Below are 113,944 nucleotides of genomic sequence, written 5' to 3' on the forward strand. Positions count from 1 at the left end.
GCATGTGCAACAATAAATACCGCGCCTGCAACTATCTTAGGCGCCTTCCCGCCTCGGGAACAACCACGAACAGCTCAAAGGAGCATCCTCATGCCTGTTGGCCTGATAGCACTCGCCCTGGGCGGGTTTGGCATTGGCCTCACGGAATTCGTGATCGCCGGCCTCCTTCCGCAGGTGGCAACCGATTTTGAGGTCAGCGAGGCCTCCGCCGGCTGGTTCATCTCCGGCTACGCACTCTCCGTGGTGGTGGGAGCGCTCGGCCTGACCGCAGCCGTAACCCGCTTCCAGCGCAAACCCGTGCTGGCTGCCCTGCTGGTCCTGTTCATTGCCGGCAACCTGCTCTCCGCTACGGCGGACGGTTACTGGGCCATGATGCTGGGCCGCGTCATCGCAGCCCTTTCGCACGGCGCCTTTTTCGGAATCGGAGCCGTGGTGGCGGCCGGCATGGTTCCGCCCAGCAAGAAGGCAGGGGCCATTGCCCTGATGTTCACCGGGCTGACGGCCGCCAATGTCCTGGGTGTCCCGTTCGGAACCCTGCTGGGCCAGGCGGCCGGCTGGCGCGCCACGTTCTGGGCCATCACCGTCATTGGCGTAGCCGCGCTCGCCGGGATCCTTGCACTCGTCCCCGCATCTGCCGGTGGAACGGAAGAGGCGGCCAGCCTCCGCTCCGAACTGCGTGCCTTCCGCTCCGGGCAGGTATGGCTGTCCATCGTGGTGACCATCCTTGGCTTCGGCGGAATGTTCGGCGCTTTTACCTACATCGCCTACACGCTGACCGAGGTGTCCGGCTTCGCCGCCTCCACAGTGCCATGGCTGCTGATTGTCTTTGGCGTGGGACTCTTCGCCGGCAATACGCTGGGCGGAAAAGCGGCAGACCGCAACGTCGACCGGACGCTGCTGGTGGTGCTTGCCATCCTCTCCGTGGTCCTGGTGGCCTTTGCCGTCACCGCCGCCAACCCGGTGCTCACCGTCATCTCATTGGTCCTGATGGGCGGCTTCGGCTTCGCTACCGTTCCCGGGCTGCAGATGAGGGTCATGAAGTATGCCCCCGGAGCTCCCACGCTTGCCTCCGGGGCGAATATCGGGGCGTTCAACGTGGGCAATGCCCTGGGCGCCTGGCTGGGTGGCGTCACCATCACCGCGGGATTCGGCTACACCTCACCCATCTGGGCAGGCGCAGCCATTACGCTGGCCGGAGCGGTGGTGATGGCCCTTGCCGCGGCGGGCGCCAAGCGGGGCGAACAGCGGCCGGGCAAAGAGGTGCGGGCCGTGGACGAGCTGGCCGTCCGCTAAGCGGCGGGATCCGAGGAGCGGCGCACCATCAGGGCGGGTTCAAGCTTCCGGGTCACGGCCTGTCCGGCCGTCCCGGCGACCCGCTCCAGCATGGCTTGCGCCGCCAGCCGGCCCAGCTGCCCCGCGTGCTGGTCAATGGACGTCAGGCCAATCAGGGGGGAGGTCGCTACTTCGATGTTGTCGCAGCCGACGATTGCCACGTCGCCCGGAACGGACAGTCCGCGCGACGCCAGGGCCTCCATGATGCCGATGGCGGTGAGGTCATTGTGCGCAAAGACGGCGGTGGGGAGCGTGGCGCCGGAGTCCAGGAACTGCTCCATCACGGCCCGGCCGCCGCGTTCGGTCATGTCGCTGTGGACCAGCTGTGGCTCCAGCCCGAACTGTTCCATGGCGTGCAGGTAGCCCTCCCGCCGCGCGGTATAGGGGAGCCAGTCCGAGATGTCCACGTGGGCGATCCGCCGGTGCCCCAGTCCGTACAGGTGCTCCACGGCAAGCGCTCCGGAACGGAAGTCGTCGGTCAAAACGGAATCCACGCCGTCGACCTCCAGCTCCCGGGTGATGACGACGGCGGGCGTTCCCCGCAGTGCCCCGGCCAAATCCGCCGAGGTGCCGGTATAGCCCGCCAGCAGGACGCCGTCCACGCGCAGGTCCACGAAGGACCGGACGGCTTCCAGTTCCGTTCCCGGATCAGCGGAGCCGACGGCGACCATCACCTGGTTGCCGCTTCCCGCCAGGCCTTCGGTGATGCCGTCATAGATGTCTGCGAAGACCGGGTTGTGCAGGTCGAGGAAGAGGACTCCGATGGTGTTGGTCCGGTGGCTGGCCAGCCGGCTGGCCAGCCTGTTGGGCGAGTAGCCCAGGGCGGCGGCTGCTTCCAGCACGGCCGTCCGCTTGGCGGGGGAGACCTTGGGGGAATCCCGCATGACCAGGGACACCAGGGCGCGGCTCACCCCGGCGTCCCGTGCCACATCCTCCATGGTCACGGACCGCGGCGCAGGAGACGTCTGTTTCACAAGACTCACTATGCCAGCCTGCCGCCACCCGCCGGGCAAGGTTCCCTACGCGCCGAACGGCAGCCGGGGATCGATGTTCTGGCTCTCCCACGTCTGCCGGACCCAGCCGTGGTGCGGGTCGTCGCTGATCAGCCACTCCCGCACGGGCCCGGGTCCGGCCATGACGTTGAGGTAGTAGAGGTCGTAGCCGGGAGCCGCCATGGCCGGGCCATGCCAGCCGTAAGGGACCAGGACCACGTCCCCGGTCCGTACTTCGGCGGAAACATCGATGGGCCGCTCATCGGAGGCGTAGACACGCTGGTAGCCGATGGCGTCGGCGTCTGCAGGTGCTCCCGGTCCGGCGCCCACCTGCGTCTCGAAGTAGTAGATCTCCTCAAGGGATGTTTCGCCGTCTTTTTCCTCGTCATGCTTGTGGGGAGGGTAGGAGGACCAGTTGCCGGCGGGAGTGAGCACCTCACACACGATGAAGCGGTCAGCCTCGAGCGCGGCAGGGGTGCCGAAGTTGTGGACCTGGCGCGAGCAGTTGCCCGCGCCGCGCAGCTCCACCGGAGTTTCTGCGGCGGACACCAGCCTGGTGGGGTAGGAAGCCTGGGCCGGTGCGGTGGCGACCGCCACCCTGCCACCGTCGGCCGAGCTGATGCCAACTGCGCGGCCGGTGCCGGAATACAGCACATCGGTCGGACCTGCGAACACCGAGCGGCGGCCCTGCAGCGGGTAGTCCGTGCCGTCAACGGTGACGGTGAAGGACCCGTTGAGCGGCACCACGATGCGTTCCTCGTCCGCGGCGGGGAGTTCGACGGCGGCCCCCGCCGGCAGGGTGGCCACCTTCAGTCCGGTGTGCGCCCAGCCGTCCACGGCCAGGGGGGAATCTGAGGTTCCGATGGACACGTCCCAGGTGCCGTCGGCGGCGGTGCCCAGGGGGTAGACCCAGTTGGTCATGGAGTTGGCTCCTTGGATTATCGCTGTACGAGTGTCATTTCAAAACTGTAGGAATCGGCGCGGTACACGTGGTGGCCGGTTTCAACCCGTCGGCCGGTATCGTCCACCGCGGTGCGTTCCATGGTCACCAGCGCCGAGCCTGCCGGGGTGTCCAGCATGGAAGCCTGGTACTCGTTGGCGGTCATCGCACCGATGCGCTGGGTGGCGAGCCGGAAGTTCACGCCTCCGCGGCGGAGGATCGAGTAGAGGCCTTCTGCCTTGAGCATGGCTTCATCCATCTCGGCAATGTCGTCGCGCACCCAGTTCTCCATGAGGGCCAGGGGCTTGCCGCCCACCTTCCGCAGCCGGGTGAAGTGGTACACCTTCGAGCCTGCGGGAAGCTGCAGGGTAGTGATCGTGGCGTCATCCGCCTCGAGGTGCGAGAAGCTCAGCACCTCGGTGGTGGGCTTCTTGCCATTGTTGGTCAGGTCGTCATAGAGGCTGGAAAGCTCCAGCGGCCGGCGCACCTGGCTCGACACCACCTGCGTTCCCACGCCCCGCTTCCGCACCAGCAGCCCGGAACGGACCAGCTCATCCATGGCCTTGCGCATGGTGGGCCGCGACAGGTTCAGCTGTGCGGCGAGATCGATCTCGTTGTCCAGCCGGCTGCCGGGCTCCAGCACCCCGCTGTAGATTGCCGCTTCAATGCCCTGGACCACCTGGTGGTACAGGGGCACGGGGGAGGAACGGTCGATGGTGAGTCCCAGGTTGTTCGCCACGGTGCGTTCCCCTCGTCTTTGGTGCGGGCGCCTCCGCCCGGTCTGGACAGCCGGCCTGCGGGCAGTTTGACGCTATATGTTCGCTTGATAGGACATAGTTCCTTCCTTGATCGTAGCAGGCGCGCCCGGGTGGTCAAGGATGGCTGTGCCGCGCTTCAGCCAAAGGAAGGGAAAAATATTGTGCTGACATTAAGACTTTTTATTGACGACTCGGATTAGAGCGCTCTAACGTAGGTGGCACGCATCACATTCCCGACCGGTCATCCGGTCCCCGAGAGAATTTGAGAGGCAACAATGCTGTTGCAAAAACAAACCATGGCTGCCACCGGCAGCAGGCGCCGCGGCTACCTCGCCCGGCTCACCGTGATCTCCACCCTGGGCGGCCTGCTCTTCGGGTACGACACCGGCGTGATCTCCGGCGCCCTGCTGTACATGAACGACTCCCTCAACATGAACGCCGTGGAGGAAGCAACCGTGGTGAGCGCTCTGCTGTTCCCCGGTGCCGCCGTCGGCGCCCTTACCGGCGGGCGGATGGCTGACAAGCTGGGCCGTCGTGGCTCACTGCTGGTCTGCGCACTGCTATTCCTGCTGGGTGCCATGGGCTGCGCCCTTGCGCCCAGCGTGACCTTCATGATTGCCGCCCGCATCGTGCTGGGCCTGGGGGTGGGCGCCGCCGCCGTGACCTGCCCGCTGTACCTGGCGGAGATGGCTCCTGCCCATCTTCGTGGCCGGATGGTCACCATCAACGAACTCATGATCGTGACCGGCCAGATGCTGGCATTCGCCATCAATGCGCTCCTGGATGCCCTGATCCACGACAACGAGGTCTGGCGGAGCATGCTGGGCATCGCTGCCATCCCTGCCCTCGCACTGCTCGCCGGCATGCTGATGCTGCCGGAATCGCCGCGCTGGTACGCCATCCGCGGCCGCCTGGAAGACAGCCGCCGGGTCCTGAACCTGAGCCGCAGCCCGGAAGAGGCAACCGCCGAGTTCGAGGAAATCGCCCACGCAGCGCGCACGGCCAAGGAAGAACGCGGTCACGCCCTCCGCGACCTGAAGAACAACCCATGGATGCGCCGGCTGCTCTGGATCGGTATTGGCCTGGCCACCGTCCAGCAGGCAACAGGCATCAATACCGTGAACTACTACGCCCCCACCATCCTGGAAAAGAGCGGGCTTGGCGTCAGCGCATCGCTGGTGGCCACCATCGGCGTCGGCGTTACGTCAGTGCTCATGACCGTCCTGGGTATCTGGTTGCTCGGCTTTGTTGGCCGCCGCCGGATGCTGGTGATTGGATTCTCCGGAGTTGTCGGTGCCCAGGCCCTGCTGGCCGTCGTCTTCCTCCTCCCGCAGTCGGACCTTGCCAGCTACACCATCCTGGCCGCGATGATGCTGTTCGTTGCCTTCGTCCAGTGCTTCATCGGCACCTGCGTCTGGCTCCTGCTCTCCGAAATGTTCCCGCTGGCCATCCGCGGTTTCGCCATGGGAATTGCGGTCTTCGCGCTGTGGACCGTGAACGCGGCCATCTCCTTCCTGTTCCCGATCGTGGTCAATGCCCTGGGATCCACGGGTACCTTCGGCCTCTTCGTCCTGGTCAACGTGGCTTCCCTGGCGTTCGTCATCAAGTTCGTGCCGGAGACCAAGGGCCACTCCCTTGAGGACCTCGAAGCGCACTTCCGCGATGGTGAGGTGCCGGCGAAGCTTTCGGCGTAGCCGCCGCCGTTGCGGTTGGTGGCCTAGGCTGGCTGCATGATGTGGAGCGCGGGGCAGCAACCATGAATTTCGCCGGAAGCCTTGGTCCCCGCCCCCGCAACCTCGAAGTCCAGGACCTGGCCAGCTTCGACAGCCTGGTGGCCGGCGGTGCGGTCAACCTGCACGGCTGGCATGCACAGTCGCTGGACCTGCGGGGCCGGTCCGCGGCACTCAAAAACGTCCGCGTCGAGGGCGCGATGTTCCTGGGCTGCATTTTCGACGACGGTATGGAAGCCAACCTCCGCAGCCGCGGCGCCTTGATCTTCCCCAGGCTTGAAGGAGTCCCCTTCGACCCATACCGGGCCGTCCTGTATTCCCCGGCCGAACTGTACGCCGGACTGGCAACCGCACCGTATGAGGAATTGCCGGATGCGCGCATCTACCACTGGAGCATCCAGCCCGGCCAGCGCCACCGCGTGGACTCGACGCTGGCCTCGGCCCTGCATGACCATGCGATCGGCGATGCGCTGGATGAGCTGACCCGGTCCGTGGCGTGGCACCGCCGCTCTATCGTCGGCGTGATGGGGGGCCACGCAGCGCCCCGCGGCAGCCGGGAGTTTGCGGACGCGGCCCGGCTGGGCAGGCTCCTGGCCCTTGACGGCCATTCGGTGGCAACGGGCGGCGGCCCAGGGGCCATGGAGGCAGCGAACCTCGGCGCGTACCTGAGCCGGGCGTCCGACGGTGACGTGCAGGCAGCGCTTGCCACGCTCGCCGCTGTTCCCGGCTTCCGTCCCTCGGTCTCGGCGTGGGCACGTGCGGCGGCTGCCGTCGTCGAACGCCATCCGGACGGGACGCCGTCCCTCGGGATCCCCACCTGGTTCTACGGACACGAACCGCCCAACTACTTCGCCACGCACATCGCCAAATATTTCGCCAATGCCATCCGCGAGGCCATCCTTCTGGAACTGTGCCACGGCGGCATCGTGTTCCTGCCCGGAGCCGCGGGCACAGTCCAGGAGATCTTCCAGGACGCCTGCGAAAACTACTACGGTGCCCGGGAAAAGGTGGCTCCCATGGTGCTGGTGGGGCGCCGGCACTGGGAACAGGACTACCCGGCATGGCCCATGCTGGCCAGCCTGGCCGCCGGGCGCACCATGGCCGACTACATCTTCCTGGTGGACACGGTGGACGAAGCAGTGGAGGTCCTCCGGCGCCGCTGAACGGCGCCCGAGGACCTCCACGGAGTGGGCAGGTGGCGGCTAGCCCACCGCCGTGCCGAACAGCAGGCCCAGCAGGTACGTGATGACGGCAGCGCCGAGGCCGATGGCCAGCTGGCGCAGGCCGCGGGTCAGTGGGGAAGTGCCGGACAGCAGGCCAACGGCGGCGCCGGTGGCCAGGAGGGAGATGCCCACAAGGGACCCCGCCACCACGAGGGCGGCAACGCCGGTGAGGCCGAACAGGAAAGGCAGGATGGGGATGATGGCGCCGGAAGCGAAGAAGCAGAAACTGGAGAGCGCGGCACCCCATGCGGTGCCCACTGCCTCATGCTGGTCCTCTTCCTCCGGCAGCTCCGGCTGCAGCGACAGGCTCGGGTCGCAGTCGCAGGACAGCAGGCCCGTACGCTCGGCCACCCGGTGTTCGGCTGCCTCCCGCGACATCCCGCGGGCCAGGTACACCAGCAGGAGTTCGTTGTGTTCGAGGTCAAGCTTGGGCGCAGCCGCCAAGGTGACCTGAGTGGGGCGCGTGGCTGCCAGCAGTTCCCGCTGGGAACGGACGGAAATGAATTCGCCGGCCCCCATGGACATGGCACCGGCCAGGAGCCCGGCGATGCCGCTGAGCAGCACCACGCTGCTGGCCACTCCGGACGCCGCCATGCCCATCACCAGGGAGAGGTTGCTGACCAGGCCGTCGTTGGCACCGAAGACGGCGGCGCGGAACGTGCCCGCCAGCCGGTTGCGGCCGCGGGTTGCCAGTCCCCGGACCACCTCCTCATGGATCTGTTCGTCGGCAGCCATGGCCTCGGTGGCATTGGGGTCCTTGGCGTAAGGGGAACGGCCCTCCGCCCGCTGGGCCAGGGCCAGCACAAAGACAGAGCCGAAGTGCCTGGCCAGGAACCCCAGGAACCGGCTTCGGGCGGATGCCCGTTTCGGCTTGCCCGCATGCTCGCCCAGAAGGGCCAGCCAGTGCGCCTCGTGCCGGCCTTCGGCCTCGGCCAGGGCCAGCAGGATGGCCCGCTCTTCCCCTTCGCGGTTCTGCGCCAGATCGCGGTAGACGGCGGCTTCGGCGCGCTCGTCGGCCAGGTACTGGCGCCACCGTTTGATGTTCGACGGCGAGGGCTGGCTCCGGGCGGTCGTGGCGGCCTCCGGGACGGCATGGGATTCGGACTGGGCGTGCTGCGACACTGGTACTCCTGGGTTTGGAAAGGGCATGGTTGCGGCGCCTTTGCCCTGCCAGCGTACTGCGAATTTCCGCGGTTTTTTGGCTGGCAAACCTCGTTGGGGAGTTTCGGTTTACCGTAAAAGCGGACCCTGCTTTTCCTCAATTTGGCGGCCTTCAGTGGTGCCGCCGCGGCCCTTGACCCCCAGCCCGGCCGGTGCTGTGATGAAGGGGTGGCGCGGCCTTCGCCGGTCCCGAAAGAGCACGCCAGGCGAAACACGGAGGTTGGATCATGGGCACCACCGGACAGCACCCGGACATGCCGCACTTGGACGCCGTAGAAGCGGACCCCGCCTACGACTACGCCGAGGATGCCCCGGTGGACGACGCCGGCTGGGACGCGGAGGATGAATTCCTGGACCAGGAAGAGCCCGTGGTCCAGGCCCCTCCGGTCGTCATCGACGCCGAGGACCGCGAGGTCCCGTTGGATGACGACGAGCTCCGCGGCGAAGGGGAGTAGGACCAACGGCGACGGCGCCTCCCTTTCGCCTGGAAGCGAAAGGAGGCGCCGTCGTCGTGCGTTGAATCCTGTGGCCGGTCAGTGGCCGGCGAGGATTTCCTCGGGAGCCTCCTCCGGCTCCTGCCCGGCCACGCGGCGCTGCCAGGCCTGCATGACCAGGGGATCGGTGGGGCGGGTGAGCAGCGAGGCGGCGACGTAGACAATGGCCGAGGCGATCAGGCCGTAGTAGATGGGCTCGTTCGCGTAGATGCCGTCCAGCGGCGCCTTGGCATTGACCTCCAGGATGATCATGGTGCCCAGGGTCACCACGGAGCCGACTGCCATGGATGCCGCTGCTCCCAGTCCGGTGCCGCGCTTCCAGACGAGGCCGCCCAGGATGGCCACCAGGAGGCCGCCCACCAGGATGTCGTAGGCGATGGTCAGTGCCGCGACAACGTCCTTGGTGATGATGGCGATGACGATCGCCACCATGCCCAGTGCCAGGACCCAGACGCGGTTGGCCTTGACGTCATGCTCCGGGTTCTCGGAGTCATCGGTGTTGACCGTCTTGCCGAACCAGCCGGCAACGAACGGCAGGACATCCGCCCTTGCCACGGTGGCGGCGGCGATCAGTGCGCCGGACGCGGTGGACATCATGGCGGCCACGGCCGCTGCGAGGACCAGCCCGCCGATGCCGATGGGCAGGATGTTCTGGGCCACCTCGGCGTAGACGTCGTCCTTGGCCGCGATCTTGATGCCGGACAAGGCAACGTTGGCGGCCATGCCGATCAGGGCGCCGGCCACGCCGTAGAGGATGCAGTAGATGCCGGCCGTGGCGCCGCCCCAGCGGGCCACCGTGGGCGTCTTTGCGGTGAACACGCGCTGCCAGATGTCCTGCCCAATCAGCAGGCCCAGGGTGTACACCACGAAGTAGGTGATGATCGTCTGGACGCCGATGCCGTCCATCTGGAAGAAGCTGGCATCCACGCGGCTGCGGATGCCGTCGAGGCCGCCGGCGGCGTTGAGGGTAAAGGGGAGCATCAGGAAGAAGATGCCCACGGTCTTGATCACGAACTGGACCTGGTCCGCCAGGGTGATGGACCACATGCCGCCAATGGTGGAGTACACCAGCACAATGGCTCCGCCGATCGCGATGGCGAGGGCCCGGTCAAGCCCGAAGAGGACCACGAAGATGGTGGCGTAGGCGCCCGTGGAGGTGGCGCAGAGCATCAGGGTGTAGGCGAGCATGACGATGCCCGAGGCCTCGGTTGCCCGGCTCCCGTAGCGGAGGGTGAGCATCTGGGACACGGTGTAGATTTTCAGCTTTTGGATGGTGCCGGCGAAGAGCAGGCTCAGCAGCAGGACGCCGGCGCCGATGGCCACCACGAGCCACATCCCGGAGATGCCGAACTTGTAGCCAAGTCCCACGCCGCCCACGGTGGACGCTCCGCCCAGGACCACCGCGGCCATGGTGCCGGTGTACAGGAAGGGGCCCAGCCGGCGGCCGGCAACCAGGAAGTCGCTGTTGTTCTTGGTGCGGGACTTGCCCCACCAGCCGAAAGCCAGCATTGCGAGCAGGTACACCACCACGATGGCGATGTTGATGGCACTTGCATCCATGTGAAGGGCTCCTTTGGAGCTGTTGGCCGCCGGGTGTGGGACCGGGGCGGGGCCGCACCGGTCCCGCCGCGGACGAACGGAGGGGATTCCAGTTTTGGGGATTCCAGTATTGCCTTATAGGCAACAGGAGTTTTCAAAGCCTAGGATGTGACGGTCGCAACAGTCAAGAACAATCGCGCCGCGCGGCCGGCGTGTGGCATGCACGCGTCACAAAAGCGCCGCGGATTAGGATGGCTCGAGAGTGGAGCCGGGCTGCCGGCCATGAAAGGTTCGTAGATGAAGGCACTGCCAGTTGAGCCCAGTAACGTCCCGGTCGCCATCGGTTCCAGGATCCGGGCCGCCCGGCAGTCCCAGCGGCTCACCATCGAGCAGGTTGCGGACGCCACCGGGCTGACCAAAGGGTTCCTCAGCCGGGTGGAGCGCGACCTGACCTCACCGTCCGTGGCCTCACTGGTGACGCTCTGCCAAGTACTCTCGATCTCTATTGGCGACCTGTTCGCCGCGCCGGAAACCCACCTCACCAAGCGCAACGACGGGCCGCGGATCTCGCTCGGCGGCCAAGGCATCGTGGAGCGGCTGCTGACCGCCCGCTCGGAACGTCGGGTCCAGATCATCCAGGCCGTCATTGAGCCGCACGGACGGGGCGAGTCCGAACTCTATGCCGTGGACTGTGACGTGGACGTGCTGCATGTGATTAAGGGATCCATCAAGCTGATCCTCACCAATGAGGAGTACGACCTCAGTACCGGCGACACGGTGACGTTCCCGGGGCGCGAGCCGCACACCTGGATCAATCCATCGGACAAGCCTGTCGAGGTGCTCTGGGTCCTGGTGCCCGCCGCCAGTCGCTGACTTATCTGCAGGGTTCCGGGGCGGGTTTGGTAAACACTTGATGCTCCAAGGGAAACAGGGGTGTATGATGGCAGTCACACATTCCCCTCAACTCCTCGAAGGAGAGGCCTCCATTGGAAGAGCTGCGCATCGAAGCCAACGGCAACCTTGGCCCCATCGATTCATCCCGGATTCCGCGCTACGCGGGTGCCGCCACCTACGCCCGGCTGCCACGACTGGACCAGGTGGCCAAGGCTGACGTCACGGTGGTGGGTGTCCCCTTCGATTCCGGAGTGTCCTACCGGCCCGGCGCCCGCTTCGGCGCCAACCATGTCCGCGAGGCCAGCAGGCTGCTGCGCCCCTACAACCCGGCCTGGGACGTCAGCCCGTTCGAAAACATACAGGTGGCCGACGCCGGGGATATGGCGGTCAACCCGTTCAACATCAACGAAGCCATCGAGACCATCCAGCAGAACGCGCTGGACCTGACCGCGGCCGGGAGCAAGCTGCTGACCCTGGGCGGGGACCACACCATCGCGTTGCCACTGCTTCGGGCGGCCGCCGAGCGCGCCGGCGGGCCCATCGCCATGCTGCACTTCGATGCCCACCTGGACACCTGGGACACCTACTTCGGCGCCGAATACACCCACGGCACCCCGTTCCGCCGGGCCGTCGAGGAGGGCATCCTGGACACCGAAGCCATCAGCCACATCGGCACCCGCGGCCCGCTCTACGGCAAGAAGGATCTCGACGACGACCACCGCTTCGGCTTCGGCATCGTCACCTCCGCCGACGTCTACTACCAAGGTGTCCTGGAAACCGTGGCCAAGGTCCGTGACCGGATCGGCAACCGCCCGCTCTACATCTCCGTGGACATCGACGTCCTCGACCCTGCCCACGCGCCCGGCACCGGAACCCCGGAAGCCGGCGGCATCACCAGCCGCGAACTTCTGGAAATCATCCGCGGCTTCCGCGGCATGAACCTCGTGGGCGCCGACGTCGTCGAAGTGTCCCCGGCCTACGACCATGCCGAGATCACCGGCGTCGCGGCCAGCCACGTCGCGTACGAGCTGGTGACCCTCATGGCGGACAACGCCGTTCCCGGGGACCGCTTCGGTGCGGCAAACGGCTACGAGGCCCAGGCGCTGGGCCGGGCAACCCACAGGCCCGCCGGCTTCGCTGCCGCCGCCAAGGAGTAGCGCCGTGACCGAACCTGTACACCCCACTCCTGCCGGCGCTTCCGGGGGAGGGGCCCGCAACGGCGGGGACCTCGTCGTCGAAACGCTTGAAGCGCTGGGCGCCAAGACGGTGTTCGGCATCCCGGGCCAGCACGCGCTCGGCCTCTTTGACGCGATGGGCCGGGGCAACCTGCACTTCGTCTCCTCCAGGGTGGAGAATAACTCAGCCTTCGCCGCCGACGGCTACTCCCGCGCCACCGGCGAGGTCGGCGTCCTCTTCCTCTCCACCGGCCCCGGCGCGCTGACGTCCCTGGCCGGGCTGCAGGAGGCCTACGCCACCGGCGTCCCGATGGTGGTGGTGGCAAGCCAGATTCCGCTCGAAGGCCTCGGCGCCCGCCGCAAGGGCATGCTGCACCAGCTCGATGACCAGAAGGCCTCCGCCGCCAACGTCACCAAGAGCCAGCGGCTGATCCAGCACGCCTCCGGCATCCCCTCGGCCATCCAGGACGCCTGGACCGAAGCCATCTCCTCGCCGCAGGGCCCCGTGTGGCTCGAAATCCCGCAGAACGTCCTGCTGGATCCCATCATGGTGCCGCCGGTGGAGGACGCGCTCGCCGAAGCCGCGGACAACCCGCCGCGCGTTGAACTGGTCCGCGAGGCCGTGACCTGGCTTTCGGAAGCGAAGCGGCCGGCGATCATTGCCGGCGGCGGAACCAGGCGCGGCAAGGCGGAGAAACCGCTGTTGTCGCTCGCGGAGAAGCTGCGCGCCCCGGTCATCTGCACGCCCGGCGGCAACGGCGCGTTCCCTTGGAACCATGAACTCTCGCTCCAGTCCTGGATCGAGGACCAGTACATGACGGAGTTACTGGAAGACGCCGACGTGCTGATCGTCATCGGCTCCTCACTCGGCGAAGTCACGTCCAACTACTTCACCTTCGAGCCGCGCGGCAGGATCATCCAGATCGACGCTGAACCCCGGGTCCTGGAGTCCAACCGGCCCGGCCTGGGCATCCGGGCCGACGCCGGCCAGGCGCTGGCCGCCCTCGATGAGGCCCTGGTGGAGCCGCACGGCGAACGGGCGGACTGGCACGGCACCCCGCCCGAGGACCTGGTCAAGGTCACTCTCGCCAAGGTCAAGGCCCGGCTCGAAGAGCAGGACCTGGCCAAGGAACTGCGCTTTATGGCCGACATTCGTGAGGCAGTCCCGGCGGACATGCAGACGTTCTGGGACATGACCATCAGCGCCTACTGGGGATGGTCCTGCTGGGATGCCCGCCAGGGCCAGTTCCACTCGGCCCAGGGCGCCGGCGGACTCGGCTTCGGCTTCCCGGCGGCGATAGGCGGTGCGGTGGGCCTGGAAACCACGGGCAAGGACGCCAGCGCTGCCCGGGTGCTGGCCGTGTCCGGGGACGGATCCGCGATGTACTCCATTGCCGAGCTGGCCACGGCCAAACAGCACAACGTCCCGGTCACCTGGCTGATCGTGGACGACGGCGGCTACGGCATCCTGCGCGAGTACATGGTGGGCGCTTTCGGCAAGGCCACGGCAACCGAACTGGCCCGCCCCGACTTCGTTAAGCTGGCGGAATCCTTCGGCGTGCCGGCAACCCGGGTGGCCCCGGAGGATGTGGGGGACGCGCTCAAGGCCGCGTTCGCCGCGGACGGCCCCAACGTCGTCGTGGTTGAAACACTCCTGAAGATGTTCGCGCCCACCCATCTGGACAACTGAACCCAAGGCTTCCGCACATACGCTCCCTTACGCGCCGGCAACGGCTGCGTGGGGGAGCGTTGCCATTTAAAAGGCATCCACGGCAATAACTTCGTTTCCCTAAGCAACCTTTTTCTGGTACAGTTGCTTGCAGCAACTAATTCTTTAGGGAGGATCATGTCTGTCGCACCGGCCACCGCAGCCGACCTCGTCAGCCATATCTATGACCTCCAGCGCGCGCTGCGCTGCGTCACCATGGTCAACGTCAAAGGTCAAGACACGGGCATCGCACTCCAAGGCGTGCTGAAGTTCATTGGCGAAGGGGAAACCCGTGCCGCGCATCTCGCCGAACGGCTGGGGGTCAGTGCTCCAGTCCTCAGCCGGCATGTCGCGGAACTGGCGGACGCCGGCCTGGTGCTTCGCACTCCGGACCCGGACGATGGGAGGGCCCAGCTGTTGGCCCTCTCACCCAAGGGTAAGGAAAAGCTCGCCGAGCTGGTGCGCCACCGGGCAGAAACCCTGCAGGGCTACCTCGCCGACTGGAACGAGGACGACGCCGTTGCAACCGCCGCGATGCTGAACAAGCTCACGGCATCCCTGAAGAATTCCATCCGGGCAAGGGCGGCCGGAACCACCAACGAACACGCAGGAGTCAACTAATGGCCAACGTCACCGCCGCCGCGGACCAGGAGCAGGAGCGCCAGCGCCAACGCTCCGCTAAACAGGAATCGCGGCAATCCAAGCGCCACGAACCCGGCGCACCCATGAACCACCGGCAGATCATGGAAGCCCTGACCGGCCTCCTCGCCGCCTTCTTCACCGCCATCCTCAGCAGCACCATCGTGGCAAACGCGCTGCCCACCATCATGTCCGAGCTCAAGGGCACCCAGACCGACTTCGCCTGGGTCATCACGGCGGCCCTGCTGGCCAACGCTGCCACCACCCCCATCTGGGGCAAGCTCGCGGACCTCTTCGACAAGAAGGTCCTGGTCCAGCTGAGCATCGTGATCTTCGTTGCCGGCTCGGTCATGGCAGGCTTCTCCGAAAACATCCCGTTCCTGCTCACCGCCCGCGTGATCCAGGGCATCGCCATGGGCGGCCTGACAGCCCTGGCACAGGCCATCATCGGCTCCATCATCCCGCCGCGCGAGCGCGGCAAGTACTCCGGCTACATGGGCGCCGTCATGGCTGTCGGCACGGCCGGCGGGCCGCTGCTCGGCGGCTTCATCGTGGACAGCCCGCTGGGCTGGCGCTGGACCTTCTTTGTCTGCGTGCCGCTCGCCGTCGTCGCCCTGATCCTGCTCCAGGTCACGCTCAAGGTTCCGCACATTAAGCGCCCCGCCAAGATCGACTGGCTCGGCGCCATCCTGCTCACGTCCGGCGTCAGCCTGCTCCTGGTCTGGGTTTCCTTCGCCGGCAACCCCGACTACTACGACTGGTGGTCCTGGCAGACGGCGGTCATGGTGGGCGGCGGCGTCCTCCTGCTCGCGCTGCTGGTCCTGGTGGAATCCAAGGTGTCCCAGCCGATCATCCCGCTCAAGATCATCTCCGAGCGCACCACCGCCCTGGCCATCGTTGCGTCCGTGGCCGTTGGCGTGGCCATGTTCGGTTCCTCCACCTTCCTGGGCCAGTACTACCAGGTGGCCCGCGGCGCCACGCCCACCGAGGCCGGCCTGCTGACCCTGCCCATGATCGCCGGCAACCTGATCGGTTCCGTCGTGTCCGGCCAGCTGATCAGCCGCTACGGCAAGTGGAAGCGCTTCCTGATCGGCGGCACCATCATGTTGATCGGCGGCCTGGCCCTTGCCGGGACCATGGACCACACCACCGAACTCTGGCTGACCGGCCTCTACACCGGCATCTTCGGCGTCGGACTGGGCATGCTCATGCAGAACCTCGTCCTTGCCGTGCAGAACACCGTCCAGGCCAAGGACATCGGTTCCGCCAGCGCCTCCGTCGCGTTCTTCCGCTCGGTGGGCGGCGCCATCGGCGTGTCCGTCCTGGGCGCCGTCATGGCCAACCACGTCAAGGAGCTGGCCACCGACGGGCTCGCGAAACTCGGCATCCAAGCCGGCGGAAACAGCGGTGCCACTTTGGACCTCAAGGACCTGCCCGCGCCGATTGCGGACATTATGCGCGCTGCCTACGGCGACGCCACGGCAGGCATCTTCATGATCACTGCCATTGTCAGCGTGGTGGCCCTCATCGCCGTCGTCTTCATCAAGGAAAAGCCGTTGCGCAGGACCGTGGACATCACCCCCGAGGCCACCTTGCAGGCCAATGCCGCCGGTGAAGCGGGAATGACCGCCATGACCGGCCAGCTGCCGGTGGTTGCTGCAGCCGGGAACGGGACCCTCCCGGGCGGGCCGGGAACAGCGGCACGGAGTTCGGCGCATGCCGGTGCCGCAGCTGCCCCCGCCAAGACGTACGACGGCGGTGCTGCCGCTGCGGCGGCAGCCTCCGGAAGGGTTGCGACGGAGGACTTCGAGGAAGTTTTCGCCAGGAGTTTCCGCTCCGAGGGGCTGGACCTGCGGTCCGCCGACAGCGTCGACAAGGCCGCGGACGCCGTGGCCAGCGCCGCTGACACGCTCCGGAAACTGCAGGACACCCAACAGCTCCTTGCCCGCCAGCAGGTGGAACTGGGCGGACTGGTCCTGGATGTCCAGGAGCAGCTGCGTTCGCAGCGGGAGGTTGCAGCCAAGCAGGCGGCCACGGCTGCTGAGCTCAGCAGGGTCCAGCGCAAGCTCCTGAAGGAGCGCAAGCTGCAAGCTGCGGCCGCGCTGTACCTGGCGGGCCACGGCAAGCACAGTGCCGCCGCCCCCTCGCAGTCTCCCGCCGACGGGTCGGAGTCCGTGCAGGGAAACTAGCCCGTCCCCGGCGGACCAGCCACAGACCCTTCCCGCGGACCCAATGCCGCACCCCAATGCCGCGGCCCGCACCCGGAACTACCTCCGGGTGCGGGCTGCGGCATTTCCATCTGCTCAATCGACGACTTTGCGGGCAGAAAAGCGCTCCGGCCCGGCGTCAATGTCAGTGGGGATCGCTAGAGTGAAACCATGCTCCTGACCCTCATTCGGCGCTATTCCAAACCGTACGCGCCGTACATCCTTGCTGTCGTCGTTTTCCAGCTTGCATCCACCATCGCCGCGCTCTACCTTCCCAGCCTGAACGCGCAGATCATCGATGAAGGGGTGGCGCGCGGCGACACCGATTTCATTTGGCGTACCGGTGCCATGATGCTCTTGGTGGCCTTCGCCCAGGTGGGTGCGGCTATTGCCGGCGTGTATTTCGGCTCCCGCACGGCCATGGCGGTGGGCCGGGACCTGCGGCGCGCGGTGTTCCGTAAAGTCACCAGCTTCTCTGCCAAGGATGTCAACGGGTTCGGAGCCCCCACCCTGATCACCCGCGGCACCAACGATGTCCAGCAGGTGCAGATGCTCCTGCTCATGGGGCTGAACTTCATGGTTGCCACCCCCATCATGTGCGTCGGCGGCATCATCATGGCGCTGCGCGAGGACCTCAACCTGTCGTGGCTCGTCTGGGTATCGGTTCCGCTGCTGGCAGTCGTGGTGGGGTACCTGGTGGTCCGGCTCATGCCGTTGTTCCGCACCATGCAGCGCAAGATCGACCGTATCAACGCCGTGCTCCGGGAACAGATCATCGGCATCCGGGTGGTCCGGGCCTTCGTGCGTGAACCGTTCGAAACCGAACGTTTCGGCGGCGCCAACAAGGAACTTACGGACGTCTCGCTCCGGATTGGGGCACTGTTTGTCCTGATGTTCCCGGCCATCAGCATGATCCTGCACCTGTCCACCGCCGCCGTGCTCTGGTTTGGCGGCCAGCGGGTGGACGCCGGGGCCATGCAGGTGGGGTCGCTGACGGCGTTCCTGCAGTACCTGCTCCAGATCCTGATGGCCGTCATGATGGGCACCTTCATGGCCATGATGATCCCGCGCGCCTCCGTCTGCGCCGACCGCATCGGCGAGGTGCTCGGTGTAGAACCCTCCATCCACGATCCCCGGGAACCGCAGGCCCCGGCCTTGCTGGCCGGCGTGGTGGAGTACCGCAACGTCACCTTCGCCTACCCGGGAGCTGAATCACCCGTGCTCAGCAACATCAGCTTCACGGCCCGGCCCGGACAGACCATTGCCATCATCGGTTCTACCGGTGCGGGCAAGACGTCACTCCTTTCCCTCCTCCCCAGGCTGTATGACCCCGTGGAAGGCCAGGTGCTGCTGGACGGCGTTCCGGTGGACCGCATGGACCGAGCCGAGATCACCAAACGCGTGGCCCTGGTGCCCCAGCGTCCCTACCTGTTCTCAGGGACCATCGAGCACAACCTCCGCTTCGGCAAGACCGAAGCCACGGACCAGGAGTTGTGGGACGCGCTCCGGGTGGCCCAGGGAGAGTCCTTCGTCCGTGAGAAGAAGAACGGGTTGGAATCGCGGATCGCGCAAGGTGGAACCAACGTATCCGGCGGCCAGCGCCAGCGCCTCTGCATTGCCCGTGCGCTGGTGACCAGGCCCCGGGTGTACCTCTTCGACGATTCCTTCTCGGCCCTGGACGTGGCCACGGACGCGCGGCTCAGGGCCGCGCTCAAAGGCACAACCTCGGACGCCACCGTCATCATCGTGGCCCAGCGGATCTCCACCATTACCGACGCCGACCTGATCCTGGTGCTGGACAACGGCCGGATCGTGGACCGCGGCACCCATGAGGAACTGCTGGAAACGTCGCCTACGTACCAGGAAATCGTCGAATCCCAGCTGAGCGTGGAGGAAGTGGCATGAGCGCCCGCAAGCAGGACTCCAGCCCCATGGAAGAAACCCCGATGCCCGCCCAGTCGGCGGCAGACGCCGGACAGGTCCCGGCCGCGCAGCCCGGTGACGACGACTTCGTCGAGGAGGAGTTCACGCCCACCGAAGCGGACGGCGGCATGTTCGGCGCCATGCCCGCCAAGAAGGCCGAACACTTTTGGCCATCGGCCAAACGCCTCATGGGACTGCTGAAGCCCGAAGCCGTTGGCATCTACGCCGTGGTGGGCCTGGTGGTGGTCTCCGTCGTCCTCAACGTCATCGCCCCCAAGATCCTGGGCCAGGCCATGGACGTCATCTTCGCAGGGGTCGTCGGCAAGCAACTGCCCGCCGGGGCGAGCAAGGACCAGTTCGTCGCGGGCCTTCGCCAGCAGGGCCAGGACAACTTCGCGGACATGGTGTCGCGGATGGAACTGGTACCCGGAACCGGCATCAACTTCGACAAACTCACCACGCTGATCGCCATGGTCCTGCTGATGTACTTCGTGGCCAACATCTTCATGTGGTTGCAGGGGTACGTGCTTAACCGCATTGTCATGAAGGTCATCCGGCGGCTGCGCGACGATACCGAGAGCAAGCTGAACCGCCTTCCGCTGAACTACTTCGACACCCGGCAGCGCGGCGACGTGCTGTCCCGGGTGACCAACGACGTCGACAACATCCAGCAGGCGCTCCAGCAGGCCTTTGCCCAGCTGGTCAACTCCGTGCTGACCGTGGTGGGCATCGTGATCATGATGTTCATCGTGTCCTGGCAGCTGGCCCTGATCGCCCTGATCGCCCTCCCGCTCTCCGGCGTGGCCGCGGGGATGATCGGGGTGCGAAGCCAGAAGCTCTTTGCGGCACAGTGGAAGAACACGGGCACCCTGAACGGCCAGATCGAGGAGTCGTTCTCCGGGCACGACCTCGTCCGCGTGTTTGGCCGGGACGCGGACATGCTGGAGCGGTTCGAGGAACGCAACGAGGCACTCTACAAGGCAAGCTTCGGCGCGCAGTTCGTTTCCGGGATCATCTTCCCCGTCATGCAGTTCGTGTCCTACCTCAGTTACGTGGGCATCGCCGTGGTGGGCGGCCTGCGGGTAGCCTCCGGCGCCATGTCCCTGGGCGATGCCACGGCGTTCATCCAGTACTCCCGCGAGTTCACCCAGCCGCTGGGACAGATGGCCGGCATGGCCAACATGCTCCAGTCGGGCGTGGCGTCTTCCGAGCGCGTCTTCGAATTCCTTGACGCCGACGAAGAGGAAGCGGAAACCGCCACCGAACACCTGCCCGCCAAGACCGACGGGCACGTGGACTTCAAGAACGTCACCTTCAGCTACACCCCCGACAAGCCGCTCATCGAGGACCTGTCCTTCACGGCCGAGCCTGGAAACACCGTCGCGATCGTCGGTCCCACCGGGGCAGGCAAAACCACCCTGGTGAACCTGGTCATGCGCTTCTACGAGCTCAACTCCGGCTCGATCCTGCTCGATGGCGTGAACGTCACCCACCTCAGCCGCTCCGAGCTGCGCTCCAAGGTGGGCATGGTGCTCCAGGACGCCTGGTTGTTCGGCGGGTCCATTTACGACAACATCCGGTATGGCAATCTCGAAGCCTCCGAGGACCAGGTCATGGCAGCGGCGAAGGCGACCTTCGTGGACCGCTTCGTCCGTGCCCTCCCCGAGGGCTACGACACCGTGATCGATGAAGAGGGCAACAATGTCAGCGCTGGCGAGAAGCAGCTGATCACCATCGCACGCGCCTTCGTGGCCAACCCCTCGCTGCTGATCCTGGATGAGGCCACCAGTTCCGTGGACACCCGCACGGAACTGCTGGTGCAGAAAGCCATGGCGGCACTGCGCAGCGACCGGACCAGCTTCGTGATCGCGCACCGCCTCTCCACCATCCGTGACGCGGACACCATCCTGGTCATGGAGAACGGACGCATCGTCGAACAAGGCAACCACCAGATGCTGCTCGCGGCCGGGGGCGCCTACCACCGCCTGTACATGTCCCAGTTTGCCGGTGCGGACGCCGGCGAGATGCCGGTGGATGATTCGACGGCGGTGCACAGCTGAGCGCGCACGGGGGCGGCCGGATCGAAGTCCTGGTTCCCATGCGCTGGGGCGACATGGACGCCTACGGCCACATCAACAATGTCCAGATCGTACGCCTGCTGGAGGAGGCGAGGATCGCAGCCTTCGGGCCGCCCCGGGGCGCCGGCCTGCCGGGCATCGAGCCGCACGTGTCCCTCTTCAATGACCTGCCGCCAGGAACCCTGGCCCTGGTGGTGGACCATAAAATCCGGTACGTCAGGACACTGGAGTACCGCAACGTCCCGGCCGTGGTCCAGGTATGGATCGGCGCCGTCAAGGGTGCCAGCTTCGACATCCACTACGTCCTCCAGGACCCCGTCAGCAGGGAGGACTGCGTGAAGGCCAGCAGCCACCTGGCGTTCGTGGACGAGGCCACCGGGCGGGTACTGAGGCTTACCCAGGAACAAAAGGACCGGATGGCCCCGTACAGGCACTAAGCCCCTGTACAAGTCCGGCCGGACCTACTGGACTGGACCTACGACGGACAGCGAAAGGAAACCCTGATGGCCAGGAACAAGAACCGTGTCGCGCGGAAGAAGAAGACATGGAAGGAGATGTCCCCCTCCGGGAAGGCGGGCACCATCCTGACGGCGATTGTGCAGGTGTCCCTGCTCATTGCCGCCCAGCGGGACATCTCCCGCCGGCCCGCTGAGCTCATCAACGGGCCGAAGGCTGCCTGGCGGGCGGCCTCGTTCGTCAACTTCATCGGACCCATGGGGTACTTCGTTTTTGGCAGGAAGCGGTCTGCCGGCGGGGCCTAAACCGGCAGGTAGGGACGGCAGGCGGAGACGGCAGCCAACCGGCGTGGAGCGGCCGCCCAGCTTGACCCTGTAAATTTGAGGGCATGACCCCCACCGCCACTGCTGCCATGACCCGCGCCCTCGGCATCTCCAAGGAGATCGAAGACGCAGCGTGGTTCGTCCTGGGCCCGGGCCTGCAGGGGAAGGCGTCGCCGCTGGACGGGCGGACCCGGACGTGGTCGGTCGCGGCGGCCTCGGAGCTGCTGGACCGCCTGGAACGGGGCATCCCGGACGCCAAGGCCCCGATGATGACCAACCTCCGCGAGAACCTGGACGGCGCCACCCGTGGAGCCAAGCAACTGGCGGTGGAGCTGCTCTTCCTGCAGTCCCTCCCGCTGGCCCACGAAGTGAAGTCCCTCAAGGTCAAGCGCGCCCGCGTGGCCGAGGCCGCCGGCTGGCTGGAGCCGCCGCTGGAGCTTCCCGAGGAGCTCTACGCGGGCATGACGGATCACGGTGTGATCCGTGACCGGACGGCTGAATTCAACTGGACCATCTGGGACCACCTCAAGTGGCTTTGCAGGTTCGTCCGGAACGTCGCACAGCGGCCGGCCGCCGTGGTGCACGCCGCCATCAAGGATCCGCTGCAGTTCCACCGCCTCGCCGCTTCCACCCCTGATGACCAGCCCGCCATTCGGCGCAGCATCGAATTCCTGGCGTGGCCCAGCTACTTCGAGCCGGTGGTGGCGGATGTGGAGCGGCAGGAAATCCGGGACGCGTTCGCCTCGCTGGTGGGCGGGGCCAACGGCGACAGCGAAGAGGACATCACCGCGGACATCCACCGCATCCGCCTGCACCTGGACGAGCAGGCGGGCCAGCGCATCGACTGGTACTCCCGGCAACTGGTCAGCCAGTGGCGCAAAGTCGGGGACCCCGGACGGCGGGCCTGGCTGCTCCGGACCCACGGCGACCACACCGAGCTGCTCACAGCCTGGCACGCCGAGGAGAAAGTGACCCTCGACGTCGAACATCTCCGGCCCCTGGAGCCTGGTGTCAGCGCAGGCGTGGTCCAACACGCCGTGGACGAGGACTACAAACACCTTGGCTACGTGGAGCGTGAGGACACCAAGACCGCTGCCCTGGCGTTCCTTACCGTCATGAAGCCCGGAGACCTGGTGCTGTACCAGAACGCCGGCACGGTGCGGCTGGGCGGCGTGCTGGGGGAACCGGAGTACAACGACGACAACCGCCGGCTGCGGCGCAAGGTGCGCTGGTTCGACGACGGCCACACCACCACCAGCCTTCCCCGCCACGTCCAGCGCCAGCTCAGCACGCCCGGCATCGTGGTGGACGCCACCAGGGTGGTGCAGGCGCTGCAAGCGCTCCTGCCCGCCGAAGCGGAGACCGAGCCCGACGCCGACACGGAAGGCGCCGCCGCCGTACCGCCGGTCCAGGAAGGCTTCCGTCCGCTGACGCCCGATTTCGCCGCGTCCCTGCACATGGAGCTGGAACCGCTCCAGGAGATCGCCGAGCTGCTCGAGGAAAACCGCCAGCTGGTCCTCTACGGTCCGCCCGGCACCGGCAAAACCTACCTGGCCAAGCACCTCGCGGCGGAGCTGGCGGATGACACCACGGACGAACGCGTCAAACTGGTCCAGTTCCACCCGTCCTACGCCTACGAGGATTTCTTCGAGGGCTACCGGCCGGATAAAACGGATGACGGCCAGGTGTCCTTCAAACTGGTGGCCGGCCCCCTGCGCCGGCTGGCGGAGGAAGCCGCTAAACCTGGGAACGAGAAGAAGCCGTACTTCCTCATCATTGACGAGATGAACCGCGCCAACCTGGCCAAGGTGTTCGGCGAGCTGTACTTCCTGCTGGAATACCGCGATGACCGGATCTACCTGCAGTACAGCCCCAACGAACCCTTCACGCTGCCGGACAACCTCTACATCATCGGCACCATGAACACCGCGGACCGGTCCATCGCCATGATGGACGCCGCCATCCGGCGCCGTTTCTCCTTCATTGAGCTGCACCCGCAGACGGAGCCGGTGAAGGGGTCCCTGCTCCGGTTCCTGGAGGCCCGGCAGTTGGACATCACGCCGGCGCTGTTGCTGGACGCGCTCAACGGTGCCATTGACGAGTGGGACCGGGACCTGATGATCGGGCCGTCCTACTTCATGAAACCGGCAGCCCAGACCCCGGCAGGGCTGCGCCGGATCTGGAAGTACGAGCTCATGCCGCTGCTCGAGGAGCACTACCACGGCCAGCTGTCCAGGGCCCAGCTGGAGGAACGTTTCGGACTGGACCAGTTGCTGGGACGCCTTGCAGCGCGCTGACCCCCGGATGTCCGTCCGGCACCTGGTCCTGGACGAGCTGTCCGGCGGCATGGTGGAACGGCTGGATGCGCCAAGCGCTTCCTTCCTGAACGCCAGCGGCCTGGCCAAGGCCTCGCCCATGGGCATGGGGTTGTACCGGATCGAGCCGGTGGGCAAGGTGGGCTCCGTGCGGACCTCAACGGTGCAGCTCGACGTCCGCCCCAAGGACCGGCTGGGACTGGGCAGGCTCCTGTTCCTGCTCAGCTACGCGGGGGAGCAGGGCTTCCGCGAGGACGCCGTGGCCGCCGACGAGGAACGCGAACTGTGGAGTGCGCTGGCGGAATCCCTGGCGCAATTGGCCGATCGCGCCTTGGGCCGCGGCGTCCTGCAGGGCTACCTCACGGTGGATGAATCCCTGCGGACGGTCAAGGGGCGGATCCGGATTTCGGACCAGATCTCACGACGGCCGGGAATGCTGGTCCCGTTGGAGGTCTCCTACGACGAGTTCACCGAGGACATTGCCGAGAACCGGATCCTGCGGGCGGCCTTGGAACGAATGGGGCAGGTGCCCGGCGTGCGGGCGGAGGTGCTGGGCAGGCTGCGCCAGCTGAAGGGAAAGCTCGACGCCGTCACGCGCCTTCCGTCCGGGGCGCCGGTTCCGCCGTGGAAGCCCACCAGGATGAACCTCCGCTACCACGCCGTGCTGCGCCTGGCCGAGCTGATCTTGCGCAATGCCTCCGCGGAATCCGGCGAGGGCAAGCAGCAGACGGCCTCGTTCGTGGTGGACATGGCGCAGGTTTTCGAGGATTTTGTGGGCACCGCGCTGCGCTCCGCAATGGCCGCCCACCCGGGGGAGCTGCGGCTTCGCTACAACGCCCTGCTCAGCGAGGCCGTGCGCGATTCCGACCGTTTGTCCGTCCGTCCGGACGCCGTGCACCTGCTGGGTGGGCGCCCGGTGGTGGCCTACAACGCCAAATACCGGGCAGCCTCCGACGCCGGTGCTTCCCTGACCGCTGACCACTACCAGATGCTGGCGCACTGCACCGCCCTTGCGGTGCCTACCGCCTGGCTCGTCTATGCCGGCAAGGGCGAAATGAAACTCCGCCGGATCCTGAACACGGACATCGACATTGTGGAGTTCCCGCTGGACCTCAGCCAGCCGCCGTCGGACATCCTGGGCTCCATCCGGGACCTTGCCCGGCAGTCCTGGGGCGAGGTCGCCCGGGTTTCGGCAAGCGCAACCAGCGGTGGCTGAGTCGGTCGAAATCAGACCGGGACGCGGAACGTAAAGGTCGTCCCCTTGCCGAGCGCGCTGTCGACGCCGATGGTGCCGCCGTGGGCCTCGACGATCGCCTTGCTGATGGGCAGGCCCAGCCCCACGCCGGGGATCGCGGTGCGCCGGACGTTGCTGGTGCGGAAGAATTTGGCGAAAACCTCGGACGCGTCTTCCGGGGTCATGCCCATGCCCGTGTCCGATACCCGGCAGGCCAGGTGTCCGTCCTCCTGCGCGAGCGAGACCACTACCTGGCCGCCGTCGGGGGAGTACTTGATGGCGTTGGACACCAGGTTGTCCAGCACCTGCGAAATCCGGGCGCTGTCCACGTGGGCCTCGAGCTGCGGCGGAGTTTCGGCACGCAGTTCCACCCCGGCCGCGGCAGCCCGCGGCATCGCCGAGGACACACTGCTTTGCACCAGTTCGGCAACGTCGACGGTGTGGGGTGTCACGATCAGCTGGCCGTTCCGGCTGGACAGCAGGTCCGAGACCAGGGTCAGGAGCCGCTCGGAATTGCGGTGGATGATCTCCAGCATCTCCCGCTGCGACTGGTCCGGTTCGTCGGCGAGCAGGATCTCGACATAGCCCAGGATGGACGTCAGCGGGGTGCGGAACTCGTGCGAGACGCTGGAGACGAAGTCGTCCTTGGCGGCGAGGGCGTTCACCAGGTCCGTGACGTCGCTGAAGACGATCACGGAACCGGCAAAGCGGCCGTCGGAATCCTTCATGGGCCGGGCCGTGGTCACCAGGGCCCTTTGTTGGCTTCCTTCACCCAGCCACACCAGGTAGTCGGTGAAGGTTTCCCCCAAGACGGCGCGGCGGACCGGACGTTCCGCCACGGGGACCAGGGTCTTCCGGTCCGGGCCGAAGACCAGGAGCTGCGACTCGTTGGGGTCCGCAATATCCTTTGGCCGGGCCAGCTCGTGGTTGGCCCGTTGTTTCCGGTTCATCAGCACGTCGTGGCCGTCGGCGTCCACCGCCAGGACGCCCAGGTGCACGGTATCCAGGACCGTGTTCAGCAGCGACTCCTGCCGCTTGCTGGTGCGCAGGCTGGCGCGCAGTTGTTCGTCTTTGTCCTCCAGCTGGTTTTGCTGGCGCATCATGCTCAGGGTCAGGACGCTCACGGACACACCAATCCCCAGCATCATGACGGGCAGCAGGAGGGACCGGGCGAAGTCCTGCGGGGTGTAGTTGCCTTTCAGGAGCAGCGGCACCCAGATGATGGCCAGCGGACCCAGGAAGGAGAACCACAGGGCCGCCTTGGGGTAGTACCCGGAGGCGCAGAGCCAGATGACGGGGAACACGGCCAGCAGGCTGATTCCGGTAAGGCTTTCCTGGCCGCCCTCGCGGCCTGCACCGATGGAGATGAAGTCCAGCACCGGGATGGCCAGGAAACTGGTGTACGGCAACCGGTCCCACGGGACGGCGTAGCAAAGCACCATGAGCGCCAGCTGGGAGATGAGGAAGGTGACGAACAGCGGATTGCCCATGGTGTCCGGGAAGAACGCCCACACCAGGAAGGCCGTGAGGAGCGTGGTGACGAACAACGGCATCTGGCTCAAAGCCACCCGGTCCATCAGCCGGTATTCATGGAAGGGCCGCTTGAAAAACCGCAGTCGACCGGATGACCAGGCCGTCGGGGCGCTCATCGTTCGGTAGACGCGGAAGTCGGGGTGTTCGAGACCATACCAGCAGGATATCCGCAGCCAGCTATACTTCTGACGTTGGCACTGAGGGGGCTCTATGAGTGAGGCACGTGTGGGTCTGGTCATCGAAGATGACCACGACATTCGGGAACTGGTTCGCACTGTGCTGACCCAGGCTGGATTTGACGTTACCGTCGCCAGTGGCGGCGCGGAGGGCGTCTTGATGGCCAAGAGCCTGAATCCTGACGTTATTACGTTGGATTTGGGATTGCCGGACATTGACGGCTTTGAAGTTTCCCGGCAAATCCGGGAGTTTTCGGACGCCTATATCGTGATGCTGACGGCGCGTACCGAAGAGCTGGACACGTTGATCGGGCTCGAATCGGGTGCGGACGACTACCTCACCAAGCCGTTCCGGCCCCGGGAGCTCCGTGCCCGGGTCGCGGCCATGATGCGGCGCCCACGGTCCGTTCCGGAACCCGGTGAGGTGGCGGTGGACCCGTCGTCGGACGGCGCAGCCCACCCGGAGCGTGGAAACTTCAGCCACAACGGCCTTGAGTTGAGTTACGCGTCCCGTACCGTAACCGTCGACGGTGCGGAAATGAACCTGACCCGCACCGAATTCGAGTTGCTGTACGCGCTCCTCGAGGCGGGCCGCACGGTCCGGACCAAGTCGGACCTGGTGCGCCGGCTCCGGGATGAGGATTACGACGTCGGCAGCTACATCAGCGAGGCTGACGAACGTTCCGTCGAAGTCCACATGGGAAACCTGCGCAAGAAGCTGGGCGACTCCCCGCAGCAGCCGCGGTGGCTGCAGACGGTCCGTGGCGTCGGCTATCGGTTGGCGCCGGGACAGCACTGAGCCTGTAACCGGTGGATGGTTTGCCGGCTGCATTGGGTGATGGGCCGCAGGAACGTCGCCGCCAGCCTCGGCAACGCCACCGACATGTCGGCGTGGCGGGCATCAGCCCTGATTTCGGCTTCCAGGTCTTGGGCCATGCCCGCTAGACGTTCAGCACCCACCATTTGGCTTGCAGTCTTCAGGCTGAGGACCGCGTCCATTGAACCTTCCAGGTCGCCGGTGGTGAGGGCGAGCCGCAGCTTTTCCAGCCGCTCAGGGAGGTAGTCGATGAAGTTCGCCACGAAGACCCGGCTGTAGCCCTCTTCCTCCTCCAGCTCTTCCCGCAACCGGTCCAGGACCGATGGGTCCACCAGCGGTCTGGGTGCATCATCTGACGTGCTCATGACACTCCTTTCGGCTGAAATTGCGGACTCTGGAACCAGGCGGTTGCGCGTGGGAACCGGTGTTTGTTCAGGTTAGGACTGTTCCCGTACGGCATCCGGGGTTGGGAAATTAATTGCGGGTTTCTTGATGAGATTGCGGTTTTTGGCCCTATCATCAAGCCAGTGCTTTTCGCACTACCACATAAGCGGCCTGGCCGCCTTCAAATCTGGGGATAGATTGCCGTGTTTCGTTTACTGAAGACCTTTGTCCTTGCTTTGTTGGTGGCCTCCGGATTGGTGTTGTCCGTGGTCCAACCGGCCAGCGCGGCCGCCTCGCCGCAAATCACACTCAACCCGGCGTCCGGTCCGGCCGGTTCGGCGGTGACGGTGGCTGGAACCGGGTTCAAGGCCTCCACCACCGGGACGGTGATTGTGGGTTCGGCGACTTTCGCGTTCCAGACCAGCTCCACCGGGGCGTTCAGTACCGGCATCACCATTCCTGCCGCGTCCACCGGAAGCATCACCATCACCGCCAAGACCTCGTCCGTCAAGGCATCCGCCACGTTCGTGGTGCAGACGGCTCCGGCGCCTGCCTCGGCCCCGGCCCCTCCCACCGTCAGCAGTGCGGCCCTTCGCTTCGGTGTGGCCAACCCCGGAGGGCCGTTGGCCAGCAGCGAGTTGGACGAGGTAGCCACCCTTGCCGGGGAAAGTCCGTCCATCCTGATGATCTACAAGGATTTCCTCCAGGCGCCTCCGGTGGCTGAGATGGACGCCGCCCGCTCCCGGGGTGCCACCCCGTTGGTTACCTGGGAACCGTGGGCGTGGGGTGGTGGCGTGAACCAGCCTGCCTACGCTTTGGACCGGGTGGCCGCCGGCGATTTCGACGCGACCATCACCCAGTGGGGCCAGTCACTCGCCGCGTGGGGCAAACCGGTGATGTTGCGTTTCGCCCATGAAATGAACGGCAACTGGTACCCGTGGGCTGAGGGAGTCAACGGCAACCAGCCCGGCGACTACGTGGCCGCCTGGCGGCATGTGCACGACGCCGTCGCCGCCACGGGTGCCGTCAACGTCCAGTGGGTGTGGTCGCCCAACGTGCCCTACTGGGGGTCCACGGACCTGGCAGGTTTGTACCCGGGCGCAGGATACGCCGACATCGTGGCCCTGGACGGCTACAACTGGGGCACCTCGCAAACGTGGAGCAGTTGGGTTTCACCGGTGGACCTCTTTGCCCCGGGCATCTCCCAGCTCCGTTCCCTCGCCCCGGGGAAACCCGTCCTGATTGCCGAGACCGCCGCCAGCGAGCTGGGCGGTTCCAAGGCGACGTGGAACACGGACCTGGTGTCCTACCTGGCCGCGCAGCCTGACGTCATGGGCTTCGTCTGGTTCCACATGCAGAAGGAAACCGACTGGCGCATCAACAGCAGCGCGTCGTCGGCCACCGCCTTCAAGTCAGCCTTGTTGGCCCGGAGAAGCTAGGGGATAGGGGGCACTGCTCCGGAACAACGGTTTGCGGGTTGCCGTGTCCCGGCAACCAGATGATCTTGTCCTGCCCGGATCAAGGACGGCGGCGGAAACCGCCAAAGATTGCCTCAAGATTGCGGTCTCAGGGGCGTGCATCGAGGAACTGCAGCAGGTGGGCTTCGAGGGCTGACCGGTCCTTCATTTCGCACTCCCAGACGGTCAGCACCTTCCAGCCGTCGCTTTCCAGTCGGCGGAGTTGATCGGCGTCGCGTTCACGGGTGCGGGTGCGTTTTGCCTCCCAGAAGTCGGCATTGGCCTTGGGCGCATGCTGACCCACCCGGCAGTCATGGAAATGCCAGAAGCAGCCATGGACAAAGATCACCTTGTGGCGCCCGGCGAAAACCAGGTCCGGATTGCCCGGGAGCTTGGTGCCGCGGGATGTGCCGTGCAGGCGGTACCTGTAGCCCTTGGCGTGCAGGAGCCGGCGCACCAGCAACTCCGGTTTGGTGTCCTTGCCGCGGATCCGGGACATGTTCCAGCTGCGCCGCTCTGGGGAGAGCTTGTCCGCGGTGGGTTCGGTTGCGCTGGAGGTGCCCGGCATCTTTCCAGTCTAGGAGTGCTAGATCTCGCGCTCGGGCTGTTCGCCAAAGACGAAGTGCCGGCCGCTCAGGGTGGAGGGGGTGATCTCCACATAGAAGTCCTTGAGTGTGGGGACCCAGGTTTTCAGGCCGAGCTCTTCAATGGCGGCCAGCTCGTCCGAGTTGCTCAGCACGCGCGCCGTGCCCCGCAGCACCACGGACCACGCCTCCGCGGACAGGATGCCATCGGTCTCAAAAAGGACCCGGGCATTGATGGTCAATTGCGCCAATTTGTTCCCGGGCGCCGTGCGGAGATAGACCTTCCGGTTCGACGTCACGTAATTCACCGGAAAAATAGCGGGTTCGCCCGCAACGGAAACCACCAGCCGGCCATGTTGCGTGGCGGCCAGAAGCCGCCAGGACTGCTCATCGTCGAGTTCCAGGACGGGATTGCCGTCCGCATGTTCAAACATCATGCCGCCATTGTTCTCGTCCGGCTGGAAACGCACCAGAGTCCGGAGTCCCCTTTACGAAGCGTGCAAACCGTGCCGGGAGCAGCTGGCCCACCAGCCCAGCGGGGAAACCTGGACCCTGAGCCTGCGGCCGCAGGATGCACAGAACCGCGGGGGCTCCAGCTGGAGGAGGTCCGCGCACTTGGTGTGGTGGTACGACGGCGGTGCGTCGCCGCCGTCGTCCTTCCCCTCCTTGGGCGCGTTCTCCTCCTTGGGTGCGTCCCCCTGCAGGGAACGGGGCTGCAGTGGAAGTCCGCAGAGTTCGCAGTAGGGCGTCCCAGCCGAAGGGACCAGGTCCGGGGTGCTCACAGGGTCTTCTGCAATTCCTTGATGGGCATGTTCAGGTCCACCAGGAGGCTCAGGTCGGCGGTGGCCGGGCGGCCCAGGGTGGTCAGGTAGTTGCCGACAATCACGGCGTTGATGCCGCCAAGGAGGCCTTCCCGGGTACCTAGGTCGCCGAGGGTGAGTTCGCGCCCGCCGGCGTAGCGCAGCACGGTACCGGGCATGGCCAGCCGGAAAGCCGCTATTGCGCGCAGGGCGTCTTTGCCGTTCATGAGCGGCTGGTCCTGGAGCGGTGTACCCGGCCTGGGGTTGAGGAAATTGAGCGGCACCTCGTGCGGTTCGAGGGACGCCAGTTCCGCGGCGAGTTCGGCCCGTTGCTCCAGGGTTTCGCCCATCCCGATCAATGCCCCGCAGCACAGCTCCATGCCCGCATCCTTGACCATGGCGCAGGTTTCCAGCCGTTCCTCGTAGGTGTGGGTGGTGACCACCTGCGGGAAGAAGCTGCGGGCGGTTTCCAGGTTGTGGTTGTAGCGGTGGACGCCCCATCCGGCCAGCTGGTCCACCTGCCGGCGGGTCAGCATGCCCAAGGAGCACGCGATGTTGATGTCCACTTCCTGCTTGATGCGGTCGATGGCGAACTTGACCTGGTTCATGAGTTTGATGTCGGGGCCTCGGACCGCAGCCACTATGCAGAATTCCGAAGCGCCGGTGGCCGCAGTTTCCTTGGCGGCCTTGACCAGTTCCGGTATGTCCAGCCACACGCCGCGGACCGGGGAATCGAACAGCCCGGATTGGCTGCAGAAATGGCAGTCCTCGGGGCAGCCTCCGGTCTTGATGGAGATGATGCCTTCCACTTCCACGTCTTCGCCGCAATGCCTTAACCGGACGTGGTGGGCCAGTTCCAGGAGTGCCGGGAGTGCCTCGTCAGGAAGGCGGAGGACTTCCAGCAGTTGTTCCCGGGCGAGGCCGGTGCCCTGTTCAAGGACCTGCCGCCTGGCCGTTTCCAGAATGGAATGGTCCTGGAAGGGAGGGGAATTCGTCATTGCTGTCCTTTGGTTCGCCGTCATGTCCTTTCCTTTCCGACGCTAGTTCGGTGCGAGGCGCCCGTTTTTGTGGACCGCATACAAGGCGGGATCACGGACTTTGTTGACACCTGCAGTCAATACTTAACGCTGCTGAAACAGTTCCGTGACCGCCCTGTCGTTTCGTCTGGATAGCGTCGCTTCGAGACGTTCCCCTCCCACCGAAAGAGACAGGCACATGAGCCAGGACCTGGATACCCAGCAGTTGCTGGAACCCGCGGCACCCGCCGCGGCCGCCGTCGTCGGACATCCTCCGGCGACCACGACGGCGGGCAACACCGCCGCCCTCAACGCCACCAAGGAAAGCCTGGAAGACTACACGCTGCGGTTCGCGCCGCGCTCCTACCGCAAGTGGAGCGCCGGGGTGGTGGCCACCAGTGCGCTGGGCGGCATCGCGTATCTTGCAGACTTCTCGATCGGCGCCAACATCGGCATTTCCTATGGAACGGTCAACGCGCTCCTGGGGATTCTGGTGGCCGCCGTCGTCATCTTCGCCACCGGATTCCCGCTGGCCTACTATGCTGCCCGCTACAACATCGACTTGGACCTGATCACCCGTGGCTCCGGGTTCGGCTACTACGGGTCCGTGGTCACCAACGTCATCTTCGCGACGTTCACCTTCATTTTCTTTGCGCTGGAAGGCTCCATCATGGCCCAAGGCCTAGAGCTGGGGCTCGGAATTCCGCAGTGGATGGGCTACGCCGCATCCACCATCATCATCATTCCGCTGGTCATTTACGGGATGAACACCCTTGCCAAGCTGCAGGTGTGGACCACTCCACTCTGGCTGCTCCTGATGGTGGTGCCGGTGGGGTACCTGCTCTTCTCCCACCCCGAGAGCATCGACAGCTTCTTTGCGTACACCGGAGCGTCCGGGGACGGCGGCCCCAACCTGGCGTCCGTCATGCTTGCCGCCGGGGTGTGCCTGTCCCTGATGGCGCAGATCGCGGAGCAGATCGACTACCTGCGGTTCATGCCGCCGCGGACGGACGCCAACAGGGGAGCATGGTGGCGGGCTGTCATCCTGGCCGGTCCGGGCTGGGTGATCTTCGGTGCCATCAAGCAAATCGTGGGGCTGTTCATTGCCATCTACCTGATCGCCACGCTCGACCCCGCCGCTTCGGCCACGGCCAACGAGCCGGTTCACCAGTTCCTGGGCGTCTACCAGGAAATGATGCCGGCCTGGCTGGCCATGACCCTTGCGGTGGTGCTGGTGGTCATCTCCCAGATCAAGATCAACGTGACCAACGCCTACTCGGGCTCGCTGGCCTGGACCAACTCTTTCACCCGGATCACCAAGACCTACCCGGGCCGGATGGTGTTCGTGGTGGTGAACCTGCTGATCGCCCTGGTCCTGATGGAAGCGAACATGTTCGATTTCCTCAACACCATCCTCGGGTTCTACGCCAACTGCGCCATGGCCTGGGTGGTCACGGTGGCCTCCGACATTGCCATCAACAAGTACCTGCTCAAGATCTCGCCCAAGGTGCCTGAGTTCCGCCGCGGCATGCTGTACGCCGTGAACCCGGTTGGATTCGTGTCCATGCTGGTGTCAGCCGGTGTTTCGATCGCGGTGTTCTTCGGGGCGTTTGGTGCCGCCATCCAGCCGTACTCGCCGATCTTCGCGGTGGGGCTGGCGCTGGTCCTTCCTCCGGTCCTCGCGGTGCTCACCCGGGGGAGGTACTACCTGCGGCGCACGGATGACGGCATTGAGCTCCCCATGTTCGACGCCGACGGCAACCCCAGCGACGCCAAGCTCCTGTGCCACGTGACCGGGATGGAATTCGAACGGCCGGACATGGTGCGCTCGGCGCAGGACGCCCCCGACGGCGGCCCGCAGTATGTTTCGTCGCTCGCCTTGTCCACCGACAAGACAGGCGAACTGGTGCTGCCGGCCACGAAATAGCGGGGTTCATTTATTTCTTAGGAAGGAAGCCGGTGCCTTATGGCGCCGGCTTCCTTTGTGACTTTTCTGTGCTGCGGGCTGGTGGTAAAACCGAGGACGTTGGCCTGTGGATAAGTCTTAGCGCCATATTGTGACCTGGGCTACCCTTAAGTCACTGTTCGGAGCAAGCCGTCTTGAAACTACTGGGGGAATAGCGGCCCATGACACTACAGAACCTCTTTACGTCGCGCGCATTTTGGTCCCGTCGGCAGCGGTCCAGTGCGGGAGCCCTCCTGATCGCTGGCTCGCTCCTGCTGGCCGGCTGCGCGGGCTCATCCCCCGCAGATCCAGGAACAGCCTCGCCGGCGGCATCGGAGAGCGGAACGCCAAGCGCCCCGGCCACCCCAACCCCGACGCCCAGCGCCGTCTACAAGCCGGCCGACGCATCCGGCCCCGCCCAGAACGTCCCCGTCCCCGTGCTTCCTGACGTGGCGAAGACGGAGACGAAGGAAGGGGCGGAAGCCTTCACCAAATACTGGTTCTCGATTCTCAGCTATGCGTACGAGACGGGTGACACCGCTTCGCTATCGAAGCTGTCGAAAGCTGAGTGCTCATTTTGTCAAGGACTTGTCGACGACATCGAAGCTGCTTGGGCTGACGGCAAGTGGATCTCTGGCGGACAAATCGAAATTCCGGCTGCAACTGCAAAACCTGCCACCGACGGTTCTACGCAAGTGATTCTTCAGGTGCTGCAAAAAGAATTGGTCATCCGCAATCAAGATGGAAGTCCGTATCAAGAGAAAACAGCGGCAACGAATACAGGAAGCGTCGCGATGGTGAAGTTCGGCGATGCGGGGTGGGTAGTCGACGACCTAGGGCTGATCCGGTAGCCATGGGTTACATAGGCAGGGTCCTCGCAATCTTCGCCTGCTGTGGACTGTTACTGAGCACATCAACTAATGCTGCCTTGGGAGAAGACGGGTTGAACTCGAAGCCGCGGATCGGTGGTGGATTCATGGACAGTGGGGTGCGGATAGGAGCCGACAAATGGGTACCTAATCCTGAAACGGGAGAATTTACGCGAACCGAACCGAACGCGATTAGTACCGACCCCAACGAGTACAAATACGAGCTACAGTGCCACCTCGGCGGCGGAGACTTCGACACGCCCTGCCTTGGCCGACAGCTCGACTGCAAGGACAGGGAAGACGGCGCCAAGGGTATTCCGGTCATGTGGCTGTCGCGGCCACGCGGTGTTCCCGGTGCGGTCTGGGCACACCACTCAGGCCCCACCTGCCTTTACGACGCCAAACCCGAGGACCTCCTGCCACGGATCGCCGCGGACATCCAGCGGCAATTCCAGAACTTGCCTGTAAATGCGGGCAGCGTCGTGGCTCAGCCCAGCCCCAACACTTTGCGCGGCGCCGAGACCAATTTCTACGCGGAAGCCGTCGAGCAGCAGTTCGACATCACCATGTTCGGCCAGCAGGTCCATGTCGTGGCAACACCCGTCCAGTACACCTGGAACTACGGTGACGGGACTGTGTTCGGCCCCCAGCCGTCTATGGGCGGTCCCCTCCCGCAGGACCGGTGGGGAGAAAAGACGCGGACCAGCCACGCCTACGCCGCAACCGGGGATTTCCAGGTGGTGCTGACAACGTCCTTCCAAGGCACGTACTCGGTGAATTCCGGTCCACCACTGACCATCCCGGGCCAAGGCCAGTTCAACGCCCCGCCGCAAGGCATCAGCGTCTGGCGTTCGCTCACCCGCAACTACGCCGACGACTGCAACGCCAACCCCCAAGGCCAAGGTTGCCCAGGTGCCGTGACACCGCGCTGAGCCGCTCCCGGATCCGAACGCCCAAAGTCCACGGAATGTGATCCCGGTCCCAGAAGGAATAGTTGCACGCGCCCTACAGTTGGCATGGACAGTACGTCTCCAGCCTTCGAAAGGAACTGCGCATGCTGTTTTCCCCCCTCACCCTCGGCGAACTCGAACTTCCCAACCGCCTGGTGATGGCGCCCCTGACCCGCCTCCGTGCAGGCGAAAAGGGCGTCCCGGGCCCGCTCCTGGCGGAACACTACCGCCAGCGCGCTTCCCTGGGCCTCATCGTCAGCGAGGGCACCTACCCCACTCCCGCCGGCCAGGCATACCCCGGCCAGCCCGGAATCGTCACCGAGGAACAGGTTGCCGGCTGGAAGAAGGTAACGGATGCCGTCCACGCCGAGGGCGGCCACATGTTCGCCCAGATCATGCACGGCGGACGGGTATCCCATTCGGACATCACCGGTCGCCTGGAAATCGTCGCCCCCAGCGCGGTGGCCATTGACGGCGTCGTCCGCACTCCCGAAGGCAAGAAGCCGTACCCCGTGCCGCACGCGCTGACCACCGACGAACTCCCCATGGTCATCCAGGAATTCGTCAACGCCTCACTGAACGCCATCGAGGCAGGCTTCGACGGCGTGGAACTGCACTCGGCCAACGGGTACCTCCTGCACGAATTCCTGGCCCCCAACTCCAACGTCCGCACAGACAGCTACGGCGGATCCCCGGAGAACCGTGCCCGCTTCGTCATCGAAACCGTCAACGCCGTGGTGGCAGCCCTCGGCGCCAACCGGGTGGGCCTCCGCATTTCCCCCGAGCACAACGTCCAGGGCATCTCCGAAACGGACGCAGCGGACGTCCGTGCCACCTATGAGGTCCTCGTGGACAGCCTCGCGCCGCTCAACCTGGCGTACCTGAGCATCCTGCACCACGAGCCCACCGGAGAACTGGTCCAGGACCTCCGCGAACGCTTCGGCGGCCCCTTCCTGGTCAACACCGGCTTCGGCGTGATCACCACGAAGGAAGAAGCCGTGACCCTGGTGGCCGACGGCCACGCGGACGCCGTGGTGGTGGGACGCCCGGCCATCGCCAACCCGGACCTGGCCCGCCGCTGGAAGGAAAGCCTTCCGCTGAACGAGCCGGACCCGTCCACCTTCTACGCAGAAGGCGCTAGCGGTTACACGGATTACCCGGTGTACCAGGGCTAGCCATTTCCCTAGGCAACCCGAATTTAAACGACGACGGCGGCACCCAGCGTGGGTGCCGCCGTCGTTGGCTGTCAGGGGTGCTGGTCCCGGGCAGCAAGGCCGCGAGGCCATCCGACGGCCTCCGGCTGAGAATTTATGTGGCCCGCCGGACTCCCTCGGAAGCCGGCGGTGATCAGATGATACTCCAACGAATGGACTCCTACCAGAGCCACTTTGTGAGCCGGCATCCGGCTCACAACACAGCCTCCCGGCCGGTGCCCTCCCGCATCAGCAGCTTTCCGTCCTCAATGGAAACCAGCACGCTTTTGGGCCTGCCGCTGACCTTCGTGATGGCCTTGAGCCCGCGGTTGGTGACCTCAACTCCCACCTGGGCGCCCTTGGCCGGAAGTTCCACCGAAACTTCAGAGGCGATGCCCAGCAACGGATTGGTGGAAACATCCAGGTCCCTGCGCACAACTTTGCCGTTGACCGTCACGGTGATGTTGGCTTCCTCAAACCCCTCCTGAAACACGACAAGCAGTTCCCGCATGGTGGCCTCTTCCTCGAGCATGGGTGCCAGTGACTGCAAGACCACTACAGCACTTTGCGGGCCCGAGTGGAATACTCGCTTCCCCGGCGCCTGACGGTCAGTGCCGGCCGCGGTGGAGCCCTGCGGGCCGGTAGGGCAAGATGTTCTGGTGACCCAACAGCCTGTGCCTTCCCCCGCTTCCACCTCCTCAAGCGTGACCGCCGAGGACCCCCTCTACGGCCAGATCGCCGATGAACTGGGGGTCAAGGCCTGGCAGGTGAAGGCGGCGGTAGGACTGCTCGACGCCGGGTCGACAGTCCCCTTCATCGCCAGGTACCGCAAGGAAGCCACGGGGACGCTCGACGACACCCAACTTCGCGACCTCGCCGAACGCCTCCGCTACCTCCGCGAACTCGAGGACCGGCGTCGAACGGTGCTTGAAGCGGTTGAGGCGCAGGGCCAGTTGACGCCGGAACTCCGCAGGGCGATCCTGGCGGCGGACACCAAGTCCCGGCTTGAGGACATCTACCTGCCGTTCAAGTCCAAGCGCCGGACCAAGGCCCAGATTGCCCGGGAAGCCGGACTGGAACCGCTCGCGGACGCCCTGCTGAAGCGCCCGGACCTGCATCCTGAACGGGAGGCCGCAAAGTACCTGAACAGTGAGCACTCCATTGGCGATACCGCCGCGGCGCTCACCGGTGCCAGGGCCATCCTGGTGGAGCGGGTTGCCCAGGATCCAGACCTTGCCGCCACCCTGAGGGACCGGCTGTGGAGCCAGGGCCGGATGGTGTCCCGCGTCAAAAAGGGCAAGGAAACCGAGGGCCAGAAGTTCGCTGACTACTTCGAATTTGCGCAGGCCCCGGACCGGATGCCGTCCCACCGGGTGCTGGCGCTGCTTCGCGGCGAGAAAGACGGCATCCTGGACCTGGATCTCGCCGAAGCCGACCCCTCCGACGACGCCGCACTGGCCGCCGCCAGGGCACGCTACGAGTCCGCGGTGGCCAGGTTCCTCGGCGTCGCCGACCGCGGCCGTCCCGCCGACGCCTGGTTGCGGCAAACCGCCCAGGTGGCATGGCGGTCGCGTGTCCTTGCCCGGCTCACCGCCGACCTGCGGGGCCGGATGTTCGCCGCTGCGGAGGACGAAGCCGTGCGGGTGTTCGCCGCCAACCTGCGCGACGTCCTGCTGGCCGCGCCCGCAGGGAACCGTGCCACCCTGGGACTCGACCCCGGGCTGCGGACCGGAGTGAAAGTCGCCGTGGTGGACGGTACCGGCAAAGTGGTCGCCACGGACACGGTGTACCCGCACGCGCCGGCGCGAAAATGGGACGAAGCCCTGGCCACCCTGGTGCAATTGGCCCGCCGGCACTCGGTCGAACTCGTGGCCATCGGCAACGGGACGGCGTCGCGCGAGACGGACAAGCTCGCCGCGGAACTGATCAAGCTGCTCCCGAACGTCGACCGCAAGCCACAAAAGCTCGTCGTGTCGGAAGCCGGTGCCTCGGTCTACTCGGCGTCGGCGCTGGCCGCCGCCGAACTCCCGGGGATGGACGTTTCGCTCCGCGGCGCCGTGTCCATTGCCCGGCGCCTGCAGGATCCACTCGCCGAACTCGTCAAGATCGATCCCAAGTCCATCGGCGTGGGCCAGTACCAGCATGACGTGACAGCGTCCAAGCTGGACCGGAGCCTTGACGCAGTGGTGGAGGACTGCGTGAACGCCGTGGGCGTGGACGTCAACACAGCCTCACCCGCGCTGTTGAGCCGGGTGGCCGGCGTCGGACCGTTGCTGAGTGAAAACATCGTGGCATACCGCAACGAACACGGGCCCTTCTCCAAGCGGACCGACCTGAAGAAAGTCCCGCGGCTGGGCGCCAAGGCGTTCGAACAATGCGCCGGGTTCCTCCGGATCACCGGGGGAGCGGAACCGCTTGACGCCTCGAGCGTGCACCCGGAATCGTACGCCGTGGCGAGGAAGATCCTGGTGGCCGCCGGGTCGGCGCCCGCGTCAACCCTGGACCCCAGGAATTTCGTTGACGATACCTTCGGGCTCCCCACGGTCAAGGACATCCTGGCCGAGCTGGATAAACCCGGCCGGGATCCGCGCCCCGCCTTCGCCGCAGCCACGTTCTCGGACGGGATCGAGAAGATCTCGGACCTCAAGCCCGGCATGGTCCTGGAGGGGACGGTGACCAACGTTGCGGCGTTCGGGGCGTTCGTGGACGTGGGAGTGCACCAGGACGGACTGGTGCACGTTTCGGCCCTGGCCAACCGGTTCGTCTCCGACCCCCGGGAGGTGGTCAAGTCCGGCCAGGTAGTCCGCGTCAAAGTCCTGGAGGCGGATCCGGAGCGGAAGCGGATTTCGCTGACCTTAAGGCTCGACGACGAACCGGCCGGCGGCGGGGCAGCTTCGGGGCGGCGCGGCCCAGGCACCGGCAAGACGGAGCGGGCCGGAAAACCCGAACGCGGCGAGCGTGGCGAGCGTGGCGGCCGCCCTGACCGCCAACAGCCAAAGCAAGGGTCCGGGGCGCCTGCCGCCGTCCGGTCGGCTCCCAAACCCCAGCCCGGCAACGATACGGCCATGGCCGAAGCGCTCCGGAAAGCCGGCCTGGCTTAGCAGCCTTGCGGTGAGCCCGGACACGCTTTTATCCGGGCTCACCGACAATGCGCGGCCGTCCGAACCTGGTCCGGACTCCCGGCGAATAGAGCACTGAATCCGGCGGCCCGTCGACAGTGATCCCTGCAGCTCCAATCAGTCCATCGGTAAGCTGCCGGACCTCCGCGTGGAAGAGCGGCCATGCCTGGTGGGTGTTCGGCACGTAGGCGGTCCTACCGAAAAAGCGGCCGTGCATCCCGAACCTCGCGGTCAGGAAGACAGACAGGGCATCAGTGGCCGGCTTCCGGAGCTTGGGGACGACGGCAAACCCGCTGCGTGCCCCGGTGCTGCCAAACCGGCGCACGGTGTAGCCGAGGGGAAACTCATCAGTGGACCCGGCAGCGTCTCCGCCGGGGTGCTGTGTTCGGCTCCTGCCGTCAGGAAAGGGCGGCCGGTGCCGGATACGCGACCAGACGTAGGGGATTCCAGCCGCCCGTGTGGCAAGAACCACCGGCAGCCGGTTCGCATCCAAGCTCAGGAACACCACTCCGCGGGTCCCGTCCGGCTCTCGGGAGTACAGCCGGACGTTCACCTCGTTGAAGCTGCCCAAGTACGGAATGCCGGGGCCGCGCCCAAGCGCCGCCTGCTCCATGCGAAAGCCGATCAAACCCACCCATGAACTGCCGTCGAACACGTCCGGCCGGATTCCCGCAGGCATGAACGCGGCTGCGTCCGCCTCCGGGATGCGCCAGTGAAGGAAGACGGCCTCAAGCCAGCGTTGGTCGGAGAACACCGGTGCGGGCAGTTCCGGCGGCCGAGGCCACACCCCTGCCGCACTTGCACTTCCGGTCACAGTCAATCGACTCCTTCGCTGGGCACGGCCGCGGACACTCGACGCTGCTAGTTCAAGGGACGAGTGCCCTCCGGAAGCTGTCCGCCGGCGAGCAACGCGGCCGCGGCGTCAGCCAGCGCGGTCAGTGCCACGCGCTGTGTCCACGGGCCGTAGGAGATGCGGGCGACGCCCAGTTCCTGCAGCCGGGCCGGGGGAAGGGATCCGGGGACGTTGATGACGGAGACCTTGTTCCAGCCGATACCCTCGACCAACGCGGTGACCGTAGGCTCATCAAGCAGCCCGGGCACGAAGACTGTGGTGGCACCCACGTCCAGGAATGCCCTGCCGCGGGCGATGGCGTCGGCCAGCACCTCGCCGGCGTCCCGGTCCTTGCCCTTGAGGAAGGCGTCGGTCCGGGCGTTAAGGACGAAATCGATCCCTTCCGTCGACGCGGCGTGCACCACTTCTGACATTTGGTTGACCGCGTCGGCCAGCGGCCTCATCTGGTCCTCGATGTTTGCTCCGACGATGCCGACGCCAATGGCCTTGCGGGTGGTCTCGCCGGGGTTGCCGTAGCCGGACTCAAGATCGGCACTGACAGGAAGGTGCGTGGCGGCGGCGATGCGGCCAACGGAAGCGATCATCTCGTCGACGGGAATGTTCTCGCCGTCTTCATAGCCCAGCGAGGCCGCGATGGAGTGGCTTGCCGTGGCGAGGGCGGTGGTGCCCGGGACATCCGTGATGACTTTGGCGGTGATGGCATCCCACACGTTGACCACTTGAAGGATCTCAGGGGCTTGATGGAGTCGGAGCAGTTCGGACGCTTTTGTGCGAAGAGTTTCAGCCATGGCTGAAGCCTAACGGACCTTGCAAGGGTAACGGCGGGGCGAACCGCAAACCTGTATTCCCGGGCGCGGATTAGCGCCTGCCAGGGATGGGCCCGACGGCGCGGTCCCAGGCGCCCTTATCCGGCAGGGGCGGAGGCTCCGGGATGGGCTGTCGCCGGGTCCTTTTGCCAAGGCCAGCGACCCGTGATCTCAAGTTCCAGGGAGAAACTGAGGAACGTCCTGATCAGCACAATGACGGCCAACACCCCGACGCTTTCGAACGTCGGAGTGACCGCAACAGTGCGGATGATGTCCGCAGCGACCAGTAACTCAAGGCCCAGGAGGATCGAACGGCCCAGCGACTGGCGGTATGAGCGGTAGAAGCTCAGCCTCTTCGCCCCGGCAGGGACCTGCCGCGGCTGGTATCCGCGGATCGCCAGCGGGAGGGACACCAAGGCCCCAATCACCATGACCGCAACTCCTGCGAAGTCGACCAGTTGGCCGGTGGCTTCAATGATCTGCCTGAATTCCATTCCCTGCCTTACTTAGAGCCAGGCATGTGCCGCCCGGCGTGGAACCGACTGGGGTGCGGGGCCGGGCTACGGATGGCGGCTGCCGTTCCCTGCGATGACGTCCCTGTACCCTTCCCTGAAGGTGGGAAACGTGAACTTGAACCCGGTACTTCGCAGCAAGTCATTCCGGCAGCGCTTGTTCCCGCCGCGGGCGGGACCTGCATCGCCCACCTGGGGTTCGGGAAGCCCCAGTTGGGATGCCAAGAAGCGCAGTACGGCACCAAGATCGGCTGGTTCGTCGTCCACGCCGACGTAGACCGGAGCAGGAGCGTCGGCCATGGTGGCCAGGTGCACGATCGCCGCTGCGGCGTCATCCCGGTGGATCCTGTTGGTATAGCGCACGTCGTCCGGAATGACGGCGGAGCCGCTCCGCACCTGGTCTATCAGCCTGGTCCGGCCCGGTCCGTAGATGCCACCCAGCCTGAGGGCCGTGGTGGCGCTCGTGCCGGAAAGCCGGCCGTGCAGGAGCTCCTCAGCCTCCAGCAGCACCTTCCCGGAGAAACCACCCGGGTTCGGCTCCGTGGCCTCCTCCACCCAGCCGCCCGCCGCGTCACCGTACACCGCCGTGGAAGACACAAAGAGGACGCGTTCCGGGGTCACGCCGTCCCGCTCCAGCGCATCCAGCACATGTGCCACGCCGCGTACATACGCAGCACGGTATGCCTCCTCTGAGGGGGCATCAGCCGCAACGGCTATGACGACGGCGGTGGTGTCCGCCGGGATGGGCGGCAGGTCTGCGGATCCTAAGTCAGCCGTGACGCCCTCGATGGCTGCCGGCAGTTTTTCGGGGGACCGCCGCCACCCTATGACCCTGTGGCCAAGGGCGGCGAACCGCAGGCCCGCCTCGGTGCCGAGGTCGCCGCACCCTGCCAGCAGAACAGTCATGGCTACGGGGCCTCGACCGGAAAGAACACCCGGGGGTCCTGCAGCAGGGCGGGGTAGGCGAATGCCGAACGGTCGATGATCTCCAAAACCTCGAAAGTCCTGCCAAAGCGGCCGTCATCGAGGGTGATCGGACGGCCCACCACCTGGCCGAGCGCGAACTTTGCCCCGTGTTCCAGCGGGACAGCGACGGGCGTCTTCCCTGGGAGGGTGCGGAATGCCTCCTCCTGCGCCTGCCGTTTGCGAGTGGGCTTTTTCATCTGGGGCCTGGGCGGCGCCTTCTTCGGGGCGCGGGACGGACGCCGGGAACCGTCGTCAACATAGACCGGGGCGTAACCGTCGTCCCCGGCTGACGCCGCTGCAGAGGCGTTCCGGTTCACCGGCGGAAGTGCCACCGTGGTGAGCGACTGCGGGTCGACGTCGTCATGAGGGTCGCGGAGGATCCACAACAGGTCCCCTTCCGGCTCCTGCGGCAGGAACTCGTGCCGCGGCTCCGGCCAGACGTAATCCATCGCCGGAATGGCGTCGGGGAAAGCGGAGGCGTAGAACTTGGGTTCCTTGTGCACCAGCTTGGACCGGTGGCTCAGGTGGAAGTCGGGCTCCCCGAGCCACGGCGGCATGATGATCTTGGCGGCGTAGTCCGGATGGGCTGCCTGTGGCGCGAACTCGGCGATGTTGGCCCGGGTGTTATCAGGGTGGCCCCGTTCCATCCACTCGTCCACCATCGCGAGCCCGTACATGGTGAGGGCAGGAACGTGGCCCATCCACATCCGGATCGCCGGGTGGGTCTGCCACCCGTACTCGGGGATCACCAGGGCACGGAGGGTTTGCAGCGCTTCAACCCGCTGCTTGCCCAGCCGCGCGGTGTCCAGGGCTGCGGCGCTTTGGCGGAAGTCAGGGTACGGGAGGAAAGTTTGCATCCATTCAGTCTGACGGCAGCCGGCGGAAGTGCCAATTGCTGTGCCTGCGGCCACATCCCCTGGCCGGCCCGCGGCGCGGTCTCCGCCACCAAACCTGTCCAGATAATGGACGCATACATACGGCTCCCAGGTTAAACCACTAAGATCTCGGCAACCACCCCAGCGTTTTGGAAGCTCACTCATGACATCTACACCTGAAAAGTCCACAGCCGCCGCCCGCCCGGCGCTGCCCCGCTACGGACAGATGCTCGGCCCCGAAGCCCAGGGCATCCTGGTCCTCGACGAGTTCACCATCGATCCCGCAGCCGCCCGGAAGGACCAACACCGTTTCCGCGACGGCATGGCCGCCGTCGCCAGGACCGTCCGCCGGATAGCCGCCCTGCGCGTGGTGATCGCGCTGGTCGCCATCGGAAACCTGCCCCTGTTCCTGCTCTCCAGCGGATGGTGGATCTACGCCGTCTCGCTCACCCTCGTCGTCGCGGTACACAGCGCCGTGACACTGCTGAACCGGCACGAGCCCCGGCTCAAGCAGCGCTCCGCGCTTGAACTGCACATGCATCGCGAACGCAGCGCCAACTACCGCAAGGTTCGCGACGCCGTGAAGTACATGATCGACACCCCCAGCCGCATGAACGAGCACCTCTACCTGGAACTGCTGGCCGTCAAGCGGGTGGCACTGAACCTTGCGCACGGCACGGTGGCTCTCCTGGATACCAGCGACGAGTCCGCCTGGAAAGTGCGGATCGTCCGCGAACTGCCCGTCGCCTGACTGTCCGGCGCGTCCCCGCCGCGGCAGCGGACACCTGATTTAAAAGAACGACGCCGGCACACCCCTTGTGGGGGCGTGCCGGCGTCGTCTTTTTGGTCAACGGAATTTGTCTATCGCCGACCTGTCTTTGGCGCCTTGGGAGGCGGTGCGGCCGAGGCCGCTGCCGTTACGCGGGGAGCTGGATGACCTGTCCTTCGAACACCAGGTTCGGATCGGAAATGGTATCCAGGTTGGCGTCGGCAAGGTGCTGCCAGCCGCCCTGGATCCCCAGCTTTTGGGCAACGATGCTCAGGGTGTCGCCGGCCTGCAGGGTGTAGGTTTCACCGCTGAGCGGAACGGACGTTGCATGCCGCGGTGCCTGCTGCACGGGTGCGCTCTGCGTGGCCTGCTTGACCGGGGCGCTCTGGACGGGCGCGCTCTGCACCGGCGCACCGCCCCCGCCGCTCAGGCCGAGCTGCGACGCGCAGGAGGGCCAAGCGCCCCAGCCCTGGGAAGCCTGGACCCGTTCGGCCACCGCGATCTGCTGTTCGCGGCTGGCGTCCGCCGGGGAGCCGGTGCCGCCGTAGGCTGCCCACGTGCTTGAGGTGAACTGCAAACCGCCGGAGAAGCCGTTGCCGGTGTTGGTGGACCAGTTGCCACCGCTCTCGCACTGGGCCAAGGCGTCCCAGGTGGAAGCGGGGGTTGCCGCGTTTGCGGCGGTGGCTGAGAGGGCCAGGCCTGCCGCTGAGACGGCGGCAAGGGTGATTCCACGACGTGCGGCAGTACGGAATTTGGTGTTGTTCATGATGTGATGCTCCCGAGGGCCACCAGCGCTGGTTCCGTCCCCGGAGATCGTCACGCTACTGCCCACCCCTGACAAATAGAGGTCAACGTCGGTGGCTGCCGCTGGGCAGTTCTGGTGGAGGCAGCACCGGGCAATCAAGAAAGCCCGCCAAACGGGCATGCATTTCACGCTAGGACATAGCCTTGGCGTTATCAAATCGGGACTGCGCCGGGTGTTGGCTGGCAGTTTCCTGGCCGAGTGCGGCCGCCAGGTAGGGGGCCGTCCGGCTTTCCGCGGAGTGCGCGACAGCCGCGGGTGTGCCCGCGGCCATGATGCTGCCCCCTTTATCCCCTCCGGACGGTCCAAGGTCAATAACCCAGTCAGCACCAGCCACAACGTCCATATCGTGTTCAACCACCACCACGGAGTTTCCTGCGTCCACCAGGCCATGGAGCTGTGCCATCAGCAGCTGCACGTCCGCAGGGTGCAGCCCGGTGGTGGGCTCATCGAGCAGGTAGAGGGTGTGCCCCCGCTGTGCCCGCTGCAGTTCTGTGGCGAGCTTGATCCGCTGGGCCTCGCCGCCGGAAAGCTCCGTGGCGGGCTGTCCCAGCCGCAGGTAGCCCAAGCCGACGTCGCGCAGGCTCGTAAGGCTCCTCGCCGCGGCGGGAACGTCCGCCAGGAATTCGGAGGCGGCGTCCACGGTCATGGCCAGGACCTGGGCCACGTTCAGGCCGTGATATTCCACTTCAAGGGTTTCGGGGTTGTAGCGGGATCCGCCGCACTCTGGGCACCGGCCGTAACTGCCGGGCAGGAACAGCAGTTCCACCGCCACGAACCCCTCGCCTTGGCAGGTCTCGCAGCGTCCGCCGGCCACGTTAAAGGAGAACCGCCCGGCGCCGTAGCGGCGGGCCTTGGCTTCATCCGTGGCGGCGAAGACTTTTCGGACCGCGTCGAAGAGCCCGGTGTAGGTGGCCAGGTTGGAACGCGGCGTCCGTCCGATCGGTTTCTGGTCAACCTTTACCAGCCGGTCGATCCGTTCCAGTCCGGACACCGGGCCGACGCTGAGCGGGGCGCTGAGCTCCCCTTGGTCCACTCCGTCGTCGGCTGCGCCCGTGGATGTCGCCGCACCCGGTCCGTCGGGACGCAGCCAGCCGCCTGCCACCTCGGCCAGGACCTGGCTGACAAGCGTGGATTTCCCGGACCCGGAGACACCCGTGACAGCGGTCAGGACACCCAGGGGGAATTCAGCGTCGAGGTTTTGCAGGTTGTGGCGGCTGATGTCCCGCAGCTCCAGCCACCCAGCCGGTTCGCGGCGGGCCGGGGCGTCGTCGTCCGCTTCCCGACCGGAGAGATCCGGGAACAGGTACGGCCTGGTGACCGAGTCCTCCACCCCGGCCAGCCCGTCCACCGGACCGCTGTAGAGCACCTCGCCACCACCCTCGCCGGCGCGTGGACCCACGTCCACCAGCCAATCGGCGTGGCGGACAACGTCCATGTTGTGCTCCACCACGAACACCGAGTTGCCGGACGATTTCAGCTGCTCCAGCACCTCCAGGAGGGGCTCTGCATCGGCAGGATGAAGCCCCGCTGAGGGCTCATCCAGCACGTAGACCACGCCGAACAGCCCGGAGCGCAGTTGGGTGGCGATCCGCAGCCGCTGCATCTCGCCGGGGGAGAGCGTGGGTGTGGAGCGGCCCAGGGCCAGGTAGCCCAGCCCGAGGTCCAGCAAAACGGTGACGCGCTCCAGCAGGTCGCGGGTGATGGCGACGGCCACCTCGTTGGCCTCGCCGGAAGACTGCTTCCTGGACGCCGTCCCGGCTGAGGTCAGCTTTGTAGTGGGGCGGATGATGCTCGCCAGCTCTGTCAGCGGTACCGCGTTGAGCTCGGCGATCGTCCGCCCCGCGAACGTCACCGCCAAGGCCTCAGGCCGCAGGCCGCTGCCGCCGCACAGCGGGCACGGACCGGATTCCATGTAGGCAAGCACGCGTTCGCGCATGGACGCACTCTGCGAATCGGCCAGGGTGTGGAGGACGTAGCTCCTGGCGCTCCAGAACCGGCCCTTGTAGGGTTTGGCCACGCGGTCCCGCTGCGGGGTCACTTCCACCACCGGCTGCTCCTCGGTGAAGAGGATCCAGTCCCGGTGCTTCTTGGGCAGCTTCCGCCAAGGGATGTCGACGTCGTAGCCCAGGTGGGTGAGGATGTCCCGCAGGTTCTTTCCCTGCCAGGCGCCGGGCCAGGCAGCGATGGCTCCGTCGCGGATGCTCAGCGACTGATCAGGGACCAGCGAGGCTTCGGTGACGGTGTGTGCCACGCCAAGGCCGTGGCATTCCCGGCACGCACCCGCGGCCGTATTGGGGGAGAAGGCATCCGAGTCCAGCTGTGGGCTGCCTTCCGGGTAGGTGCCGGCGCGCGAGAAGAGCATCCGCACCGAGTTGGAGAGCGTGGTGACGGTCCCCACCGTAGACCTGCTGCTGGGGGCGCCGCGGCGTTGCTGGAGTGCGACGGCGGGCGGCAGGCCGCTGATCAGCTCCACCTTGGGGTTGTGGCCCTGCTGGATGAGGCGCCGGGCGTACGGGGCGACGGATTCGAAGTAGCGCCGCTGCGCCTCGGCGTAGATGGTGCCGAACGCCAGGGACGACTTGCCCGAGCCCGAGACGCCGGTGAACGCCACGATCGCGTCACGGGGGACATCCACGTCCACGTTCCGGAGATTGTTCTCGCGCGCTCCCCGGACCCGGACAAATCCGTCCGCTGCGGGGCTGGGAGCCGGGTGCTGCAGGTCATCAGTGTGCTTGGCGTTCTGCATTGGTTTGACTCTAGTGGTGATTCGGCCGCCGGGCATTATCCTGTCCGGATGGAAACCTACGCCGGCGGCAGCACCATGCCCGAATCCGAAACGGTCCCCGCGGAACCCGCGGTCCCCGCCAAGCCCCTCCCGGTGGCCGAACTGCACCTGCATATCGAAGGTACGCTTCAGCCCGAGCTCATCTTTGCCCTGGCCGAGCGCAACGGCATTGCCCTGCCCTACTCCGGGTTGGAGGAACTCCGAGAAAAGTACGAGTTCACGGACCTGCAGTCCTTCCTGGACCTCTACTACGCCAACATGGCCGTGCTGCGTACCGAGCAGGACTTCGCGGACATGACCCGTGCCTATCTTGAGCGGGCGGCCGCCGCTGGTGTCCGGCACGCCGAAATCATGATGGATCCCCAGGCGCACCTTTCCCGCGGCGTCCCGCTGGAAGCATGCGTCAACGGCGTGGCCTCGGTCCTGGCCACGTCCCGGGAGGACTACGGCATCTCCACCATGCTCATTGCCGCCTTCCTCCGTGACCTTCCGGAAGACTCGGCGCTGGAAGTCCTGGACGGCCTGCTGGCCATGGACGCGCCCATCGGAGCCATCGGCCTGGACTCGGCCGAGGTCGGGAACCCGCCTTCAAAGTTCGAGCGGCTCTATGCAAAGGCCCGCGCGGCCGGTCTCCGGCTGACGGCCCACGCAGGGGAAGAGGGCCCGGCGTCGTACATCATTGAGGCACTGGACCTCCTGGGCGTGGAACGCATCGACCATGGGATCCGCTGCATGGATGACGCCGACCTGGTGGAGCGCCTGGTTGATGCCCGGGTTCCCCTCACCGTCTGCCCGCTGTCCAACGTGCGGTTGAGGGCAGTGGACACCCTCGCTGACCATCCCTTGCCCGCCATGCTGGCCGCGGGCCTGAACGTCTCGGTCAATTCGGACGATCCTGCGTACTTCGGCGGTTACGTGGATGACAACTTCGCCCAACTGACCGCGGTGTTTGAGCTGTCCGACTTTGACAGGGCCCGCCTGGCGGCGAATTCCATCCACTCTTCCTTCGCCTCGGAGGAGCGGAAAGCTGAGCTGCTGGAGGAATTGAACAGCCGGGAAGCCACCGCCTGAGCACCCACTGTGCCGCGGGCAACAATGCGGCTCCCGGGCCGGTAAACTGGGAGCCGCAGGCGTGTCTGGGGAGTGCAAGGCAGCACCCATGTCAGCGCTTGAGGGTTATGCAGCCGGCCCTTACCCGAGACCTCCGCCTCACTTGCGGGACTATCCGCTTCATAGTCGGTCACGACACGCAGAGTTAACCAATTAAAGTCGCGCGATTTAATAGGCAGTTGGCAAGATGCCTAAGACCGATCGCTTTTATATAAGGGGAATCATGGCCAAGTCCACCGCAGAAAACACCTACCTTCGTCTCAAGACCGTCCTGGATGTCCTGACCGAAGGCGTGTGGTCCGGCGATGCACTGAATGCCGGCCAGGTCTTGGCGGAAGCAACGGCCCGTGTGCCTTTCAATGAGCACGAAGCCGAACTCCTCAGCGGTGGAATTCCCCGCGGCCACAAGACACTTACCTCGGCGACGGCCAAACTGGTCAAGGCCGGCTGGCTGGTCAAGGGCCGTACCGGCTGGACCATCACCGAGGACGGGATGCGCGCCACGGTTGCCTTCCCCGACGCGGTTACTTTCGCCTCAGCGCTCGACGTCGGCACCCCCGTCCCTGCCGACACCCCGGTCCCCACCGCTCCCGAAGGCTTTGTCCGCCCGGTCTCCGCAGCTGCTTCCGTCCTGGAAGTTCCGGCCAAGGATGACGCCAAAGCGGCGAAGAAGGCTCCCGCCAGGAAAGCGCCGGCCAAGAAGGCGGCCGCCGCCGTGGGCAAGGCCGCCAAGGCCATCGAAGACGCCGTCGAACCTGTGGTGAAGGCTGTCCGGAAGAAGGCGCCGGCGAAGGCCAAGGCCGAAACCGCGGTGCCGGCAACCGAACCGTTCGAGGGTCCGGATGTCGAAACCCACCCGCAGCCGGAGGCCGTGGCACTGGCCGGCGACTTCAACACCATTCTGGGCGCACCGGAAAACTGGGCGCCGCAGTACGACGAAGCGCAGATGGAGTTCGACTTCCTGGACCAGCTCTGGAAGAAGAGCGCCGAGCTTCCTGCCGGTTACTACACCTTCAAGATCGCCCTGAACCGCTCTTGGGACGAAAACTACGGTGCTTTCGGTGCGTTTGACGGCCCCAACCACGAACTGCACCACGCCGGCGGCACGGTGACCATCCGCTACAACCACGCCACCCGCGACATCACCATCAACTAGCCGGTATCTCCTCCCGGCCCTGGCAGGAAGCCGCGCCTTCAGTGCGTTAGGTGCCGCGGCCGGGAGGAAGTTGGCCGGTCCCGAGGAGGAACACCATGGGCAGGCACGCAGGGATACCGAAGGACGGTTCGGCTGGGGGTGCCGTGCGGCTGGATGCCCGGGTGCTCGGCATTGTCCAAGGTGTGGGCTTCCGGTACTGGACCATGGCCAAAGCGGAGGAACTGGGACTGTCCGGTGAGGTGGCCAACCTCGACGACGGATCGGTGTCAGTCGTGGCCGAAGGCCCCGAGCCCAAGGTCGGTCAGCTCCTGGAGTGGCTCAACTCCGGCAGCACCCCGGGCCGGGTGGAACGGGTGGACGGGTCAACGTCCCCAGCCGAGGGAGGCTTCCGCGGTTTCCGGGCATACTGACCGTGAGTTCCCAAGCTTGCGTCCCTACACCCCCAGGAACTACTCCCGCGGGCTGAGGCCGATGAAGGCGCCGAGTTCCTCCAGGGCCGCCGGTTTATGCGGCATGTAGCTGGTGAGCTCGGGAGAGCGGATGATGACGGCCCGCCACTGCCCGCGCGACACTGCCACGTTGATGCGGTTCCGGTTAAGCAGGAAATCCGCGCCGCGCGGAGCCTCCGCTACCGCCGAACAGGCCATGGAGACGAACACTACCGGGGCTTCCTGGCCTTGGAACTTGTCCACCGTGCCCGCCCTCACCTCCGGCAGCCCGGCTTCGGCCAACGCCCTCCGGACCAAATGCACCTGGGCGTTGTAGGCGGCCACCACCATCAGATCCTGTTGCCCCAGCGGCCGTGACCCCGCGTCCGGGCCGCAGGTCCACTTCAGGCCGAGGTGGCGGCGCGCCTGCCGCACCACCTCCTCCGCCTCTTCCCTGGACGCCGTGGCATTGCCGCTGTGGTTGACGAACACCGTCTCCACCCCGGGCCGCAGCCCGTCGAGTTCGCGCTGGCCGGCGGCCGGCGCGGACTGCAGCTTGCCGTCGTAGCTGAGGTTCGAAACTGCCCTGCACAGCTCCGGGTGCATCCGCCATGTGTCGGCGAGGAAGTAGCCCAGGTTCGTGGGAAGGGTTGCATGCCCCGCGGCGAGCCAGCCCAGGGCTGATTCGTCCACAGGTTCCGGATGTGCCCCTTGGGTGACCTGGGGGAGCTGCTGCGGATCGCCCAACAAGAGGAGGCGTTTCGCCGCGCGGGAGACCGCCAGGGTGTTGGCCAGCGAGAACTGGCCGGCTTCGTCGATCACCAGCAGGTCCAGGGACCCGGCGGGGACTTCCTTGCCGGTCATGGTCCATGCGGTGCCGCCCACCAGGCAGCCGCCGGGCGCGGCCAGCAGGCGTCCCACATCACGATCATCCGTTGCCGTCCACGGGACAGCGTGGGGCGCGGCGAGCTTTTTGGCCACAACGGAAGGGTCCACGCGGCCGGCCTCGACGGCACAGCAGAGGAGGTGTTCCACCACATTGTGCGACTGCGCAACCACCCCCACCTTCCAGCCCGCCCGCACCAGCTCGCCGATCACGTGCGCGCCGATGTGGGTCTTGCCAGTTCCCGGGGGGCCTTGAACGGCCAGGTACGAGGTATCGAGGTCCCGCAGGGATGCGGCAATGGCTCCGGCGTAGTCGACGGTGCCGTCCTGCAGGTGCCGGACCTCGGCCGGGGCGCCCATGCTGCGGAACCGCGGGGGCACCTTGCGCAGGATGTCCAGCCCCGGCTGTGCGGGCAGTCCGGGCACGGCGGAGCCGACAGTCCGGGCAAGTTCCGCGATGGCGGCCTCAATGTTGTCTGTTGGGATGGGGGTGTCCTCGGTCAGCGCTATGGGCAGGTGCGGGTACGCGGCCACCTTTCCGGATTCCCGCTCCGAGATGGTGATGATGGTGTGCTCCGGGTTGTCCGGCGCCGCAGCGAGGTCGTGGATGCGGGTCTTGAAGGCATAGGCCTTGGCCTGTGGTGTTGCATTCGGGGCAGCCATGCCCTCGGGCCCTGGGGCCTCATACAGCCGGCACCAGCTCGAATCCACCCGGAAATCGGAACCTTCCGTCATGGTTCCGCGGAGCTGCACGACCCTGGTCCGCAGCCGTTCCCGTGGTTTGGCGATGGCCCAGTCCGAAATGACCTCCGCCGATGACACGGTGAACACGTTCCGCTGGTCCGTCCAGTTCTCCAGGGGCGCTTCGACGCGGTCGAAATGCTGCCACCAAAACTGTTTCCGCTCGCGCCGGTGGTAGCCGGTGGCCGCTGCCACCATGGCGACGGCCCGCTCATCGTTGGTCCAGGGCCGGTCATCGGGAAGGGCCGACAAGTACTCGCGCAGCCGCAGTTCCTCGGGGGTTTCGTCCGGCGCGTCCCGGGGCTCGTCGGGCGCGGCACTCCCGATTGGCGTGGCGGACGGTGGGCCATCGGCCCGTGCCGGTTCTGCGGTGTCCGCCGGCAGCCGGGCGGACCGGGTGTCCTGGACCGCCTGCGGGGCGATTTCCAAGAGCCAGTCCCGGAGCCGCAGGGTGGAAAGGCAGTCGTACCTGTTGTAGTCCGAAATGGAGGCCAGGACGGCATCGGCTTCGTCCCGGCGGCCGGCATCCCGGGCGGCACAGTAAGCGGCATATGCCACCACGGAGGCGCCGGCATCCTTGACGTCCCCGGACCGCAGGTTGTCTCCCATGTACAGCGGTTCCAGCTTCTTGATGGAATACGAGGCCTCGGAGATCCGGATGGAATGCTTGACCGTGGCGTAGAGGTCCACCAGCAGTCCTTGCCGAAGCCAGTCGTCCACCGTGTCCTCGCCTGCCTGGTGCACCAGGGACAGATTCCGCAGGGCTGTCTTTTCATAGGCGGCGTAGTGATAGACGTGCATGTCCGGGTACGTCGCGCGCCGCTTCTCCACGTAGTCAAGGAACTCCAGGAAGGCGCGGCGTTCACCGGAGCGGGAATGCGCCCAGAACGGACGGAATGCGGGCTCCTTGCCGGCGTCCGTCCCGGGGGCCTCGATGACCCCGAAAAGGTATTCGATTCCCCAGGCACCGGTGGCTGGATCCTGCCAGAGCGGATCGCCTTCGAAGTCGAAGAAGATGTCTCCTGCGCTCGGAGCGGGAAGGGAACCGATCGCGTGGTCCGCGAGGACGGTGTAGGAGACCGTGTGAGGCTGCCCGTCTTTCATGAACGTGCGGGAGCCTGCGGCCGTGTCGAGGCCCAGCTGCATCCGGGCTTGCGCGCGGAGGCGGGCCAGTGACCCTTGGGCATGCGGGGCGGGCGTGGCCGCGAGCTGGTCAATGGTGGTGACTCCGGCGGCATGAAGCTTCCGCCGTTGGACGACGGACATCCCGGCGACCATCAGGAGGTCCCGGTGGCGGGTCACCTGCTCGGCGCAGTAGTCGCAGCGGCCGCAATGCACGATGCCGGGCTGTTGCCACTGCACGGGGGCGTCTGAGGCCCGGTGGCCGGCTGTCAGGTACCGGAAACGCCGGCGCCGTTCCCGGAATACCGGAAGCAGGTCCGGCAGGGAATGGCTGCTTCGGAGCCAGTCGTCGCCGACACGGGTCCCCAGGACCAGCGTGACTACGGGGGAGGGATCCAGCCCCATCCCGAGAAGCTGGTCGCCGTAGGCAGCCAGTTGCAGCAGGGCCCCCACTTTGGCGTGCCGGGCAAGCTTGGTGTCCCAGACCTCGTACCGGCCCGGGTTTCCGGTGCCTGCGGCCTCGTTGACCAGGAAGTCGGCGTAGCCCAGGAACTCGCCGTCAAAGAAGGTTGCCTGGAACACCACGTCGGCGCCGGAGCGAAGGGCAAGTTCGGTTTCGGCGTGTTTTGCCTGCAGCTCACCGCGCAGGTTCAGGCCGCGCTCCAGGGAGTAGACGCCCGAGCCCCGGCTGGCATCCCACGGGCCATACCTGGCCACCAGGCTGGCGAGCACGGTCTGCTCATGCCGGTCGCCCAGTTCGCCGGCCCGCTTCTGCATCTCGTCCACCGGAAACTCCGCCTTGGGGGCACGACCCAGTTTTTCGTCCAGGATCCGGAGCGTGCGGTACTCACATTCGGAGGCCGCCACAAGGTCGCTGGCGGAGAAGACCAGGTCCGGCGGCGCGTCGGATCCGGCATGATGACCGGCAGCGTCCAGCAGAAACACGGGGCCTCCCCAACTGTTTGCGGGCCCGGAGTCGGTTTCCCGGGCCTGGAATCAAACCTAGCAAGAGGGGCTGACAATCAGATGCCGGGCCACCGGAACAGATCTTCTGATCCGGCATTTAGAACGGGTGGGATGCGCTCTAGGCGAGGCGGGCAACACTCCGCCGTGAGGGACGCCGGGCGGCGGCGTCGGAGAACAATTCGGGGGTGGATTCCTGGATCCGCTGGACGTCCTCGAAAACGGCGCGAAGGTGCAGGCGCAGGCTGCTGTCCGCGTTGGAGAGGTCGTTGGCTTCCAGGGCGTCCACCACGGCCGTGTGCTGCTCGATCAGGGTGGAAATGGGCCGGGTGTCCAGCAGGCTCATCCGGCGCGCACGGTCCAGGTGCGCTTTGGCGGAGTTGACCGCACTCCAGGCTGATTCGTGTCCGGCCAGGCGCAGGAGTTCCCGGTGGAAGTCTTCGTCCAGCCGGAAGAATTCCTCCACGTCGCCGCCGGCGTCAGCATCCGACTGCGCCTTGAGGATTCCGCGCAGGACGGCGATGCCCTCCGTGTCCACGGCAAGGTCCCGCAGTGACGCGCACTCAATGGCTTCGCGGATGAACTGCGCTTCGGAGACGCGGGCCAGGTCCACCAGCGAGACGAACGAGCCGATCTGGGGAAAAACCTGGACCAGTCCTTCCTCCCGGAGCAGGATGAGGCTCTCGCGCACGGGTGTACGGCTGACGCCGAGTTCCTGCGCCAACTCGTTCTCGGACAGGGGCTCACCCGGTGGCAGTTGCAGCGAGATGATCCTGCCGCGGAGCGTCTCAAGGGTTTGGTCGCGTACCGAAAGCCGGGGGGTAGCGCCTCTTTTGTCCGTTGCCATGCCATCAGTCTAGCCCGTTGACACACTAGAATGGTAGTGCTTGTATGGTAGTAGAAATCGAAGTGCTGCCGGTCACTGATGCCCACCCCGTCCCAAGGGCCAGGCCGGGCAGTCCACAGCTTTCCGCTGTTCATACCCCCTCAACGCTCTTCCTCCCCTGAGACAGCATCACCTGCAAAGGAGCAACTGATGACCGAAAGCATTGCACCGCCCACCGGCAGCAAGGTTGAAGCCCGGAACACCCGCGACCTGGCAAAGGTGGCCGTTTCCGGCTGGCTTGGCACGGCGATGGAATTCATGGACTTCCAGCTCTACTCGCTGGCCGCCGCCATCGTCTTCAACAAGATCTTCTTCCCGGATGTCAGCCCCGTCATCGGCCTGATCGCCGCCATGGCCACCTACGGCGTGGGGTATGTTGCCCGCCTCTTCGGTGCCGTCTACTTTGGCCGCATGGGCGACCGGATCGGCCGCAAGAAGGTCCTGTACATCACCATCGCCCTGATGGGTGCCTCCACCACCCTGATCGGCGTGCTTCCCACGTACGCCATGGTGGGCATTTGGGCACCCATCCTCCTGGTGGCCCTGCGCCTTATCCAGGGCTTCGGAGCCGGCGCGGAAATCGCGGGCGCCACGGTCATGCTGGCGGAATTCGCCTCGGCACGCCGCCGCGGCATCATCTCCTCCCTGGTCTGCCTGGGCACCAACTCCGGAACCCTTGGCGCCTCGGCATTGTGGGCCATCCTGGTCAGCTCCCTTTCGCAGGAAGACCTGCTGAGCTGGGGCTGGCGCATCCCGTTCCTGGCCAGCTTCGTCATCATGCTGTTCGCCATCTGGATCCGCCGCTCCATCAAGGAAAGCCCGGTCTTCGAAGAGCGCGCTGACGTGGTGGACGGCGTTGCACTGTCCAAGCGCGAAATCGCCGCGGCCGAGGAGCTCGCAAAGACAAGCACCATCGAAGCGGCCCTGCACCAGAAGAAGGGCAAGGCATTCCTGATCGCTTTGGGCCTGCGCTTTGGCCAGGCCGGCAACTCCGGACTGGTGCAGACCTTCCTGGTGGGCTACCTTGCCACGGTCCTGATGACTGACAAGAGCGTGGGCACCAACGCGATCATGTATGGCTCGATCCTCGGCTTCGTCACGATTCCGTTGATCGGCCTCCTCGGGGACCGCTTTGGCCGCCGCCCCTTGTACCTGGCCCTGAGCGCCCTCACCGCCGTCTACGCGATCCCGATGATGCTCATGATCACCAGCGGCAACCCGACGGTCATCACCATCGCCATGGTCATCGGACTGAACCTCGGCGTGCTGAGCCTGTTCGCCATGGAAAGCGTCACCATGGCCGAATTCTTCGGAGCCCGCACCCGCTTCACCCAGCTGGCCCTCGCCAAGGAAATCGGCGGCATCCTGGCCACGGCCATCGGTCCGCTGCTGGCAGCCACCCTCACCGCTATCACCGGTCACTGGTGGCCGCTCGCCGCCATGGTCATTGGCTACTCGTTGATCACCCTGGTTTCCGCCGCTGTTGGCCCCGAGGTCCGCGGCCGCGACATGGTGCGCCTCGAGGACGCCGTATGAAGGCCGTCGTCGTGCACGGTGCCAACGACCTCCGCATCGATGAGCGGCCCGAGCCCGTCGCCGGGCCGGGAGAAGTAGTGCTCGACGTCGAATGGGGCGGTATTTGCGGCAGCGACCTTTCATACTGGCGCCACGGAGCGTCGGGAACCGCGGCGCTGAAGTCACCGCTCGTCTTGGGGCACGAGGTGGCGGGCCGGATCGCCAAGCTGGGCGCCGGCGTCGAACATCTCGAAGTGGGCCAGCCCGTCACGGTGCACCCGGCCGAACTGGTGGGGGACGGCACCATGCCTGAGCGGCTCCGGGGCAGGACCAACCTCTACCCGCAGATCCGCTACTTCGGCTCGGCGGCGTTCGACCCCCACACCGACGGTGGTTTCAGCGAACGAAAACTCGCCAAGGCATTCCAGGTCCGGCCCCTTCCGGACGGGGTGGACACCCTCCGTGGGGCACTCGCGGAGCCGCTCGCCGTCGCTATGCATGCCGTCAGCCGCGCCGGCAGCCTTCGAGGCCGCGACGTGCTGGTCAATGGTGCCGGGCCCATCGGGTCGCTGGTCACCGCGGCCGCCAAGTACGCCGGAGCCCGGACCGTGATAGCTGCCGACATCAGTGACGCGTCGTTGCGGATTGCCAACGCCATGGGCGCCGACGATGTACTGAACGTCTCGCACGGGGCACTTCCCACGGACATGGAACTCGTCTTCGAGGCCACCGGCATCCCCGCAGTCTTGGGCGGAGTCCTGCGCGCCACGGCCCGCGGCGGCACCATCATCCAGGTGGGCAACCTGCCCGGCACTCCCGCGGCTTCCGCGCTGGGGGACCTGGTCACCCGGGAGATCACCTGGATCGGTTCCTACAGGTTCGTGGACGAGATCACCGATGCCCTGCAGGCCATGAAAGAAGGCTTGGACGTTTCGCCGATCATCACCCACAAGTTCGGTATCGGCGACGCGGAGCAAGCAATGCAAATTGCCGCGGACCCGGCAGCGGGCAGCAGCAAGGTCATGCTCCGCCTCAGCATGGACTGAAACCTACCTACCAAAACAGCGGTAAGTGCCCGTCGTGAGGTTTCACAGCGGGCACTTAAAGCCCCCGAACATTGCATACCACCATGAGAAGGACTCCCAGTGAAGATCACCGACGCACGGGTTGTGGTTTCGTCGCCAGGACGGAACTACGTCACGCTCGTAATTGAAACCGAGGACGGCATCACCGGCATCGGCGATGCCACCCTGAACGGTCGCGAGTTGGCTGTGGCCTCCTACCTTTCCGAGCACCTCTGCCCGCTGCTCATTGGCCGCGATGCCCGCCGCATCGAGGATGCCTGGCAGTACTTCTACAAGGGTGCCTACTGGCGCCGCGGCCCGGTGACCATGACGGCCATCGCTGCCATCGACGTCGCGCTCTGGGACATCAAGGGCAAGGCGGCCGGCATGCCGGTCTATGAACTCCTGGGCGGCGCGGCCCGCGAGGGCGTGATGGTCTACGGACACGCCAGCGGCACCACCCTTGATGACCTCAGCGCGGACTTCCAGCACCACCTGGACCTTGGCTACAAGGCCATCCGCGCCCAAGCTGCCGTGCCCGGCCTGGACAAGACCTACGGGATCGCGCCCGTGGACGGAAAGCTGTACGAACCGGCCAGCGGAAACGTACCCCAGGAAGACACCTGGGAGACCACCGCCTACCTGGACTTCGCCCCGGAAATGATGGCCCACGTCCGTGCGGAGTTCGGCTACGGCGTCCACGTCCTGCACGATGTCCATCACCGGCTGACGCCCATCGAAGCAGGCCGGCTTGGCGCCTCCCTCGAGCAGTACCGGCCGTTCTGGATCGAGGATCCGACCCCGGCCGAGGACCAGTCAGCATTCCGGCTGATCCGCCAGCACACCACCACCCCCGTTGCGGTCGGGGAGGTGTTCAACTCGATCTGGGACTGCCAGCAGCTCATCACCGAACGCCTGATCGACTACATCCGCACCTCCGTCTCGCACGCCGGCGGAATCACGCACCTCCGCCGCATCTTCTCCCTCGCAGACCTTTACGGCGTGCGCTCGGGCTCGCACGGCGCAGGGGACCTGTCGCCCGCCTCGTTCGCTGCCGCCCTCCATGTGGATCTGAGCATCCCCAACTTCGGCATCCAGGAATACATGGGCCACCGCGAGCCGGCGAACGAGGTGTTCACCACGTCTTACACATTCAACGACGGCTACATGCACCCGGGAGACGCGCCCGGCATCGGCGTAGTGTTCAACGAGGAAGCCGCCGCGCGCTTCCCCTTCGACCCCAAGTACCTGCCGGTGAACCGGCGCCTGGACGGATCGGTGCACGACTGGTGAACACTGCAGCCCACCAACCCTTTGACGTGGTGGTGATGGGGGAGATCCTCGTCGAAGTCGCTACCGACCTCCCCTTTGCCCACGGCGTTCCCGCACAGCTTGGCATCTCCGGTGACGCCCTCAACGTCGCAGCCGCCGCCGCTGCTGCAGGCGCCACCGTAGGCCTGTTGTCCGTGCTGACCGACGATGAACTGGGCCACGCCATTGCCGCCCGCATCGCCGAACTGGGCATTTCCACCGACCTCCTGAAGTTCCGGCGCGGCCAGCAGGGCGTTTACCTGGTCCACAGCGATCCCGCTGGCGAACGCGAGTTCTCCTACGCCCGCAGCGGCAGCGTGGGTTCCACCCTGGGCCCGGACGACGTCGACCCCGACGTTGTGAAGGCGGCCGGCGCCGTGGTGGCGGGCGGCATCGCCTGCGCCATTTCACCCACGTCCCGTGCCGCCGTCGTCAAAGCTGCCGGCCTTGCCACGCGCTTTGTCTACGATCCCAATTTCCGCCCCCGCCTCACCACAGCGGAAGACGCGACGGCGGCACTCACCGCCCTGGCGCCGCAGGCCTTCCTGGTAACACCGTCTTTTCCCGGCGAGACGGGTGCGCTGCTCGGCGCGGCGTCCCCGCAGGAAGCTGCGGCCAGGCTGCGCTCGCTGGGGACCGCCAACGTCGCCGTCACCTGCGGGGCGGAAGGGATCCAGCTCGAATGGAGCGGCGACGCCGCCCCGGGGGCCGGCTCTGCGTGGGTGCCTGCGATTCCCGCCCCCGCCGTGGTGGACCAGACCGGCGCCGGGGACGCGTTCGTTGGAACACTGACCGCACGCCTGGTGCTGGGCGACGACTTCCCGACGGCGGCACGCTACGGGGCCGCCGCATCGTCGATGGTGGTGGGCGGCAAGGGCGGCACCGGGTTCATCCCCACGTTCGCGCAGACCAAGGCCCACGCCTCCGGGAACTTCGCCGAAGGAGCCCAGCCATCGCACGCCTGACAACATCTTCGCTGGCAACCAGCGGACACCAGGCCGGCATCGGGCGGGACAAACTGCAGCCCGGCATCGTCCACCTGGGCCTGGGCGCCTTCGCGCGTGCCCACGCCGCCGTCTTTACGGAAGACGCCATGCTTGCCGCCGGCGACTTCGGGTGGGGAATCGTGGGGGTTACCCAGCGTTCCGACACCGTGGCCCGGCAACTGGCACCGCAGGAGGGCTTGTTCACCGTGTCAGAACGGGGAGGTGCCGCCGCCCCTCTGCGTGTGGTCTCCAGCATCGTTGAGGCCATATCAGGGCGGGACAACCCCGAAGGTGTGGTGGCGCGAATCGCCGCACCGGCCACGAAAATCGTCACCCTCACCATCACGGAAAAGGGATACCGTTTCGATCCGCAAACACGGACCCTTGACCTGCACGACCCGGACGTCCAGGCCGACCTCACCGGCCGGCCGCCGGTGACCGCCATCGGACAAATCGTCCGCGGCCTCCAGCAGCGGGCAACGGCCGGCGCCGGGCCCGTCACGGTGCTCTCCTGCGACAATCTCCCGGCCAACGGGATACTGACGGGGACCTTGGTCCGGAACTTCGCCGCGGCCCTGCCCGCGACCGAAAGCGGGCCCCTGGTGGCATGGATGCGGGGAAATGTGACGTTCCCTTCCACCATGGTGGACCGGATGGTGCCGGCCACCAAGCCAGGTGACCTGGCCGCCGTCGAACATGAACTCGGTGTACAGGACGAGGCGGCCGTGGTGGCCGAACCCTTCAAGCAATGGGTCATGGAGGACAACTTCGCCGCCGGCAGGCCGCGCTGGGAGGACGCCGGCGCCGTGTTCAGCGACGACGTCGCGGCCTGGGAATCAGCCAAACTGCGGCTGCTCAACGCCAGCCATTCGATGCTGGCCTATCTCGGCCTCCTCGCCGGCAAGGAAACCATCAGTGATGCCGTGGCCGTGCAGCCGTTCCGTACCGCCTGCCGGCGCATGATGCTGGAGGAAGCCCTGCCCAGCATCACCCTCCCGGCCGGGCTGGACGGGGAGCAGTACTGCGACCAGGTTCTCCGCCGGTTCGCCAACCCGGCGCTGGGCCACACCACGGCCAAGGTGGGAAGCGACGGCTCTCAGAAAGTCGGGCTGCGGCTGCTCACCACAGTCCGGGGAACGCTCGACGCCGGCCGGGCACCACGGTGGGCGGCGCTCGCCGTTGCGGCGTGGATGCATTATGTGGCGGGCACCCTGGAAACCGACCTCAACGATCCGCTGGCAGCGGAGCTGAACGCAGCCCTGCCGGCTGCAGGGGACGCCCACAGCATGGTTCCGGCGCTGCTGGGATTCCGGCCCATTTTCGACCAGGACCTGGCGGGGAACAAAGCCTTCCGGGATCTGCTCCTTCACTGGTACCGCATCATCGAAACCAACGGGCCGGACGGCCTGGGAAATGAGATCAACAATGGCTGACGCATCAGGCGTCCTCCGCGTGTCACCTGTCATCCCGGTGGTCACCATCGACGACCCCCAGGATGCGGTGCCCCTGGCCCGTGCCCTGGTGGACGGCGGCGTGAAGATCATTGAGCTGACGCTGCGCACCGACTCCGCGCTGACCTCGCTGAAGCTGATCGCCGAGGAGGTGCCGGACATCCTGGTGGGCGCCGGCACCATCCTCACGCCGGAACAGGCCGACGCCGCCGTCCAGGCGGGTGCCGCCTTCCTGGTCAGCCCCGGCGTAACCCCCGCGCTGCTCACCCACATGCTGTCCCTGGACGTCCCGGTGCTGCCCGGCGTCGCCACCGTGGGCGAGGTAATGGCAGTCCTGGAAGCCGGATTGGATGCGATGAAGTTCTTCCCCGCCGGGCCTGCAGGCGGGCCGTCATACCTGGCCGCCATCGGGGCGCCCATCCCGCACGTCCAGTTCTGCCCCACCGGCGGCATCAGCCTGTCCACCGCCCCGGACTACCTCAAGCTGCCCAACGTGGCCTGCGTAGGCGGCAGCTGGCTCACCCCGGCAGACGCCGTCGAGGCCAAGGACTGGGACCGGATCACCAGCCTGGCCGGCGGCGCGGCCGCGCTCGGCCGGTAACCCGCCCCGGCGCGGCGCCCCTCACCCGTCAGACCCTTACCCCGGCAGTCAGCCCTCGGCCGCGGCCGCCCTGACCTGGGCCTTGTCGTGCTCCTCATGGGCGCTGCGCAGCAGTTCCAGGAACTCCGTTTCGTGCCGGACAAGCCGCTTGTACTTCTCCGGAAGCTTTCGGATCTGGTCTTCTTCGCGGCACATCTTGGCGAAGATCTTGTCCCGTTCCGCCATGTCCGTCTCGTAGTTAAGGTCAAGGTACTCGACTGCGTGCCGCCTGGCCCCGGAGACGGCGTTCTTGGCCTTGCCCTTGGGGCTGAAGACCGACGCCAGGATCGTCACCAGCAGCACGCCAAGGATGACGCCCAGGGAAACCCCGGTGCTGACTTCCAGCACATTGACGTGTTCGCCGTCGTTGATGAACGGCAGGGTGTTCTCGTGCAGCGCGTGCAGGACCAGCTTCACGCCGATGAATCCGAGGATGACGGCCAGCCCGTACGAGAGGAAGATCAGCCGGTCCAGCAGGCCGTCGATGAGGAAGAACAGCTGGCGCAGGCCCATCAGCGAGAACGCCGTGGCGGTGAAGACGATGAACACGTTCTGGGTCAGGCCGAAGATCGCCGGAATGGAATCCAGGGCGAACAGGATGTCAGTGCCGCCGATCGCCACCATCACCAGCAGCATGGGGGTCAGCACCCGCTTGCCGTTCTCCACGGTGAACAGCTTGTCGCCGTCGTAGTGTTCGGACGCCGGCAGGAATTTCTTGGCGAGCCGCACCACAACGCCGTCGGAGTCGTCGTCGTGGTCATCCGGTTTCAGCAGATGGCCGGCGGTGAGCAGCAGGATGAGCCCGAAAATGTAGAAGACCCAGGCGAAACTGTTGATCAGCGCGGCGCCCAGGAAGATGAACGCGGTGCGGGCGACCAGGGAGAAAATGATGCCGAACAGAAGCACCTTCTGCTGGTCCGCGCGCGGCACCTTGAAGCTGGCCATGATGATCAGGAACACGAAGAGGTTGTCCACGGACAAAGCCTTTTCCGTGACATAGCCCGCGAAGTATTCGGTGCCCATGTCCGGCCCGCCGAAGACCAGGACAGCCAGCCCGAACAGCACCGCAATGCTCACATAGATGGCGGACCAGATGGCCGATTCCTTCAGGGACGGGGTGTGGGCCTTCCGGACATGGAAGAAGTAATCGAAGGCCAACAGCCCCGCGATAACCACGATGGTCAGGATCCAGGCGTAAGCAGGGGTTTCCACGCGGCGGGCCTTTCGTCGGAGGTTTCCCCAGCCTACCTAAGCGGGCTTCAGGAGTTGGTGCTCCACGACGGCGGACCGCGACAACGTCTTGTACCCCTCCTGCTCGAACAGCACCGTGATCACGTCCCCCTCCTGCCGCATCACCAGGCCCTGGCCCCACTCCTTGTGCACCACTGCGGACTGTGGCGGGAACGGTGCGCCGGTACTGTGCGCCGGACCGCCGTCGTCGTCCATGTCCTTGCCGGCCGCAGGCGCGGCTGCTCGGTGGACTGCAGCCGTGCACGCGTCGCAGTTACCGCACGGTTCAGGCATGTCCTCACCGAAGTAGCCCAGCAGGAACTGCCGCCGGCAGCCGTCCGCCTCGGCGTAGGCGCGCATCATGCCCAGCCGGGACTGGTCCACGCGTTGCCGGGCTTCGGCGAGCTCCATGGCGTCCTGCACCAGCGCAGCCGGTTTGGCCTTTGAGGTCAGCCGGATTCCCCGCTTCCCGCTGCTGGCGGCACCGATCTCTTCCAGCAGGTTGACCAGCGCCGTGATGCGCCGGGCCGGGAGGCCCGTCAGTTCGGCCAGGGATGACTTCGGCGCGGGAGCCTTGGCGGCTTTGAGGACCTTCAGGACCGCCAGCAGCGAACCGGGATCGGGCGAGTGGCTGCTGAAGAATTGGCGCAGCCCCAGGTCCTCCGAGCGGTAATGCAGCACGGCGGCCGCGGGACTTCCGTCCCGGCCGGCGCGGCCTATCTCCTGGTAGTAGGCGTCGAGCGATTCCGGGATGTCGGCATGGACCACGAAGCGTACATTCGGCGTGTCAATGCCCATGCCAAAGGCGGTGGTGGCCACCACCACATCCACTTGGTCATGCAGGAACAACTCGTGGATGCGTTCCCGGTCCGCGGCGCGGCGGCCGGCGTGGTAAGCCTCGGCGCGCAGCCCTTTTGCCGCCAGCCGTGCCGCGTACTCTTCGGACTCTTTCCGGGTGGCGGCGTACAGGAGGCCCTTTCCTGCCCGGGCCAGGTCCGCCACCTGCACCAGCACCGCCTTGCGTTTGTCCTTGTCCTTGTGGTGCCGGACCACAGCCAGGCTGATGTTGGGCCGGTCGAAGCCGTGGACCAGCACCAGGGGGTCCTTCATGGCCAGCCGCTCCACGATCTCATCGCGTACCGGCGGGGAAGCGGTGGCGGTCAGCGCGGCCACGGGCGGGTTGCCCAGTTGCTCCCGGACCGTGCCCAGGCCAAGGTAGTCCGGGCGGAAGTCATGGCCCCAGGAGGAGACGCAGTGGGCCTCATCCACCACGAACAGGGACACGTCCAGGGCCTTGAGCCGGTCCACCGTTGACTGCCGCGCCAGCTGCTCCGGGGCCAGGAACACGAACACGGCCGTGCCGTCTTCAACCGACTGCCACGCGGCGTGGACTTCGGCGCCGCCGTGTGAGGAATTGATGGCCACCGCGGCATGCGGCCCCAGATCCGCAACCAGCGATTCACGCTGGTCCTCCTGCAAGGCGATCAGCGGAGAGACCACGACGGCGGGATGCCCGGTGAGGTTGTGGAGGTGCAGGGCTGCGACCTGGTAGATGCCGGACTTTCCGTACCCCGTGGGCATGACGGCCAGGACGTCACGGCCCTTGGTGAGGGCGGCCATGCCGGCGAGTTGGCCCTCCCGCAGGTCGTCCAGGGAGAAGGACGAGGCCGCAAGGGCACGAAGGGCAGGTTCGTCGGACATGGAAAAGGGCTCCGCACGGAAGGAGAAAAATGGCCGCCTGCTTCAGCCGTGGGAACCAGCCTACGCCAGGGCCCTGGTGCTTGACTTCACGTGGATGCTCAACAACTGTGGAGTGACATATCCGCCAATCCAGCCGGTCCTTCCGGGAGCCGGCGAACAAGGAGCATGTTGTGGCGCGCGAAAACCCGAAGGTCGAAGAACCGGAAGAGGCCGATCTCGAGGTCACCGGCCACCCCAAGACCTGGGCGGCGGGAGTTCCCGGCGTCTACCACTCGATGCAGCCGGCGGTCCAGCACATGGGCGTGGAGCGGTCGCGGAAGACCCTGTTGGCCCTCAACCAGAAGGACGGCTTCGACTGCATGAGCTGCGCGTGGCCCGATCCCGGCCACCGCAAGACGTTCGAGTTCTGCGAAAACGGGGCCAAAGCCGTCACCTGGGAGGCAACCCCGGTGGTGGTCGGCAGCGAATTCTGGGCAGAGCATCCGGTCAGCGAACTACGGAAGCGGTCCGAATACTGGTTAGGCATGCAGGGCCGGCTCACCGAGCCCGTCTACAAGGCCGCGGGGGAGGACCACTACCGCCCGGTGACGTGGGAGCGTGCCTTCCAGATCATGGCTGACAAGCTGAAGTCCCTTCCGGACCCCAACCAGGCCACCTTCTACACCAGCGGCCGCACCTCGAATGAAGCTGCCTTCCTGTACCAGCTGTTCATCCGCGCCTACGGCACCAACAACCTCCCCGACTGCTCCAACATGTGCCACGAATCCTCGGGGTGGGGCATGGGGCAGACCATCGGCGTGGGCAAGGCCACCGTGTCCTACGATGACTTCGGCAAGGCGGATTTGATCATTGTCATGGGCCAGAACCCGGGCACCAACCACCCGCGCATGCTGACGGCGTTGGAAGAAGCCAAGGAAGCCGGCGGCCACATCGTCGCCGTCAACCCGCTGCCCGAGGCCGGACTCCTGCGGTATAAGAACCCGCAGAAGGTCAAGGGCATCATCGGCCACGGCACCCAAATCGCCGACCAGTTCCTGCAGGTGCGCATCGGCGGTGACATGGCTCTGCTCCAGGCAGTGTCCAAGCGCGTGCTCGACGCCGAGGCCGCCAACCCCGGCAAAGTCCTGGACCACGCATTCCTTGCCGAACACTGCGACGGCCTGGAGGAGCTGCGGGCGCACCTGGCCCACCTGGACGAGGCCGCGGTGCTGGAAGCCACCGGCCTGCGGTCTGAGGAAATCGACGAACTGGCGGCCCGCTACCTGGCCGCGGACAAGGTGATCATCACCTGGGCCATGGGCATCACCCAGCAGAAAAAGGGCGTTGCCACCATCAAGGAGATCATCAACCTGCTCCTGCTGCGCGGCAACATCGGCAAGCCCGGTGCCGGCGCCTCGCCCATCCGCGGCCACAGCAACGTCCAGGGCGACCGGACCATGGGTATCTGGGAACAGATGCCGCCGGCCTTCCTGGACGCCCTTGGCCGGGAGTTCCAGTTTGAGCCGCCGCGCGACCACGGCCTGGACGCGGTCCAGACCGTCCGTGGAATGCGCGACGGCGGCGTCAAGGTTTTCGTCGGGCTTGGCGGTAACTTCGTGGGCGCCATTTCAGATACCGCGGCCGCCGAAGCGGCCATGGAGAACACCGAACTTTCCGTCCAGATCTCCACCAAGCTCAACCACTCCCACGCCGTGACCGGGGCCGAGGCCCTGATCCTGCCCACGCTGGGCCGGACCGAGATCGACCGGCAGGACTCCGGCCCACAGTTCGTCTCGGTGGAGGACACGGTCTGCGCCGTCCACGCCAGCCATGGCGTCGTGGAGCCGGTGGCCCCCGGGCTGCTCTCCGAAGTTGCCATCGTGTGCCGGCTTGCCGCCGCCACGGTGGGGGACCGGACGTCCGCGGACTGGGCCGGGTTCGAAAAGAACTACGACCTCATCCGGGACCACATCGCCCGCGTGGTGGTTGGCTGTGAGGACTACAACACCAAAGTCAGGCACAAGGGCGGGTTCGTGCTGCCCAACGGTCCGCGGGATTCCCGTACCTTCAACACCCCAACGGGGAAGGCCATGCTTACCGTCAACGAACTCGAACACGTTGACCGGCCGGCCGGAACCCTCATCCTGCAGACCATGCGCTCGCACGACCAGTTCAACACCACCATCTACGGCAACAACGACCGTTACCGGGGCATCAAGAAAGGCCGCGAGGTAGTGTTCGTCAACCCCGTGGACCTTGCCGAACTGGGCCTCACCGACGGGCAACACGTGGACATCCACGGCGTCTACAAGGACAACGTGGCACGGGTCCTGCGCAACTACCGGGTGGTGTCCTACCCGTCTGCCAAGGGCTGCGCCGCAGCGTATTACCCCGAGGCCAACGTCCTGGTCCCGTTGGAGAGCGTCGCGGAGGGAAGCCAGACCCCGGCGTCCAAAGCCGTCATCGTCCGCCTTGAGCCTGTGAAAGTCCTGGAAGAGGAGCCCGCCGCCGCAGGCTGACAGGTTGTGGGCCTATCGAAACCCAGCTGACCGTGCCCCGGCGGCACGCGAACGAGCGACTCCCCGCCGTTTGGACTTTTCCCTGCGTCACGCGAAGGGGATGTGTCCACATGGCGGGGAGTCTGCGGGCCGTTGCCGGCTACTGTCCCGTGTCCGCCCAGCCGCGGCCGGCGGGCCCGCCGTGCGCGCCGTCGTCGACCAGGCCCAGGGCGACCCGGGCCGCCTTGGCCACGGCAGCCGACGCCGCCTCACGGCTCCCGGCGCTGCCCGTCCCCGCGTCCAGCGCCGCTGCGTACCCCACCAGGAACGTGGTGATGGGCGCGGCCGCATGGATCACGTTGTCGGCGGATTTGCGGGCGAGGTCCAGCAACAGATCCTGGTCCACGTCGAGGTCCAGGATCTGCAGAGCCTGGGCCAGCCGCTGGGTCCACTGGTCCAGCACCTGGGCTTCGTCGTCGTTGACTGTCATCGTTTCTCCTTTGCAAACACCGGAGGTCTCAGGTGTCGATAGTGGACATGTTCGGGTAGCGGGCGCCTGCTGTCGACCCCGCCGGGGCCAATTCGTCCAGCAGCCGCAGCTCATCCGCGCTGAGCTCCACGTCCACCGCCCCCAGGTTCTCGCGCAGCCGCTCGCGCTTCTTGGTGCCCGGGATCGGGACAATGTGTTCGCCCTGTGCCAGAAGCCAGGCGAGTGCCAGCTGGCCGGGCGTGCACTGCTTTTGGTCGGCCAACTCCTTCACCCGGTCCACGAGCTCAAGGTTCCGGGTGAAGTTTTCGCCCTGGAACCGCGGCGAATGCCGGCGGAAGTCGTCGTCGGCGAAGTCGTCCACGCTGCGGATCTGACCCGTCAGGAACCCGCGGCCCAGCGGGCTGTACGGCACGAACCCGATTCCGAGCTCGTCGAGCACGGGGAACACCTTGGTTTCCGGCTCCCGCTCCCACAGTGAATATTCGGTCTGCAGCGCCGTGATCGGGTGCACCGCGTGGGCCCGGCGGATGGTGTCCGCCGATGCCTCGGACAAACCGAGGTGCCGGACCTTTCCGGCCTGGACCAGTTCCGCCATGGCGCCCACGGTGTCCTCGATGGGCACCGTCTTGTCCACCCTGTGCTGGTAGTAGAGGTCGATGTGGTCCACGCCCAGCCGCTGGAGGCTGGCGTCGCAAGCCGCCCTGACGTACTCGGGGCGGCCGTTGATGCCCACCCAGGAACCGTCCTCGCGGCGTTCGTTGCCGAACTTGGTGGCGAGCACCACATCATCGCGGCGGCCCGCTATTGCGCGGCCCACCAACTTTTCGTTGGTGAAGGGCCCGTACATGTCAGCCGTGTCCAGCAGCGATCCGCCGGCGTCCAGGAACTCGTGGATCGTGGCAATCGATTCCTGCTCGTCGCCGTCGCCGTAGAACTCGCTCATGCCCATGCAGCCAAGGCCCAGGGCGGAAACAGTCAGTTGTCCAATAGTGCGTGTCTTCATGCCGTTCTCCTCAACGGTAGAACTTGCCGGGGGACCGGCCCGCCTGCGTGCGCGGAAGCCGGTGGGTGCAGCGTACGCCACTATAGGCGCTTCCCCTTGGGGATGCCTTGATAAACATTTGCCCTGATAAACATGGGGCGCCTACCCCTAGACCGCCCCCGGGTGCCTGCCTAGACTGGGCGGACCCCCAAGCCGGGAACCTGCACCTGATATTCATCAGGAATCGCCAGTGGAGCAGGGCGGGTCCCATATCCGGGGTTTCTCAACCTACCCAGATCACTGCCGTCCCACCGGACGGACCTGACTACAGGAGCGATAGATGACAGGGAACAAAGCCGTTGCCTACAAGGAAGCCGGCAAGGTCGAAGTAATTGATATTGACTACCCCACGTTCGAACTCAAGGACGGGCCGGGGGTCAACCCCGCCAATGTGGGGCGCCCCGTCCACCACGGGGTCATCCTCAAGACAGTCGCCACCAACATTTGTGGTTCAGACCAGCACATGGTCCGCGGCCGTACCACGGCTCCGCCGAACCTTGTCCTGGGCCACGAAATTACCGGTGAAGTGGTGGAGGTAGGCCGCGACGTCGAATTCATCAAGGTGGGCGACCTCTGCTCGGTACCGTTCAACATCGCCTGCGGCCGCTGCCGGAACTGCAAGGAGCGCAAGACCGGCATCTGCCTGAACGTGAACCCGGACCGTCCCGGCAGCGCCTACGGCTACGTGGACATGGGCGGCTGGGTGGGCGGCCAGGCAAACTACGTGCTGGTGCCGTACGCCGACTGGAACCTGTTGAAGTTCCCGGACAAGGACAAAGCCATGGAGAAGATCCTGGACCTGGCCATGCTTTCGGATATTTTCCCCACCGGGTTCCACGGCGCGGTCACGGCCGGGGTGGGTGTTGGATCCACGGTGTATGTTGCGGGTGCCGGCCCGGTGGGCCTCGCAGCCGCCACCAGCGCGCACCTGCTGGGTGCCGCCGTCGTCATTGTGGGCGATATGAACGAGGGCAGGCTGTCCCAGGCGCGCAGCTTCGGCTGTGAGACGGTGGACCTGTCCAAGGGTGATCCGAAGGACCAGATCGAGCAAATCCTCGGCATCCCCGAGGTGGACTGCGGTGTGGACGCCGTCGGCTTCGAGGCGAAGGGGCACGGCCACGACGCCCAGGAGGCGCCGGCGACGGTCCTGAACTCGCTGATGGAGCTCACGGCGGCCGGCGGGGCCCTGGGCATCCCCGGCCTGTACGTCACCGGCGATCCGGGCGGCGTGGACGAGGCCGCCAAGAAGGGTGCCTTGTCGCTGAGCCTGGGTACCGGCTGGGCCAAGTCGTTGAGCTTCACCACGGGCCAGTGCCCGGTGATGAAGTACAACCGGCAGCTGATGATGGCCATCCTGAACGACCGGGTGCACATCGCCAAGAACGTCAACGCCAAGGCGATCCCGCTGGAAGACGCTCCGAAGGGCTATGCCGAGTTCGACGCCGGTGCAGCCACCAAGTACGTCCTGAATCCGAACGGCTACCTGAGCTGAGCCGGGGGCGGACGGTGATGCCACCAGGGACTCCCCTTCAACGGAAATAAGTGCTGCCCGGGCCGGGTTAGGCTTTGCACGGGCAGCACGACCGCAACGAAGGAGTTCCCTTGAGTGACATCACCGTCCGCCACAACGCCGAGCGCAGCCGCTTCGAGATCCTCGACCGCGGGAACGTGATCGGCAAAGCCGCCTACCAGGATTACGACGGCGGCGCGTCGCCACAGCGGATTTTCTACCACACGGTGATCAACGAGGAATACGGCGGGCAGGGCCTGGCCGGGACGCTCGCCGCGGTCGCCTTGGATGCGACGGTGGATGCCGGGACGGGCATTGTCCCGGTGTGCCCGTTCATCAAGAAGTTTGTGGTCACGCACCCGGAGTACTCCGACAGTGTGGTGTCGGTGGCTCCGGCGCACCTGGAATTCCTCGAAACCTCCCTCTCGGCCAGGGCCCGGGCGTAGCCGAGGGATCGCCGCGAACATTGATTCCGGGCCGCCCGGGCGGTCCGGTGGAACACACCGCAAGTCTTCAGGAAGCTCCCAAACTCCGGTGATTTAATCGCATCTGTCAGCGCGGCTCAACGCCGCGCTGACGTTGTTTGTCATTGCCGAGGCGGGACAGGAGCCCTTGTATGTCCGAGCACCCCCAGGTGCCCACCCCAGGCCCTGCCGCTCCGCCGCAACAGCCTGTCCGGCCGGCCCCCCGGGGGAGCCGGGGCGTCCGGACGCTGGTCATCCTGGCACTTGCCGTGGTGCTGGTCATCGCGGGAACCATCGCCCTGGCCGTCGCCCGGTCCGAGCCGCCGACCGGTTCCGTGGCCCCCACCCAGCCTGTGGCGCAGCCGGCACCCGTCGCGGCAGCCCCGGAGTCCCTGCAGGACAGCGTGGACACCATCCTCAGCGAGGCGGACCAGTACCGGATCGGGCTGGCGCTCGCGGACGTGTCCGGCGGCGCGGAACGCACGTTCGGCGACGCGGACGCCTTCACCGCGGCCAGCACGGCGAAGATCCTGACGGCCGCTGCCTACTATCATCTGGTGGAAAAGGGGGAGGCAGCCCTGGATGAGCCCATGGGCGACTACGACGCCGCTTTCCAGCTCAAAGCCATGGTCAACGACAGCAACAACGACTCCTGGCAGCTGCTGATGGACGCCGTCGGGTACCCCCAGTTGATTGCCTACGCGGCCTCCATCGGTGTTACCTACGACCCCGAAAAGAACCTGCTGACCGCGGCAGACATGGCCCTGATCCTGAAAAAGCTGTACGCGGGGGAACTGCTCAACGCCGACAACACCGCCCAACTGCTCAGCTATATGCAGGACACCAACAACGAAGACCTCATCCCCGCCGGCTCCAGGGCGGGAATTGACGTCCACCACAAATACGGTGAGCTCTCCGGTGAACTGCATGACGCCGCACTGCTGAGCTACCGCGGCTCGACCTTCGCCCTGGTGATCTACACGGAAAACCCGGACGGTGCGGCCGATGACGGGCAGGCCGAGGTGATCCGGGACCTGACCCGGGCCATTGAGGATGCCTTGTTCCCGGTTGGGGTGGCGGGCCGGTAGCCAACGCCAGTCCCGCGCAGCGGTCCGCCGACTCGCCCTCGGTGAGCGCTTTGGGCCAGACTGTTACCGTGAGCAACGACCCACGGACTGCCTTGGCCGTCGCAGGCCTCAGCCTGGGCACGGCACTGAACCCGCTGAACTCCTCCATGATCGCCGTGGCCCTGGTGGTGCTGCGCGCCGATTTCGGGCTCGACGTTGCGGCAGTCACCTGGGTGGTCACCTCCTTCTACCTTGCCTCTGCGGCCGGCCAGCCGGTGATGGGCAGGTTGGCGGACCGGTTTGGGCCACGAAGGATGTTCATGCTGGGCATGGGCCTGGTTGCCATCACCTGCGCCTTGGCGCCGCTGGCCCCGAACTTTGCCCTGCTCTGCGTGGCCCGGGCGGTCATGGCACTGGGCACCGCCACCGCGTACCCCAGTGCCGTGGTGATGGTGGGGGCGATTGCGCACCGGGCAAAGGTCGACTCGGCCCGGCCGCTGGGCCGGCTCCAAATGGCGAACACGTCGGCTGCTGCCGTGGGTCCCGTCGTCGGCGGTTTGCTCGTGGGCTTCGTGGGCTGGCAGTCGCTGTTCCTGATCAACGTTCCGCTGGCGGTGGCGGCGCTGCTGATAGTGCGGCAGGCCGCACCGGCGGACCAGGTCCGCGAGCGCGGCAGCGTGGCGCAGCTTGTGCGGGACTCGGACGTTCCGGGCATCGCCGGGTTCATCGGTGCCCTGCTGTTGGTCATGATGGCCGCTCTGAACGTGGCGCCTGACTACCGCTGGTGGATGCTGGCCGCCGGAACGGTTGTGGCAGCCCTCTTCGCCTGGCGGGAGCTGCGGTTCGCCAAGCCCTTCCTGGACCTGCGGCTGCTGGGCCGGAACAGGCCCCTCATGCTCGTGTACCTGGCGTTCGCGGTGTTCAGCAGCGTTTATTACTTCGTCTTCTTCGGCCTGCCGCAGCTCTTGCAGGAGGCGGGCGGCTATGATCCCGGCGTCGTGGGCCTGTTGATGCTGCCCCTTGCCGGGATGTCGGTGGTGGCCACCCCGTGGGCAGTCTCCGCGATGGGAAGGTGCGGTGTGCGACGGGTGCTGCTCGCCGGCGTCGTCCTCCTGACGCTTGTGGCGGCACTGATGTGGCTGCTGACCGGGACGCTGGCAATCCCGCTCGTCGTGGTGCTCACTGCGCTGATGGGGATTCCCTACGGAACCGTCAGCATCGCCTCCAACCAGGGCATGTTCGTCTCCACCCGGCCGCAGGACCGCGGCGTCGCGGCCGGGATCTACCAGACGTGCCGCTACGTGGGCGCGATCACCGCAACTGTGATGATCGGTGTGTTCGCCTCCGGTGGCGTGCACCAGGACAGCTGGATGCGGATGGTGGTGGCCATGCTGGTGCTCTGCGCCGTGACGTTCGGGATCTCGGTGCTCTGGCGACAGCAAAAGGCGTAGCCTCCATTACCCGCCCACACCCGACGATGGCGTCACCGGGGTGACCCGGACCCGCGCAATCCGCAACTTGTCCATGCTGAGGACCGTCAGCACGTACCCCGGGACCTGCACCCGGTCACCGGCCTGCGCCAGGCGCCCCAAGCGGGACATCATGAAGCCTGCCACCGTCTCGTAGCGTCCCTCGGGCAGCTCGATTCCAGATGCTGACGTGAACTCCTGCAGGATCAGGCCGCCGTCCACCTCGATGGAGCCGTTGGCAACGGTGACGCGGTCCTCGTGTTCGGCGCCGGTGTCGTACTCGTCGTAGATCTCGCCCACGAGTTCTTCCACGAGGTCTTCGAGCGTGACCACACCGTCGGTGCCGCCGTATTCGTCCACCACCAGGACAATGTGCTGGTTGGTCTTGCGCATCCGGGACAGCGACGGGAGGACCCTGTTGGTTCCCGGCATGGCCAGGATGGTCCGGGCAATGTCCTTCACCGGGGCCTGGTCCTGTGCCTCGCCCCGGGGCATCAGGTCGCGGATATGTACGAAGCCCAGGACGTCGTCGGGAGTCCTGCCAATCACCGGAAACCGCGAGTAGGGACCGTCCCTGACCAGCTCGCGGGCGGCAGCGACCGTTGTGGTCCCGTCGATGAAGGTCACTTCCGTGCGGGGACGCATGACCTCCTGCAGGGTCCGGTCGCCGACGCCAAAAACATCGGCCAGGATGTGGCGGTTGGTTTCCTCGAGCGCCTCGCTTTCCGCCACCATGTCCCACAGCTCCTCCGACGTGACGCTTGCCCGCTTGGCGCGCGGTCGCCGCCGAACAGACGAACCACCGCGTCGGTGGAGACGGAGAGCAGCCAGATGACCGGCCGCATGACCCTGGAAAGGGTGATCAGCGGCGGGGCCAGGATCCTGGTCAGGGCGACGGGATTCTGCAGGGCCAGCCTCTTGGGTGCCAGCTCGCCCAGGACCAGGGACAGGTAGGCCACCAGCAGCGTCATCCCGACGAACGACGCCGGCCCGGCGGCGGCCCCCAGCCCAAGGGCCTGCAGGAGCGGCACGACGACGGGTGCGATCGCCGAGGCGCCGTACGCCGCCGAGAAGAACCCGGCCAGGGTCACCCCGATTTGGACCGTGGCGAGGAACCGGTTGGGGTTCCGCGCCAGGGCGGCGGTCCGGACCCCGGAGTCGCCGGACTTTTCGATGCGGCGGATCTGGCCCTCGTGCAGGGACACCAGGGCCATTTCCGCCGCGGCAAAGACTCCGCCCAACAAAACGAAACAGAGAACCAAAGCGATGTTGAGCAGGGTGCCGCTGTCCATGAGATGACCTTAGACCCGCGGGTGGGCCGGGGCGACGCGGTGCTGCAGTGCTGGGCAGCCGTCCGGCGGCCCTAGGTGTACATCAGCGAACCGGGGGTGGTGAGCGTCTCGCCTGTTTCCAGCCAGGTCTTCAGGCCCGAGAGGATCATCGGCCAGCCGCCGTAGAGCTGTTCGTTGGCACCCTCGCGCAGGTCGCTGTGCGTGACGGTCAGGTGGCATGAATCGCCTACCGGTTCGATCTCCCAGGTGACCTTTGATGTGCCCTCGGCCTTGACGTCGTCGCCCCACAGTGCCCGCATGGTCTGGACCAGGCGGCGCGGCGGATCCACCTCCAGGTTCTCGCCTTCGCCCAGGGCCTCCCCGGCCTTGGGATTGCCCATCACGAACTTGCCGCCGGGCGTCCAGTCGGACTCCATGGTGTTTCCGAATTGGTACTTGCCGCGGATGTCACTGTCGGTGATGGCTTCCCAGAGCCGTTCCGGCGTGGTCTTGATGTAAATTTCGAAGATCTTTTCCATGGGACTTTCCAATCTGGATTTGAGGTCGCTGAGGGCAGCGGCCCATGGTTCTGCGTATTTGCTGACCCAGCGGTCGTGGACCAGGCGGATGGGCACCGGGTTGAGGAAGTGCAGCTTTTCCCGGCCCCGACGGCGGGTGGCCACCAGGCCTGCGTCCTCCAGGATGCGCAGGTGCTTGGCGATGCCGAAGCGGGTCATGCTGAACCGCGCCTCAAGCGCACTCAGGGTCTGGCCGTCCTCGCGGAACAGCTCATCGAGCAGGTCCCGGCGGGTGGGGTCGGAGAGTGCTTTGAACACGTCGTCCATACCGCCAATGATAGGTGACTAAATGGTCACCTATCAAGGTGTTTCAGGCAGTTGGTTTCGAGCCGGGAGCCGCGTTGGCGGTTTCGCGCCGTAAGCCGCGCATGCGGACCCGGCGGCCGGGGCAACTAGGGCCCCAGGGGGAGGAAGAGCAAGGAGAGCAGGGCGGGAAGGGTGGCGGCCAGGGTCCCCGGGACGCTCTCCCATCGCTTCGGGTAGTGGCCCTGCAGGTCGGCCACCAGCATGGTGGGGGCGGTGAGGACCATGTTCAGGCAGCAATACACAACCAACGTGTACCCCACCACAGTTTCGCCGGTGTTGACCGCCACCAGCCCGGCCGCTACGCCCAGGGCGATCACCAGGTTCTTGTACCCGGTGGGGATGGCCCACATCATCACGGCGGGCACATTCTCCGGCGGTGTGCTGAGGAACTTTTGCGCCCACCTGCTGCGCGGGAGCAGGAAACTCTCCACCGGGAAGACGCCCACGTATACGGCCACCGCCACCACCGCAAAGATCTGGGACATGATGTTCATGCCGGAAGGGTAGGGCCGCCGCACTGGGGCACACCATCCCCGGAATGGGGGATTCCACGGGAGCCCGGTGAGCCGGATACTGGACCTATGTGGGAGGAACGCGCTGCGCGTGCCCGGCGGGAGATCGCCGCGCTGGCCACAGACGGACTGGACTTGTCCGCCCTCTATGCCGCCGCCCTGGCACTGGTGCGGCAGTCGGTGCCGTTCGACCAGGCCTGCTGGGCCGGCGTCGACCCAGACACCATGGTGATGAATTCGGTGACCAACTGGCGGCCCTGGCCCGTCACCGCCGAGTACGCAGTCCGGTTTGCCCAATCCGAGTATCAAGGGAACGAGCCGAACACCTTTGTCCAGTTGATGCGGCGTCCGCAGCCGGTAGCGCGGATTTCGGATGCGCCTGGCCCCGCGGTGGCCGGCAGCATCCGGATCAACGACCTCCTGCGCCCGCTGGGACTGGTGCATGAACTGCGCGGCGCGTTCCGCGTGGACCAGTCGTGCTGGGGAGTGGGCAGCCTGTTCCGTAATGGGGCGCGAGACTTCAGCGACCGGGAAGTGGAATTCCTGGCAGCGGTTACTGACGCGCTCGCCGCCGCAACCCGTATCGCCGCCCGCGCCCACCACTCGGTCTGGCACCAGCATGAGGGCCCGATCATCGTCCTCGCCGGCGATCGTGGTGAGTTGCGGGCCGCCACCCCGGCCGCAACCACGTGGCTCCAGGCACTCGAAGACGCGGCTCCGGGCCGGTTCAGCATGGTGCTGTACTCCGTGGTGGCACAGGCAAGGGCGTCACGCACCGGGACGGCGCGGACGCGGATGCGGGACCTCGACGCCGGCTGGGTGGTCCTTCAGGCCAGCAGGCTCCTCACGGGGGACGATCCCGTGCAGATGGTGGTCACGGTGGAGCCGCCCACCACCGGCCAGTTGCTGACCCTGCTCCTGGCTGCCTATGGCCTCACCCCGAGGGAACAGGAAGTCTGCCTGGAACTCATGGCAGGCAGCCCGGACGCGGACATCTCCCGGCACCTCTTCATCTCGCCGCACACCGTCCACGACCACCTCAAATCCATCTTCGACAAAGTGGGGGTGGGCAGCCGCGGGGAACTGGTCGCCAGGTTGACGGCCACTGGGTAGCCTTGGGCGCATGCAGAAGATATCGGTCGACGCCCTGGCGCGCCAGCAGCTCGAAGCAGCGCTCGCATCCCCCAACGGCCGTGCCGCCGACACCGTTTACGGCGGCCACGAGAAAGTCCTCCGGCAGTCCGTGATGGCCCTGGCCGCCGGAACCCGGCTGAGCGAACACAAGAACCCTGGCGACGCCACGGTGTTCGTGATCCGCGGCTGCGTCCGGCTGATCGCAGGCGGGGACTCCTGGCAGGGTAAGGCGGGGGACCTGCTGATCGTCCCGCCCGGCCTGCACAGCCTGACGGCCGAAGAGGACTCCACCTTCCTGTTCACCGTGGCCAAGCACCGCGACTGACCCACCGACTGCTCCGTAGTGGTCGTTCCAGGTGCTGAAACGACCGGTACGGAGCACTCGATGCAGGCTTGTCAGGTCCGGTCCGTGACGCTTTCCTTCACCGGCCTGGGTTCCAGCCAGATCCGCTCCCGCGGGCCCGGCGGATAGGCGTACTTCTTCCCGGCAAAGGTGATCACCAGCGCGGCAACCACCGGGATCGCCGCCGCGGCGGGAACCAGCAGCGGTCCGCCCATCACCAGCGCCCCGGAGCCGTAGAGTGCGCCGACGGTGATACCCAGCTGGATGGTCAGCACGGTCAGCCCGTTGGCGGCCTCGCTGTATTCACCGCCGGCCCGCAGGATCGCCGACTGGTTGTAGATGCCGATCGCCCCGAGACCTGCGCCCCACACCGTCATCAGCACCAGGGTGACCGGGAGGTTTCCCACCGCCAAGGGGAGAAGGAACATCGAAGCGGCGATGGCCGCCGTCGTCACTATCAGGGAACGGCGCGGGCGCGAATCCACGGTCAGCCCGGCAATCCAGATGCCCAGCAGGCCCGAGCCGCCCAGCACGGTCAGGGAGAGGCTGGTGGCGTAGTCCGGCAGCTGCGCCTCGCGGATGAAGGGTGCGATGTACGTGAAGAGAGCGAAGTGGGCCAAGACCAGCAGCGGCCAGGCGACGGCCACGGACTTAACTCCGGGCTGGCCAATAGCCTTGCGAAGCGACGGACGGGCAGCGTCGGTAATGCGGCGGACCCGGGGGAGCAGCCAGAATGCGAGGACGGTGAGGACCACCCCGAAGCCGGCCAGGACCAGGAATGCCGTCCGCCACCCCAGGAACCCGCCCAAGGCGGTGCCCACCGGGGCCCCGATGGCCAACCCCAGGCTGTTGCCGCTGAACACGATGGCCAGGGCCTTGCCCACCTTGTCTGCCGGGACAACCCGGGCCACGAACGGCGCCATGGTGGTCCAGAGCAGCCCGTGCGCCAGTCCGCCCACCAACCTGGCGATCATCGCCGAGGTGAAGTCCGGCGCCATTCCCACCATGGCGTTGCTGAGCGCGAACGTCAAGACCAACCCGACGAGGAGCGCATGCCGTGGAATCTTCCCCAGGAGCCGGGCCGCCGGAACCACGGTGACAACAATGACGGCGGCGTACGCGGCGGCGAGGTAGCCGGCCACGGGCTCGGACACGCCAAGGCCGGCGCTGATCTGCGGCAGGAGCCCTGACGGCAGCAACTCCGTGGTGATGGCCGTAAAGGCTATCGTGGCCAGCACCGCCATGGCGGCATAGGGAAAACGGGCAGGGGACGGCGCGGAAATCGCGGAAGGCATGGGAGTGCGTCCATTCAAGGGGTGGGGTTGGAAAGCGGCTCGCTGGCCGGACAAATTCCTCCCTTAAAATTACAGGATCGAACCCCCTGCTCCGCGCCGGTTACGGCGTGTTCAGGCGTGCGTCCAGCAAGCCGGCCGCGACCGCTGGAGCCAGCCCCGGCGCCAGCGGGAGGCGGGGGACCACCAGGCAGTGCCACAAGTGGTAAATGTCCGCCTTGCCGGACCACACCGTTGAGGTGACATTGCCGTTCTCATCGAGTTCCTGCTTCCAGGAACCGTGCTCGTAGTCGATGAACCAGTCGCGGGCGTGGTCCCAGATCCGCTCATACCAGTCCGCGTACTGTTGCTCGCCCGTGGCAATGTACAGGGCAGCCGCACCGCCGATCGCTTCCGCGGGTACCCACCTGATGCGGGTGGTGACAACGGGCTTGCCTTCCCAGTCGACCGTGTAGACAAATCCCGGATGGCCGTCCGGTTGCCAGGCATCCCGGATGGCGGCATCGAACAAGCCACGTGCATCCTCGAGGAGCCACTCAGGGACGTCCAGGCCGCGGGCCTCGAGCCCGGCACGGAGGTGGAGGAGCAGCCGCGCCCACTCCACCCAATGGCCAGGGGTTCCGCCATAGGCGCGGAACTGGCTGGCGCGGTCATCGGTGTTGTACTCGGGCATGGGGTTCCAGTCCGGGTCGAAGTGCTCGAACACCCGGTAATTGTTGTTGCGCGCAAACCGGTGGATGAGCACCTCGGCGATGTGCAGGGCCCGTTCGAGCCACCTGTTCTCTCCGGTCACATCGGCCACGATGAGGTAGGCCTCCACCGAGTGCATGCTGGCGTTGCCGCCGCGGTATGCCTCCGTTTCCGTGAAGTCCCGGTTCCATGAGTCGAAGCACATGTTGGCCTCGTGGTCCCAGAACTTCGTGTCGGCGACCCGCAGCGCCTCATCCAGCAGCTCCCGTGCTCCGGGGCGCCCGGCCGCGACGGCGCTGGCAGCAGCCAGGAGTACGAAGGAGTGCTGGTAGCCGGACTTGGTGTCGTTCACCGGACCATCCTGGTCCACCTCGGCGTACCAACCGCCAAACTCGTCATCGTGCAGGACGCCGTTGAGGGCGGCAATTCCGTGGTCCACGAGCGTGGCCGCTCCCGGCCGTCCCATCAGGGCGGCGACGGCGAAACTGTGGGTCATGCGTGCTGTGATCCACAGGTGGGTTGGCTTGTCGGCGAACACCTTGCCGTAGTTGTCGAGCCAGCCGAATCCGGTGGCGACCTTGGAGGCCTCGGCGAAACGGACCAACCGGTCGGTTTCCGCCTCAAGCCATCGTGCGTGGGCGGGGCTGTTCAGCCACGTCATGTCATGTCCTCTCAGTTGCGTGGTCAGTAGAAATATTGCGTCAGCCGGCGGCTTCAAGCACGCCGCGGACAATCGTGGCAGCCGCTCCCAGGTAGGCCAGGACCACCAGGAGTTTTTGTGCTGCCCGGGCCGGAACGAATTTCGAGGCGACGTCGCCGAGCACCAGCCCGGCCAGGCAGGAGACGGCAACGGCACCCCACATGCCCAATGGCATCACAGGGAAAGTTGCGGGGGCAGTGATGGCCTTGGAGATGAGCGAGAACGTACCGATGGTGAAGAAGTACGGCTGCATGGTGGCAGCGAACGACTTGTGCTGCCACTTGGTGGCGATCGAGTACATGCTGACCGCGGGCCCGCCCACCCCGGCCGCCGTGTTCATGAATCCGCTGAGGCCGCCGGCGGCCAACAGGTAGCGCCGGCGCGCCGGCAGCGTGGCGGACTTCAGTGCCAGCAGGACGGTCAGCCCGGCCGCGAGGAGCACCCCGATGGAGATCTCCAGCACCGGCGCCGGAATCAGGCGGATCAGGAAGGCCGCCGGAATGATGCCCAGCAGGGCAGCGGCCGCAAGAAACACGTAGCGTTTCCAGTCGATGTCGCGCAGCACCCGGAAGATAATGGCTCCTGCCGTCACCGCCCCGCATACATTTACCAGCACCACGCCTTCCACCGGGCCCAAGAGCAGGACCAGGAACGGGGCGGCCACCAGTGCGAAGCCCATCCCCGTGATCCGCTGCATCCCGGCACCCATGACGACGGCCCCGAGGACCAGCCCGGTGGTCAGCATTTACGGTCTCCAGGCCACGTACTGGACCTCTTCGAACTCTTCGAGGCCCAAGCTCGATCCTTCCCGTCCCAGGCCTGACTGTTTGGCGCCGCCCATCGGGGCGAAGGCAACGGACGGAAGGGGGTCGTTCACGCCGACGATGCCGGCCTCAAGCTGCTCCGGGATCTCCCAGCCGCGCTTCGTGCTGCCGCTCCACACGTAGGCGGCCAGGCCCATCTCGGTGGCGTTCGCCTTCCGGATGGCCTCCTCCTCCGAGGAGAAGGTGACGATGCCGGCGGCCGGGCCGAACACCTCTTCGGTCACCAACAGTGCGTCGTCCGGGACATCGGCCAGCAGGGTGGGCGCCATGAACGCACCCCCGCCGGGGACCGCCGTGCGCTCGGTGACGCGGCGGGCGCCCCGGTCCAGGGCGTCGTCCACCAGTGCCTGTACCGCGGACACCCTGTCGGCATCGATGACCGGGCCAAGGTCCGGGACCTGCGCGCCGTCGTCGGGTACGCCGTGACCGATGGTCATCGCGTCAAAGCGGGCGCCCAGCCTCCGGGCGAACTCGTCGGCGACGCTGTCCTGGACCAGGAACCGGTTGGCGGCCACGCAGGACTGGCCGGTGTTGCGGAGCCTGCCCAGGACGGCGCCGTCAACGGCGGCGTCAAGGTCCGCGTCCTCGAAGACGATGAACGGTGCGTTGCCGCCGAGTTCCAGCAGGGGCCGGACCACGCGCTCGGAGGCTGATGCCATGATCTGCCGGCCCACACCCGTGGACCCGGTGAAACTGACGGCACGGACCGCCGGGTGGGCCATCAACGCCGCGGTGATTTCGCGGGATGGGCCATGGACCAGATTCACCACGCCGGCGGGAAAACCGGCGTCATGCAGGACTTCGAACAGGCCGGTCGCAGCCAGCGGGGCCTTCTCCGAAACCCTGCCCACCACGGTGCACCCGGCGGCGAGCATCGCGGCGAGCTTGCGGGCCTGGATGGAGACGGGGAAGTTCCACGGGGTGAGGCTGAGGGCCACGCCGACGGGCTTGCGCAGGCTCAGGTGGCGGCGGCCCTGAAGTTCAGGTGGGCTGATGGTGCCGGTGGCGCGGCGGACCTCCTCGGCGAACCAGCGGAAGTACTCCACCGAGAAGTCCACCTCGCCCTGCGCTTCGGGAAGCCTTTTGCCTGCCTCGAGTGCCAGCGTGTGCGCGATTTCGTCGCGGCGCTCCGCCAGCAGCGCCGCCGCGTTGCGGAGCAGGTCCGCCCGCTGGCGGGCGGTGGTGCGGGACCAGGTCCCGAACGCTTCGGCGGCGGCGTCGGCGGCCCTGGTGGCGTCCCCGGCCGAGCCCCAGGCGACCTCCCCCACGGTGGTGCCGTTGCCCGGATCAGTCACGTCCTTGGCGGTTCCGGCAGTGTGCCAGGTGCCGTCGACAAGGTGCCGGGCTGATGTGAGGTTCATGGAAGGAGCCTTTCGTTGGGCCGTGAGGGCACCGCCGGTGCCGCGCGTCGTCGTCGTACTCATCCCTTGCTTGCTCCTGCCGTGATGCCGGCAACGAAGTAGCGCTGCAGGAAGACGTAGGCCACCACCACCGGCAGGGACGCCAGGATCACGCCGGCGAACAGCAGCGGGTAGTTGGTCTGGAACTCGCCCTGGAAGCTGAGCAATGCCAGCGGCAGGGTCCGGTTGCCGGGGGACTGGATGAACAGCAGCGGGTAGAGGAGCTCGTTCCAGTGGATGACGAACAGGAAGATGGCGGCCGCGGCGATCGACGGTGCGGAGAGCGGCAGGGCGATGGAAGCGTAGGTCTTCCACGGCCCGCTGCCATCGATGGAGGAAGCTTCATAGAGCTCCTTGGGCAGGGTCCGCATGAACCCGCCCAGGATGAAGACGGCAATGGGCAGCGTGGACACGACGTTGGCCAGGATCAGGCCGGCCAGGTTGTCCAGCAGGCCCAGCCTGCCGAAGAGGACGTACAGCGGCACCATGTTGGCCTGTGCCGGGATGGCCATGCCCAGGACCAGGAACCCGAAGATGGCCCAGGACATGAACCCCTTCAACCGGGACACGGCGTACCCGGCCAGGCTGGCCACGAACAAGGTCAGCGGCACCGAAATGCCGGTAACGATCACGCTGTTCATGAAGGACGAACCCAGGTTCTGGCCGCCCACCACCTCGACGAAATTGTCCGGGGCGAGTGAATGCGGAAGGCTGAACGGGCCGGCGAACAGTTCCTGGGTGGACTTGAAACTGCCGAACGCCACCACTGTCAACGGAATGATGATGATGACCGCGTAGATGGCCAGGATGGCGCGGCGGCTTAGTGTTGCGAGCATGCTGCTAGTCCCCCTTCGGGGTGAGCCGGAGCAACCGGCGCTGCAGCCAGGTGACCAGGGCGATCATCGCCATGAAGATGATCGACTGGGCGGCGGCGTAGCCGAACTCCGAGTTGGCAAAGGTGCTGTAAATGCGGGTGGAGAGGATGTCCAGGGCTGCCTTGGGCGGGTTGCCGGCAATGCCCAGGATCAGGTCGAAGGCCTTGAAGGACTGCACCGTGGTGTAGGCCACCACGATGGAGGTGGCCGGTGCCACGAACGGCCAGGTGATGGATTTGAACTGCTGCCATTTGTTGGCGCCGTCCATCTCCGCCGCTTCGTAGAGTTCCTTGGGGATGGCCTGCAGCCCGGCGATGTAGACCACCATCATCTGGCCCGAATGGAACCAGACCTGGGTAACGGCCACCCAGTACAAAGCCTGGGCGTCGTTGCCGAGGTAGGCGCCACCGTCCACCCCGACGGTTCGGAGGACCGAGTTGGCCAGGCCGAAGTTGGGGTCGTAGATGAACTTCCAGATGAAGGCCACCGAGACGGAGGACAGGATGGTGGGGAAGAAGAACAGTGCCCTCAGCAGGATGCTGCCCCGCGAGTTCTTGGTCAGCAGCAGGGCCAGGACCAGCGAGAACGCTGTCTGGGCGATCACCACCAGCAGCACGAACTTCAGGTTGTTCGTCAGCGCGTTCGTAAACAGGGAGTCCTTGGTGAACGCGCGGACGAAGTTGTCCACACCGACGTAATTGAACGCTGCGGAGAATCCGTTCCAGTCCGTGATGGCGTACTGGAACGCCTGCAGCGTGGGCATCACCAGGAAGAAGGCGACGACGGCGACTGCGGGCAGCGGGAAAAGGTACAGGGCCGGATTCACCCGTGTGGGAGAGCGGCGACGCACCTTGGCAGGGTTTTCGGGGGTGTGGCTGTCCGGGGCCTTCCGCCGGGCAGCCGTTCCGGGATGGATACTCATAGCCGTTCGTCAACAATCTTCTGGGCGGCAGCGGCTGCCTGCTCCGGGCTGGTGCCGGAAATGACGGCCGTGGCGCTGGCCTCCACCGCGTTGCGGACATCGAGGTTATTGAACTGGAAGCGGGCGGCGAGTGCCGTCTTCTTCTGCAGCCAGGGACTCAGGCGCTTCAGGTCCGGGTTGGTGTATTCCACCTTGTCCACGGAGACGTGCTGCGCGGTCTGGTTGGCGTAGTAGCCGGCGTTCTCGGGCTCGGAGAGGAAATCGATCCATGCCGCCGCGGCCGCCTGGTTCTTGCTGGCGGAGTTGACGCCCAGGATGAAGGTGGCGTTGTAGGCGCCCTCGTATTTGCCGTTGCCGTCGGAGGTGGTGTTGGGGAACACCAGGTCGATCGGGAACTTGGCACCGAGTCCGCGGACTGCTGCGAGGTGGTAGGAGCCGGTGGCGAGCATGGCGGCCTTGCCCTGGGAGAACAGGTTCTGGGCCGGTTCAACGGCGGTGCCGGTGGCGTTGGGCTGCACGAAGGGCTTCAGGTCCTTGTACTGGCCCAGCATCTTGATGAACCAGTCGTCCGTGCACTTGAGCTTGCCCTGCTCGATCTGGGCGCACATGTCGTCCACGGGCGCATTGTTGGCAATCATGCAGTTGAACAGCTGGCCGCCGTTTCCAACATCGCCGCCCGGCCAGGAGATGGGGATGACGCCGGCAGCGGCGAGTTTTTCGCACATGCCCAGGAAGGCGTCCCAGTTCTTGGGGGAGGTTTCGGCGCCGGCCTTGTCGAAGAGGTCCAGGTTGGCCATGGGCATGGGGAACACCACCTGGTAGGGCAGGCCCAGCTGGTTGTCGCCGCTCTGCCCGGCGGACAGGAGTCCCTTTTGGTAGTTGCCTACGGCTTTGCTGCCCTTGAGGTCGGTGTACACCCCGGCCTCGGTGAAGTTCTTGAACTGTGAGCCGCGGAAGGTGGCAAACGCGTCGCCGATGGAGCCGCCGCGGAGCTTCTGCAGTGCCTGGGCGTTGTAGTCGTTGGAGGTGGAGATGTCCTGGGCGACTTCCACGCCGTCGTGTTGTGCCACGAAGCGCTTGATGAGTTCGTCGAACACGGCCTTGTCCTCGCCGCGCCAGTGGGCGAAGGACACCTTGCCGGTGACAGCTCCGGTGGCGGGTGCCGACGGCCCGCTTGCCCCTCCCGGCTTGGTGGAACCGCCGGGCCCGGCGCACGCTGCCGCAGCGGCGCCGAAGCCCAGGGCCCCGAGAAGGGCGACTGCCTGCCGGCGTGAAATCTGACTCACAATAATCTCCTCGTTGAGTGTTTGCTGTGCCTTGTTTGCTTGCTGCTGAGAGGGGCCGGGCCCCGTGACGGTGCTGTGGTGCGGGTGAACCGCCTAGGCGTTGGTCCTCTGGGCGGACACGACGTCGTCCACCACGGCGCAGAGGCGCTGCAGCCTTCGGACGGCGTCGGTGGAGAGGGATTCGACGACGTCGGAGGCGCCGATGCAGGAAGCCCAGACTGCGCGTCCGGAGAGGAAGCCGCTGGCACCTTCGAGGCAGGCCCACCGGACGGCGTCCGGGAAGATGTCCTCGGGAACGCCGGAGGAGAGGACCACCCAGGGGCCGTCGATGGCTTTGGTGAGCTCGGCGCAGGCGTCGCGGACGTCAGCTTCCGAAGCCTGGCCGTGGAACGGGACCTCTGCTTTGTACAGGTCGGCGCCCAGGCTGCCCAGTTCCTTGGCGGCGGCCAGGATGCCGGCGTTCCAGTCAAAGTCGCCGCCGGCCAGGGGCTTGCGGGAGACGGGTTCGATGATGCTGATCAGCCCGGCGGAGCGGCAGCTGTCCACGAACTCGCGGACCATGGCCACGCGTCCCTCGGCGGGTTCGTCCGGGCGGTAGAGCACCAGCAGCTTCAGGGCCTTGACGCCCAGGGCGGCGTACTTGTGCGGATCCACCAGGCGGTCGATGGTCACCTCGCCCACCAGTTCACCGTGGGCGGGTTCAAAGTGGTCGGCGGAGGCGATCAGCCCGCAGCCGGGGTCCACCACGCCGGCCTCGATGGCCTGGTCCAGGGCGAACTGGCGGTCGATGAGGACGCCGGAGGCATAGGGGGTCAGGATCCGGGCCGCCTCGAGCTTGAAGTCGCGGAGGTCCTGGTCTGTGACGGGCTGGTCGGTGTGCTCGGCGAACATGTTGCGCATGGCTTCGCGCTGGTCAACGGCGAGCATTGCGAAGGCGCCTGAGGGCCGTTGGAGCGGGGAGAGGTCTGCATGGTTCATGGGCTGGCTACTTTCAGCTGGGCGGGTTGGGTCAGGAATGGTGGTTGGAGGCGAATTCGGCGGTGATGGCCTGGCGGGGGATGGCAGAGCGGCCGTCCAGCCCGGCACAGGATGCGGCAGCGGTGCGGCCGGCGAATGCGGCGGCGTTAACCAACGGCAGGCCTGCGGCGACGGCGGCGAGAAGAGCGCCGTGGTAGACATCGCCGGCGCCGAGGGTGGAAACGATGTCCGCGGGCGTGGCCGGCACGTGGACGGGATCCCCGCCGCGTTCCAGGACCCAGGCGCCGTCCGAGCCGGCGGTGGCGACGACGGCCGCGGCGCCGTCGTCGAGCGCTTTGCGCAGGAGGGCCTCGGGCGAGTGCCCAGCGCCGTACTCTGCCTGGAGCCTTTCCATGGTGGGCACGTAGAGCGCGATGCCGCCGGGGCTGAAGGATGGGATGGGATTGCCGGCGTCCACGCTGATGTTCAGCGCTGCGGGGCGGGCACCTGCCACTGCATTCCATCCCAGGTGGTCGGTATGGACCCAGGCGGCGGCTGCCAGCAGGTCGAAGAAGCGGCTGCCCGCAGGGAAGCTGACCGGCGGCACGGGCCGGGTGACGATGGCCCGGCTCTCGGCTGCCTTGCTGACGATGATCACGCTGGCGCCGGTCTTGACGCCGGGATCGCGGATCACGGCGGAGGTGTCCACGCCTTCGGCTTCCAGCCCGGCAATGATGCGGTCGCCTTCTTCGTCGGTGCCGAGGACGCCGGCGAAGGCAGTGTCGGCCCCCGCCCGTGCCGCTGCGACGGCTGCCGTGGCTGCAGGGCCGCCGCCCGCCGTCGCGAAATCCGTGGCGACGGTCCGGCTGTCCGCGGCGGGGTAATCCTGCACCAGGGCAATGGAGTCAAGAGTGGCGCAGCCTACGAAGAGCAGGGGTCCAGTTGACGGTTGGGGCACGTTCCACCTCGTTGTAGTTCCGGCTGGTATTGAAGAAATATACACACGCTATGTTGGAAAAACAACACTTTCTGTATAGTTGTGTTTGGGATGCAACGCCGCAGCCCCCCACTCAACGTAGAGAAACGGAGCAGCTCATGTCATTGCCTACTGCGGAATCTGTCCGGACCATCCGGTACGGACTCATCGGGGCAGGCCACATGGCCCGCGAACATGTCAGGAACCTCGCCTTGATCCCCGGGAGCCGGATCACCGCAGTGTCCGACCCCACGCCGCCATCCCTCGAGGAGACTGCCAAGGAGATCGGCTACGACGTAAAACTCTTCGCATCCCACCAGGAACTGCTGGCCTCGGGGCTGGTGGACGCGCTGGTGATCGCCAGCCCCAACGACACCCACTTGGGCATCCTGAAGGACATCTTCGCCAGCGGCACCAACCTCCCGGTCCTGGTCGAAAAGCCCGTATGCACCAGCGCAGAACAGGCGGACGAGCTCGAAGTGCTCGCCGCGGCCTACCAGGCACCGGTGTGGGTGGCCATGGAGTACCGGTACATGCCGCCGGTCCAGGAGGTCATCCAGGCGGCCCATACCGGAAAACTCGGCAATATCTACATGCTGTCCATCGTGGAACACCGCTTCCCGTTCCTGCACAAGGTGGACGCCTGGAACCGCTTCGCCGAGCGGACGGGCGGCACCCTGGTGGAGAAGTGCTGCCACTTCTTCGACCTGATGCGCCTGATCCTGCAGGACGAGCCCGTCCGGGTCTACGCCAGCGGCGGCCACGACGTCAACCATATGGACGAGGTGTACGACGGCCGGGTCTCGGACATGGTGGACAACGCCTACGTCATCGTCGACTTCAAGGGTGGACGCCGGGCCATGCTGGAGCTGTCCATGTTCGCCGAAGGGTCCAAATTCCAGGAGCGGATCTCCATCGTGGGCGACGCCGCCAAGATCGAAACCCTGATCCCGGTGGCGGCCAACCACTGGATCCCCGGCGACGAGGCCGAGGCAACCGTGGAGTTCAGCCCGCGGTCCCCGCTGGGCCCCCGGAAGCATGACGTGCCGGTGGATGAGGCCGTCCTTGCAGCCGGCGCCCATCACGGTTCCACCTACTACGAGCACCTCGGATTCCGGAAGGCCATCCTGGGCGAAGGCCCTGTGGAGGTGACTGTTGCCGATGGCCTGCAGTCCGTGCGGATGGGCCTGGCGGCGGAACGTTCTATTACGGAAGGACGCCCCGTGGAGCTTGCGAATGCGGTTTCCGGGGTACGTTCATAAGAAGATTTGTGTTGGAAGTCCAACACGCCGCCAGGCTCTGCCCGGCGCATTGGGGAGGGATAAGCAGCTTATGAGCACAGCACATGGAGAGGCGCCGCTGACGCCGCGCCAGCGCACCATCCTCGATGAGTTGGGACGGAAAGGCTTCATTTCCACGAACGACCTCGCGGGGACGTTCGCAGTCTCCGACATGACCGTGCGGCGGGACACCCGGGTGCTGGCCAAGCGGGGCCTTGCCCGGGTGGTCCACGGCGGGGTCAGCGCCGTGGAGGGGCACGGCCAGAACGCCGACTTCGCCGCCCGGGTCCGGGAGGACGCCGACGCCAAGCTCAGGGTGGCACGGGCCTGTGTGTCGATGATCAGCGAACGGGACGCCATCATCCTTGATGCCGGTACCACCACCTACCAGATCGCCCAGGAACTGCCCACGTCCTTCAGGGGGACCATCATCACGCACTCGGCCCCGGCCATCCAGCGCTGCCTGCAGCTGACCGAGGCGCGCACCATCTGCCTCGGCGGGGAACTGTTGCTGGACAGCCAGGCGTTCAACGGTCCCATGACCGTGAGCGCGGCTGCGGGCCTGCGCGCCAAGACGGCGTTCATCGGGGTGACCGGTATCCACGATGAGGCCTTCTACATCGAACGCGACGTGGAGCGCGCCACTAAGATCGCCCTTATGAATGCGGCGGAACAGGTGGTGGTGGTGGCAACGCACCAGAAGATGCTCAGGTATGCGCTGGCGCGGCTGGCAGCATTTGATGCGGTGGACATCCTGGTGACGGATGCCCCGCCGCCGCAGGAAATCGAGGATGCCCTCGGCGCCGCCAACGTCAAGCTGATGGTCGCCGCATGAGCTCCCGCCTGCGCGTCTGCCTGCCCGCCCAAAACCTGCTGGACGCACTCGCCCCGGTGGACGGCGTCGAGTTCGTGCTCTGGGACCTCACCGGCCCCGCCCCCGAGGGCCGCCTGGACCTCCTGGTGCCGCCCTACATGGGTAAGCCGTCCGCGCTCGCCGCGCTGGCAGGTGTGGACGTGGGCCTGGTGCAGAGCCAGTCCATCGGGTACGACGGCGTAGCGGGCATCCTGCCCGGCGGTGTCACTTTTGCCAACGCGGCCGGAGTCCATGAGACCTCGACGGCGGAGCTTGCCGTGGGCATGATGGTCGCGTCCCAGCGCGGCATCCCGGACTTTGTCCGGAACCAGGACAACGGTACGTGGGACAACAGCCAGCGCCCAAGCCTCGCGGACCGGCGCGTCCTGCTGGTGGGCTACGGGGGAGTCGGCAAGGCCATCGAGGCCCGGCTCCTCCCGTTTGAAGCCGAGGTCACCCGGATGGCCAGTCGTTCGCGCGAGGACGGTCGCGGAACCATATACGGGATCGACTCCCTCTATGAACAGCTGCCGCTGCACGAGATCGTGGTGGTCAGTGTTCCGCTCAACGGGCAGACGGAGCAACTCGTGGACGCCAAGTTCCTCGCCGCGATGCCGGACGGCGCCCTGCTGGTGAACGTGGCCCGCGGCCCCGTGGCCAACACGGACGCGCTGCTGGCCGAGACCGGAACCGGCAGGCTGCGCGCTGCCCTGGACGTCACCGATCCGGAACCGCTGCCCGCCGGCCACCCGCTGTGGACCACCCCGGGAGTGCTCATCACGCCGCACGTGGGCGGCGCCAGTTCGGCCATGTTCCCCCGCATGGTGCGCCTGGTCAGGAAGCAGATCGGACTGCTGCTCGAGGGCGGCGAACCCGTCAACGTGGTCCTCCCTTAACGCCGGCGGCCTGCGGCCCTATGCTTGGCCCATGTCTACTTTCGAAGTCCGCCGCAGCGCGGTCATCCCTGCCCCCGCCGAGGAGATCTTTCCACTGGTGGACAACTTCCACGAATGGACCGCCTGGTCCCCCTGGGAGGCGGTCGATCCGGGCATGAGCCGCCGCTACTTCGGCAGCGAATCAGGGGCCGGCGCAGGCTATGAGTGGAACGGGAACCGCAAGGCGGGCAGCGGAACCATGGAGATCGTGGAGTCGGTACCTTCGAGCCGCATCGGGATCAGGCTGCAATTCACCAAGCCGTTCAAGGCCCTGAACCCCACGACGTTCACGTTCAGCCCGGCTCCTGGGGGCACCGAGGTGACGTGGCTGATGACCGGGGAGAACAAGGGGCTCGGTAGGGTCTTTGCCCTGTTCATGAACATGGACAAGCTGGTGGGCGGCGACTTTGAGCGCGGCCTCGCGGCGCTCGCAGCCACGGTCGCCGCCCGGAAGGGCTGATCCCTCCATGGGCGTCGTGGATGATGCCCTGGCCGCCACGGATGAACCGGACCGCGGCTGCCTCCAGCATGTGGTGGAGATTGCCCGGTCGGTGGCCCCGGACGCCACCGAGGGCATGAGCTACGGGATGCCGGCCCTCAAGGTCGACGGCAAGCCGCTGCTGGCCGCCGTGGCCGCAGCCAAGCACCTTTCGATCTTTCCGTTCTCCTCGGCCGTGGTGGAGGCGGTGGACGGACGCCTCAAGGGCTACTCGCTGTCCAAGGGAACCATCCGCTTCAGCGCAGCCAGGCCGGTGCCGGACGACGTCGTAGCGGACATCGTCAGGCTGCGGCTGGCGGAAATCCGGCGCTAAGGCCGTGGCCGGCAAGGCCATCTCGGCGGCCCGGGAATAGCCGCACTGTCGCTGCCCTACCCGCCATAAAAACCCCTATTCCATGCGGGGACGAACAGTTCCATAATGGCCTCGTAGACTTCGGGAACCCCGTGCCCATGGCTTTCGCCACCGCGGATCAGGGAGCTCCAGGCGGCCGCCCCGGCATTCGGCGGGAAGGACGGCCACGAGGCCCGGCGGGGGACGGCCGGACCGATTCGGGGGAGAGCATCGCCATCAGGAAATGTGGCAAGGAGAGTTGTTGTCATGCTCAAAGATCTGGAAGTCATGGCTATATTGCCGGCAAAGGACATTGACCGGGCACGGGAGTTCTACCGGGACAAGTTGGGATTGGAGCCCGAGCGGACCATGAGTGACGGCGGGCTTGTGTACCGGTGCGGGAAGGGTACTGCGTTCCTGATTTACCAAACGGACAACGCCGGCTCGGCCAAGAACACGCAGATAGGGTGGGGAACCGATGACGTACGGCGCGACGTCGAGGAGCTGCGCGGCCGGGGCGTCGTTTTCGAGGAGTACGACATGCCCGGACTGAAGACAGAGAACGGCATCGCTTCGATGGAGGGAATGGGCGACGCCGCCTGGTTCCTGGACAGTGAGGGCAACATCCTTAACATTTCATCGCTGCCCCGTTGAACGCCGGGGCCTGCGGTTGCGGGCCCGGCACAAAAAGGACGACGCCGGCACTTGCCGCCGGAAGCACCTTCACCCGGGTGCCCCGGCAGCGGCAGGGCCGGCGCCGCCGCAGATTGAGGTTGTGGGAAGGGGCGCGATGAGCGTCGAGGAGGTGGCACCGAAGACCACTGGCGTCTCGGTGGAGTTGCTGGCTGCGGTCGACCTTGCCGGCGAGATCGACGGGATGGAAGGGCGCCAGTTGCGGATGCGGATGGTGACCATCGAGCCCGGTGGAGTGTTCGGCCCCCTCCATGACCATGCGGGCCGCCCTGGCACCGTCTATGTCCTTTCGGGGATCATCACCGACCACCGGGACGGGGTTGCCACGGAGTATGGGCCGGGCGTTGGCTGGCCGGAGGACCGGAATACCATGCACTGGCTGGAGAACCGGGGAGCGGTGCCGGCGGTCGAAATTTCGGTGGATATCGTCGGCGGGCCCATGCCGTAAAGCTTTGCCGCGGGTGCCGTCGTCGGCCGTACCTGCCAGAGCCTCACTCAGACGGCCGGCTCCCGCCTGCCCAGCGCCATGCGGAGCGCACCGCGGAAAGTAATCCGGTTCCGCCTGCTCACCGCCACCACGGCTGCGATTCCGGCAAGGAGCACCACGATGCCGCCGGAAGCGACGGACCAGCGGGCTCCGAACTGGCTGCCGATCCAGCCCACCAGGGGCGAACCCAGCGCGGTCCCGCCTTGCAGCACGGCCAGGTACAAGGCCAGGACGCGGCCGCGGAACGGGGCTTCCACGGAGAGCTGGATGCTGGTGTTGCAGCTGTTCAGGAAAGTGATGGACGCCAGGCCCACCGGAACCAGGACGGCTGCGTAGGTCCAGAAGGATGGCGCCAGGCTGCCGAGGATCGTAAAGAAGCCCAATCCCAAGGCGCCGCCCAGCAGGAAGCGCAGCCGGGGCCCGGACCGGCGCGCGGCGAGGAGGGCGCCGGCCAGGGTACCCACCGCCATGATCGAGCCGAGGAGCCCGAATTCGCTGGGTCCCATGCTGAACTCGGTGGTGGCCATCAGCGAGTTGATGACCGGGAAGTTCATCCCGAACGCGCCCAGGATGCCCACCAGGACCATGATCAACATCAGATCCGGGCGGCGGCGCACATACCGGATACCCTCCACCACCTGGTGCTTGTTGCGTGTGCCTGCCACCGGGGCGGCCTGGGTGATGCGGATCCGGAACAGCGAGACCAGGACGGCGGCGAAGCTGGCAGCGTTGATCAGGAACACCGGGCCGGTGCCCACCCACGCGATGAGGACGCCGGCGATTGCGGGGCCGGTGAGCCGGGCGGTATTGAAGGACGCCGAGTTCAAGGCCACCGCATTGGAGATGTTGTCCTGGCCAACCAGTTCGGACACGAATGCCTGGCGGGCGGGGGCATCCACGGCGCTGGCAACTCCCAGGCAGAACGCGGCCACGTAGGCGTGCCACAACTGGGCGGTGCCGGTGACCACCAGCAGGCCGATAGCCAATCCGGTGAGGCCCATGGCCAGCTGCGTCCACATCAGGATGATGCGTTTTCGATACCGGTCCGCCAGCACTCCGCCGTACGGGCCAAACAGCAGCATGGGCAGGAACTGCAGCCCGGTGGTGAGGCCCACCGCGGCCCCGGAGTGGTCGGTCAGGACGGTCAGGACCAGCCAGTCCTGCGCCACCCGCTGCATCCAGGTGCCGATGTTGGACACGATCGCGCCGCCGGCCCAGATGCGGTAGTTGGGGTTTTCGAGGGCCCGGAACATGGCGCTCATTTGGCGCTCATTTCCTGCATGATGCGGGCCGCCCGGCTCAGTGTGAGCCGGTCGTCCTCGCTGAGCCCTGCCACGCGCCGGGCCAGCCAGGCTGTCCGCTGCCGGCGTGCTTCCTCGAGGACCGTTCTTCCCGCGTCGGTGATGTCCACGCGGACCTGGCGGCCGTCGTCGGGATGGGCGGACCTGGTGACGAAGCCTTGGTCGGCGAGGGCGTTGACGATCCTGGTCATGGACGGGGCCTGGACGTGTTCGCTCTCGGCCAGTGCTCGCAGCGTGCTGGGACCGCTGCCGTTGAGCAGGGCCAGGACGGTGTACTGGCCGGGGGTGATGATGTCGCCGGTGGCTTCGACGCGGAGCCGGCGGGACGTGCGCATCACGGCGGTGCGCAGGTCGATGGCGAGGGTGTCCGGGGCGGTGGGGTCTGCGGCTGACTGGGGCTTGGTGCGGGCGGATGACATAAAAGCGGGTGCGCCTCCTGCTGGGATTATTAGCAGTGCTAATTAGTTCTGCTAACTATTATGCCGCGCATGGTTGCCCATGGCAACGGTCCAGCTCGTGGCATTGCTGACAGGCTCGGGCAGAATGGGAGCCGTGACTGGGCGCAGAACCGACAAGAACCGCGATCCCGCGCGGCCGTGGAAGATAAGGCTGAACCTGGCGGTAACCGTCCTGGTCCTTTGCCTGGGGCCCATCCTGATCGGTGTGGGCAGCTTCATGATCAACGCGGACGAAGAACTCGCGCGCACCGGAGCGCGGGCGACCGGGACGATCGTCCATTTTGACGATGTCACCAAGGCCTCCGAGCGCAGGATCCGGGTGGACTTCACGACGCCGGACGGGTCAGCCCACAGGACGTTCGCGGCCGTGGACCACGACCAGCACCCCGTGGTGGGAACTGATGTTCCCGTGATCTATGCCGAAGATGATCCCGGCCGGGCGATCGTTCCGGGCTATGAAAGTGACGGCGAGTGGTTCCGTGGTGCCGGCGTGGTCCTGACCGTGATCTTCGGCGGGATTGGCGTCCTGGCCGTCGTCCTGAGGAGAATTGGGGGCCTGCGCGGCTTCTTCCGGAGGCGCGGCACGCAGCGCGTGGAGTAAGCCGGGGTGCGGGTCTGGCCGCCTACGCGCCACGGGCGTAGGCTCTGACGCACCATGACTGAACAGCAGCCCTATGAACTGATCCGCCGGTATCCACACTTCGAGCTCCGGTGGTATCCGGCTTACGCCGTGGCTGAGGTCAAGGTCAGTGCGGACTTCGACCGCGCCGGAAACGCGGCGTTCCGTTACCTGTTCAATTACATCAGCGGCAACAACTCCGCCCGCCGCAAGCTGGCCATGACCGCGCCCGTCATCCAGGAGCCTGGTTCCCCGCAAAAGCTGGCCATGACGGCTCCCGTGCTGCAGCAGGGGCCGTTGCCGGGAGCCCGTGGGTCGGCGGAGTTCGTGGTGGGATTCGTGCTCCCGGCCGGCGTCACGGCCGACACAGCCCCGACTCCCGCCGACCCCAGGGTGACGGTGCGCGCCGTTCCGGCCTCCCTTTCCGCTGCCCTCAGCTTCACGGGCGGCGGCTCCGCTTCTTCCTTCGAGCGGCATACCGCGGGGCTCCAAGCGGCACTGAAAGTTGCCGGGCTGACGCCGGTCGGCGCTCCGCGATACGCTCGCTTCGACCCGCCCTTCAAGCCCTGGTTCCTGCGACGCAATGAAGTGCTGCAGGACATCAAAGAGCCAGGATAGCGGGCGCGGGACCACTGCCTGCCGCTAACGGAGGAGGGCGTCCGCGCCCACCGGGGGTGGTCTACCTGGATCGTGCGGTCCCAGGTTGGCTGTTGATACTGGCATTGGCGCTGCGAAACCTGCCACGCCGATACCGCAGTCAGTTCCGATAGTTTCTTTCCCGCCGTGAAAAACACGTAACGCGGCCTGCGCCTGTATCGATACTTTCCGGCCGTGGTCCCCTCGTGCGCACGTTGTTAGCGTTCGCATCTACGGTCAGTGTGGAGAAATAAGTGCGCTCCGACTGTGACGTACCTGTTGTTATTGCTGAAAGTTTACGATAGTTTCTTTGTGTGATGCAGGTCGCACTGGTGGGGAGCCCGCGGCCAACATGCCAACCAAAGGACAATGATGACCAGCGAGCAACGCACCCATACCCCCGAACACCGGCTCAAGCGCCTGCATGACCGGCTTGGCGGCATCGCCTACGGCGGGGATTACAACCCGGAACAGTGGCCGCGCGAGGTGTGGGACGAGGATGTCCGCCTCATGAAGGAAGCCGGGGTCAACCTGGTCACCCTGGCCGTTTTCTCCTGGAGCCGGCTTGAAACGGCGGATGGCGTCTACGATTTCGGCTGGCTGGACGAGATCATGGACCTGCTGCACGCGAACGGGATCGGCGTGGACCTGGCCACTCCGGACGCCGTCCCGCCGGCCTGGCTGGTCGCCCGGCACCCGGACATCCTTCCGGTCCTGGCTGATGGCAGCACCTTCGGCTTTGGCTCCCGCCAGCACTTCGACGTTTCCCACCCCGCCTACCGGGCAAAGTCCCTGGCGATGGCGGAAAAGATGGGGGAGCGGTACGCCGCCCACCCCGCCCTGTGCATGTGGCACGTCAACAACGAGTACGGCCCCGTCTCCTACGGCCCGCACGCCGACCGCGCCTTCCGGGAATGGCTCCAGGCCAAGTACGGCAGCCTGGAGGAATTGAACCGGGCCTGGAGCACCGACGTGTGGGGCCAGGTCTACTCCGACTGGGCCCAGGTCAATGCACCTGCCCAGCCCCGCACCTGGTCCAACCCGTCCCGCCGGCTCGACTACCACCGGTTCACCTCGGACAGCATGCTGGCGCATTACAAGGCCGAACGGGACATCCTGCGCAGGCACACGCCGGAACTGCCCGTTGTCACCAACTTCATGCGCTTCTACAAGAACAACGATTACTGGGCCTGGGCCGCCGAGGAAGACGCCGCCGCACTGGACATCTACCCGGACCCTCGCGAAGCTGACGCCCACGTTGCCGCTGCCCTCAACTTCGACCTCATGCGCTCACTGCGGAAAGGCCAGCCCTGGTTGGTCATGGAACAAGCCACCGCAGCCGTCAGCCAATGGTCCGTCAACGTCTCAAAACTCCCCGGCAAGATGCGTCTGGGTTCCTACCAGGCGATTGCCCAGGGCGCCGATTCCATCCTGTTCTTCCAGTGGCGCCAGGCCAGGGGAGGGACGGAACGCTTCCACTCAGGCATGGTCAACCACGCCGGCCCCGACACCCGGGTGTTCCGTGAAGTCTGTGAACTGGGCCGGGAACTTAAGAACCTGTCCGGAATCACCGGCACCCGCTCCACCGCCAAGGTGGCACTGGTCTTCGACTGGGACTGCTGGTGGGCCCTGGAACTGGGCAACTCGCCCCGCTCGGACCTGAACTACGCGCAGGAAGTCCTCCGCCTCTACCGGCCCTTCTTCGACGCCAACATCACCGTGGACTTCGTGGACACCACCAGCGACCTCCACCAGTACAGCCTGGTGGTCCTTCCCGCCACCTACCTGCTCACCGACGACGCCGCACAGCGCTACGAGGACTACGTTGCCGGCGGCGGCCGGCTGGTGGCCAGCTACCTCTCCGGCATCGTGGACCAGGACAACACCATCCGGCTCGGCGGCTACCCGGGCGCCCTCCGCAACGTCCTGGGCGCGTGGAGCGAGGAGATGCACCCGCTCGCCGGGGAGGGTGAGGCCGTCAAGCTTTCAACGGCCGACGGCGGCACGGCCTCAGCGGATTACTGGACCGAACACCTGCACACCACCTCGGCGGAGGTGCTTGCCAGCTACGCCTCGGGCAGGCTGGCCGGGTCGCCGGCCGTCACCCGCAATGGTTACGGCCGCGGCACCGCCGTCTACCTCTCGGCGAGGGTGGACGGCACCTTCCTGGAGGAACTGCTCGACGCCGAACGGACCGCTGCGGGGATCCGCCCCGAACTGGACGCACCGCTGGGAGTGCAGGTCCGCCGTCGCGCCGGCAACGGACGCAGCTACCTGCTGGTCCTCAACCACAACGACGCACCCTCCCGGGTGGAGGTTGGGGCAGGCGGCACGGACGTGCTCACCGGCACCCGCATCACGGGCGCGGTGGAACTTTCCGCCAACGGGGTCCTGGTCCTGGAAGAGGCGGCTGGAGAACACGCCCGCACACACGCAGAAAACGGCCGGTAGGAGGCAACATGGCCACGCAATTGGAAGTACCTCCCGGAACGGTCACCACACAGCCGCCCGGCAGCAAGGACAAACCACGGAACAAGCCCGGCGGCTGGAAGCTCGCCATCAAGCGGGACTGGCGGCTCTACACGCTGGTGCTGCTGCCGCTGGCCTACTTCGCCATCTTCCGCTACCTGCCCATGGCCGGCAATGTCATCGCGTTCCGGCAGTTCCAGCCCGGCGGCAGCATCTTCGGCGAAAAATGGGTGGGGCTGAAGTACGTCACCCTGTTCATCAACGATCCCAGCTTCTGGCAGGCTTTCCAGAACACCATCATCCTGGGCGTGCTGACGCTTCTCTTCTGCTTCCCCATGCCCATCATCTTCGCGCTGATGCTGAACGAGCTGCGCTCGCAGAAGTTCAAGAAGTTCGTCCAGACCGTGGCCTACCTGCCGCACTTCATGTCCGTGGTGATCATCGCCGGCATGATCCTGCAGAACTTCTCCATGACCGGCACGGTGAACCAGATCGCCGGTACGGTCTTCGGCAGCACGGTGAACTTCACGCAGGATGCCGCCTGGTTCCGGCCCATGTACATCAGCTCCGAGGTGTGGCAAACCATGGGCTGGGGCGCCATCCTCTACCTTGCCGCCCTCACCAGGGTGGACGAGTCGCTGTATGAAGCCGCCCGGATCGATGGCGCCAACCGGTGGCAGCAGACCTGGCACGTGACCCTCCCGGCCATCCGGCCCACCATCATCACGCTGCTGATCCTGAACATCGGCACCTTCATGGCAGTGGGCTTCGAAAAGATCCTGCTGATCTACAACCCGCTCAATTACCAAACCTCGGATGTCATCTCCACCTACCTGTACCGGGTGGGCCTGGAATCCTCCAACTTCAGCTACGCGGCCGCGATCGGCATGTTCGAATCCGTCATCGGCCTCACACTGATCCTCTCCGCGAACGCCATCTCCAAACGGCTTGCCGGAACGAGCCTGTGGTGAAAGGGGCCACCGTGAAAGGGACAACAGTGAAGGAAACCGCAGTGCCAGGGGCCAAGGCGCCCACGGCGGACACCGGTGTGCTGGTCAAGGACATGAAGGTCTCCCGCAGCATGCGGGTGTTCCGCGTGGCCAACCTGGTGTTCCTGCTGGTGGTGGTCTTCCTGACCATGTACCCGTTCCTGAACATCCTGGCGCAGAGCTTCTCCAGCGAAGGGTTCATCAACGCCGGGCAGGTCAACCTTTTCCCGCTGGGGTTCAACACCCAGACCTACCAGCTGATCCTGGCGGACTCGGTGTTCTGGCGGAATTACGGCAACACCGTCCTGTACACGGTGGTGGCCACCGCGATCTCGATGGTCCTGACCACCAGCTTCGCGTACGCGATCGCCAAGAAGGACCTCAAGGGACGCAGCGTGTTCATCGGCATCGCCGTGTTCACCATGTTCTTCAACGGCGGCCTGATCCCCAACTACGTGCTCATCACGTCGCTGGGCATGCGGGACACCCTGTGGGCCGTGGTCCTGCCCAACGCCATCAGTGTCTTCAACCTGCTGATCATGAAGTCGTTCTTCGAAAACATGCCCCGGGAACTGGAGGAGGCGGCCGCCATCGACGGCCTCACCCAGTACGGCGTCCTGTTCAAGGTGGTGCTGCCGCTGAGTAAGGCCATCGTGGCCACCATGGTGCTCTTCTACGCCGTGGCCAACTGGAACTCCTGGTTCCAGGCGTTCCTCTACCTGGACAACCCGGACCTGTTCCCGGTGACCATCTACCTCCGCAACATGATTGCCGGCGTCACCACCGCGGGATCCGCCGGCGGCACGGCAGAGAACGTGGGCCAGATCGCCGCCAACATCCAGTCGGTAACCATCGTGCTCACCATCATCCCCATCCTGTGCGTCTACCCGTTCGTCCAGAAGTACTTCTTTTCGGGCGTCATGCTCGGCTCCGTCAAGGAATAACCCGTTATGAAAGGAAAACCCATGATCCGCAGACGAGACTTCCTCGGCCTGTCCGCGCTCGCAGCCTTCGGCCTGGTGATGGCCGGGTGCGACTCGGATTCCGGCAGCAAGGTGGACACCTCCAAGGCCCGCAACGGTGCGATGGACAGCTTCGGGGTGGGGGACACGTTCAAGGCGACGACGCCGCTGAGCTTCACGTTCCTCTTCAGCGACCAGCCCACCTACCCGTACAAGAAGGACTGGCTGCTCTTCACCAAGATGGCCAGCGACAACAACGTCACGCTGCAGCCCACCATCGTCCCCAGCAGCGACTACGAGCAAAAGCGCAGCCTTCTGATCAGCTCCGGCAGCGCGCCCGAGATCATCGCCAAGACCTACCCGGGCCAGGAGAGCGCGTATGTGTCCTCCGGCGCGGTCCTCCCGGTCAGCGACTACGTGGACCTCATGCCGCACTACCAGGACAAAATCAAGAAGTGGAAGCTGGAACCTGAAATCGCAGGACTCACCCAGGAGGACGGGAAGTACTACGTCCTGCCCGGCCTGCACGAGGAACTCTGGCCGGACTACACGCTCGCGTTCCGCACCGACGTGCTGGAAAAGGAAGGCATTGCCGAGCCCAAGAGCTGGGACGAGTTCCGCGAGGTGCTGCGCAAGCTGAAGAAGTCCCACCCCGACGTCGTGCCCTTCTCCGACCGGTTCAACGGCAACAGCGTGCTGAACATTGCCGGCACCGCGTTCGGCACGGTGGCAGGCTGGGGCCTGGTGGACGGCCTGACGTTCGACGACGGCAAGAAGCAATTCGCCTTCGGCTCGGCCAGCAGCCAGTTCAAGGACCTGGTCACCTACTTCAACTCCCTGGTGTCCGAAGGCCTGATGGACCCGGAAAGCTTCACCCAGACCGACGATTCCGCCATCCAGAAGTTCACGTCCGGCAAGTCGTTCGTGATCAGCGCCAACTCGCAGAACATCATCACCTACCGCACGTCCATGGAGCAGTCCCTGGGCAAAGGCAACTTCGCGGTCCGCAAGATCACCGTCCCCGGGGGCCCGGCCGGTGACCTGATAGGTGGTTCGCGGCTGGAGAACGGCATCATGCTGAACTCTTCGGTGAAGGACAAGGACAGCTTCGTGGCGCTGATGCAGTACATCGACTGGCTCTTCTACAGTGACGCCGGCCAGGAATTCTCCAAGTGGGGCGTGCAGGGCACCACCTACACCAAGGAGGGCAGCAAGCGCGTCCTGGCCAAGGACATCAACTTCCAGGGCCTGAACCCGGCAGGCACCAAGGACCTCCGCGTGGACTATGGCTTCTCCGGGGGCAATTTCTCCTACGGCGGCACCACGGACCTGCTGCAGTCAACCTTCAACGACGAGGAGCTGGCGTTCCAAAAGGCCATGAAGAGCAAGACGCCCAAGCCGGTGGCGCCGCCCGTGCCGTTCAGCGACACGGACCGCGAACAGGCCACGCTGGTACTCACCCCGCTCAAGGACCACGTCAAGCAGAACACCCTGAAGTTCATTACCGGCCAGCGGCCTCTCTCCGAGTTTGACGCCTACGTCAAGGAGCTGGACAGCAAGGGCATGGGCAAGTATGTAGATTTGGCCAACAAGGCGTACAAGGCCTACGCGGACAAGAAGTAGACGGACGACGGCGGCAGCGTGCCTGCCGCGGTAACCGAAAGGCAGTTGGTGGTTCAGAAGAAAGCGGAGTACGGTGCCGGCCCCCTGTTCAGGGCGGCCGGCACCGTGGCGGGCGTGATGATGGGTTCGGCCCTGCTGGTGCTGGCCAACGCACTGCTGCTGGCAGCACTGGTGGCGGCCCCGTTCTCAGGGGCCTGGCTGGTCCTGCCGGCGCTCATTCCGGCCGGTCCGGCGCTGGTGGCGTGCATCTATGCGTTCAACCGGATGCTCGCGGGGCAGGAGGGCCAGGTGTACCAGGACTTCATCCGCGGCTACCGGATGAATGCCGGCCAGGCCCTGCAGGTGTGGCTGCCGTACCTGCTGGTCCTGGCCGTCATCGCGGTCAACCTCGCCGGCCTGCCGTCGCTCGGACCCGCAGCACCGGCGCTCCGGCCGGCGTTGCTGGTCCTCGCGCTGCTCGTGGCCACCGCGGGCTTGAACGCGCTGCTGATCTTGTCCCGGTTCTCGTTCCGCACCCGGGACGTGTACCGGCTATCGCTGTACAGCTTCAGCGCCCGGAAGTGGGTCACGTCGGGCAACGCCGGCATCCTGTTCGTCACCGCCACCCTCCTGCTGATGACCAGCACGTACCTGCTGCCGCTGCTCGCCGGGACCGTGGTGTTCCTGGTGTGCCTGAATTCCCGACCCCTGCTGGCGCTGGTTGAGGAGAAATTCACTATCGCCTGACCTCGTCAGTTTGTGCGGGAAGCGGCCGACTGAATAACTTTGGCGAGGTCGCGGGGACGGCTCCACATGGGCCAATGCCCCGTTGGGAGGTCGATGACGTCGAGGTGTTCGATGTGCGCGACTTCGGCAAACATGGCATGCCCGGCGTGGGCGAGCTCCAGCACCTGCGCGCTCGGGATGGAGCAGCACACCAGGGTGGTCCGGACCTTGTGGCGGTCTTCGTTCGAGAGCTCGACGGGCTGACGAAGCACGGGGCCTGGTTCAGGGACGGCCTTGGCCCGAAAACGCTCGAGGACGTCCGGGCTCAAGCCCTCGAGGCTCGCCTGCTGTCCGAGGACATCGAAGGGCGGCAGCGGAAGCTCCGCCAACTCTCCCGGGATGCCCGCGCCGAAGGCGCTTCCCGGTGCCACAGGGCCGGAGTCGACCCACACCACTCGATGGACAAGTTCCGGGTGTCGGTCAAGGACGAGGCTGACGGGGGCGTTTGCCCCGCTGTGGGCGACGAGGATGGCGGGCTGGTGCGCAGAGGCCCCGAGCTGGCCGATCACGTCCAGGACCGCTGCGGCCTGGTCGTCGAGGGTTTTTGCCGCACGCCCGGGATCGTCCGCGTCGAGACCGGGCAGCGTCATCGCGACTGCGCGGGAGTGGTCGGTTGCCATGTGTTCCAACACTTCGTCCCACGCCCAGGCGCCCAGCCAGTGGCCGGCGATGAGAACGATGGGACGGCTTGATGCAGTTGTCATGCCAATAGCCTCGCAGGCGTACCGGACAAGGGTGTGTCACTATTTATGTCATGAATTTGCCAGGGGCTGAACGGTGAAGCGGGCCGAACGGCTCCATGCCCTCTCCGAGATGTTGCGCCGCAGCGGCAGGCGGGGGATTTCCGCCGAACGGCTGGCTGCAGAGTTTGAGGTATCCGTTCGCACCATCAAGCGGGACCTCGATGCGTTGGAGAACAGCGGCGCGCCGGTATGGTCCCGGCCGGGTCCGGGCGGTGGCTACGGTTTGGCTGGAGGTGCGTCCCTGCCTCCCGTCAGCCTGTCACCGGCCCAGGCCGTGGCGCTCATGGCAGCGGTGTCCGCTGCGCCTGATGCCCCCTACGCCGATCTGGCAGCAGCAGGTGTCCGAAAGATCATGGATGTCCTCGATCCCAAAACCCGGGCACAAGCGGACGGGCTGGCCCACCGCGTCTGGGTCAACGCGCTTCCCGCCTCGTCCCGCGCCATCAAATCCGCGCTGGAGGAGGCGATGGCCGAGCAGCGCGTGATCCGCCTCCGCTACACAGCGGGGGACGGGACCGCCACCACCCGCGACGTCGAGCCGGTGCTGTTTGCCGCCACCAACGGCCAGTGGTACCTGGTTGGGTGGTGCCGGCTGCGCGACGCAATGCGGTGGTTCACCGTCTCGCGCATCGAGCGGGCCGTCGTCACCAAGACGGCCTGCAGCGGCCATGGCATCCAGGAGGTTGGGGAACCCCCGGCTAACGCCAGGCCGGTGCACGGCCGGGGATGACATGTCCGGTCGGCACGGCTAAAGCGGGGTTACCGTTACCGGTGTCAGCATCTCCCGGTCAAAGCCCACCTCGCGGCGGCCGCCGTGCAGGATGAGTTCGTGGGTGTGGAGGTCCCGGCTGCTGGAGGTCGAAACATGCAGCTTCACCAAGCCCGGGGTCACCACCCGCTTCAGGTCCACCCCGGTAAAGGACGTCCGGTCCGCGTGCACCGTGAACTCCACCCGGGCCGCGGCGCCGGCCGCAAGGTCAACCCGGGCATAGCCAATCAGTTCGCGGACCGGCCGGACCACCTCGCCCACCGGGTCCTCGAGGTACAGCTGCACCACTTCCGCCCCGTCAACCGGGCCGGTATTGGCCACCATGCATCCCACGGTGACGGAGCCCGACGTCGTCATCGTGGGCCCGCTGGCGGTGTGGCAGGAAAAGTCGAAGGTCGTGTAGGACAGGCCGTGCCCGAACCCAAACAGCGGTGAGGGGTCCAGTGCGCTGACGCCGGACGGCCCGGCCAGGCGGCTGTGCAGGTAGGTGCCCGGCTGTCCGCCGGAGGTCCGCGGCACGGAAACCGGCAGCTTGCCGGACGGAGTCACGGCTCCGGTCAGGACGTCCCACAGCGCCTCGGCACCCTCCTCGCCCGGGAAGAACCCCTGCACGATCGCTCCGGCCCTGGCCGCGAAGTCGCCCAGCGCGTAAGGCCGGCCGCTGAGGACCACCACGATGGTGCGGGTGCCGGCGGCCTCGGCAGCCGTGAGGACCTGGTCCAGCATGCGGTGCTGGTCACCGGGGAGCCGCAGGTCGGCAGCGTCGTTGCCTTCGCCGGAGGTGCCGCGGCCAAAGAGGCCCGCATTGTCACCCACCACGATCACGCAGGTGTCCACCGCTGAGGCAATCCGGCAGGCTTCCAGGACCTGCGTGTCGCTGATGGCCTCGCACGTTCCCGTGGCGGCGGTCCGGATCCGGCCAAACCGCTCGGCGGCTGCACCGGCCACAGTCGGAACCCGGATGCCCATGGGCACCTCGGGATGCGATGCGCCGACGTGGGCGTCAAAGGAGTAGCAGCCCAGCATGGCGAACGGGTCCTGCGCCAGCGGCCCCACGACGCCCAGCGATGCCAAAGCCGCCGCCGGCAGCGGCAGGCTTGGCCCGTCGTCGTGCGTCCTGTTGGTCAGCAGCACCAGGGACTGGGCGGCCATCTCCCGCGCAAGCTCCCGGTGGGCCGGCGGGTCAAGGTCGATGGCGCCTGCACCCAGGGCCGGGGGCGCGGGGTCGAAGTCCGGCGAGAGCAGCCCGGCTTCCTGCTTTTGCCGGAGCACCCGCAGGAGCGCGGTGTCCACCAGGGATTCGGGGAGCTCGCCGGAGCGCACGCGCTCCAGCAGGGGCGTGCCATAGCAGTTCACAGTGGGCAGTTCCACGTCGACTCCCGCTGCCAACGCCAGGCCTGCAGCTTCTCCCGGATCGGCGGCGATGCCGTGCGTGGCGTTGAGGAAGGCGATGCCGAAGTAGTCCGCCACCACGGTCCCGGCAAAGCCCCACTCGTCCCGGAGCAGGGACGTCAGCAGGGCGCGGTTGGCCGCGGCGGGAACACCGTCGGTGTCCGTGTAGGCGTGCATTACTGAACGGGCGCCGCCGTCCTTGATGGCCAGTTCGAACGGTGGCAGCATGACGTCCGCGAGTTCCCGGGGACCCATGGAGACGGGCGCGTGGTTCCGCCCGGCGCGTGAGGCGGAGTAGCCTACGAAGTGCTTGAGGGTGGCAACGATCCCTTCCGCTTCCAGCCCTTTGACGTAGGAGCTTGCCAGGGTGCCCACCAAGTAGGGGTCCTCGCCGATGGTTTCTTCCACCCTGCCCCAGCGGAGGTCCCGCACCACATCCAGTACCGGCGCCAGGCCCTGGTGGACGCCCACTTGCCGCATTTGACCGCCGATCAGGCCGGCCATCCGGCGCACCAGCACCGGGTTGAAGGTGGCGCCCCATGCCAGCGGTACAGGGAAGGCGGTCGCTTTCCAGGCGGCCAGCCCGGCCAGGCATTCCTCGTGCACCTGCGCGGGGATCCGGAACCGTGAGGCGGCCATGATCTGTTCCTGCGCAGCGGCCAGCCGGCGCGCCCCCTCGAGCGGTTCCAGCGGAACCGTGCCGTACATCCGGGTGATCTGGCCGAGGCCCGCAGAAATCACGTCCTCCCAGGAACGGGCGTCGCCTGCCATCTCGTTCTGCAACGGAGCAACAGAGTCGGCTTCAGTGGAAGCGTTCACCCACACGCCCACCAGCTGGGCCAGTTTTTCCTCAAGGGTCATCTGCCGCACCAGCTCCTCAAGGGACAGGTGCCCGACGGCGGAAGGCGGCTCGGTGCCCGCCGCGGGTGAGGGGAGGGCTTGCTTTTCGGCGGCACCGCTGGTCACGGACGTCTCCTAGGATCGGACGATGTTTCTAAGAAAGTATCAGAAACTTACGTTTAGTTTCTAGACGAAAAACCCTTGACTCTGGAATGCAAACCTTCCTACGGTTGAAACCACGCCTTTGGTCTGCAGTTGTAGCGACCATCCGAAACTTCGAAGAGACCATAGAAAGTTTCTTGGGATCGTGTGGAAAGCAAGGCCACCCCTGGCTGGTGCAATGCCGGGTGGTCCGGCACCATCACGGCAACGGCTTCAGGGCAACTACTTCACGGCAACGACTTCACTGCAACGACGGAGAGAACATGCGGACGTACAAAGTGGCCATCGTGGGCACCGGGGGGATCGCCGCGGTCCACGCGGACAACCTGGCACGGACAGGCGGGCGCGCCGAGCTCGTGGCAGCCTGCGACGTGGACCAGGGCCGGCTGGACTCCTTTGCGGAGAAGCACGGCATTCCCGGCACCTACCTCACGGTGGCCGAACTGCTCGCGGGGGCCCAGCCGGACATCGTGCACCTGTGCACGCCGCCCATGCTGCACATCGACCAAGCCATCGAATGCCTCGAGGCCGGGGTTCACGTGCTCTCGGAGAAGCCCCCGGCACTGAGCCTGGCGGACTTTGACCGGCTGGAGAAAGCCCAGGCCAAAGGCGGCGCCCAGTTCTCCTGCGTGTTCCAGCACCGGTTTGGGGATGCCGCCGCGGCCGCCCGGGAACTGATCGGGGGCGCCGGGTTCGGCCGCCCGCTGGTGGCCCGCTGCGATACCCTCTGGTACCGGCCGGACAGCTACTGGGACCTGCCCTGGCGCGGCACGTGGAACGCCGAGGGCGGCGGCCCCACCATGGGCCACGGCATCCACCAATTCGATCTCCTCCTGCACCTGCTGGGACCATGGGAGGAAGTCACTGCGATAGCAGGCCGGCAGGCACGTGCCACGTCCACCGAAGACCTGTCCGCCGCGCTGGTCCGGTTCCGCAACGGCGCCGTGGCCACCATCGTCAACTCCCTGCTCTCGCCCAGGGAAACCTCGGACATCCGGATCGACTGCGAGTTCGCCACCGTGGAACTGAGCCACCTTTACGGCTACGCCACGGACAACTGGACCGTTACCGGCGCGCCAGGCCACGAAGACCAGGTCCGCACCGAATGGCACAGCCGGCCGCTGGAACGCGGCAGCGGACACTCCGCCCAGTTCCTGGCCATGTACCAAGCGCTCGACGCCGGGCTTCCGCTGCCCGCCGGCGCGGACTCCGCCCGGCAGACCCTTGAGCTCGCTGCCGCGATCTACGCCTCCGCCTTTACCGGCAGGGCCGTCCGCCGCGGCGAGATTGTCCCCGGCCGCCCCTTCTACGGCGGGATGGACGGAGACGGGCTGGGCACCGCCGTCCTGGATGCCACCGCCCTCAACGAAACAGCTTTCGACGCCGCCCGCGCCTGACACCCCATACCCCCCAAGGAGCCTCCCGCCATGCCCACCACCCCTTCAGCCGTCCACACTGCCCGGCTGGATGTCACCGACGACGGCGCAGCCCTCACCTTCACCGCCGACGGCAAGCCCATCGCCACCTACACCTACCGGCCCACGGACCCCCAATACGAGAGCCCCCGCCCGTTCTTCCATCCGCTCACCACCCTGGGCGGAGACGACGTGACCATTTCACGGCCCTGGGACCACGTCTGGCACAAGGGCCTTTCCTGGGCGCTCCCGAACGTGGGCAGCCACAACTTCTGGGGCGGCGCCACCTACACACGCGCCACCGAGTACGCCAACCTGGACAACAACGGCGCCATGACCCACACCTCCTTCACCGGGATCGAGCACTCCGGCGCAGGGATCACCGCATCGGAATCCCTCACCTGGACCTCGCAGGACGGTGACCCGGTCGTAGCGGAGGACCGCCGGTTCAGCGTCCAGTTGCTGGCGGACAGCGGTGACGGCGACGAATCCGGGGGTGCCTACGCCATCCTCTTCGAAACCCGAATGGACAACATCTCCGGGGCGGAGATCCGGATCGGCAGCCCCACCACGGAAGGCCGCCACAACGCAGGCTACGGCGGTCTCTTCTGGCGCGGCCCGCGGTCCTTTACCGGCGGCGAATTCCGTAACCAGGACGGCGCCGGAACCGACGAATTCATGGGCACCCGCTCGCCATGGATCGCTTTTGCCGGCAAGCACGACGTCAGTTGCCGGTCCTCCACCGTTGCCTTCGTGGAAGACGGGTCGAACCCCGGCGCTCCCAACCAGTGGTTCGCGCGGTCCTCCATGTTCGCCTGCCTGGGTTCGGCACCCTTCTTCAGCGAAGAGGTCCCGCTCCCGGCAGGCGAACCGCTGACCTACCGCTATGCGGTGGTAATCGCCGACGGCGGGGTGGACCACGGCCGTGCCGCGGCGCTGGCGGCGGCCGCGCAAACCGCCCTCGGCAACTGGGCCTGAGTATGGGCTCAACGTTCCCGGGTGCCACCGGACTGTCCGAGATCAGCATTTACGACTGGCCGGGGGCGGACGGCGCCGCCGGCGGATCGCCGCACCTGCACACCGCCTCCACCGAGGCGTATGTGGTGTTGGCGGGAGCCGGCCGGCTGGAGACCCTTGATTCACGAGGGTTCACCACCACTGCGCTGGTGCCCGGGGCGGTTCTCTGGTTCACCCCCGGCACGGTCCACCGCGCCATCAACGATTCGGGGGACCTGAAGATCCTGGTGGTCATGCAAAACGCAGGGCTGCCCGAACACGGGGACGCCGTGATGACCTTTCCGCCGGAGCACCTCACCGACCCGGCCGCTTACCGCCTCGCAGCGGCCCTGAAACACACGGACGCCGACGCGGGACTGGCCGCAGCGGAGGAAGCCGCGCGCCGTCGTCGTGACCTGGCGCTGGAAGGCTACCTGGCGCTCAAGGACGCTGTCCTCGAATCCGGGCCGGCGGCGCTGGCAGGTTTCCACGCCGCGGCCGCCCGGCTGGCGTCCACCAGGGCCGGAGCCTGGGCCGGGCTTCTGGCCGCCGGCGCAGCCCGGCAGGCCGAAGTCACGCGGCAGCAACTGGTTTCCTTGGACACGGCGGAAAGTATCTATCTGGCGAACGCGCGAACTACGATGGGAAAACGGGAAAACCGCAGGATTTACGGCATGTGCGGCCGGATTCAGGCGTGGGAACTTTCCGATAACTAACCCCGGGCGCGTGACCCGGGTGAAAGGTGGTTTCCATGGTGAGCAAACAGGACACCGGGCGCGCGACGATCAGCGAGATTGCCCGCGAGGCCGGCGTATCCGTTCCCACCGTGTCCAAGGTGCTGAACGGGCATGCCCACGTGGCCGCGGAAACCCGGGCGCGGGTGGAGGAAATCATCGCCCGCCGCGATTATGCGCGCCGCCCGGCCAAACGCCGGCAGAAGGCCGGCCTGGTGGACCTGGTGTTTCCCGGCCTGGGCTCGGAATGGGCCCTGGAGATCATCGAAGGCGTGGAGCGGGTGGCGCAGGACGCCGGATACGGAACCGTGGTGAGCAGCCTGAGCCTGGACGGGTCCCGGATCCGGCCGTGGCTGGCAAACCTCGCGGAGCGTAAATCCGACGGCCTGCTGATGGCCGTGTACCAGCTGGACGCCAAACAGATCCAGCGGGTGAAATCGTTGGGGATCCCGGTGGTCCTGATCGATCCCGTGGGCCAGCCCGGACCGGACCTGATGACGGTGGGCGCAGCCAACTGGGAGGGCGGCTACTCAGCCACGGAACACCTGCTCAAGCTGGGGCACAAACGGATCGCCATGATCGGCGGACGCGAGGACCTGCAATGCAGCAGCGCCCGCGAGGACGGCTACATTTCCGCGCTGCGCCGGGCCGGCATTGCGCTGGACCCGGCCCTGATGGTGCCGGGCAACTTTTCCATCGAGGCCGGCGAGGCGGCCACGCGCAAGCTCCTGCAACTGCCGGACAGGCCGACGGCGATCTTCACCGGAAACGACGACCAGGCACTGGGCGCCTACCGTGCGGCGCGCTCTGCCGGGCTGCACATCCCGGATGACCTGTCCATCATTGGATTCGACGACATCCCGGCCGCCGAGTGGGTTGAGCCGGGCCTCACGACCATCCGGCAGCCGGTGGTGCAGATGGCGGAGACCGCCATGCGTGCCCTGCTCCGGCACCTGGACGGCGACGAGGAACTGCCGCAAAGGATCGAGCTGGGCACCGAACTGGTGGTCCGCGGATCCACGGCGGCCCCGCCAACACACTGATCCGGTGCCGGCCTTGATTAGGCTGGAGCGATGGATTATGTACTTCGCCGGGCCACCCCGGAGGATGCCGAGGCCATCGTCTTGATGCATACTGCCGCGCACGAGGAAAGCTACGGACACCTGCTCTCGCCCGGATTCTTTGCTGAACGGCGGCGCTCCATCCCGGAACGCGTGGCCCGGCGCCGGCCGTACCTTGACGTTCCCCACCCGCGGATCGTCGCCGAGGAAGCCAGCGGTGAGATTGTGGGCCTTGCCGACGCCGGCCCGCCGCGCCAGGAAGACAGCCCGTTCGCGCTGGAGCTGTACTCGATTTTCGTCCTGGCCCGGGCACAGGGGAGTGGACTGGGGACGGCGCTCCTGGAGGCCGCCCTGGGCGATTCGCCCGCTTATTTGTGGGTGCTGGAGGAGAACGTCAAGGCACAGTCCTTCTACCTCCGCCAGGGTTTTGCATTCGACGGCGGCCGCGGCAACCTGCCTCCGGAGTGGGAAAGCGTGCCGGAACTGCGGATGGTCCGGGACCGGCCGGCCAGCTAGCCGGCATTGTGGGCGTCGCGGACGGCCGGCGGGGTTTGTCCCTGCATGACCCAGCGGTTGCCGTCGGGGTCGCTGAAGTAGGCGAACAGGACGCCACCCAGGTCCTGGATTTCGCTGATCTCCGCGCCGCGTTGCACTAGTTCATCGCGGACGGCCGGAAGGTCCGGAACCACCAGCTGCAGGCCTTCCAAACTGCCCGGCGCCATGGCGGTCATGCCGGTTCCGATCACTACCGAGGCGGCAGAACCTGGCGGCGTCAGCTGGACAACGCGCATGCCGGGAATGTGCTCCACGTCGTGGTCCAGCACAAAGGCCAGCTGTTCTGTGTAGAACGCCTTTGATTTGTCGACGTCGGACACCGGGACCTGGACCACTTCAAGGCGCATCTGCATGCGGGCAACTCTACCTTTGCCCATGGCAGCGGGGAATGGGTGTTCGGCGCGGGTTCAGTCGCCTTGCAGGTGGCATTGTGACGAGCGGACGGGCCGCTTCCTCAAGGTTCCCTCAAGACTGGCTGAATGTTGGCCGAGTATTCACGGAGCCGACAAATCCGCACGTCACAGGGCCGTAGGCTCAGCGGCATCGAGCTTTGCAGGGCTTAGCAGAAGGCCCTGCAAAAAAGGGGTGCCGACTTGCTCGGCGTCCTCATCATTGGGGAAGAATGTCCGATTACGAGACCCTCTTGGGGGCTGCTCAATCCGCGCCGGCGCCGAAGCTGCCGCGGAATCCACGCGCTTCGACGTTTGTCGCCGGAGTTATGACCGCGTGTTTCATGGTGTTGGGCGCACTCAGCGGCGGTCTCGGAGGCGCCCTCATTTTCCTGGGCATCTCCGTCGCGCTGACTGGTCTTTATGTCGTGCTCACCGGAAGGCGCTCCTGGGCCTGGTTGCCGGCGAAACGCAAGGCCGGCGGCGTCGCGATCGCTGCGTCCCTCGCCCTCCTCATCAGTGGTGCCGTGGTGCTGCCCCGCGTCACCTCCGCGGACCTTGAGGCCGCCTCCGCGGAAAGCAGGGCTACGGGCACGGCCGCGACAGCGAGCCTGGCCGCGCCAGCCGTGGCGGCGCCGTCGTCCACTCCCATTCCTGCGCCCACGACTGTGGAAACCGGCGAGTCGCTGGAGCCGGACGCTCCCAAGGCCGTGGCTGCGGGCGTCACCGTGGCAGCGCCCAACACGCAGCCCGACTACGCGACCAAGGCGATCGACCTGCTCGCAACGCTTGCGGTCAAGGGCCGCGTGCCGAAGACGGGCTATGACCGGGCGCAATTCGGCCATACATGGGCGGACGTGGACCGGAACGGTTGCGATACCCGCAATGACATCCTCAAACGGGACCTCACCGGTATCACGTTCACCAACAATGTGCCCTGCAAGGTGCAGTCGGGCACCCTCGCCGATCCGTACACCGGCACCACCATCAGTTTCCTGCGCGGCGCGGCGACGGGCACCGCCGTGCAGATCGACCATGTGGTGGCATTGAGCGATGCCTGGCAGAAGGGGGCCCAGCAGCTGACTGCCGGGCAGCGGACGGCATTCGCAAATGATCCGCTGAACCTGCAGGCGACCGACGGGCCCACCAACCAGCAAAAGGGCGACGGCGACGCCGCCACCTGGCTGCCGCCCAACAAAGGGTTCCGGTGCGAGTATGTGGCCCGGCAAATCTCCGTGAAGGCCACGTACGGGTTATGGGTGACCCAGGCCGAGCACGACGCGATGGCACGGATCCTGGGCGACTGCACCGGGCAGCTGGCGCCGACCAACCAGCAGGCGCCGCCGCCCGTCGCTGCCGAGACGGCACCTGCTGTCGCTGCGCCGGCCCCGGCTCCTGCTCCGGGTGCCCCGGCTCCGGTTGCCCCCGCTCCTGCTCCTGCTGCGCCCGCTCCAGCTCCTGCTGCTGTTTATTACGCCAACTGCACTGCGGCGAGGGCCGCAGGAGCGGCGCCGATCTACGCGGGCCAGGCCGGATACCGGCCGGCGCTGGACCGCGACTCCGACGGCATCGCCTGCGAGTAGGGCTCTTGCCCGGGATTCGCCGGGCCCTCTTTCCACCATCACCATCACACGCATTCCTAGGGGGAATCATGAAAGAAAACATCGGGCCTGCCGCCGGCAGGTTGAAGAAGACGCTGGCCTTGGCCGTGCTGACCGGGCTTATGTTGACCGGCTGCGGCGGCGGCAAGCAGGCGGCGGTGGAGCCGGCCTCGGCGGCATCGGCGACTGCCACGGTGGAAGCATCCGTCACGGTCCCGGGAGTTGTAGGGCTCACCCTGGACAAGGCGACGGACCAACTGGAACAGCTTGGCTTCAAG

General features: G+C 66.3%; 102 protein-coding genes and 1 pseudogene (1 of these 103 only partly in view). 61 read left to right on the forward strand and 42 right to left on the reverse strand.

Going from position 1 to position 113,944, the window contains the following annotated elements:
* Positions 1-90: 90 nt before the first annotated feature.
* A complete protein-coding gene (locus QRM95_RS19780; RefSeq protein WP_285249122.1) occupies positions 91-1,293 on the forward strand; it encodes an MFS transporter in 1,203 nt (400 codons plus the stop codon).
* Here QRM95_RS19780 and QRM95_RS19785 read toward each other — a convergent pair.
* From QRM95_RS19785 to QRM95_RS19795, 3 genes are read right to left on the reverse strand one after another with little or no spacing between them, the layout of a single operon-like run.
* Entirely contained in the window at positions 1,290-2,315 is a 1,026-nt protein-coding gene (locus QRM95_RS19785) for a LacI family DNA-binding transcriptional regulator (protein ID WP_285249123.1), read from the reverse strand. The two genes, QRM95_RS19780 and QRM95_RS19785, sit on opposite strands and share 4 nt — an antisense overlap.
* Positions 2,316-2,351: 36 nt before the next feature.
* A complete protein-coding gene (gene iolB / locus QRM95_RS19790; protein ID WP_141180845.1) occupies positions 2,352-3,245 on the reverse strand; it encodes a 5-deoxy-glucuronate isomerase in 894 nt (297 codons plus the stop codon).
* Between the two features lie 17 nt (positions 3,246-3,262).
* On the reverse strand, positions 3,263-4,003 hold the full coding sequence (locus QRM95_RS19795) for a GntR family transcriptional regulator (RefSeq protein WP_285249124.1): 741 nt from the start codon (positions 4,001-4,003) through the stop codon (positions 3,263-3,265).
* 315 nt (positions 4,004-4,318) lie between these two features.
* Between QRM95_RS19795 and QRM95_RS19800 the strand changes: the two genes are divergently transcribed.
* Together QRM95_RS19800 and QRM95_RS19805 are read left to right on the forward strand one after the other, a co-directional pair.
* On the forward strand, positions 4,319-5,716 hold the full coding sequence (locus QRM95_RS19800) for a sugar porter family MFS transporter (protein ID WP_285249125.1): 1,398 nt from the start codon (positions 4,319-4,321) through the stop codon (positions 5,714-5,716).
* A gap of 62 nt (positions 5,717-5,778) precedes the next feature.
* Positions 5,779-6,915: an LOG family protein gene (locus QRM95_RS19805; RefSeq protein ID WP_285249126.1), complete on the forward strand. Its 1,137-nt coding sequence runs from the start codon at positions 5,779-5,781 to the stop codon at positions 6,913-6,915.
* A gap of 39 nt (positions 6,916-6,954) precedes the next feature.
* Here QRM95_RS19805 and QRM95_RS19810 read toward each other — a convergent pair whose 3' ends face one another.
* Entirely contained in the window at positions 6,955-8,097 is a 1,143-nt protein-coding gene (locus QRM95_RS19810) for a VIT1/CCC1 transporter family protein (RefSeq protein ID WP_285249127.1), read from the reverse strand.
* 266 nt (positions 8,098-8,363) lie between these two features.
* Here QRM95_RS19810 and QRM95_RS19815 point away from each other — a divergent pair, with 266 nt between their 5' ends.
* Positions 8,364-8,591, forward strand: a complete 228-nt coding sequence (locus QRM95_RS19815) for a hypothetical protein (RefSeq protein WP_285249128.1) — start codon at positions 8,364-8,366, stop codon at positions 8,589-8,591.
* Between the two features lie 78 nt (positions 8,592-8,669).
* Here the strand turns inward: QRM95_RS19815 and QRM95_RS19820 are convergent, their stop codons facing one another.
* Positions 8,670-10,190, reverse strand: a complete 1,521-nt coding sequence (locus QRM95_RS19820; RefSeq protein ID WP_285249129.1) for a sodium:solute symporter family protein — start codon at positions 10,188-10,190, stop codon at positions 8,670-8,672.
* Positions 10,191-10,466: 276 nt separating this feature from the next.
* On the opposite strand from QRM95_RS19820, the gene QRM95_RS19825 reads away from it, so the two are divergent.
* The 11 genes from QRM95_RS19825 (at position 10,467) to QRM95_RS19875 (ending at position 25,103) form a co-directional block, all read left to right on the forward strand.
* A complete protein-coding gene (locus QRM95_RS19825) occupies positions 10,467-11,042 on the forward strand; it encodes a helix-turn-helix domain-containing protein (protein WP_018762206.1) in 576 nt (191 codons plus the stop codon).
* 113 nt (positions 11,043-11,155) lie between these two features.
* Entirely contained in the window at positions 11,156-12,220 is a 1,065-nt protein-coding gene (gene speB, locus QRM95_RS19830) for an agmatinase (RefSeq protein WP_285249130.1), read from the forward strand.
* A gap of 4 nt (positions 12,221-12,224) precedes the next feature.
* The gene (locus QRM95_RS19835; protein ID WP_285249131.1) at positions 12,225-13,928 is read left to right on the forward strand and encodes a thiamine pyrophosphate-binding protein; all 1,704 of its coding nucleotides are present in this window, start codon (positions 12,225-12,227) and stop codon (positions 13,926-13,928) included.
* A gap of 156 nt (positions 13,929-14,084) precedes the next feature.
* Complete coding sequence (locus QRM95_RS19840) at positions 14,085-14,567, forward strand: MarR family winged helix-turn-helix transcriptional regulator (protein ID WP_018762209.1); 483 nt, start codon at positions 14,085-14,087, stop codon at positions 14,565-14,567.
* Complete coding sequence (locus QRM95_RS19845) at positions 14,567-16,774, forward strand: MDR family MFS transporter (protein WP_285249132.1); 2,208 nt, start codon at positions 14,567-14,569, stop codon at positions 16,772-16,774. The genes QRM95_RS19840 and QRM95_RS19845 overlap by 1 nt, the downstream gene beginning before the upstream one ends.
* Before the next feature lie 189 nt (positions 16,775-16,963).
* Positions 16,964-18,697 (forward strand): ABC transporter ATP-binding protein, encoded by a 1,734-nt coding sequence (locus QRM95_RS19850; protein WP_285249133.1) that lies wholly within the window; start codon positions 16,964-16,966, stop codon positions 18,695-18,697.
* On the forward strand, positions 18,694-20,775 hold the full coding sequence (locus tag QRM95_RS19855; RefSeq protein WP_502934988.1) for an ABC transporter ATP-binding protein: 2,082 nt from the start codon (positions 18,694-18,696) through the stop codon (positions 20,773-20,775). The genes QRM95_RS19850 and QRM95_RS19855 overlap by 4 nt, the downstream gene beginning before the upstream one ends.
* 38 nt (positions 20,776-20,813) lie before the next feature.
* Positions 20,814-21,230: an acyl-CoA thioesterase gene (locus QRM95_RS19860; protein ID WP_285249134.1), complete on the forward strand. Its 417-nt coding sequence runs from the start codon at positions 20,814-20,816 to the stop codon at positions 21,228-21,230.
* 66 nt (positions 21,231-21,296) lie between these two features.
* Positions 21,297-21,554, forward strand: a complete 258-nt coding sequence (locus QRM95_RS19865; RefSeq protein ID WP_285249135.1) for a PLDc N-terminal domain-containing protein — start codon at positions 21,297-21,299, stop codon at positions 21,552-21,554.
* Positions 21,555-21,637: 83 nt separating this feature from the next.
* On the forward strand, positions 21,638-23,869 hold the full coding sequence (locus QRM95_RS19870) for an McrB family protein (RefSeq protein WP_285249136.1): 2,232 nt from the start codon (positions 21,638-21,640) through the stop codon (positions 23,867-23,869).
* A 7-nt stretch (positions 23,870-23,876) separates the two neighbouring features.
* Positions 23,877-25,103: a 5-methylcytosine restriction system specificity protein McrC gene (locus QRM95_RS19875; RefSeq protein WP_285249224.1), complete on the forward strand. Its 1,227-nt coding sequence runs from the start codon at positions 23,877-23,879 to the stop codon at positions 25,101-25,103.
* 11 nt (positions 25,104-25,114) lie between these two features.
* Here QRM95_RS19875 and QRM95_RS19880 read toward each other — a convergent pair whose 3' ends face one another.
* Positions 25,115-26,770, reverse strand: coding sequence for a sensor histidine kinase (locus tag QRM95_RS19880; RefSeq protein WP_285249137.1), 1,656 nt, complete (start codon positions 26,768-26,770; stop codon positions 25,115-25,117).
* A 94-nt stretch (positions 26,771-26,864) separates the two neighbouring features.
* Between QRM95_RS19880 and QRM95_RS19885 the strand changes: the two genes are divergently transcribed.
* The gene (locus tag QRM95_RS19885; RefSeq protein WP_285249138.1) at positions 26,865-27,629 is read left to right on the forward strand and encodes a response regulator transcription factor; all 765 of its coding nucleotides are present in this window, start codon (positions 26,865-26,867) and stop codon (positions 27,627-27,629) included.
* On the opposite strand, the gene QRM95_RS19890 is transcribed toward QRM95_RS19885, so the two are convergent.
* The gene (locus QRM95_RS19890) at positions 27,602-28,012 is read right to left on the reverse strand and encodes an Hpt domain-containing protein (RefSeq protein WP_285249139.1); all 411 of its coding nucleotides are present in this window, start codon (positions 28,010-28,012) and stop codon (positions 27,602-27,604) included. The genes QRM95_RS19885 and QRM95_RS19890 overlap by 28 nt on opposite strands.
* A 222-nt stretch (positions 28,013-28,234) precedes the next feature.
* Between QRM95_RS19890 and QRM95_RS19895 the strand changes: the two genes are divergently transcribed.
* Positions 28,235-29,470 carry a glycosyl hydrolase gene (locus QRM95_RS19895; RefSeq protein WP_285249140.1) on the forward strand — a complete coding sequence of 412 codons (1,236 nt, stop codon included), beginning with the start codon at positions 28,235-28,237 and terminating at the stop codon, positions 29,468-29,470.
* A 127-nt stretch (positions 29,471-29,597) separates the two neighbouring features.
* On the opposite strand, the gene QRM95_RS19900 is transcribed toward QRM95_RS19895, so the two are convergent.
* From QRM95_RS19900 to bioB, 4 genes are read right to left on the reverse strand one after another with little or no spacing between them, the layout of a single operon-like run.
* Positions 29,598-30,056 (reverse strand): very short patch repair endonuclease, encoded by a 459-nt coding sequence (locus tag QRM95_RS19900; RefSeq protein ID WP_285249141.1) that lies wholly within the window; start codon positions 30,054-30,056, stop codon positions 29,598-29,600.
* 18 nt (positions 30,057-30,074) lie between these two features.
* Positions 30,075-30,509, reverse strand: a complete 435-nt coding sequence (locus tag QRM95_RS19905) for a pyridoxamine 5'-phosphate oxidase family protein (protein ID WP_285249142.1) — start codon at positions 30,507-30,509, stop codon at positions 30,075-30,077.
* A gap of 51 nt (positions 30,510-30,560) precedes the next feature.
* Complete coding sequence (gene bsaP / locus QRM95_RS19910; protein WP_285249143.1) at positions 30,561-30,854, reverse strand: biotin synthase auxiliary protein BsaP; 294 nt, start codon at positions 30,852-30,854, stop codon at positions 30,561-30,563.
* Positions 30,851-31,870: a biotin synthase BioB gene (gene bioB, locus QRM95_RS19915; RefSeq protein WP_285249144.1), complete on the reverse strand. Its 1,020-nt coding sequence runs from the start codon at positions 31,868-31,870 to the stop codon at positions 30,851-30,853. The genes bsaP and bioB overlap by 4 nt, the downstream gene beginning before the upstream one ends.
* A gap of 217 nt (positions 31,871-32,087) precedes the next feature.
* Here bioB and QRM95_RS19920 point away from each other — a divergent pair, with 217 nt between their 5' ends.
* From QRM95_RS19920 to QRM95_RS19935, 4 genes are all read left to right on the forward strand, one after another.
* A complete protein-coding gene (locus QRM95_RS19920) occupies positions 32,088-33,815 on the forward strand; it encodes a purine-cytosine permease family protein (RefSeq protein ID WP_285249145.1) in 1,728 nt (575 codons plus the stop codon).
* Between the two features lie 200 nt (positions 33,816-34,015).
* A complete protein-coding gene (locus tag QRM95_RS19925) occupies positions 34,016-34,684 on the forward strand; it encodes a DUF6318 family protein (protein ID WP_285249146.1) in 669 nt (222 codons plus the stop codon).
* Between the two features lie 92 nt (positions 34,685-34,776).
* Positions 34,777-35,634, forward strand: coding sequence for a hypothetical protein (locus tag QRM95_RS19930; RefSeq protein WP_285249147.1), 858 nt, complete (start codon positions 34,777-34,779; stop codon positions 35,632-35,634).
* Between the two features lie 122 nt (positions 35,635-35,756).
* Positions 35,757-36,827 (forward strand): alkene reductase, encoded by a 1,071-nt coding sequence (locus tag QRM95_RS19935; RefSeq protein ID WP_285249148.1) that lies wholly within the window; start codon positions 35,757-35,759, stop codon positions 36,825-36,827.
* Between the two features lie 232 nt (positions 36,828-37,059).
* Here the strand turns inward: QRM95_RS19935 and QRM95_RS19940 are convergent, their stop codons facing one another.
* Positions 37,060-37,377 carry a hypothetical protein gene (locus tag QRM95_RS19940; protein ID WP_285249225.1) on the reverse strand — a complete coding sequence of 106 codons (318 nt, stop codon included), beginning with the start codon at positions 37,375-37,377 and terminating at the stop codon, positions 37,060-37,062.
* Positions 37,378-37,519: 142 nt separating this feature from the next.
* Here QRM95_RS19940 and QRM95_RS19945 point away from each other — a divergent pair, with 142 nt between their 5' ends.
* Positions 37,520-39,946, forward strand: a complete 2,427-nt coding sequence (locus tag QRM95_RS19945) for a Tex family protein (RefSeq protein WP_502934989.1) — start codon at positions 37,520-37,522, stop codon at positions 39,944-39,946.
* A 28-nt stretch (positions 39,947-39,974) separates the two neighbouring features.
* Here the strand turns inward: QRM95_RS19945 and QRM95_RS19950 are convergent, their stop codons facing one another.
* From QRM95_RS19950 to QRM95_RS19970, 5 genes are all read right to left on the reverse strand, one after another.
* Positions 39,975-40,778, reverse strand: coding sequence for a YqjF family protein (locus QRM95_RS19950; RefSeq protein WP_285249150.1), 804 nt, complete (start codon positions 40,776-40,778; stop codon positions 39,975-39,977).
* 47 nt (positions 40,779-40,825) lie between these two features.
* Positions 40,826-41,605, reverse strand: coding sequence for an isocitrate lyase/PEP mutase family protein (locus tag QRM95_RS19955; protein ID WP_285249151.1), 780 nt, complete (start codon positions 41,603-41,605; stop codon positions 40,826-40,828).
* 116 nt (positions 41,606-41,721) lie between these two features.
* Complete coding sequence (locus QRM95_RS19960) at positions 41,722-42,117, reverse strand: DUF1622 domain-containing protein (RefSeq protein ID WP_285249152.1); 396 nt, start codon at positions 42,115-42,117, stop codon at positions 41,722-41,724.
* 66 nt (positions 42,118-42,183) lie between these two features.
* Positions 42,184-43,041 carry an SDR family oxidoreductase gene (locus QRM95_RS19965; protein ID WP_285249153.1) on the reverse strand — a complete coding sequence of 286 codons (858 nt, stop codon included), beginning with the start codon at positions 43,039-43,041 and terminating at the stop codon, positions 42,184-42,186.
* A 2-nt stretch (positions 43,042-43,043) separates the two neighbouring features.
* Positions 43,044-43,958 (reverse strand): MSMEG_6728 family protein, encoded by a 915-nt coding sequence (locus QRM95_RS19970; protein ID WP_285249154.1) that lies wholly within the window; start codon positions 43,956-43,958, stop codon positions 43,044-43,046.
* 181 nt (positions 43,959-44,139) lie between these two features.
* Between QRM95_RS19970 and QRM95_RS19975 the strand changes: the two genes are divergently transcribed.
* Positions 44,140-44,727: a hypothetical protein gene (locus QRM95_RS19975; RefSeq protein ID WP_285249155.1), complete on the forward strand. Its 588-nt coding sequence runs from the start codon at positions 44,140-44,142 to the stop codon at positions 44,725-44,727.
* 166 nt (positions 44,728-44,893) lie between these two features.
* On the opposite strand, the gene QRM95_RS19980 is transcribed toward QRM95_RS19975, so the two are convergent.
* A complete protein-coding gene (locus QRM95_RS19980; RefSeq protein WP_285249156.1) occupies positions 44,894-45,511 on the reverse strand; it encodes a LysM peptidoglycan-binding domain-containing protein in 618 nt (205 codons plus the stop codon).
* Between the two features lie 169 nt (positions 45,512-45,680).
* Positions 45,681-48,296, reverse strand: coding sequence for an excinuclease ABC subunit UvrA (locus QRM95_RS19985; protein ID WP_285249157.1), 2,616 nt, complete (start codon positions 48,294-48,296; stop codon positions 45,681-45,683).
* 48 nt (positions 48,297-48,344) lie between these two features.
* Between QRM95_RS19985 and QRM95_RS19990 the strand changes: the two genes are divergently transcribed.
* The 3 genes from QRM95_RS19990 to QRM95_RS20000 all read left to right on the forward strand — a co-directional run bounded on the left by QRM95_RS19990 (position 48,345) and on the right by QRM95_RS20000 (position 51,011).
* On the forward strand, positions 48,345-49,406 hold the full coding sequence (locus QRM95_RS19990) for an adenosine deaminase (protein WP_285249158.1): 1,062 nt from the start codon (positions 48,345-48,347) through the stop codon (positions 49,404-49,406).
* Positions 49,407-49,668: 262 nt separating this feature from the next.
* On the forward strand, positions 49,669-50,601 hold the full coding sequence (locus tag QRM95_RS19995) for a pullulanase X25 domain-containing protein (protein ID WP_285249159.1): 933 nt from the start codon (positions 49,669-49,671) through the stop codon (positions 50,599-50,601).
* A gap of 95 nt (positions 50,602-50,696) precedes the next feature.
* A complete protein-coding gene (locus QRM95_RS20000) occupies positions 50,697-51,011 on the forward strand; it encodes an acylphosphatase (RefSeq protein WP_285249160.1) in 315 nt (104 codons plus the stop codon).
* A gap of 39 nt (positions 51,012-51,050) precedes the next feature.
* On the opposite strand, the gene QRM95_RS20005 is transcribed toward QRM95_RS20000, so the two are convergent.
* Positions 51,051-54,722: a TM0106 family RecB-like putative nuclease gene (locus QRM95_RS20005; RefSeq protein WP_285249161.1), complete on the reverse strand. Its 3,672-nt coding sequence runs from the start codon at positions 54,720-54,722 to the stop codon at positions 51,051-51,053.
* A 139-nt stretch (positions 54,723-54,861) separates the two neighbouring features.
* A complete protein-coding gene (locus QRM95_RS20010; RefSeq protein WP_285249162.1) occupies positions 54,862-55,587 on the reverse strand; it encodes a GntR family transcriptional regulator in 726 nt (241 codons plus the stop codon).
* 189 nt (positions 55,588-55,776) lie between these two features.
* Here QRM95_RS20010 and QRM95_RS20015 point away from each other — a divergent pair, with 189 nt between their 5' ends.
* From QRM95_RS20015 to eda, 6 genes are all read left to right on the forward strand, one after another.
* The gene (locus QRM95_RS20015; RefSeq protein WP_285249163.1) at positions 55,777-57,162 is read left to right on the forward strand and encodes an MFS transporter; all 1,386 of its coding nucleotides are present in this window, start codon (positions 55,777-55,779) and stop codon (positions 57,160-57,162) included.
* The gene (locus QRM95_RS20020) at positions 57,159-58,187 is read left to right on the forward strand and encodes an L-idonate 5-dehydrogenase (protein ID WP_285249164.1); all 1,029 of its coding nucleotides are present in this window, start codon (positions 57,159-57,161) and stop codon (positions 58,185-58,187) included. Before QRM95_RS20015 ends, QRM95_RS20020 begins: the two co-directional genes overlap by 4 nt.
* A gap of 99 nt (positions 58,188-58,286) precedes the next feature.
* A complete protein-coding gene (manD, locus tag QRM95_RS20025; protein ID WP_285249165.1) occupies positions 58,287-59,498 on the forward strand; it encodes a D-mannonate dehydratase ManD in 1,212 nt (403 codons plus the stop codon).
* Positions 59,495-60,481, forward strand: a complete 987-nt coding sequence (locus tag QRM95_RS20030; protein WP_285249166.1) for a PfkB family carbohydrate kinase — start codon at positions 59,495-59,497, stop codon at positions 60,479-60,481. The genes manD and QRM95_RS20030 overlap by 4 nt, the downstream gene beginning before the upstream one ends.
* Positions 60,482-60,555: 74 nt before the next feature.
* The gene (locus tag QRM95_RS20035) at positions 60,556-61,935 is read left to right on the forward strand and encodes a mannitol dehydrogenase family protein (RefSeq protein ID WP_285249226.1); all 1,380 of its coding nucleotides are present in this window, start codon (positions 60,556-60,558) and stop codon (positions 61,933-61,935) included.
* Positions 61,928-62,554, forward strand: coding sequence for a bifunctional 4-hydroxy-2-oxoglutarate aldolase/2-dehydro-3-deoxy-phosphogluconate aldolase (gene eda / locus QRM95_RS20040; RefSeq protein ID WP_285249167.1), 627 nt, complete (start codon positions 61,928-61,930; stop codon positions 62,552-62,554). Before QRM95_RS20035 ends, eda begins: the two co-directional genes overlap by 8 nt.
* Before the next feature lie 48 nt (positions 62,555-62,602).
* Here eda and QRM95_RS20045 read toward each other — a convergent pair whose 3' ends face one another.
* Positions 62,603-63,805, reverse strand: coding sequence for a TerC family protein (locus QRM95_RS20045; protein ID WP_285249168.1), 1,203 nt, complete (start codon positions 63,803-63,805; stop codon positions 62,603-62,605).
* 36 nt (positions 63,806-63,841) lie between these two features.
* The gene (locus QRM95_RS20050; protein WP_285249169.1) at positions 63,842-65,524 is read right to left on the reverse strand and encodes a RecQ family ATP-dependent DNA helicase; all 1,683 of its coding nucleotides are present in this window, start codon (positions 65,522-65,524) and stop codon (positions 63,842-63,844) included.
* A gap of 170 nt (positions 65,525-65,694) precedes the next feature.
* On the opposite strand from QRM95_RS20050, the gene QRM95_RS20055 reads away from it, so the two are divergent.
* Positions 65,695-68,022: an FdhF/YdeP family oxidoreductase gene (locus QRM95_RS20055; RefSeq protein WP_285249170.1), complete on the forward strand. Its 2,328-nt coding sequence runs from the start codon at positions 65,695-65,697 to the stop codon at positions 68,020-68,022.
* 139 nt (positions 68,023-68,161) lie between these two features.
* On the opposite strand, the gene QRM95_RS20060 is transcribed toward QRM95_RS20055, so the two are convergent.
* Both QRM95_RS20060 and QRM95_RS20065 read right to left on the reverse strand, forming a co-directional pair.
* Positions 68,162-68,491, reverse strand: coding sequence for a DUF6457 domain-containing protein (locus tag QRM95_RS20060; protein WP_285249171.1), 330 nt, complete (start codon positions 68,489-68,491; stop codon positions 68,162-68,164).
* Between the two features lie 28 nt (positions 68,492-68,519).
* Positions 68,520-69,494, reverse strand: coding sequence for an aldo/keto reductase (locus QRM95_RS20065; protein WP_285249172.1), 975 nt, complete (start codon positions 69,492-69,494; stop codon positions 68,520-68,522).
* A gap of 319 nt (positions 69,495-69,813) precedes the next feature.
* Between QRM95_RS20065 and fdhA the strand changes: the two genes are divergently transcribed.
* The 4 genes from fdhA (at position 69,814) to QRM95_RS20085 (ending at position 74,025) form a co-directional block, all read left to right on the forward strand.
* Positions 69,814-71,025 (forward strand): formaldehyde dehydrogenase, glutathione-independent, encoded by a 1,212-nt coding sequence (gene fdhA, locus QRM95_RS20070; protein WP_285249173.1) that lies wholly within the window; start codon positions 69,814-69,816, stop codon positions 71,023-71,025.
* A 110-nt stretch (positions 71,026-71,135) separates the two neighbouring features.
* A complete protein-coding gene (locus QRM95_RS20075) occupies positions 71,136-71,489 on the forward strand; it encodes a GNAT family N-acetyltransferase (protein WP_285249174.1) in 354 nt (117 codons plus the stop codon).
* 170 nt (positions 71,490-71,659) lie between these two features.
* Complete coding sequence (locus tag QRM95_RS20080; protein WP_285249175.1) at positions 71,660-72,595, forward strand: serine hydrolase; 936 nt, start codon at positions 71,660-71,662, stop codon at positions 72,593-72,595.
* A gap of 68 nt (positions 72,596-72,663) precedes the next feature.
* Positions 72,664-74,025, forward strand: coding sequence for an MFS transporter (locus QRM95_RS20085; protein ID WP_285249176.1), 1,362 nt, complete (start codon positions 72,664-72,666; stop codon positions 74,023-74,025).
* Positions 74,026-74,031: 6 nt separating this feature from the next.
* Here the strand turns inward: QRM95_RS20085 and QRM95_RS20090 are convergent.
* The 3 genes and pseudogenes from QRM95_RS20090 to QRM95_RS20100 all read right to left on the reverse strand — a co-directional run bounded on the left by QRM95_RS20090 (position 74,032) and on the right by QRM95_RS20100 (position 76,692).
* Positions 74,032-75,335 (reverse strand): annotated as a pseudogene (locus QRM95_RS20090) (hemolysin family protein).
* 71 nt (positions 75,336-75,406) lie between these two features.
* Positions 75,407-76,159: an ArsR/SmtB family transcription factor gene (locus QRM95_RS20095; protein ID WP_285249177.1), complete on the reverse strand. Its 753-nt coding sequence runs from the start codon at positions 76,157-76,159 to the stop codon at positions 75,407-75,409.
* Between the two features lie 125 nt (positions 76,160-76,284).
* Positions 76,285-76,692: a DUF1304 family protein gene (locus QRM95_RS20100; RefSeq protein ID WP_285249178.1), complete on the reverse strand. Its 408-nt coding sequence runs from the start codon at positions 76,690-76,692 to the stop codon at positions 76,285-76,287.
* Between the two features lie 87 nt (positions 76,693-76,779).
* Between QRM95_RS20100 and QRM95_RS20105 the strand changes: the two genes are divergently transcribed.
* Together QRM95_RS20105 and QRM95_RS20110 are read left to right on the forward strand one after the other, a co-directional pair.
* Entirely contained in the window at positions 76,780-77,823 is a 1,044-nt protein-coding gene (locus tag QRM95_RS20105) for a helix-turn-helix transcriptional regulator (RefSeq protein WP_285249179.1), read from the forward strand.
* Between the two features lie 10 nt (positions 77,824-77,833).
* On the forward strand, positions 77,834-78,169 hold the full coding sequence (locus tag QRM95_RS20110) for a cupin domain-containing protein (protein WP_285249180.1): 336 nt from the start codon (positions 77,834-77,836) through the stop codon (positions 78,167-78,169).
* 71 nt (positions 78,170-78,240) lie between these two features.
* On the opposite strand, the gene QRM95_RS20115 is transcribed toward QRM95_RS20110, so the two are convergent.
* The 9 genes from QRM95_RS20115 to QRM95_RS20155 form a co-directional block, all read right to left on the reverse strand.
* Complete coding sequence (locus tag QRM95_RS20115; protein WP_285249181.1) at positions 78,241-79,482, reverse strand: MFS transporter; 1,242 nt, start codon at positions 79,480-79,482, stop codon at positions 78,241-78,243.
* Between the two features lie 100 nt (positions 79,483-79,582).
* Positions 79,583-80,830, reverse strand: coding sequence for an AGE family epimerase/isomerase (locus tag QRM95_RS20120; protein ID WP_285249182.1), 1,248 nt, complete (start codon positions 80,828-80,830; stop codon positions 79,583-79,585).
* 40 nt (positions 80,831-80,870) lie between these two features.
* A complete protein-coding gene (locus tag QRM95_RS20125) occupies positions 80,871-81,614 on the reverse strand; it encodes a sulfite exporter TauE/SafE family protein (protein WP_285249183.1) in 744 nt (247 codons plus the stop codon).
* Entirely contained in the window at positions 81,615-83,054 is a 1,440-nt protein-coding gene (locus tag QRM95_RS20130; RefSeq protein ID WP_285249184.1) for an NAD-dependent succinate-semialdehyde dehydrogenase, read from the reverse strand.
* Between the two features lie 59 nt (positions 83,055-83,113).
* Positions 83,114-83,929: a carbohydrate ABC transporter permease gene (locus QRM95_RS20135; RefSeq protein WP_285249185.1), complete on the reverse strand. Its 816-nt coding sequence runs from the start codon at positions 83,927-83,929 to the stop codon at positions 83,114-83,116.
* A 4-nt stretch (positions 83,930-83,933) separates the two neighbouring features.
* Positions 83,934-84,890 (reverse strand): carbohydrate ABC transporter permease, encoded by a 957-nt coding sequence (locus QRM95_RS20140; protein WP_285249186.1) that lies wholly within the window; start codon positions 84,888-84,890, stop codon positions 83,934-83,936.
* Complete coding sequence (locus QRM95_RS20145; RefSeq protein ID WP_285249187.1) at positions 84,887-86,176, reverse strand: ABC transporter substrate-binding protein; 1,290 nt, start codon at positions 86,174-86,176, stop codon at positions 84,887-84,889. The genes QRM95_RS20140 and QRM95_RS20145 overlap by 4 nt, the downstream gene beginning before the upstream one ends.
* A 93-nt stretch (positions 86,177-86,269) precedes the next feature.
* Positions 86,270-87,154, reverse strand: a complete 885-nt coding sequence (locus QRM95_RS20150) for an aldolase (protein WP_285249188.1) — start codon at positions 87,152-87,154, stop codon at positions 86,270-86,272.
* A gap of 31 nt (positions 87,155-87,185) precedes the next feature.
* Positions 87,186-88,091, reverse strand: a complete 906-nt coding sequence (locus QRM95_RS20155) for a PfkB family carbohydrate kinase (RefSeq protein ID WP_285249189.1) — start codon at positions 88,089-88,091, stop codon at positions 87,186-87,188.
* Positions 88,092-88,228: 137 nt separating this feature from the next.
* On the opposite strand from QRM95_RS20155, the gene QRM95_RS20160 reads away from it, so the two are divergent.
* From QRM95_RS20160 to QRM95_RS20190, 7 genes are all read left to right on the forward strand, one after another.
* Positions 88,229-89,371 (forward strand): Gfo/Idh/MocA family protein, encoded by a 1,143-nt coding sequence (locus QRM95_RS20160; RefSeq protein WP_285249190.1) that lies wholly within the window; start codon positions 88,229-88,231, stop codon positions 89,369-89,371.
* A 70-nt stretch (positions 89,372-89,441) separates the two neighbouring features.
* On the forward strand, positions 89,442-90,224 hold the full coding sequence (locus tag QRM95_RS20165) for a DeoR/GlpR family DNA-binding transcription regulator (RefSeq protein ID WP_285249191.1): 783 nt from the start codon (positions 89,442-89,444) through the stop codon (positions 90,222-90,224).
* Positions 90,221-91,138: a 2-hydroxyacid dehydrogenase gene (locus tag QRM95_RS20170; protein ID WP_285249192.1), complete on the forward strand. Its 918-nt coding sequence runs from the start codon at positions 90,221-90,223 to the stop codon at positions 91,136-91,138. Before QRM95_RS20165 ends, QRM95_RS20170 begins: the two co-directional genes overlap by 4 nt.
* Positions 91,139-91,169: 31 nt before the next feature.
* Complete coding sequence (locus QRM95_RS20175) at positions 91,170-91,637, forward strand: SRPBCC family protein (protein WP_285249193.1); 468 nt, start codon at positions 91,170-91,172, stop codon at positions 91,635-91,637.
* A 7-nt stretch (positions 91,638-91,644) separates the two neighbouring features.
* Entirely contained in the window at positions 91,645-91,989 is a 345-nt protein-coding gene (locus QRM95_RS20180; RefSeq protein ID WP_285249194.1) for an iron chaperone, read from the forward strand.
* A 285-nt stretch (positions 91,990-92,274) separates the two neighbouring features.
* Positions 92,275-92,661 (forward strand): VOC family protein, encoded by a 387-nt coding sequence (locus tag QRM95_RS20185; protein WP_285249195.1) that lies wholly within the window; start codon positions 92,275-92,277, stop codon positions 92,659-92,661.
* Between the two features lie 136 nt (positions 92,662-92,797).
* Positions 92,798-93,148: a cupin domain-containing protein gene (locus QRM95_RS20190; RefSeq protein WP_285249196.1), complete on the forward strand. Its 351-nt coding sequence runs from the start codon at positions 92,798-92,800 to the stop codon at positions 93,146-93,148.
* A 47-nt stretch (positions 93,149-93,195) separates the two neighbouring features.
* Here the strand turns inward: QRM95_RS20190 and QRM95_RS20195 are convergent, their stop codons facing one another.
* Positions 93,196-94,449, reverse strand: a complete 1,254-nt coding sequence (locus QRM95_RS20195; protein ID WP_285249197.1) for an MFS transporter — start codon at positions 94,447-94,449, stop codon at positions 93,196-93,198.
* A complete protein-coding gene (locus QRM95_RS20200) occupies positions 94,446-94,907 on the reverse strand; it encodes a MarR family winged helix-turn-helix transcriptional regulator (protein ID WP_285249198.1) in 462 nt (153 codons plus the stop codon). Before QRM95_RS20200 ends, QRM95_RS20195 begins: the two co-directional genes overlap by 4 nt.
* 133 nt (positions 94,908-95,040) lie before the next feature.
* Here QRM95_RS20200 and QRM95_RS20205 point away from each other — a divergent pair, with 133 nt between their 5' ends.
* The 7 genes from QRM95_RS20205 (at position 95,041) to QRM95_RS20235 (ending at position 102,970) form a co-directional block, all read left to right on the forward strand.
* A complete protein-coding gene (locus tag QRM95_RS20205) occupies positions 95,041-95,547 on the forward strand; it encodes a DUF3592 domain-containing protein (protein ID WP_285249199.1) in 507 nt (168 codons plus the stop codon).
* 54 nt (positions 95,548-95,601) lie between these two features.
* Complete coding sequence (locus tag QRM95_RS20210) at positions 95,602-96,183, forward strand: SOUL family heme-binding protein (protein ID WP_285249200.1); 582 nt, start codon at positions 95,602-95,604, stop codon at positions 96,181-96,183.
* Between the two features lie 390 nt (positions 96,184-96,573).
* Positions 96,574-98,652, forward strand: a complete 2,079-nt coding sequence (locus tag QRM95_RS20215) for a beta-galactosidase (protein WP_285249201.1) — start codon at positions 96,574-96,576, stop codon at positions 98,650-98,652.
* An 8-nt stretch (positions 98,653-98,660) separates the two neighbouring features.
* A complete protein-coding gene (locus tag QRM95_RS20220) occupies positions 98,661-99,641 on the forward strand; it encodes an ABC transporter permease (RefSeq protein ID WP_285249202.1) in 981 nt (326 codons plus the stop codon).
* A gap of 92 nt (positions 99,642-99,733) precedes the next feature.
* Positions 99,734-100,603, forward strand: coding sequence for a carbohydrate ABC transporter permease (locus QRM95_RS20225; RefSeq protein WP_026264722.1), 870 nt, complete (start codon positions 99,734-99,736; stop codon positions 100,601-100,603).
* 6 nt (positions 100,604-100,609) lie between these two features.
* Entirely contained in the window at positions 100,610-102,244 is a 1,635-nt protein-coding gene (locus QRM95_RS20230; protein WP_018762284.1) for an ABC transporter substrate-binding protein, read from the forward strand.
* Between the two features lie 48 nt (positions 102,245-102,292).
* A complete protein-coding gene (locus QRM95_RS20235; protein ID WP_285249203.1) occupies positions 102,293-102,970 on the forward strand; it encodes a DUF624 domain-containing protein in 678 nt (225 codons plus the stop codon).
* A gap of 5 nt (positions 102,971-102,975) precedes the next feature.
* Here the strand turns inward: QRM95_RS20235 and QRM95_RS20240 are convergent, their stop codons facing one another.
* Positions 102,976-103,713, reverse strand: a complete 738-nt coding sequence (locus QRM95_RS20240) for an alpha/beta fold hydrolase (RefSeq protein ID WP_285249204.1) — start codon at positions 103,711-103,713, stop codon at positions 102,976-102,978.
* A 73-nt stretch (positions 103,714-103,786) separates the two neighbouring features.
* Between QRM95_RS20240 and QRM95_RS20245 the strand changes: the two genes are divergently transcribed.
* A complete protein-coding gene (locus tag QRM95_RS20245) occupies positions 103,787-104,482 on the forward strand; it encodes a helix-turn-helix transcriptional regulator (protein WP_285249205.1) in 696 nt (231 codons plus the stop codon).
* Positions 104,483-104,500: 18 nt separating this feature from the next.
* Here QRM95_RS20245 and QRM95_RS20250 read toward each other — a convergent pair whose 3' ends face one another.
* On the reverse strand, positions 104,501-106,879 hold the full coding sequence (locus QRM95_RS20250; protein WP_285249206.1) for a glycoside hydrolase family 3 N-terminal domain-containing protein: 2,379 nt from the start codon (positions 106,877-106,879) through the stop codon (positions 104,501-104,503).
* 299 nt (positions 106,880-107,178) lie between these two features.
* Here QRM95_RS20250 and QRM95_RS20255 point away from each other — a divergent pair, with 299 nt between their 5' ends.
* From QRM95_RS20255 to QRM95_RS20275, 5 genes are read left to right on the forward strand one after another with little or no spacing between them, the layout of a single operon-like run.
* Positions 107,179-108,312 (forward strand): Gfo/Idh/MocA family protein, encoded by a 1,134-nt coding sequence (locus tag QRM95_RS20255; protein ID WP_285249207.1) that lies wholly within the window; start codon positions 107,179-107,181, stop codon positions 108,310-108,312.
* A gap of 30 nt (positions 108,313-108,342) precedes the next feature.
* Positions 108,343-109,308 carry a DUF6807 domain-containing protein gene (locus tag QRM95_RS20260; protein WP_285249208.1) on the forward strand — a complete coding sequence of 322 codons (966 nt, stop codon included), beginning with the start codon at positions 108,343-108,345 and terminating at the stop codon, positions 109,306-109,308.
* Positions 109,309-109,310: 2 nt separating this feature from the next.
* A complete protein-coding gene (locus QRM95_RS20265; protein ID WP_285249209.1) occupies positions 109,311-110,042 on the forward strand; it encodes a cupin domain-containing protein in 732 nt (243 codons plus the stop codon).
* Between the two features lie 35 nt (positions 110,043-110,077).
* The gene (locus QRM95_RS20270) at positions 110,078-111,103 is read left to right on the forward strand and encodes a LacI family DNA-binding transcriptional regulator (RefSeq protein WP_285249210.1); all 1,026 of its coding nucleotides are present in this window, start codon (positions 110,078-110,080) and stop codon (positions 111,101-111,103) included.
* Between the two features lie 30 nt (positions 111,104-111,133).
* Positions 111,134-111,637: a GNAT family N-acetyltransferase gene (locus QRM95_RS20275; RefSeq protein ID WP_285249211.1), complete on the forward strand. Its 504-nt coding sequence runs from the start codon at positions 111,134-111,136 to the stop codon at positions 111,635-111,637.
* Here the strand turns inward: QRM95_RS20275 and QRM95_RS20280 are convergent.
* Positions 111,634-112,029: a VOC family protein gene (locus QRM95_RS20280; protein WP_285249212.1), complete on the reverse strand. Its 396-nt coding sequence runs from the start codon at positions 112,027-112,029 to the stop codon at positions 111,634-111,636. The genes QRM95_RS20275 and QRM95_RS20280 overlap by 4 nt on opposite strands.
* A 365-nt stretch (positions 112,030-112,394) precedes the next feature.
* On the opposite strand from QRM95_RS20280, the gene QRM95_RS20285 reads away from it, so the two are divergent.
* Both QRM95_RS20285 and QRM95_RS20290 read left to right on the forward strand, forming a co-directional pair.
* Positions 112,395-113,648 (forward strand): GmrSD restriction endonuclease domain-containing protein, encoded by a 1,254-nt coding sequence (locus tag QRM95_RS20285; RefSeq protein ID WP_350223896.1) that lies wholly within the window; start codon positions 112,395-112,397, stop codon positions 113,646-113,648.
* 68 nt (positions 113,649-113,716) lie between these two features.
* Positions 113,717-113,944, forward strand: partial view of an excalibur calcium-binding domain-containing protein gene (locus QRM95_RS20290; RefSeq protein WP_285249214.1) — the start only. The gene runs 513 nt beyond the window's last position; only the first 228 of its 741 coding nucleotides appear in the window; its start codon is at positions 113,717-113,719; the stop codon falls past the right edge of the window.

The organism is Pseudarthrobacter sp. efr-133-R2A-89 (assembly GCF_030209315.1).
Lineage (GTDB): Bacteria > Actinomycetota > Actinomycetes > Actinomycetales > Micrococcaceae > Arthrobacter.

What these genes read in the sequence shown, in the direction of transcription:
- QRM95_RS20010 (WP_285249162.1), bottom strand. Translation starts at nt 55,587, where the DNA reads ATGGCAACGGACAAAAGAGGCGCTACCCCCCGGCTTTCGGTACGCGAC.
- fdhA (WP_285249173.1), top strand. Translation starts at nt 69,814, where the DNA reads ATGACAGGGAACAAAGCCGTTGCCTACAAGGAAGCCGGCAAGGTCGAA.
- QRM95_RS19865 (WP_285249135.1), top strand. Translation starts at nt 21,297, where the DNA reads ATGGCCAGGAACAAGAACCGTGTCGCGCGGAAGAAGAAGACATGGAAG.
- QRM95_RS20020 (WP_285249164.1), top strand. Translation starts at nt 57,159, where the DNA reads ATGAAGGCCGTCGTCGTGCACGGTGCCAACGACCTCCGCATCGATGAG.
- QRM95_RS19985 (WP_285249157.1), bottom strand. Translation starts at nt 48,296, where the DNA reads ATGCAGAACGCCAAGCACACTGATGACCTGCAGCACCCGGCTCCCAGC.
- QRM95_RS20160 (WP_285249190.1), top strand. Translation starts at nt 88,229, where the DNA reads ATGTCATTGCCTACTGCGGAATCTGTCCGGACCATCCGGTACGGACTC.
- QRM95_RS19925 (WP_285249146.1), top strand. Translation starts at nt 34,016, where the DNA reads ATGACACTACAGAACCTCTTTACGTCGCGCGCATTTTGGTCCCGTCGG.
- QRM95_RS20230 (WP_018762284.1), top strand. Translation starts at nt 100,610, where the DNA reads ATGAAAGGAAAACCCATGATCCGCAGACGAGACTTCCTCGGCCTGTCC.
- QRM95_RS19840 (WP_018762209.1), top strand. Translation starts at nt 14,085, where the DNA reads ATGTCTGTCGCACCGGCCACCGCAGCCGACCTCGTCAGCCATATCTAT.
- QRM95_RS20190 (WP_285249196.1), top strand. Translation starts at nt 92,798, where the DNA reads ATGAGCGTCGAGGAGGTGGCACCGAAGACCACTGGCGTCTCGGTGGAG.
- QRM95_RS20125 (WP_285249183.1), bottom strand. Translation starts at nt 81,614, where the DNA reads ATGCTGACCACCGGGCTGGTCCTCGGGGCCGTCGTCATGGGTGCCGGG.
- QRM95_RS20210 (WP_285249200.1), top strand. Translation starts at nt 95,602, where the DNA reads ATGACTGAACAGCAGCCCTATGAACTGATCCGCCGGTATCCACACTTC.
- QRM95_RS20115 (WP_285249181.1), bottom strand. Translation starts at nt 79,482, where the DNA reads ATGCCTTCCGCGATTTCCGCGCCGTCCCCTGCCCGTTTTCCCTATGCC.
- QRM95_RS19880 (WP_285249137.1), bottom strand. Translation starts at nt 26,770, where the DNA reads ATGAGCGCCCCGACGGCCTGGTCATCCGGTCGACTGCGGTTTTTCAAG.
- QRM95_RS19805 (WP_285249126.1), top strand. Translation starts at nt 5,779, where the DNA reads ATGAATTTCGCCGGAAGCCTTGGTCCCCGCCCCCGCAACCTCGAAGTC.
- QRM95_RS20200 (WP_285249198.1), bottom strand. Translation starts at nt 94,907, where the DNA reads ATGTCATCCGCCCGCACCAAGCCCCAGTCAGCCGCAGACCCCACCGCC.
- QRM95_RS19965 (WP_285249153.1), bottom strand. Translation starts at nt 43,041, where the DNA reads ATGACTGTTCTGCTGGCAGGGTGCGGCGACCTCGGCACCGAGGCGGGC.
- iolB (WP_141180845.1), bottom strand. Translation starts at nt 3,245, where the DNA reads ATGACCAACTGGGTCTACCCCCTGGGCACCGCCGCCGACGGCACCTGG.
- QRM95_RS20255 (WP_285249207.1), top strand. Translation starts at nt 107,179, where the DNA reads ATGCGGACGTACAAAGTGGCCATCGTGGGCACCGGGGGGATCGCCGCG.
- QRM95_RS20195 (WP_285249197.1), bottom strand. Translation starts at nt 94,449, where the DNA reads ATGAGCGCCATGTTCCGGGCCCTCGAAAACCCCAACTACCGCATCTGG.
- QRM95_RS20220 (WP_285249202.1), top strand. Translation starts at nt 98,661, where the DNA reads ATGGCCACGCAATTGGAAGTACCTCCCGGAACGGTCACCACACAGCCG.
- QRM95_RS19975 (WP_285249155.1), top strand. Translation starts at nt 44,140, where the DNA reads ATGACATCTACACCTGAAAAGTCCACAGCCGCCGCCCGCCCGGCGCTG.
- QRM95_RS20065 (WP_285249172.1), bottom strand. Translation starts at nt 69,494, where the DNA reads ATGAAGACACGCACTATTGGACAACTGACTGTTTCCGCCCTGGGCCTT.
- QRM95_RS20175 (WP_285249193.1), top strand. Translation starts at nt 91,170, where the DNA reads ATGTCTACTTTCGAAGTCCGCCGCAGCGCGGTCATCCCTGCCCCCGCC.
- QRM95_RS19820 (WP_285249129.1), bottom strand. Translation starts at nt 10,190, where the DNA reads ATGGATGCAAGTGCCATCAACATCGCCATCGTGGTGGTGTACCTGCTC.
- QRM95_RS20050 (WP_285249169.1), bottom strand. Translation starts at nt 65,524, where the DNA reads ATGTCCGACGAACCTGCCCTTCGTGCCCTTGCGGCCTCGTCCTTCTCC.
- QRM95_RS19990 (WP_285249158.1), top strand. Translation starts at nt 48,345, where the DNA reads ATGGAAACCTACGCCGGCGGCAGCACCATGCCCGAATCCGAAACGGTC.
- QRM95_RS20100 (WP_285249178.1), bottom strand. Translation starts at nt 76,692, where the DNA reads ATGAACATCATGTCCCAGATCTTTGCGGTGGTGGCGGTGGCCGTATAC.
- QRM95_RS19935 (WP_285249148.1), top strand. Translation starts at nt 35,757, where the DNA reads ATGCTGTTTTCCCCCCTCACCCTCGGCGAACTCGAACTTCCCAACCGC.
- QRM95_RS20170 (WP_285249192.1), top strand. Translation starts at nt 90,221, where the DNA reads ATGAGCTCCCGCCTGCGCGTCTGCCTGCCCGCCCAAAACCTGCTGGAC.
- QRM95_RS20120 (WP_285249182.1), bottom strand. Translation starts at nt 80,830, where the DNA reads ATGACGTGGCTGAACAGCCCCGCCCACGCACGATGGCTTGAGGCGGAA.
- QRM95_RS20105 (WP_285249179.1), top strand. Translation starts at nt 76,780, where the DNA reads ATGTGGGAGGAACGCGCTGCGCGTGCCCGGCGGGAGATCGCCGCGCTG.
- QRM95_RS19955 (WP_285249151.1), bottom strand. Translation starts at nt 41,605, where the DNA reads ATGGCTGAAACTCTTCGCACAAAAGCGTCCGAACTGCTCCGACTCCAT.
- bioB (WP_285249144.1), bottom strand. Translation starts at nt 31,870, where the DNA reads ATGACGAATTCCCCTCCCTTCCAGGACCATTCCATTCTGGAAACGGCC.
- QRM95_RS19780 (WP_285249122.1), top strand. Translation starts at nt 91, where the DNA reads ATGCCTGTTGGCCTGATAGCACTCGCCCTGGGCGGGTTTGGCATTGGC.
- QRM95_RS19855 (WP_502934988.1), top strand. Translation starts at nt 18,694, where the DNA reads ATGAGCGCCCGCAAGCAGGACTCCAGCCCCATGGAAGAAACCCCGATG.
- QRM95_RS19920 (WP_285249145.1), top strand. Translation starts at nt 32,088, where the DNA reads ATGAGCCAGGACCTGGATACCCAGCAGTTGCTGGAACCCGCGGCACCC.
- QRM95_RS20270 (WP_285249210.1), top strand. Translation starts at nt 110,078, where the DNA reads ATGGTGAGCAAACAGGACACCGGGCGCGCGACGATCAGCGAGATTGCC.
- QRM95_RS19860 (WP_285249134.1), top strand. Translation starts at nt 20,814, where the DNA reads ATGCGCTGGGGCGACATGGACGCCTACGGCCACATCAACAATGTCCAG.
- QRM95_RS20180 (WP_285249194.1), top strand. Translation starts at nt 91,645, where the DNA reads ATGGGCGTCGTGGATGATGCCCTGGCCGCCACGGATGAACCGGACCGC.
- QRM95_RS20285 (WP_350223896.1), top strand. Translation starts at nt 112,395, where the DNA reads ATGACCGCGTGTTTCATGGTGTTGGGCGCACTCAGCGGCGGTCTCGGA.
- QRM95_RS19800 (WP_285249125.1), top strand. Translation starts at nt 4,319, where the DNA reads ATGGCTGCCACCGGCAGCAGGCGCCGCGGCTACCTCGCCCGGCTCACC.
- QRM95_RS20060 (WP_285249171.1), bottom strand. Translation starts at nt 68,491, where the DNA reads ATGACAGTCAACGACGACGAAGCCCAGGTGCTGGACCAGTGGACCCAG.
- QRM95_RS20185 (WP_285249195.1), top strand. Translation starts at nt 92,275, where the DNA reads ATGCTCAAAGATCTGGAAGTCATGGCTATATTGCCGGCAAAGGACATT.
- QRM95_RS20240 (WP_285249204.1), bottom strand. Translation starts at nt 103,713, where the DNA reads ATGACAACTGCATCAAGCCGTCCCATCGTTCTCATCGCCGGCCACTGG.
- QRM95_RS19815 (WP_285249128.1), top strand. Translation starts at nt 8,364, where the DNA reads ATGGGCACCACCGGACAGCACCCGGACATGCCGCACTTGGACGCCGTA.
- QRM95_RS19940 (WP_285249225.1), bottom strand. Translation starts at nt 37,377, where the DNA reads ATGCTCGAGGAAGAGGCCACCATGCGGGAACTGCTTGTCGTGTTTCAG.
- QRM95_RS20275 (WP_285249211.1), top strand. Translation starts at nt 111,134, where the DNA reads ATGGATTATGTACTTCGCCGGGCCACCCCGGAGGATGCCGAGGCCATC.
- QRM95_RS20000 (WP_285249160.1), top strand. Translation starts at nt 50,697, where the DNA reads ATGGGCAGGCACGCAGGGATACCGAAGGACGGTTCGGCTGGGGGTGCC.
- QRM95_RS20110 (WP_285249180.1), top strand. Translation starts at nt 77,834, where the DNA reads ATGCAGAAGATATCGGTCGACGCCCTGGCGCGCCAGCAGCTCGAAGCA.
- eda (WP_285249167.1), top strand. Translation starts at nt 61,928, where the DNA reads ATGGCTGACGCATCAGGCGTCCTCCGCGTGTCACCTGTCATCCCGGTG.
- QRM95_RS19870 (WP_285249136.1), top strand. Translation starts at nt 21,638, where the DNA reads ATGACCCCCACCGCCACTGCTGCCATGACCCGCGCCCTCGGCATCTCC.
- QRM95_RS19905 (WP_285249142.1), bottom strand. Translation starts at nt 30,509, where the DNA reads ATGATGTTTGAACATGCGGACGGCAATCCCGTCCTGGAACTCGACGAT.
- QRM95_RS20280 (WP_285249212.1), bottom strand. Translation starts at nt 112,029, where the DNA reads ATGCAGATGCGCCTTGAAGTGGTCCAGGTCCCGGTGTCCGACGTCGAC.
- QRM95_RS20150 (WP_285249188.1), bottom strand. Translation starts at nt 87,154, where the DNA reads ATGAACCATGCAGACCTCTCCCCGCTCCAACGGCCCTCAGGCGCCTTC.
- QRM95_RS20140 (WP_285249186.1), bottom strand. Translation starts at nt 84,890, where the DNA reads ATGAGTATCCATCCCGGAACGGCTGCCCGGCGGAAGGCCCCGGACAGC.
- QRM95_RS19960 (WP_285249152.1), bottom strand. Translation starts at nt 42,117, where the DNA reads ATGGAATTCAGGCAGATCATTGAAGCCACCGGCCAACTGGTCGACTTC.
- QRM95_RS19825 (WP_018762206.1), top strand. Translation starts at nt 10,467, where the DNA reads ATGAAGGCACTGCCAGTTGAGCCCAGTAACGTCCCGGTCGCCATCGGT.
- QRM95_RS20080 (WP_285249175.1), top strand. Translation starts at nt 71,660, where the DNA reads ATGTCCGAGCACCCCCAGGTGCCCACCCCAGGCCCTGCCGCTCCGCCG.
- QRM95_RS20135 (WP_285249185.1), bottom strand. Translation starts at nt 83,929, where the DNA reads ATGCTCGCAACACTAAGCCGCCGCGCCATCCTGGCCATCTACGCGGTC.
- QRM95_RS20095 (WP_285249177.1), bottom strand. Translation starts at nt 76,159, where the DNA reads ATGGACGACGTGTTCAAAGCACTCTCCGACCCCACCCGCCGGGACCTG.
- QRM95_RS20215 (WP_285249201.1), top strand. Translation starts at nt 96,574, where the DNA reads ATGACCAGCGAGCAACGCACCCATACCCCCGAACACCGGCTCAAGCGC.
- QRM95_RS19970 (WP_285249154.1), bottom strand. Translation starts at nt 43,958, where the DNA reads ATGCAAACTTTCCTCCCGTACCCTGACTTCCGCCAAAGCGCCGCAGCC.
- QRM95_RS19890 (WP_285249139.1), bottom strand. Translation starts at nt 28,012, where the DNA reads ATGAGCACGTCAGATGATGCACCCAGACCGCTGGTGGACCCATCGGTC.
- QRM95_RS19900 (WP_285249141.1), bottom strand. Translation starts at nt 30,056, where the DNA reads ATGCCGGGCACCTCCAGCGCAACCGAACCCACCGCGGACAAGCTCTCC.
- QRM95_RS20015 (WP_285249163.1), top strand. Translation starts at nt 55,777, where the DNA reads ATGACCGAAAGCATTGCACCGCCCACCGGCAGCAAGGTTGAAGCCCGG.
- QRM95_RS19995 (WP_285249159.1), top strand. Translation starts at nt 49,669, where the DNA reads ATGGCCAAGTCCACCGCAGAAAACACCTACCTTCGTCTCAAGACCGTC.
- QRM95_RS20165 (WP_285249191.1), top strand. Translation starts at nt 89,442, where the DNA reads ATGAGCACAGCACATGGAGAGGCGCCGCTGACGCCGCGCCAGCGCACC.
- QRM95_RS19875 (WP_285249224.1), top strand. Translation starts at nt 23,877, where the DNA reads ATGTCCGTCCGGCACCTGGTCCTGGACGAGCTGTCCGGCGGCATGGTG.
- QRM95_RS20265 (WP_285249209.1), top strand. Translation starts at nt 109,311, where the DNA reads ATGGGCTCAACGTTCCCGGGTGCCACCGGACTGTCCGAGATCAGCATT.
- QRM95_RS19850 (WP_285249133.1), top strand. Translation starts at nt 16,964, where the DNA reads ATGCTCCTGACCCTCATTCGGCGCTATTCCAAACCGTACGCGCCGTAC.
- QRM95_RS20225 (WP_026264722.1), top strand. Translation starts at nt 99,734, where the DNA reads ATGAAGGTCTCCCGCAGCATGCGGGTGTTCCGCGTGGCCAACCTGGTG.
- QRM95_RS19845 (WP_285249132.1), top strand. Translation starts at nt 14,567, where the DNA reads ATGGCCAACGTCACCGCCGCCGCGGACCAGGAGCAGGAGCGCCAGCGC.
- QRM95_RS19980 (WP_285249156.1), bottom strand. Translation starts at nt 45,511, where the DNA reads ATGAACAACACCAAATTCCGTACTGCCGCACGTCGTGGAATCACCCTT.
- QRM95_RS20260 (WP_285249208.1), top strand. Translation starts at nt 108,343, where the DNA reads ATGCCCACCACCCCTTCAGCCGTCCACACTGCCCGGCTGGATGTCACC.
- QRM95_RS20130 (WP_285249184.1), bottom strand. Translation starts at nt 83,054, where the DNA reads ATGAACCTCACATCAGCCCGGCACCTTGTCGACGGCACCTGGCACACT.
- QRM95_RS19885 (WP_285249138.1), top strand. Translation starts at nt 26,865, where the DNA reads ATGAGTGAGGCACGTGTGGGTCTGGTCATCGAAGATGACCACGACATT.